136 protein-coding genes and 3 pseudogenes (1 of these 139 only partly in view) are annotated in these 113958 nt (G+C 47.8%); 126 read left to right on the plus strand and 13 right to left on the minus strand.

Features of this window, described 5'->3' with window-relative positions; genetic code table 11:
* From GNP95_RS25745 to GNP95_RS10835, 3 genes and pseudogenes are all read left to right on the plus strand, one after another.
* A pseudogene (locus GNP95_RS25745) lies at nt 1-680 on the plus strand (flagellar hook-length control protein FliK); the annotation flags it as partial.
* Complete coding sequence (locus GNP95_RS10830; RefSeq protein ID WP_155610890.1) at nt 677-988, plus strand: EscU/YscU/HrcU family type III secretion system export apparatus switch protein; 312 nt, start codon at nt 677-679, stop codon at nt 986-988. The pseudogene GNP95_RS25745 and the gene GNP95_RS10830, both read left to right, overlap by 4 nt.
* Nucleotides 978-1376: a YraN family protein gene (locus tag GNP95_RS10835; protein WP_155610891.1), complete on the plus strand. Its 399-nt coding sequence runs from the start codon at nt 978-980 to the stop codon at nt 1374-1376. The genes GNP95_RS10830 and GNP95_RS10835 overlap by 11 nt, the downstream gene beginning before the upstream one ends.
* 177 nt (nt 1377-1553) lie before the next feature.
* Here the strand turns inward: GNP95_RS10835 and GNP95_RS10840 are convergent.
* The 8 genes and pseudogenes from GNP95_RS10840 to GNP95_RS10875 all read right to left on the minus strand — a co-directional run.
* Nucleotides 1554-1985 (minus strand): annotated as a pseudogene (locus GNP95_RS10840) (magnesium chelatase subunit ChlI family protein); the annotation flags it as partial.
* Nucleotides 1976-3700 carry a recombinase family protein gene (locus GNP95_RS10845; RefSeq protein ID WP_155610892.1) on the minus strand — a complete coding sequence of 575 codons (1725 nt, stop codon included), beginning with the start codon at nt 3698-3700 and terminating at the stop codon, nt 1976-1978. The pseudogene GNP95_RS10840 and the gene GNP95_RS10845, both read right to left, overlap by 10 nt.
* Nucleotides 3701-3745: 45 nt before the next feature.
* On the minus strand, nt 3746-4375 hold the full coding sequence (locus GNP95_RS10850) for an ImmA/IrrE family metallo-endopeptidase (protein WP_155610893.1): 630 nt from the start codon (nt 4373-4375) through the stop codon (nt 3746-3748).
* A gap of 85 nt (nt 4376-4460) precedes the next feature.
* Nucleotides 4461-4607, minus strand: a complete 147-nt coding sequence (locus GNP95_RS10855) for a hypothetical protein (protein WP_155610894.1) — start codon at nt 4605-4607, stop codon at nt 4461-4463.
* A gap of 70 nt (nt 4608-4677) precedes the next feature.
* Complete coding sequence (locus GNP95_RS10860) at nt 4678-5145, minus strand: hypothetical protein (protein ID WP_155610895.1); 468 nt, start codon at nt 5143-5145, stop codon at nt 4678-4680.
* A 53-nt stretch (nt 5146-5198) separates the two neighbouring features.
* A complete protein-coding gene (locus GNP95_RS10865; RefSeq protein WP_155610896.1) occupies nt 5199-5501 on the minus strand; it encodes a hypothetical protein in 303 nt (100 codons plus the stop codon).
* Nucleotides 5498-6595, minus strand: coding sequence for an SAP domain-containing protein (locus tag GNP95_RS10870; RefSeq protein WP_155610897.1), 1098 nt, complete (start codon nt 6593-6595; stop codon nt 5498-5500). The genes GNP95_RS10865 and GNP95_RS10870 overlap by 4 nt, the downstream gene beginning before the upstream one ends.
* Before the next feature lie 38 nt (nt 6596-6633).
* On the minus strand, nt 6634-6975 hold the full coding sequence (locus GNP95_RS10875; RefSeq protein ID WP_155610898.1) for a helix-turn-helix domain-containing protein: 342 nt from the start codon (nt 6973-6975) through the stop codon (nt 6634-6636).
* A gap of 143 nt (nt 6976-7118) precedes the next feature.
* Here GNP95_RS10875 and GNP95_RS10880 point away from each other — a divergent pair, with 143 nt between their 5' ends.
* Nucleotides 7119-7391, plus strand: coding sequence for a helix-turn-helix transcriptional regulator (locus GNP95_RS10880; protein WP_413773741.1), 273 nt, complete (start codon nt 7119-7121; stop codon nt 7389-7391).
* A 166-nt stretch (nt 7392-7557) separates the two neighbouring features.
* Here the strand turns inward: GNP95_RS10880 and GNP95_RS10885 are convergent, their stop codons facing one another.
* A complete protein-coding gene (locus tag GNP95_RS10885; RefSeq protein WP_155610899.1) occupies nt 7558-7794 on the minus strand; it encodes a hypothetical protein in 237 nt (78 codons plus the stop codon).
* 80 nt (nt 7795-7874) lie between these two features.
* Between GNP95_RS10885 and GNP95_RS10890 the strand changes: the two genes are divergently transcribed.
* The 30 genes from GNP95_RS10890 (at nt 7875) to GNP95_RS11035 (ending at nt 23178) form a co-directional block, all read left to right on the plus strand.
* Complete coding sequence (locus GNP95_RS10890) at nt 7875-8018, plus strand: hypothetical protein (RefSeq protein WP_155610900.1); 144 nt, start codon at nt 7875-7877, stop codon at nt 8016-8018.
* A 12-nt stretch (nt 8019-8030) separates the two neighbouring features.
* On the plus strand, nt 8031-8177 hold the full coding sequence (locus tag GNP95_RS10895; RefSeq protein WP_155610901.1) for a hypothetical protein: 147 nt from the start codon (nt 8031-8033) through the stop codon (nt 8175-8177).
* 357 nt (nt 8178-8534) lie between these two features.
* Nucleotides 8535-8765: a helix-turn-helix domain-containing protein gene (locus tag GNP95_RS10900; protein WP_155611294.1), complete on the plus strand. Its 231-nt coding sequence runs from the start codon at nt 8535-8537 to the stop codon at nt 8763-8765.
* Nucleotides 8766-8770: 5 nt separating this feature from the next.
* Nucleotides 8771-9043 (plus strand): hypothetical protein, encoded by a 273-nt coding sequence (locus GNP95_RS10905; RefSeq protein WP_155610902.1) that lies wholly within the window; start codon nt 8771-8773, stop codon nt 9041-9043.
* The gene (locus tag GNP95_RS10910; RefSeq protein ID WP_155610903.1) at nt 9040-9216 is read left to right on the plus strand and encodes a hypothetical protein; all 177 of its coding nucleotides are present in this window, start codon (nt 9040-9042) and stop codon (nt 9214-9216) included. Before GNP95_RS10905 ends, GNP95_RS10910 begins: the two co-directional genes overlap by 4 nt.
* Nucleotides 9217-9531: 315 nt before the next feature.
* Nucleotides 9532-9756 carry a hypothetical protein gene (locus tag GNP95_RS10915; protein WP_155610904.1) on the plus strand — a complete coding sequence of 75 codons (225 nt, stop codon included), beginning with the start codon at nt 9532-9534 and terminating at the stop codon, nt 9754-9756.
* A gap of 14 nt (nt 9757-9770) precedes the next feature.
* Entirely contained in the window at nt 9771-10088 is a 318-nt protein-coding gene (locus GNP95_RS10920) for a VVA0879 family protein (RefSeq protein WP_155610905.1), read from the plus strand.
* Nucleotides 10089-10175: 87 nt separating this feature from the next.
* On the plus strand, nt 10176-10445 hold the full coding sequence (locus tag GNP95_RS10925; RefSeq protein WP_155610906.1) for a hypothetical protein: 270 nt from the start codon (nt 10176-10178) through the stop codon (nt 10443-10445).
* A complete protein-coding gene (locus GNP95_RS10930; RefSeq protein ID WP_155610907.1) occupies nt 10442-10774 on the plus strand; it encodes a hypothetical protein in 333 nt (110 codons plus the stop codon). The genes GNP95_RS10925 and GNP95_RS10930 overlap by 4 nt, the downstream gene beginning before the upstream one ends.
* Nucleotides 10771-12768: an AAA family ATPase gene (locus GNP95_RS10935; protein WP_155610908.1), complete on the plus strand. Its 1998-nt coding sequence runs from the start codon at nt 10771-10773 to the stop codon at nt 12766-12768. The genes GNP95_RS10930 and GNP95_RS10935 overlap by 4 nt, the downstream gene beginning before the upstream one ends.
* Nucleotides 12769-13833 (plus strand): recombinase family protein, encoded by a 1065-nt coding sequence (locus GNP95_RS10940; protein ID WP_230873770.1) that lies wholly within the window; start codon nt 12769-12771, stop codon nt 13831-13833. It abuts the gene before it with no gap.
* On the plus strand, nt 13830-14537 hold the full coding sequence (locus tag GNP95_RS10945; RefSeq protein ID WP_330163397.1) for an MBL fold metallo-hydrolase: 708 nt from the start codon (nt 13830-13832) through the stop codon (nt 14535-14537). Before GNP95_RS10940 ends, GNP95_RS10945 begins: the two co-directional genes overlap by 4 nt.
* On the plus strand, nt 14534-14722 hold the full coding sequence (locus GNP95_RS10950) for a hypothetical protein (protein ID WP_155610910.1): 189 nt from the start codon (nt 14534-14536) through the stop codon (nt 14720-14722). The genes GNP95_RS10945 and GNP95_RS10950 overlap by 4 nt, the downstream gene beginning before the upstream one ends.
* On the plus strand, nt 14719-14928 hold the full coding sequence (locus GNP95_RS10955) for a hypothetical protein (protein ID WP_155610911.1): 210 nt from the start codon (nt 14719-14721) through the stop codon (nt 14926-14928). The genes GNP95_RS10950 and GNP95_RS10955 overlap by 4 nt, the downstream gene beginning before the upstream one ends.
* Nucleotides 14925-15203: a hypothetical protein gene (locus GNP95_RS10960; protein ID WP_155610912.1), complete on the plus strand. Its 279-nt coding sequence runs from the start codon at nt 14925-14927 to the stop codon at nt 15201-15203. The genes GNP95_RS10955 and GNP95_RS10960 overlap by 4 nt, the downstream gene beginning before the upstream one ends.
* A 24-nt stretch (nt 15204-15227) precedes the next feature.
* A complete protein-coding gene (locus tag GNP95_RS10965; protein ID WP_230873771.1) occupies nt 15228-16202 on the plus strand; it encodes a MarR family transcriptional regulator in 975 nt (324 codons plus the stop codon).
* Nucleotides 16180-16518, plus strand: a complete 339-nt coding sequence (locus GNP95_RS10970; protein ID WP_155610914.1) for a hypothetical protein — start codon at nt 16180-16182, stop codon at nt 16516-16518. The genes GNP95_RS10965 and GNP95_RS10970 overlap by 23 nt, the downstream gene beginning before the upstream one ends.
* The gene (gene dnaB / locus GNP95_RS10975; protein WP_155610915.1) at nt 16496-17920 is read left to right on the plus strand and encodes a replicative DNA helicase; all 1425 of its coding nucleotides are present in this window, start codon (nt 16496-16498) and stop codon (nt 17918-17920) included. The genes GNP95_RS10970 and dnaB overlap by 23 nt, the downstream gene beginning before the upstream one ends.
* A gap of 69 nt (nt 17921-17989) precedes the next feature.
* Complete coding sequence (locus GNP95_RS26430) at nt 17990-18121, plus strand: hypothetical protein (RefSeq protein ID WP_269058962.1); 132 nt, start codon at nt 17990-17992, stop codon at nt 18119-18121.
* A 122-nt stretch (nt 18122-18243) separates the two neighbouring features.
* Nucleotides 18244-18657: a RusA family crossover junction endodeoxyribonuclease gene (locus tag GNP95_RS10985; RefSeq protein WP_155610917.1), complete on the plus strand. Its 414-nt coding sequence runs from the start codon at nt 18244-18246 to the stop codon at nt 18655-18657.
* A 29-nt stretch (nt 18658-18686) separates the two neighbouring features.
* Nucleotides 18687-19433 (plus strand): hypothetical protein, encoded by a 747-nt coding sequence (locus GNP95_RS10990; protein WP_230873772.1) that lies wholly within the window; start codon nt 18687-18689, stop codon nt 19431-19433.
* Nucleotides 19434-19511: 78 nt separating this feature from the next.
* Nucleotides 19512-19748, plus strand: coding sequence for a hypothetical protein (locus GNP95_RS10995; RefSeq protein WP_155610919.1), 237 nt, complete (start codon nt 19512-19514; stop codon nt 19746-19748).
* Nucleotides 19748-20545, plus strand: a complete 798-nt coding sequence (locus GNP95_RS11000) for an HNH endonuclease signature motif containing protein (protein ID WP_155610920.1) — start codon at nt 19748-19750, stop codon at nt 20543-20545. Before GNP95_RS10995 ends, GNP95_RS11000 begins: the two co-directional genes overlap by 1 nt.
* Nucleotides 20546-20567: 22 nt before the next feature.
* A complete protein-coding gene (locus GNP95_RS11005) occupies nt 20568-20834 on the plus strand; it encodes a hypothetical protein (RefSeq protein ID WP_155610921.1) in 267 nt (88 codons plus the stop codon).
* Between the two features lie 17 nt (nt 20835-20851).
* Nucleotides 20852-21247, plus strand: coding sequence for a LexA family protein (locus GNP95_RS11010; RefSeq protein WP_155610922.1), 396 nt, complete (start codon nt 20852-20854; stop codon nt 21245-21247).
* Nucleotides 21225-21599 (plus strand): hypothetical protein, encoded by a 375-nt coding sequence (locus tag GNP95_RS25750; RefSeq protein ID WP_196427144.1) that lies wholly within the window; start codon nt 21225-21227, stop codon nt 21597-21599. The genes GNP95_RS11010 and GNP95_RS25750 overlap by 23 nt, the downstream gene beginning before the upstream one ends.
* The gene (locus tag GNP95_RS11020) at nt 21596-22069 is read left to right on the plus strand and encodes an ASCH domain-containing protein (RefSeq protein ID WP_155610923.1); all 474 of its coding nucleotides are present in this window, start codon (nt 21596-21598) and stop codon (nt 22067-22069) included. The genes GNP95_RS25750 and GNP95_RS11020 overlap by 4 nt, the downstream gene beginning before the upstream one ends.
* Before the next feature lie 24 nt (nt 22070-22093).
* Nucleotides 22094-22408, plus strand: coding sequence for a hypothetical protein (locus tag GNP95_RS11025; protein ID WP_155610924.1), 315 nt, complete (start codon nt 22094-22096; stop codon nt 22406-22408).
* Nucleotides 22409-22427: 19 nt separating this feature from the next.
* A complete protein-coding gene (locus GNP95_RS11030) occupies nt 22428-22586 on the plus strand; it encodes a hypothetical protein (protein WP_155610925.1) in 159 nt (52 codons plus the stop codon).
* A 100-nt stretch (nt 22587-22686) separates the two neighbouring features.
* Entirely contained in the window at nt 22687-23178 is a 492-nt protein-coding gene (locus GNP95_RS11035; protein WP_155610926.1) for a hypothetical protein, read from the plus strand.
* Between the two features lie 52 nt (nt 23179-23230).
* On the opposite strand, the gene GNP95_RS11040 is transcribed toward GNP95_RS11035, so the two are convergent.
* Complete coding sequence (locus tag GNP95_RS11040; RefSeq protein ID WP_155610927.1) at nt 23231-23671, minus strand: hypothetical protein; 441 nt, start codon at nt 23669-23671, stop codon at nt 23231-23233.
* Nucleotides 23672-23913: 242 nt separating this feature from the next.
* Nucleotides 23914-24045 carry a hypothetical protein gene (locus tag GNP95_RS26435; RefSeq protein WP_269058964.1) on the minus strand — a complete coding sequence of 44 codons (132 nt, stop codon included), beginning with the start codon at nt 24043-24045 and terminating at the stop codon, nt 23914-23916.
* A 597-nt stretch (nt 24046-24642) separates the two neighbouring features.
* Between GNP95_RS26435 and GNP95_RS11045 the strand changes: the two genes are divergently transcribed.
* From GNP95_RS11045 to GNP95_RS11205, 33 genes are all read left to right on the plus strand, one after another.
* The gene (locus GNP95_RS11045; RefSeq protein WP_155610928.1) at nt 24643-25116 is read left to right on the plus strand and encodes a hypothetical protein; all 474 of its coding nucleotides are present in this window, start codon (nt 24643-24645) and stop codon (nt 25114-25116) included.
* A gap of 206 nt (nt 25117-25322) precedes the next feature.
* Complete coding sequence (locus tag GNP95_RS11050) at nt 25323-25814, plus strand: hypothetical protein (RefSeq protein WP_155610929.1); 492 nt, start codon at nt 25323-25325, stop codon at nt 25812-25814.
* Nucleotides 25815-25840: 26 nt separating this feature from the next.
* Nucleotides 25841-26641 (plus strand): hypothetical protein, encoded by an 801-nt coding sequence (locus GNP95_RS11055; protein ID WP_155610930.1) that lies wholly within the window; start codon nt 25841-25843, stop codon nt 26639-26641.
* Between the two features lie 57 nt (nt 26642-26698).
* The gene (gene terS, locus GNP95_RS11060; RefSeq protein ID WP_155610931.1) at nt 26699-27577 is read left to right on the plus strand and encodes a phage terminase small subunit; all 879 of its coding nucleotides are present in this window, start codon (nt 26699-26701) and stop codon (nt 27575-27577) included.
* The gene (locus tag GNP95_RS11065; protein ID WP_155610932.1) at nt 27574-28842 is read left to right on the plus strand and encodes a PBSX family phage terminase large subunit; all 1269 of its coding nucleotides are present in this window, start codon (nt 27574-27576) and stop codon (nt 28840-28842) included. The genes terS and GNP95_RS11065 overlap by 4 nt, the downstream gene beginning before the upstream one ends.
* Nucleotides 28843-28967: 125 nt before the next feature.
* Nucleotides 28968-30404, plus strand: a complete 1437-nt coding sequence (locus GNP95_RS11070; protein ID WP_230873773.1) for a phage portal protein — start codon at nt 28968-28970, stop codon at nt 30402-30404.
* Complete coding sequence (locus GNP95_RS11075) at nt 30404-31870, plus strand: phage minor capsid protein (RefSeq protein WP_230873774.1); 1467 nt, start codon at nt 30404-30406, stop codon at nt 31868-31870. Before GNP95_RS11070 ends, GNP95_RS11075 begins: the two co-directional genes overlap by 1 nt.
* Entirely contained in the window at nt 31857-32195 is a 339-nt protein-coding gene (locus tag GNP95_RS11080; RefSeq protein WP_155610934.1) for a hypothetical protein, read from the plus strand. The genes GNP95_RS11075 and GNP95_RS11080 overlap by 14 nt, the downstream gene beginning before the upstream one ends.
* Before the next feature lie 141 nt (nt 32196-32336).
* Entirely contained in the window at nt 32337-33053 is a 717-nt protein-coding gene (locus tag GNP95_RS11085) for a scaffolding protein (RefSeq protein ID WP_155610935.1), read from the plus strand.
* Between the two features lie 15 nt (nt 33054-33068).
* Complete coding sequence (locus GNP95_RS11090; protein WP_155610936.1) at nt 33069-33446, plus strand: head decoration protein; 378 nt, start codon at nt 33069-33071, stop codon at nt 33444-33446.
* A 29-nt stretch (nt 33447-33475) separates the two neighbouring features.
* Nucleotides 33476-34612: a major capsid protein gene (locus GNP95_RS11095; protein WP_155610937.1), complete on the plus strand. Its 1137-nt coding sequence runs from the start codon at nt 33476-33478 to the stop codon at nt 34610-34612.
* 49 nt (nt 34613-34661) lie between these two features.
* Nucleotides 34662-35042: a hypothetical protein gene (locus GNP95_RS11100; RefSeq protein ID WP_196427145.1), complete on the plus strand. Its 381-nt coding sequence runs from the start codon at nt 34662-34664 to the stop codon at nt 35040-35042.
* 9 nt (nt 35043-35051) lie between these two features.
* A complete protein-coding gene (locus tag GNP95_RS11105; protein WP_155610939.1) occupies nt 35052-35438 on the plus strand; it encodes a hypothetical protein in 387 nt (128 codons plus the stop codon).
* On the plus strand, nt 35435-35767 hold the full coding sequence (locus tag GNP95_RS11110) for a hypothetical protein (protein WP_155610940.1): 333 nt from the start codon (nt 35435-35437) through the stop codon (nt 35765-35767). The genes GNP95_RS11105 and GNP95_RS11110 overlap by 4 nt, the downstream gene beginning before the upstream one ends.
* The gene (locus GNP95_RS11115) at nt 35745-36194 is read left to right on the plus strand and encodes an HK97 gp10 family phage protein (RefSeq protein ID WP_155610941.1); all 450 of its coding nucleotides are present in this window, start codon (nt 35745-35747) and stop codon (nt 36192-36194) included. The genes GNP95_RS11110 and GNP95_RS11115 overlap by 23 nt, the downstream gene beginning before the upstream one ends.
* 3 nt (nt 36195-36197) lie before the next feature.
* The gene (locus GNP95_RS11120; protein ID WP_155610942.1) at nt 36198-36602 is read left to right on the plus strand and encodes a minor capsid protein; all 405 of its coding nucleotides are present in this window, start codon (nt 36198-36200) and stop codon (nt 36600-36602) included.
* Between the two features lie 2 nt (nt 36603-36604).
* Nucleotides 36605-37159 (plus strand): hypothetical protein, encoded by a 555-nt coding sequence (locus GNP95_RS11125; RefSeq protein WP_155610943.1) that lies wholly within the window; start codon nt 36605-36607, stop codon nt 37157-37159.
* A 150-nt stretch (nt 37160-37309) separates the two neighbouring features.
* Nucleotides 37310-37645, plus strand: coding sequence for a hypothetical protein (locus tag GNP95_RS11130; RefSeq protein ID WP_230873775.1), 336 nt, complete (start codon nt 37310-37312; stop codon nt 37643-37645).
* Between the two features lie 35 nt (nt 37646-37680).
* Nucleotides 37681-37944, plus strand: coding sequence for a hypothetical protein (locus GNP95_RS11135; RefSeq protein ID WP_330163357.1), 264 nt, complete (start codon nt 37681-37683; stop codon nt 37942-37944).
* 4 nt (nt 37945-37948) lie between these two features.
* Nucleotides 37949-42574, plus strand: coding sequence for a hypothetical protein (locus tag GNP95_RS11140; protein WP_155610945.1), 4626 nt, complete (start codon nt 37949-37951; stop codon nt 42572-42574).
* Entirely contained in the window at nt 42571-43113 is a 543-nt protein-coding gene (locus GNP95_RS11145; RefSeq protein WP_155610946.1) for a phage tail domain-containing protein, read from the plus strand. Before GNP95_RS11140 ends, GNP95_RS11145 begins: the two co-directional genes overlap by 4 nt.
* A gap of 7 nt (nt 43114-43120) precedes the next feature.
* Nucleotides 43121-43558, plus strand: coding sequence for a phage tail fiber protein (locus GNP95_RS11150; RefSeq protein WP_155610947.1), 438 nt, complete (start codon nt 43121-43123; stop codon nt 43556-43558).
* A 13-nt stretch (nt 43559-43571) separates the two neighbouring features.
* On the plus strand, nt 43572-45851 hold the full coding sequence (locus tag GNP95_RS11155; RefSeq protein WP_155610948.1) for a hypothetical protein: 2280 nt from the start codon (nt 43572-43574) through the stop codon (nt 45849-45851).
* 15 nt (nt 45852-45866) lie between these two features.
* Nucleotides 45867-46613 carry a hypothetical protein gene (locus GNP95_RS11160; protein WP_196427147.1) on the plus strand — a complete coding sequence of 249 codons (747 nt, stop codon included), beginning with the start codon at nt 45867-45869 and terminating at the stop codon, nt 46611-46613.
* Nucleotides 46610-46756 (plus strand): XkdX family protein, encoded by a 147-nt coding sequence (locus GNP95_RS11165; RefSeq protein ID WP_230873776.1) that lies wholly within the window; start codon nt 46610-46612, stop codon nt 46754-46756. Before GNP95_RS11160 ends, GNP95_RS11165 begins: the two co-directional genes overlap by 4 nt.
* A 44-nt stretch (nt 46757-46800) precedes the next feature.
* On the plus strand, nt 46801-47319 hold the full coding sequence (locus tag GNP95_RS11170; protein ID WP_155610950.1) for a phage distal tail protein: 519 nt from the start codon (nt 46801-46803) through the stop codon (nt 47317-47319).
* Nucleotides 47320-47334: 15 nt separating this feature from the next.
* On the plus strand, nt 47335-49488 hold the full coding sequence (locus tag GNP95_RS11175; RefSeq protein ID WP_155610951.1) for a phage tail protein: 2154 nt from the start codon (nt 47335-47337) through the stop codon (nt 49486-49488).
* Between the two features lie 40 nt (nt 49489-49528).
* Nucleotides 49529-50119 carry a stalk domain-containing protein gene (locus GNP95_RS11180; RefSeq protein WP_155610952.1) on the plus strand — a complete coding sequence of 197 codons (591 nt, stop codon included), beginning with the start codon at nt 49529-49531 and terminating at the stop codon, nt 50117-50119.
* Between the two features lie 368 nt (nt 50120-50487).
* Complete coding sequence (locus GNP95_RS11185) at nt 50488-50700, plus strand: hypothetical protein (RefSeq protein ID WP_155610953.1); 213 nt, start codon at nt 50488-50490, stop codon at nt 50698-50700.
* 43 nt (nt 50701-50743) lie between these two features.
* Entirely contained in the window at nt 50744-51040 is a 297-nt protein-coding gene (locus tag GNP95_RS11190) for a hypothetical protein (protein WP_230873777.1), read from the plus strand.
* Nucleotides 51041-51063: 23 nt separating this feature from the next.
* On the plus strand, nt 51064-51777 hold the full coding sequence (locus GNP95_RS11195) for a glycoside hydrolase family 73 protein (protein WP_155610954.1): 714 nt from the start codon (nt 51064-51066) through the stop codon (nt 51775-51777).
* Between the two features lies 1 nt (nt 51778).
* Nucleotides 51779-52000 (plus strand): phage holin, encoded by a 222-nt coding sequence (locus GNP95_RS11200; RefSeq protein WP_155610955.1) that lies wholly within the window; start codon nt 51779-51781, stop codon nt 51998-52000.
* Between the two features lie 234 nt (nt 52001-52234).
* On the plus strand, nt 52235-53836 hold the full coding sequence (locus GNP95_RS11205) for an SIR2 family protein (RefSeq protein ID WP_155610956.1): 1602 nt from the start codon (nt 52235-52237) through the stop codon (nt 53834-53836).
* 278 nt (nt 53837-54114) lie between these two features.
* Here the strand turns inward: GNP95_RS11205 and GNP95_RS11210 are convergent, their stop codons facing one another.
* On the minus strand, nt 54115-54519 hold the full coding sequence (locus tag GNP95_RS11210) for a helix-turn-helix domain-containing protein (RefSeq protein WP_155610957.1): 405 nt from the start codon (nt 54517-54519) through the stop codon (nt 54115-54117).
* Nucleotides 54520-54565: 46 nt separating this feature from the next.
* Nucleotides 54566-55693 (minus strand): annotated as a pseudogene (locus tag GNP95_RS11215) (YifB family Mg chelatase-like AAA ATPase); the annotation flags it as partial.
* Between the two features lie 516 nt (nt 55694-56209).
* On the opposite strand from GNP95_RS11215, the gene sucC reads away from it, so the two are divergent.
* From sucC to infB, 59 genes are all read left to right on the plus strand, one after another.
* Nucleotides 56210-57370: an ADP-forming succinate--CoA ligase subunit beta gene (gene sucC / locus GNP95_RS11220; RefSeq protein ID WP_155610959.1), complete on the plus strand. Its 1161-nt coding sequence runs from the start codon at nt 56210-56212 to the stop codon at nt 57368-57370.
* A 37-nt stretch (nt 57371-57407) separates the two neighbouring features.
* Nucleotides 57408-58337 (plus strand): succinate--CoA ligase subunit alpha, encoded by a 930-nt coding sequence (sucD, locus tag GNP95_RS11225; protein WP_155610960.1) that lies wholly within the window; start codon nt 57408-57410, stop codon nt 58335-58337.
* Between the two features lie 115 nt (nt 58338-58452).
* Nucleotides 58453-59541, plus strand: coding sequence for a DNA-processing protein DprA (dprA, locus tag GNP95_RS11230; RefSeq protein WP_155610961.1), 1089 nt, complete (start codon nt 58453-58455; stop codon nt 59539-59541).
* Between the two features lie 91 nt (nt 59542-59632).
* A complete protein-coding gene (gene topA / locus GNP95_RS11235) occupies nt 59633-61732 on the plus strand; it encodes a type I DNA topoisomerase (RefSeq protein WP_330163358.1) in 2100 nt (699 codons plus the stop codon).
* A gap of 47 nt (nt 61733-61779) precedes the next feature.
* A complete protein-coding gene (gene trmFO, locus GNP95_RS11240) occupies nt 61780-63105 on the plus strand; it encodes a methylenetetrahydrofolate--tRNA-(uracil(54)-C(5))-methyltransferase (FADH(2)-oxidizing) TrmFO (protein WP_330163359.1) in 1326 nt (441 codons plus the stop codon).
* Nucleotides 63106-63181: 76 nt separating this feature from the next.
* Nucleotides 63182-63724, plus strand: coding sequence for an ATP-dependent protease subunit HslV (hslV, locus tag GNP95_RS11245; protein WP_155610962.1), 543 nt, complete (start codon nt 63182-63184; stop codon nt 63722-63724).
* 123 nt (nt 63725-63847) lie between these two features.
* Entirely contained in the window at nt 63848-65254 is a 1407-nt protein-coding gene (hslU, locus tag GNP95_RS11250) for an ATP-dependent protease ATPase subunit HslU (RefSeq protein WP_155610963.1), read from the plus strand.
* A 400-nt stretch (nt 65255-65654) separates the two neighbouring features.
* A complete protein-coding gene (gene flgB, locus GNP95_RS11255; protein ID WP_155610964.1) occupies nt 65655-66062 on the plus strand; it encodes a flagellar basal body rod protein FlgB in 408 nt (135 codons plus the stop codon).
* 6 nt (nt 66063-66068) lie between these two features.
* Nucleotides 66069-66518 carry a flagellar basal body rod protein FlgC gene (flgC, locus tag GNP95_RS11260; RefSeq protein ID WP_155610965.1) on the plus strand — a complete coding sequence of 150 codons (450 nt, stop codon included), beginning with the start codon at nt 66069-66071 and terminating at the stop codon, nt 66516-66518.
* An 8-nt stretch (nt 66519-66526) separates the two neighbouring features.
* Complete coding sequence (gene fliE, locus GNP95_RS11265; protein ID WP_213589407.1) at nt 66527-66865, plus strand: flagellar hook-basal body complex protein FliE; 339 nt, start codon at nt 66527-66529, stop codon at nt 66863-66865.
* Between the two features lie 32 nt (nt 66866-66897).
* Complete coding sequence (gene fliF, locus GNP95_RS11270) at nt 66898-68487, plus strand: flagellar basal-body MS-ring/collar protein FliF (RefSeq protein WP_330163360.1); 1590 nt, start codon at nt 66898-66900, stop codon at nt 68485-68487.
* Between the two features lie 23 nt (nt 68488-68510).
* Nucleotides 68511-69515, plus strand: coding sequence for a flagellar motor switch protein FliG (gene fliG / locus GNP95_RS11275; protein ID WP_155611299.1), 1005 nt, complete (start codon nt 68511-68513; stop codon nt 69513-69515).
* Nucleotides 69508-70353: a FliH/SctL family protein gene (locus GNP95_RS11280; RefSeq protein WP_155610967.1), complete on the plus strand. Its 846-nt coding sequence runs from the start codon at nt 69508-69510 to the stop codon at nt 70351-70353. The genes fliG and GNP95_RS11280 overlap by 8 nt, the downstream gene beginning before the upstream one ends.
* A complete protein-coding gene (gene fliI, locus GNP95_RS11285) occupies nt 70350-71669 on the plus strand; it encodes a flagellar protein export ATPase FliI (protein ID WP_155610968.1) in 1320 nt (439 codons plus the stop codon). Before GNP95_RS11280 ends, fliI begins: the two co-directional genes overlap by 4 nt.
* 10 nt (nt 71670-71679) lie before the next feature.
* Nucleotides 71680-72123, plus strand: a complete 444-nt coding sequence (gene fliJ, locus GNP95_RS11290; protein ID WP_155610969.1) for a flagellar export protein FliJ — start codon at nt 71680-71682, stop codon at nt 72121-72123.
* A gap of 46 nt (nt 72124-72169) precedes the next feature.
* On the plus strand, nt 72170-73102 hold the full coding sequence (locus tag GNP95_RS11295; protein ID WP_155610970.1) for a MotE family protein: 933 nt from the start codon (nt 72170-72172) through the stop codon (nt 73100-73102).
* A 52-nt stretch (nt 73103-73154) separates the two neighbouring features.
* Nucleotides 73155-74561 carry a flagellar hook-length control protein FliK gene (locus GNP95_RS11300; protein ID WP_155610971.1) on the plus strand — a complete coding sequence of 469 codons (1407 nt, stop codon included), beginning with the start codon at nt 73155-73157 and terminating at the stop codon, nt 74559-74561.
* Between the two features lie 18 nt (nt 74562-74579).
* Complete coding sequence (locus tag GNP95_RS11305; protein WP_330163361.1) at nt 74580-75134, plus strand: flagellar hook capping FlgD N-terminal domain-containing protein; 555 nt, start codon at nt 74580-74582, stop codon at nt 75132-75134.
* Entirely contained in the window at nt 75131-75514 is a 384-nt protein-coding gene (locus GNP95_RS11310) for a TIGR02530 family flagellar biosynthesis protein (RefSeq protein ID WP_155610972.1), read from the plus strand. The genes GNP95_RS11305 and GNP95_RS11310 overlap by 4 nt, the downstream gene beginning before the upstream one ends.
* An 83-nt stretch (nt 75515-75597) precedes the next feature.
* Nucleotides 75598-76416, plus strand: coding sequence for a flagellar basal body rod protein FlgG (flgG, locus tag GNP95_RS11315; protein ID WP_155610973.1), 819 nt, complete (start codon nt 75598-75600; stop codon nt 76414-76416).
* 75 nt (nt 76417-76491) lie between these two features.
* A complete protein-coding gene (locus GNP95_RS11320) occupies nt 76492-76710 on the plus strand; it encodes a flagellar FlbD family protein (protein WP_155610974.1) in 219 nt (72 codons plus the stop codon).
* 2 nt (nt 76711-76712) lie between these two features.
* Nucleotides 76713-77186 carry a flagellar basal body-associated FliL family protein gene (locus GNP95_RS11325; RefSeq protein ID WP_155610975.1) on the plus strand — a complete coding sequence of 158 codons (474 nt, stop codon included), beginning with the start codon at nt 76713-76715 and terminating at the stop codon, nt 77184-77186.
* A gap of 41 nt (nt 77187-77227) precedes the next feature.
* Entirely contained in the window at nt 77228-78226 is a 999-nt protein-coding gene (gene fliM, locus GNP95_RS11330) for a flagellar motor switch protein FliM (protein ID WP_155610976.1), read from the plus strand.
* On the plus strand, nt 78216-79490 hold the full coding sequence (gene fliY, locus GNP95_RS11335) for a flagellar motor switch phosphatase FliY (protein ID WP_155610977.1): 1275 nt from the start codon (nt 78216-78218) through the stop codon (nt 79488-79490). The genes fliM and fliY overlap by 11 nt, the downstream gene beginning before the upstream one ends.
* Nucleotides 79491-79517: 27 nt before the next feature.
* Nucleotides 79518-79883 carry a response regulator gene (locus GNP95_RS11340; protein ID WP_155610978.1) on the plus strand — a complete coding sequence of 122 codons (366 nt, stop codon included), beginning with the start codon at nt 79518-79520 and terminating at the stop codon, nt 79881-79883.
* An 11-nt stretch (nt 79884-79894) separates the two neighbouring features.
* Nucleotides 79895-80431 carry a flagellar biosynthetic protein FliO gene (locus GNP95_RS11345; protein WP_155610979.1) on the plus strand — a complete coding sequence of 179 codons (537 nt, stop codon included), beginning with the start codon at nt 79895-79897 and terminating at the stop codon, nt 80429-80431.
* Complete coding sequence (gene fliP, locus GNP95_RS11350; protein WP_155610980.1) at nt 80428-81189, plus strand: flagellar type III secretion system pore protein FliP; 762 nt, start codon at nt 80428-80430, stop codon at nt 81187-81189. The genes GNP95_RS11345 and fliP overlap by 4 nt, the downstream gene beginning before the upstream one ends.
* Nucleotides 81190-81266: 77 nt before the next feature.
* The gene (fliQ, locus tag GNP95_RS11355; RefSeq protein ID WP_155610981.1) at nt 81267-81536 is read left to right on the plus strand and encodes a flagellar biosynthesis protein FliQ; all 270 of its coding nucleotides are present in this window, start codon (nt 81267-81269) and stop codon (nt 81534-81536) included.
* Nucleotides 81537-81548: 12 nt separating this feature from the next.
* Entirely contained in the window at nt 81549-82337 is a 789-nt protein-coding gene (fliR, locus tag GNP95_RS11360) for a flagellar biosynthetic protein FliR (protein WP_155610982.1), read from the plus strand.
* Nucleotides 82338-82352: 15 nt separating this feature from the next.
* A complete protein-coding gene (gene flhB, locus GNP95_RS11365; protein ID WP_155610983.1) occupies nt 82353-83441 on the plus strand; it encodes a flagellar biosynthesis protein FlhB in 1089 nt (362 codons plus the stop codon).
* A 23-nt stretch (nt 83442-83464) separates the two neighbouring features.
* A complete protein-coding gene (gene flhA, locus GNP95_RS11370) occupies nt 83465-85501 on the plus strand; it encodes a flagellar biosynthesis protein FlhA (protein ID WP_155610984.1) in 2037 nt (678 codons plus the stop codon).
* Nucleotides 85498-86889 carry a flagellar biosynthesis protein FlhF gene (gene flhF / locus GNP95_RS11375; protein ID WP_155610985.1) on the plus strand — a complete coding sequence of 464 codons (1392 nt, stop codon included), beginning with the start codon at nt 85498-85500 and terminating at the stop codon, nt 86887-86889. Before flhA ends, flhF begins: the two co-directional genes overlap by 4 nt.
* Nucleotides 86886-87776, plus strand: a complete 891-nt coding sequence (locus GNP95_RS11380) for a MinD/ParA family protein (RefSeq protein ID WP_155610986.1) — start codon at nt 86886-86888, stop codon at nt 87774-87776. Before flhF ends, GNP95_RS11380 begins: the two co-directional genes overlap by 4 nt.
* Nucleotides 87777-87804: 28 nt before the next feature.
* Nucleotides 87805-89244, plus strand: coding sequence for a protein-glutamate methylesterase/protein-glutamine glutaminase (locus GNP95_RS11385; RefSeq protein ID WP_155610987.1), 1440 nt, complete (start codon nt 87805-87807; stop codon nt 89242-89244).
* A gap of 27 nt (nt 89245-89271) precedes the next feature.
* Nucleotides 89272-91356 carry a chemotaxis protein CheA gene (locus tag GNP95_RS11390; protein ID WP_155610988.1) on the plus strand — a complete coding sequence of 695 codons (2085 nt, stop codon included), beginning with the start codon at nt 89272-89274 and terminating at the stop codon, nt 91354-91356.
* Nucleotides 91357-91418: 62 nt separating this feature from the next.
* Nucleotides 91419-91880: a chemotaxis protein CheW gene (locus GNP95_RS11395; RefSeq protein ID WP_155610989.1), complete on the plus strand. Its 462-nt coding sequence runs from the start codon at nt 91419-91421 to the stop codon at nt 91878-91880.
* Nucleotides 91881-91917: 37 nt separating this feature from the next.
* Entirely contained in the window at nt 91918-92511 is a 594-nt protein-coding gene (locus tag GNP95_RS11400) for a chemotaxis protein CheC (RefSeq protein WP_155611301.1), read from the plus strand.
* Complete coding sequence (locus GNP95_RS11405; RefSeq protein ID WP_155611302.1) at nt 92504-93001, plus strand: chemotaxis protein CheD; 498 nt, start codon at nt 92504-92506, stop codon at nt 92999-93001. The genes GNP95_RS11400 and GNP95_RS11405 overlap by 8 nt, the downstream gene beginning before the upstream one ends.
* A gap of 2 nt (nt 93002-93003) precedes the next feature.
* Nucleotides 93004-93426: a hypothetical protein gene (locus GNP95_RS11410; RefSeq protein WP_155610990.1), complete on the plus strand. Its 423-nt coding sequence runs from the start codon at nt 93004-93006 to the stop codon at nt 93424-93426.
* 15 nt (nt 93427-93441) lie between these two features.
* A complete protein-coding gene (locus GNP95_RS11415) occupies nt 93442-94230 on the plus strand; it encodes a FliA/WhiG family RNA polymerase sigma factor (RefSeq protein WP_155610991.1) in 789 nt (262 codons plus the stop codon).
* A gap of 47 nt (nt 94231-94277) precedes the next feature.
* Complete coding sequence (locus GNP95_RS11420; RefSeq protein ID WP_155610992.1) at nt 94278-95690, plus strand: DUF342 domain-containing protein; 1413 nt, start codon at nt 94278-94280, stop codon at nt 95688-95690.
* 38 nt (nt 95691-95728) lie between these two features.
* Complete coding sequence (locus tag GNP95_RS11425) at nt 95729-96049, plus strand: hypothetical protein (protein WP_155610993.1); 321 nt, start codon at nt 95729-95731, stop codon at nt 96047-96049.
* A gap of 79 nt (nt 96050-96128) precedes the next feature.
* Nucleotides 96129-96749, plus strand: a complete 621-nt coding sequence (locus GNP95_RS11430; protein ID WP_330163364.1) for a hypothetical protein — start codon at nt 96129-96131, stop codon at nt 96747-96749.
* Complete coding sequence (locus tag GNP95_RS11435; RefSeq protein ID WP_155610995.1) at nt 96749-97402, plus strand: hypothetical protein; 654 nt, start codon at nt 96749-96751, stop codon at nt 97400-97402. The genes GNP95_RS11430 and GNP95_RS11435 overlap by 1 nt, the downstream gene beginning before the upstream one ends.
* Before the next feature lie 199 nt (nt 97403-97601).
* On the plus strand, nt 97602-98300 hold the full coding sequence (rpsB, locus tag GNP95_RS11440; RefSeq protein ID WP_155610996.1) for a 30S ribosomal protein S2: 699 nt from the start codon (nt 97602-97604) through the stop codon (nt 98298-98300).
* 144 nt (nt 98301-98444) lie between these two features.
* Nucleotides 98445-99095, plus strand: coding sequence for a translation elongation factor Ts (gene tsf / locus GNP95_RS11445; protein ID WP_155610997.1), 651 nt, complete (start codon nt 98445-98447; stop codon nt 99093-99095).
* A gap of 164 nt (nt 99096-99259) precedes the next feature.
* Complete coding sequence (gene pyrH, locus GNP95_RS11450; protein ID WP_155610998.1) at nt 99260-99988, plus strand: UMP kinase; 729 nt, start codon at nt 99260-99262, stop codon at nt 99986-99988.
* The gene (frr, locus tag GNP95_RS11455; protein ID WP_155610999.1) at nt 99988-100542 is read left to right on the plus strand and encodes a ribosome recycling factor; all 555 of its coding nucleotides are present in this window, start codon (nt 99988-99990) and stop codon (nt 100540-100542) included. Before pyrH ends, frr begins: the two co-directional genes overlap by 1 nt.
* A gap of 70 nt (nt 100543-100612) precedes the next feature.
* Entirely contained in the window at nt 100613-101380 is a 768-nt protein-coding gene (locus GNP95_RS11460; protein ID WP_155611000.1) for an isoprenyl transferase, read from the plus strand.
* A gap of 21 nt (nt 101381-101401) precedes the next feature.
* Entirely contained in the window at nt 101402-102205 is an 804-nt protein-coding gene (locus tag GNP95_RS11465) for a phosphatidate cytidylyltransferase (RefSeq protein WP_155611001.1), read from the plus strand.
* 71 nt (nt 102206-102276) lie between these two features.
* On the plus strand, nt 102277-103416 hold the full coding sequence (locus GNP95_RS11470) for a 1-deoxy-D-xylulose-5-phosphate reductoisomerase (protein WP_155611002.1): 1140 nt from the start codon (nt 102277-102279) through the stop codon (nt 103414-103416).
* Nucleotides 103417-103533: 117 nt separating this feature from the next.
* Nucleotides 103534-104811 carry an RIP metalloprotease RseP gene (rseP, locus tag GNP95_RS11475; protein ID WP_155611003.1) on the plus strand — a complete coding sequence of 426 codons (1278 nt, stop codon included), beginning with the start codon at nt 103534-103536 and terminating at the stop codon, nt 104809-104811.
* Between the two features lie 33 nt (nt 104812-104844).
* Nucleotides 104845-106296, plus strand: coding sequence for a proline--tRNA ligase (proS, locus tag GNP95_RS11480; protein ID WP_155611303.1), 1452 nt, complete (start codon nt 104845-104847; stop codon nt 106294-106296).
* Between the two features lie 151 nt (nt 106297-106447).
* On the plus strand, nt 106448-110764 hold the full coding sequence (locus tag GNP95_RS11485; RefSeq protein WP_155611004.1) for a PolC-type DNA polymerase III: 4317 nt from the start codon (nt 106448-106450) through the stop codon (nt 110762-110764).
* A gap of 180 nt (nt 110765-110944) precedes the next feature.
* A complete protein-coding gene (rimP, locus tag GNP95_RS11490) occupies nt 110945-111406 on the plus strand; it encodes a ribosome maturation factor RimP (RefSeq protein WP_155611005.1) in 462 nt (153 codons plus the stop codon).
* Between the two features lie 39 nt (nt 111407-111445).
* Nucleotides 111446-112543 carry a transcription termination factor NusA gene (gene nusA / locus GNP95_RS11495; protein WP_155611006.1) on the plus strand — a complete coding sequence of 366 codons (1098 nt, stop codon included), beginning with the start codon at nt 111446-111448 and terminating at the stop codon, nt 112541-112543.
* Nucleotides 112544-112583: 40 nt separating this feature from the next.
* Nucleotides 112584-112898: an RNase P modulator RnpM gene (gene rnpM / locus GNP95_RS11500; RefSeq protein WP_155611007.1), complete on the plus strand. Its 315-nt coding sequence runs from the start codon at nt 112584-112586 to the stop codon at nt 112896-112898.
* Nucleotides 112891-113214, plus strand: a complete 324-nt coding sequence (locus GNP95_RS11505) for a L7Ae/L30e/S12e/Gadd45 family ribosomal protein (protein WP_196427148.1) — start codon at nt 112891-112893, stop codon at nt 113212-113214. Before rnpM ends, GNP95_RS11505 begins: the two co-directional genes overlap by 8 nt.
* Nucleotides 113207-113958 carry the beginning of a translation initiation factor IF-2 gene (gene infB / locus GNP95_RS11510; protein WP_155611009.1) on the plus strand. The gene runs 1798 nt beyond the window's last position, so only the first 752 of its 2550 coding nucleotides appear in the window; it begins with the start codon at nt 113207-113209; its stop codon lies off the right edge, out of view. Before GNP95_RS11505 ends, infB begins: the two co-directional genes overlap by 8 nt.

Here is a 113958-nt window from a genome sequence, read left to right on the forward strand (position 1 = left end):
GCGAGGCGGCCAGCGGCATGCTGCAGGCCGCCAGCACGGGCGCAGCCCCGGGCGGCGCAGGCCAGGCCGCCGGGGCGCTGGCGCATGGCGCTGCCGCTGCACAGCAGGCCGGCGTTCTGCCAGAGGCGGCGGCCCGCGAGACGCTGAAGGGCGTGCTGCTGCAATTGCTAGCTGCGGACGACGTGCCGGCACCGCTGCAGGAGGCCGCACGCCAGCTCGTACATCAGCTGACTGGACAGCAGCTGCTGCTGAATACGGATCGTACTGCGCCTTTTGCACAGGTGACGCTGTTCCTGCCCTTTATTGGAGAGGACGGCGAACAGACTGCGGCCGTTCATATCGAATCCCGCCGCGGCCGCAAAGGGGAGCTGGATGCGGCCAATTGCCGGCTCTGGTTCGATCTGCAAATGAAATCGCTTGGCTTGATCATGCTGGACGTCCAGGTGCTGGACAAGAAGGTCATGTTGAAAATTTATGCCGAAGCGGAGACGACCGGGCAGTTCCTCGAATCCCGGGAGGAGGAGGTTCAGGAGGCGCTGCAAACAGCCGGTTACCAGCTGGTATCTCTGAAGAGCGGCCTTCTGCCTTCCGTAGAACCTGAAACGATGGGCGCAAATGAGCCGGGTTCCCCATTTTCGTATACGCCGACGACCTATAAAGGGGTGGATTATCGGATATGAGTGAGAGCAGTGAAGATCAGCGCCCCTACCAAATCAGAAAAGCCGTCGCCCTCAAATACGATCCATCCCAAAGCGACGCGCCGGTCGTCGCGGCCAAAGGGAGCGGCTATCTGGCCGATCAAATACTGGAGAAGGCCAAAGAGCACGGCGTGCCCGTACAGGAGGATGCCGCACTTGTAGAAGTGCTCTCCAAACTGGATCTGGATCAGCAGATTCCTCCAGAGCTGTACACGCTGGTAGCCGAAATACTTAGCTTTATATACCGTTCAGATAAAATGGCGGAGAAGGGGATTTCCCATGAATATTGACCCAAATGGCAAGCGCATACGCCCTTTGGATGGGAGAAAAGCAAGAGGGCGATTGGCCGAAGAAGCCGGAGCACGCTATTTGCAGGCACAAGGTTACGAACTGCTTGAGCGCAATTGGCGCTGCCGTTCAGGAGAAATCGACATCATCGCAAAACAAGAGGGTGTAATTGTAATCATAGAAGTGAGAAGCCGAAGTGTACATAATGAACAGTTCGGGACGCCGGCGGAATCTATCACACCCCGTAAAATGAAACAAATCAGAGAGACTGCTGCCGTATATCTGCACAGGACACAGCAATATAACGAGCGGGTTCGCTTCGACGTTCTGGCCTTGCAGATGAGAGGGAATGAGATGATTTCCATTGAGCACATCCCTGCTGCTTTCTAATAAGATACATCCTGCGACCCTTGAACATCAGCGAGCTAGAACGCATTTAACGGCAGATTGCTTTGTCTTACAGAATGAAAACCATATAGCCTTGCTGTCATAGCATGGGTGAGAGATCAGATTCCTCGAACCCATCTGAAGACGGCAAGGCTATGTTTTATTTATAGATAAACCGATTTATCCATTCGCATCGGCGATTCTATGATCAAGCTGGCGGTACTGAATCGCTTCGGCGACATGACCACCAGAAATGCAGTCGGCCCCTTTCAAATCCGCGATCGTGCGGGACAGCTTGATGATACGGTCGTAGGCGCGCATACTGAGGCCGATTGATTGAAAAGTGGCTTCCAGCAGCTGCACTGCTTCCCGGTTTAACCGCGCATATTTCCGCAGCAGTTTGCCGCTTAGCTCGCTATTGCAGGAGATCTCCAGCCCTTTGTAACGCTGCTGCTGCAGCTCCTGTGCATAAAGCACTGCTTTTCTCATTTCTGCCGAGCTAAGGGGCTGTTTATCGTTCAGCCAATTTGCCGGCAGTGGAACTTCAACATGCATGTCGATACGATCCAGCAGAGGGCCGGAAATACGCTCCCGGTATTGGGCTACCCGATAGGGGCTGCAGGTACAGCGCGGGAGCGGCGGCTGGCCTCCAAAAAATCCGCACGGACAAGCGTGTCGTCAGTACCTTTGGGGCTTTCAAAGCTATATTGCACTTTAACCTCAGCCTTACGCTTTTGAGGGCTACCGTCTGGCGGCTGAATAGTGTATACAGTGATTTTATTCACCAAGGTTTTAACGATCTGCCGTTTAGTTTCGTATGATGGATCCTTATCGATCTTAGATCTAAAATCTAGTAGTAACTTTTCCGCATTGCGAAATTGCACTGTAACTAGCTCATCTGCATTAAGCAATGCATTAAGTTGCTTAATTCGTTTTTCTAAATTCATACTTTCTTCCATGATCTCTTGCAGCTGTTTTTCAACGTCTGCTGCAGTGATCATTTTTTGTCTATACAGGCTCAAAATGCTTTGTCGTTCATTCTCTTTATCTTCCAAGCTTTTAACTACTAGATCAATTTCGTGGAAGTACTCATTTCTTAGGCTTCGTTTAACGTTCATTCCTTCCTGCAGCTCCTTAATTGCATCACCTGGGTTTAAGATAAAGTTTACGCATTCAGCCCACACCATCTCTTCGATCCACTCACCTGGAATATTTTTAGATCGGCACTTTTCGTGTGAAGGTCCTTTATAAGCGCTTTTTCCGGTACAAACGTAGAAGGCCTTCATTGGCCGACTGCCATCGCTAGACTTAGAACCTGTTGAGTAGGATGTACCAACATACGTACGACCGCAGCAACCACATTTAATAATACCTCGAAGCAAATATTTCCTTGTCGCATTACGTACCCCTTCTAGTTGATTCTCACGAAGTGTTTCTTGAGCAACATCCCAGACCGTTTCTGACACAATAGCAGGAACTTCTCTCCGAATAATTTCACGATCTTTCTTGGAACGCTTGCCATAATCGTGTATCCCTTTATATGTTGAGTTTTTAATGATTGAGCCAACTCTCCCAGGATACCAGATTCCAGCTGTATTCACTTTTCGTTTGCCTCTATCCTTAACTTTACGCTTATTTACTACATAAGATGGAGGAATATTTAAAGCATTAAGGTAGTCGGCAACTTGAATCGTAGTCATCTTTTGATCTGCTATTAGATGATAAACCAACCGAACGACCCCGGCCTCTGACAAATCTTCGTTACCAGGAAGCGGATCTTCATTAACTTCCAAAAAACCTTCCGCATCCACCCTATATCCATATGGCACAATACCACCCAGCCATTTGCCTAGTCGAGCGTGCCGATTAGCACCATGCCATAGTGTCTCGACCAGAGTATCGCGATCAAATTCAGCTTGTCCAGCTAGGAGAGTTATTACAAATCGCCCCATAGGGGTGCTGGTATCAAATGGCTCGGTCATCGACTTAATAGTCACACCGTATTCTTCTAACTGATATATAGCATCTAGAGTAATCCTTGCTTTACGACCGAGGCGCTTCATATTGTAGATAAGAACTGTTTTGAATTTCCCTGCCTTTGCATCTTCTAACAATCGCTGTCCTTCTGGGCGATCCGCCAGGGGGATTGTCCCAGTTACACCATCATCTTTATACCAATCCACAATGTTTAATCCATGTAAATCACAGTATTTTATAGCAAATTCAATTTGGCTTTGGATGGTTTCACGTTCTTGTTGGTCATCACTGGAAACTCGTGGATAAACAGCAACATCTTCAACTTTATTTAATTCAGGAAAATTAATCATTCTTAAATCCTCCTAAAGATATTTACAAGTTAAGTAACGGAAAAATCACAGCAGTCCTTTGTCTCTGTAACCAGGCATACCTTTCGCCAGCAGTTGCCGGTTTAGTTGCTTTAAAATTCGCTGTGTCTCGGGAGACCAAGTTGGCTGCCGATTCTTCCTGTGGTTGGTTAATTCCTGGCTTCTGCGTTCGGCGGCCAAGCTCCCATTCATTTCTCGTCTATATATTTGTTCTAACCGCTGTTCAGCTAAATCCAGTGTGACATTAAACGTCTCTGATACTAGATGGAGAGCATCCCACTTACGATCAGGGAGCTCCAACTGACTAAACATATAGAAGGGCATGGTTGCGTATAAGACAAAAGCTTCTGCTTCAAACTCCTGCGCTTGTTCAAAGAGTTCAGGCATATAGCGTTGATCGCCGGCATGCCTAAGTACGTGACATAGTTCGTGGAAAAAAACTGTACGTGCCCTGGCATCCGAGGCTCGCTTGTCTATAAAAATGACTCGCAGCTCGTTGTCGGAAAATGATGGTGAGTCAGAAAACAAAAGTTTCACGTCGAATGCTTCAGCAATACATTCAAGGTCGTATAGATCTGCAGGCGTAAAAATTCTATTTTCAAGCAACATGCTTGATATCCATTGTTCTAAGTTAGTTTCTTTATAAAATGTAAACATGAATATCACCTCTTGACGGGAATGTACGTTCGGTTTTTGCGTGAAAAGAAAAGCCGTTTCCGGCTAGAATAACTAGATGATCAGATCACTTCTTTTTATCAGGATTCTTCGGCGGAGAGGATGCAATTTTGACGATAAGTTCCGGATCGATGTTAACGCCTTGGGTTTTAATAATGACGGGTTCAGGCTTTGGATATTGTCCGGATCCTGTAAACACTCCGATTCTGATCACAGAAAACACCTCCATGAAGGGAATGTACGTTCGATTTTTGTATAAAAATAAAAGCCATTGCTGGCTAGTTTTATTTTTGGTTATATAATTGCAATTCCAGTTTTGCTTTGAGAGCTACAGTTTCTTCTATGAAACTAAAACATGGATTTTTTGAATTGTGACAGTGCTCCCACATATCATCAAAGTATAACTTACCACCTTTTCCCTTGCTGTAACAAAATTTACGTGCACGCTCAAATGTTGAAATTGCCAGTTCACATTGCTTAATTTTATCTTCAACAGTTTGACAAGATTTAATCTTGGAAACCGACTCATATATAGAATCTTCAAATTGTGAGACTTCCGATTGGTATTTTCGAGAAAAGTTAAAAGCTAAATCTTCTTCGCGCTCAGTTCTATGAAATTTCGGGTTAAGACTATTTTTTTCTGAAATTTCAGCATTTTCAAGCCCCTTTATTATTAACGCTGGAATGTCATTTTCAAGAATTGGGCTACCGTCTTTCTTTCCCCATAGGGTATTACTAATTTTTTTTAACATTATGAATCATCCCACCAAATAAATCCTCATCGGCTGAGGGACTTGCTCTTGCATCAACGATTTTTTAATTTGTCGACTTCCAGTTCGAGATCCGCGATACGATGATTTAGGAAACGGACATCACCACGAATATCGGATAAGGTCTCATCCATTTTTTGCTCAATCCGAACAGTGCTGCCATGGATTTTATTCACATCCATCGCCAGTGCTTCCAGTTTGGCATCCGTTTCTTCTTGCCGATCGCGGATGGCAGTGGTAATTTGATGGAGTTCAGACTGGCCAGACTCGAGGCTGCCGAGACGTGTGTTCATAGATTTTAGCTCGTCTAAAATTTTAGTTAGGATTTGGTCGCTCATAAGCGCACCTCCGGTTGCATCTTATCTTTCGATTTTAAATATCTATGCTTTGCGATTCGATAGATTTTTTTAAGTGAATCAATGTCTTTTTCTATCTCTAGTATAAGAATTTGATATGTCTCTTCCTTGGTAAACAAGTGGAAGGGCGCTTCGACTTGATCGATTGTCTCAAAATAAAGTCGCTGAAAATCATCTGTGTTTAGGTTAAGTTTCTTTTGAAAAGAAATTATTTTTGAGATAATACCAGGCGCTATAGTACAAAATGATTTCTCATACGGAAAAAAACCACGCTCGAAAATATACATGTAATTCAAATTAAAGTTGTTGTCCATCCCACTCAAATCAAAGAAACAAACAAGGAAGAGGTTTGTTAGTGATTCACGAAGATTCCCTTCTATATACTGAATTACTGAAATGCTGTGGATATCGTTTCTGTAAAGTCCCCAATTGTTATTTAATTTATTTCTCTCTTTACGTTCATTCAATATTCTATAGGCAATCTGAAATTTGTTATAAGAAGGTTCTTTCTTCTTTATTTGATCAGCTTCAAAAATTGTAATATTTGTTTTTGCTAAATGGCTATGGAAGAAAGGAACATGTTCGTTCTCATCTAATGTTCTTTTTGCCGTTTCGGATAATTCGTAAGTTTCTTCAGGGAAATGAAGATGAAGTTGTGATATTGATAAAGAACTCAACAATCTGGAAATTAGTACTTTCTTAGTACCTGATACAGGGATATTCATTTTTTTCAACACTTCTTTTAAGTCAGAAACCGTTGAAGAATTTAAGTTGCTTTCAATGTTATACGACTTGTTTATCAGACCAGAAAAAATAAGTTTGTTTAATAAATCATTTGGGTCAATTTCATATAGATAATTCCAAAAACCAGCGAATTGCATTTCGCCTACTTTAGTCCCGCTGGCATAATGGAGCATGAGTATATCTACTGGTGTTAACTCGGATACGGAAAGTCTAGTTATTTTTTCAGATTGTTTCGTAATATTATTTTCAGTCGGATTGTTTGTTGCGGCTTCTTCCTGGGAAGAATCCATTGCAGACTTTTTCTCGAAAAATCTAAACAATTTGGAAAACATATTCGTCTCCCTTTCTCCCCATCGGCTGGAGTACTTGCTCACTTTTTCTCGTCGTTTTTCATCTTTTTGAGTTGCTCTCGATACGCCTTCAATGTGGCTTCCATAACTGCAATTTCATCAGGCGTGTAATTTTTTGAGCCGCCGTAGAAGGACATATTCGTTTCGTAGCTATCTGGTTTATTTGTTCTACCATGTAAATAATCAGTAGTTACATTAAAATGATCAGCAATCTGATTTGTAAGTTTAAATGAAGGCTCCCTCTCATCTCGTTCATACATGCCTATTGCACTTTCACTGACCTTGAACAACTTGGCAAGGTCTTTTTGCGTTAAGTTATTTTCTATACGTAAAGTTCTCAGTCTTTGACCGAAAGTAGCCATCAATTCATCACCCGATTATATTCTAACACATAGCGTGTTATTTTTTAATGAAAGAACACAAAATGTGTTGACAACACAGAGCGTGCGGTGTATATTATGACTAACAACACAAAATGTGGTTTTGCGGAGGGGTGGTGTATAACTTGATCTTTGATATGAAGGAGCTAATCGCTAAAAGGTTAATCGAGCTTCGGGGCGCTGCTGGCAGAGAAGAGACTGCTAAAGCAATAAGAATTAGTGTAAGTGCGCTTCAAATGTATGAAAATGCTCAACGGATCCCTAAGGATGAAATAAAAGTGAGGATTGCAAATCACTACAAAAAAACTGTACAAGAAATTTTTTTTGACCCAGAACCACACGAAACGTGCGGTGATGGTAGGCAATCCGCAACATCCGATCGAAAGGAGGTGGGGTGACAAGTGAACGAGGAACGAATATCTATTCTCGTTGAACAACTTGCTGGTCTTAAACAATATGAGTGGTCAAGGATCAAGCAACAAGTTGACATGATGTTTAGTTCGAAAGCCGCCAAGGTGGAGCTTGACGACTTGTCCGAACTAAAAAGAAATTTGGAGATTGAGTTCAATCTTCGACGATTTGGATAAAGATCGGATTAATCCGATAGTCCTTTCCTTTGTATCGAATATGGACATAGTCGAGCTGATACATTGTGTGTTCCTCTTTTTTATTCGGACTCCAAATTTCTGCATTCTCTTCCCACCATAAAGAAGGGGCAACAAAACGGGGGCCCATGACACATTCGTCATCGGCAGTAAGATCAACCCATTCACCAAGAAGATTTGCGTAAACCTTTTTCAAGCGTGTTCACCTCCCTTTAGAATCTTATTTCGATAAAGGAGTGATAAATTCCTACACTTTGCACGAAAGGAGGTCATATCTTGGAACACAACCTGCAAGACGTTAAGGCGATCCGTGAAACGCGCGATCCTGAAGAAGCAACAAAATTGCTGGAAGACGGCTGGGTGATTAACTACATGAACCACGAACCAAGCCGCAGCCGGTATGTACTCATTAAATTATAGGGAAGTGAGTTTATGGCCAATCCGCAAGGGATTACCTACAAGGCAGAATATGAGCCCGATATGGAGCGAATGGTCGAGGCCTTGAAAATTGTTAAGGAAGCTCCGCTACCTAAGAAGGATGACAGTAATAAGCAGGACGAGCTACAGGAAGGAGCCTAGCATGAGATTCCGCTGGATGCGTCAATCTTCCCGGGCAGCCTTGATCGCAGCCATTGTCACGCGAGTGGTACTCCGGGGGATGAAAATCGAGGAAGCCCTGGATAAATCAATTCCGAAGTTTGGATACAACCCTGAAAAACTATCACAGCTAGAACGAAAGCGAATCCTTCGGGATGCAAGGTTGGAACTGAAAAGGATAGAAGAAACCCGTCGGAGCGGTACCGTAAGCCGACGGGCAGGGGGATAAGGGGGTGGGGTAAAGCTCTAACTATATATTATTACGAATATCCTCACCTGCCTATTCCGATCTGGAATAAAACGGGAGGTGAACATGAATTGTTGAAGTTTGGAGCTATAATGCAGGCCTGCCGGGAGCGGGCCGGATTAACCCAGGAAGAAATGGCAGCTCGTCTGAATCGGACACAGAGTTGCATCAGTAAGTATGAGAAAGACCATAAGGTGCCCGACATGCCAACTATGATGCAATGGGTGGAGGCCACAGGTGCTAAAGAAGTGTTAATAGCGTTTTTGTACGGCTTGGATGGTCTGAGTATCATGCAGGATCTAATGAGATTAGTGGGAGGCTGATGGATTTGAAAAGAGAGGTATTAGCAGCACAAGCGCGAGCGGCTGGACAAGCCGCAGAACATAATTTGCAGTTGATTGTAAGGGATCCGGACAGAATGATTCATCCAACTAAGTTGGTAGATGGAATCACTTACCTGAACACCATGATCAGATTTGCGGAAGAAGAAATGAAAAACGACCGCCGGCCAGGGCAGTCGCGTTTGAGAACACGTCTTAAGAGTCTCTTGCTGTTCATTGTACTTGTTGAACGTCGTGAAGGCAAGGGGGGAACCGCGTGATTGTTAAAGACAATGTGGAGCATCTAATCGGCCGAGAACTTACAGAGAAGGAAACTCGGACTATTGATTGGTTGAATACTTGGGAGGCGAGCACCAGCAGCACGATTGCTCATTTAATCAATGCTGCATACATTAACGGGCGCCTCATGCAGAAGGAAAGAAATAAGGAATAGGACAGGCTTCGGCCCTGTCTCCCGACGTCGGACGGTTTTTATAACCTTTTCTCCGTTCGGCGTCGAGAGATGCGGCTGACGCATCCAAGGTGGTGGCGGAATAGGGATCGCAACGCCTGTGAGTCGAGAAGTAGGGTGAAAATCCCGGCGTTTAAGTTGCCGGCAGCAGCTGGCTGTAAAATCCAATGCGGCTTTGCGGTGAAGTCTGGTCCGTGCATTGCGCTAACTGGCGACCAATGATCAACTAAGTGCAAACCGTAGTAAGGTGCAAATCCTTACCCACCTTGACAAGTACATAGGAAAGGAGGACAAACCATGCAGATAATTCAACGGTTAACGGTAGTTAGCAATCCAACGCGGGTATTCGAAGTTGGGACGGAGATCGACGGCCGGGAGGTAATCGAGATCAAACAGGTAGGTCACGAACATGATTCCGTTCATTCTGAATTCTTTGTACTGGATGAAGAAGGAAACCTGATTTCGAGCATTGAGAACTGCCCGGTCGTAGTGGATTGGAAAACCATCGCTATTCATGATTAAGAGGAGGTAGTCACTTGATAAAACAGGCTTTGCTAGAGTGGAGAACCGAAGCAGTTACTCGCTTTGGGGAAAAAACGGCCTTCTGGAAATTTGTTTGCCCTAAATGTGGGAATGTTCAGTCACCTAAGGATTTTGTAGATGTAGGGATTGATCAGGAAAAAGCAGCAAACATGTCATATCAGGGATGTATTGGTCGTGCAGTTAAGGATCAGGGCTGTAATTGGGCAGCATATGGCTTCTTGGGAACTATGGGGAAAGGACGCATTATAATTGCTCCTGACGGTCGCGAAGTGGAGGTATTTGACTTCGCAGATCCTGAAAACGAAAAATGACCCGCAGCAACGGGTCACAGGCATTACAAATTTTCTTGCCCCTATCGTAGCAGATCGGGGCAAATCACACAAGTGGGAGGGATCGGGATGTCAAGGGCACACTCGGCCTACACAGTTGATCTAAGTCAGCAAAACACAGATACCAAGGTACAACCTGCTGACCCCTATAATCCTGCAGTACTTGAGATCCGCGGGAACTTTGGCAGCATTCAGATCGCCGCCGCGGATGAGCAACTGGCAGAAGTCGAGTCCGCAATTCGAACTTATCTGGACGGAATCCGCTACCCGGAGACACCGGATCAGCAAGTCATCTTAAATTATGAAATCAATAAATCTGTTGAGGAGGAAATCGCATGACTAGACAAACGATTGTTGACCGATTACTGGCACTGCCCAGGGAAATTGCAATTGCTGAGCGGGCTCTATTGGCAACCGAAGAAGAACTTCGCAAGCGCAAATCAGATTTGCAGGCTAAGGAAGATGAACTCTTAAGTAATGGCACTATTGATGGGAAAAACGGGGAGATTCGCGCAGCTCAGTTGCGATCATTCACGGGATTTAATCGCCAAGAAGTTGCATTCGCCGAAAAAGATCTCATGAAAGCGCAAGTCGACTTACGGCTACTGAATACTGAACTGGAGGCACTTAAGGCGGTCGTAGATTTGTTGAAGGGGGCTGCGGCATGAAAAAAATCGTTTTGGAGCGATTGACGCTCCGTAATTTCAAAGGGTTCCGGGATTTCACACTTTCCACCAACGGCGGGCATGTTGACGCATTCGGAGATAACGGAACCGGGAAAACAACCCTGTTTGACGGCTTTATTTGGCTCTTGTTTGGCAAGGATAGCGCAAACCGGTCGGAGCAGAAATTTGAAATTAAGGAACTGGACTCCTCGGGGAAAGTGCTTCGACACAAGCTGGAGCACGAAGTGGAAGCGGATCTTCTGGTCAACGACCGCCGCCGGACATTCCGGCGGGTCTATGCCGAAAAATGGACCAAGAAGCGTGGATCCGTTACAGATTCTTTCGAAGGACACGCCACGGATTACTACGTTGACGGAGTTCCCGTAAAGCTTTCTGAGTATCAAGCTGAAGTGGATTCCCTCATTAAAGAGGATCTCTTCCGCCTCCTGACTAGTCCTTCCTATTTTAATGAACAGCTTAAAAAGGAGGAGCGCCGGAAGGTACTGCTCGAAATCTGCGGCGATGTTACGGATGCGGAAGTAATTCATTCCAATCCTTCGCTCAGCCGATTGCCGGCCATCCTGGGTGAGCGAGATGTTGAAGCTCACAAAAAGACTGTTGCAGCCCGCTGCAAAATGATCAACAAGGAAATTGAGGAACTGCCGGTTCGTATCAGTGAAGCCCAGCGGAATCTACCTAATGTTGCTCATTTAGATGAAGAATTACTGCAGGAAGATATTGATTCCATTCGTTCACGAATTAAAGAGAAGGAAGAGGAGTTGTTCCGCATTAAGAATGGTGGAGAAACGGCGGTTAAGGAAAAACGGATTCGTCAAATTGATGGCGAGCTTCTCGCCATCCAGAATCGGCTTCAGTCGGCTGTACTGGATAACGTCACATTCAAACGCAATGAAGTAAATCAACTGCAGAAGGAATACGATGCAATTCGTCGGCAAATTGACGGTAAGAAATATCATATTCAGCAAAACGAGCAGAGCATTGAACTGAAGAGTCGCGAGGCAGATCGGCTCCGTACCGAGTGGACGGAGGTCAATAGCCAGTCATTTGAGGGGCACCAGCACGATGCGAACTGCTCCGCCTGTGGTCAGGCTCTCCCTGCAGAGCAGATTCAGGAAGCTTACGCTAAAGCAGAGGCCGCCTACAACCGTTCGAAAGCAGAGCGACTTGAGCAGATCAACATCCGAGGAAAGGCGGCCAAGGAGGAAATTCGCCGCTTGCAGGATGAAAACGATCGATTCAATCAGGAAATCGAGCAACTGAGCGACAAGGCTTCTGAGTTAAAAACGACGCTGACGGTGGCTGAGGCGGAACTTGAGGAGCTTCGTTCAGGCATTCAGGACCCGAACGCAGATCCTGATTATCGGAAGTTGCTTATAGAAAAGGAAGAGGTTCAGCAGGAAATAAATCGTCTGCGTGATTCAGCCAATGGTGAACTCTCCCGAGTACAACAGGAGTTATCTACTCTTCAAATTGATCTTCGGACGCTCGAAGAGGACAAGGCTAAATTTGCTCAAGTCAGGAAGATAGAGTTGCGGATTGCTGAATTGGAGAAACAGGAACGTACCCTGGCTGCTGAATACGAACGGCTTCAGGAGGAAATTTTCCTTACAGAGGAATTTACCCGATCTAGAGTTGCCCTCCTGGATACAAAAATTAATTCAAAATTCAAATATGCCCGGTTCCGTCTTTTTGTAGATCAGATCAATGGTGGCTATAAAGATGTCTGCGACACGCTTTACAACGGTGTGCCCTATGACGGTGGGCTGAACAATGCGGCACGGATCAATGTCGGCCTGGACATCATTAATACACTTTCTGAGCATTATGGATTCTCGGCCCCGATCTTTATCGATAACGCCGAGGCCGTGACCCAGTTGATCGAAACGGATGCCCAGGTGATTCGCCTGGTCGTAAGTGAGAAGGATAAAAAGCTTCGGATTGAAACGAAGAACGATAACATGCAGGAGGCGATTTAATTGACAACTCAACAACAGGCTATAACAAAACAGGAACCGACCCAATCTGAACGCTTTATGGCCAAGGTGATCGCTGAGTTTGGCTCCAGCGTTGGCGAAGTTGCATTGACAAACTTCCAAAAGCGCCTCGCTCAGAATTATTTCATAGCCTTGGATTCAGTCTTAAAGTCCACTGAGGAAAAGCGTCTCAAAAAATCTGAAAAATATCGCGATCCGTTACCAGTGACTTGGTTAAACGTGAATATGGATAAACTTGCTAGGGATGTTGTGGCCTACGCAAGAATCGGATTCGATCCATCCCAGCCCAATCATATCAACTTGATTCCGTTTAAGAACAACAACACTGGTAAGTATGACATCGGTTTTATAGAGGGATACCGGGGCATCGAACTCAAAGCCACAAAGTATGGTCTGGATGTACCGGATCATGTAACAGTCGAGCTTGTTTATTCGAATGATCGCTTCAAGCCAATAAAGAAGGATGCAAATAATCCTCATGAGGGTTACGAGTTTGAGATTGTAAATGCTTTTGATCGAGGGAGCATTATCGGAGGATTTTATTTCCACCAATATTCCCAAACGCCTGAAAAAAACAAGTTGGTTATGATGACCAAAAAAGATATTGAAAAACGTAAGCCGGCACACGCCAGTCCTGAGTTTTGGGGCGGTGAGAAGGACACGTGGGAGAATGGTAGAAAGGTCGGTAAAGAGGCCGTTGAAGGCTGGCATGAAAAGATGTGTTGGAAGACGGTATACCGTGCCGCCTTCAATGATATAACCATTGACAGCCAGAAGATTGATGACGATTACTTGCGTTTGAAACAGATGGAAAGCGATTTTGCAGAGGCGGAGGTTGAACAAGAGATCAATGCCAATGCGAACAAAGACGTTATCGATATTACACCTCCGGTAGGTTCAGAGCCTAATCCGGAAACAGAACCACCAAAGGAACCAGTGCAGTCTTCCGACACCAAGGCAGTGACGGCTGACCAAGGTGTGATGGATTTTGAAGACTTCACGGGGGATATCCCACCACTTGGTAATGAAGGGCCTGATTCTTGGTGATTGATATTCAAAGTCTTGGCTCCAGCAGTGCGGGCAATGCCTACCGGATTTCGGATGGACATACCGCCCTCCTGCTGGAAGCTGGCTTCCCTTATAAGTCTTTGCAGCGGGCTTTGAACTTTAGAATGTCGGACATTGCCGGCTGCCTGATCACACATGAGCACTTGGATCACAGCAAAGCCGCTAAGGACGTCATGAAGGCAGGGATTGACGTTTATACCAGTCAGGGTACTGCGGAATCCCTAGACCTTTCTGGCCATCGCTTAAAGCCCATCAGGGCACATGAGCAATTTACCGTCGGCACATGGACAATCAAGGCGTTCGAGATCGAGCATGATGTAGCGGAACCACTAGGGTTTGTCCTGGCTAATACGGCAGGAGACAAGCTTGTATTCCTGACTGATACCTACTATTGCAGATACCGCTTCGCCGGCCTTACTCACATCATGGTGGAATGCAATTATTCCATTGATATCGTTAACCGTCGGGTGGCCGCTGGAGAGTTGCATCCAGGCCAAAAGAAACGACTTCTTCGGTCTCATTTCGGACTTGAGCATGTAAAAGGCTTCTTGAGAGCCAATGACATCAGCAAGGTGCAAGAGATTTGGCTGCTGCACTTATCGGATGGAAATTCCGATGCGGATCGCTTTAAGCAAGAGATTCAGGAGACAACCGGGAAACTGGTTCGGGTGGCCGATCGATGATCGAGGACAGACCAATTATGCGCAGCATGATGGGCGAGCGGATATGGCGGCTGATGCAGTCTGATCCGGAAGGATTCAAGCGGGAGACACGGAACTACTTTGCCCGGGCATACCCCGGCTGGACCGTTATAAGAGTGAGATATCCATTCGTGTTTTTACGTGATGATAGGGGGAATCGGCGATGAGTGTAGTCCAACTTGACTTGTTTTCGTTTAAACCTGAACCGCAGGTGGAACAACGAGCACCGGTTTTAAACGGCATGTACTACGAGCGCAGCACAGGCAAGTTCGTATCTTATGTGCAGGGTCGTCGCTATTACGAGGTAACGCCGGCTCGCTGCTTGGGAGACAAAGCCTGGAAAGAAAGAATAATGAGGGAGCGATCGATATGAGCATGACTAAAGAGGTAAATGAGCCTCACACAAATGAAATTATCCAGTTTCTGCAGGAAAAGAATGAGGAGGCAAAGGAGGCAGGGATTGAACAGCACGCACGTTTTGTTATGAGTGTTGCTTTTACATTAGGTTCTCTCATTGGGTTTGATCTCAAGCCCGAAGGATATGGTCCAATGGTAGGCGCGACCATTGAAGCGCTCACGGATGGCCTGCAGGCGGCAGCTACCCATAAGGGTGTCAAAGTAACCTTCGTTAAAGTCGTGCGTGATTGAAAGTAAGCTAGGGGGATGAAGCATATGCCCGAAGGCAGTTACCCTTTTCCAATGTACTCAGGGCTTTTAGAGCCAGAACACTACAAGAAAATAGGCGCGGCGATATGGCTTTTTGCATGGTGCATTAGCTCCACGACCAAGGAGGTTGAGAAAGACGGGACTGTCTGGGGTATAGTGCTCGGCAATAAGCCCTTGAAACTGTCGGACATTGCTGAACGATTTGGGGTCAATAACAAAACGGTAAGCCGCTGGATAGACACCTTAGAGCAACATGAGTACATACGAGTGACCAGGGCTGCAAGGGGATTAATTTTATCGGTTCGAAATTCGAAGAAGTGGACGGACAAGACGGACAAAAATGTCCGATCACCCGGAAGTGAACAGACAGAAATGTCTTATCACAGCGACAGTGATAAGACAAATATGTCCGATCTCTCGAATGATGATCAGACAGAAATGTCCGATCAGTTAGGTAATGAACAGACAATATTGTCCGATCATGAGAAAAATTCAGCAAGTGATCGGACAGAAATGTCTGATCTAAAAGATATTAAAGATCTTACTACTACTACTACTACGGATTTCGAAATTGATTCGATAGATGCAAGATCAAACGGAATGATTGCTATTTTAAACGCTTATTGCAAATTGCATAGAAAACTTGATTTTCATGTTAAACCACGTGAACGCGAAGCCATGGGTAAGATGGTCGCCGGGGGGATGCCGGTACCCTTTACCATCCGAACTATGGAGAGCCTGCTTCAGGCAAAGCGTGAACGGGAGGGAGACAGCTTTAAATACCCGACTAGCTTTTTGTATTACGTGGACGCAATCGAGGAAGCCTGGCTAAACTCCCAAACTACCAGCCCACAGATGGTTGGAGTCGCCCAGGGAGCGCCAGAACATCCAAAACGAATGACCAAACAACAGCGAGAAATTGATGCATTAGAACGATTTATCGAGGAGGAACGAAGACGTGGAGCTCATAGAAGTCGCTGAACTATACAAGCATATAAAAAAGCACTATCCCTTCTTCGATGCATCCGTTGAAAAAATCAAGGAAGACCATGAACAGTATCTTAAAGACTTCCCGGAGGATATAGCCTGGCATAACATCCATCAGCATATTAAGACTGAGACTGTAACACCGGGGATACCGCACATTCGCGGGAGGCTCGGTGAGCAGATTGAGCGTGACCGGATGCAGACGGCGACCGCCGAATACTTCGCAACTCGGGAGGAGGCGCGGAAGCAAGCATGTCTACCGCCGCCAGGCTGGAAGGAGGCTGTCTATGCAAAGCTCGGTCGATCCTGAAGTGATAATGCCCCACGATTTGGCTTCTGAGTGTTCAGTGATCGGCGCGATCCTGGTCGAAGCGGAGGTATATGAGCAAGCCGAATCACTTAGTCCGCAGGCGTTTTACAACGACATTAATCGGACGATATTCGCCCGGATTACTGATCTTGCAAACGAAGGAGAGCCGATTGACCTTGTGACGTTGACCTCGCGCCTACAGGAACGGGGTGAGTTAGAAAAGATTGGCGGTGTCAGTTATTTATCCAAGCTGGCACATGCAGTGCCGAAGACAGAGAACATCGAATCCTATGTGACCAAAGTGCAAGAGAAATTCTTGCTTCGAGAGATCATCCAATCCGCACAGTCACAGATTGCTGCAGCAGCTGCTGGCGGCAGTGATGTTCAGACGTTGCTTACGGAAATGCAGCTAGCTACTGCCAAACTGACAGACCAAGCAGCTCCGCCACAAGATTTCAAATCGATCAAGGATGTTCTGATTGAAGTCGTTGAAACCACAGAAGACAAGGCTGAAGGTTTTAAAACCGGGAAAGTAACAGGCATTCAAACGGGATATGGGGATTTAGATGGTATGTTGGGAGGATTGCAGAGGAGTGACTTGATCATTGTGGCGGCACGGCCGTCCGTGGGTAAGACAGCATTTGCTCTTAACATTGCTCAAAACGTAGCTACTCGGATTTCGGAGCCAGTAGCAATATTCAGTCTTGAAATGTCAGCCGCACAGTTGGTCACACGTATGGTCAGCGCAGAGGGCAATCTCGAGGCAGGCAAGCTTAAGATCGGGGACATGGGGGACGCCGATTGGGGCACAATGGCGGATGCCGTCGGTGTCCTGGGCAGTACGAATATCAAGATTGATGATTCCGCAGGCATTACGATTCATGATATCCGGGCAAAATGTCGGCGGTTGAAGAAGCAAGAAGGTCTGGGCCTGGTCGTGATCGATTACCTGCAACTAATTGCTAGCGTTGGTAAAGGTCGCGGTTCCGAGAACAGGCAGCAGGAAGTGTCTGAGATTTCCCGGACGCTGAAACATCTGGCTCGTGAGCTGGATGTTCCGGTCATCGCCTTATCCCAACTCAGCCGGGGCGTGGAGCAGCGGCAGGACAAGCGGCCGATGATGTCCGACTTGCGGGAATCAGGGGCGATAGAGCAGGATGCCGATGTCGTGGCGTTCTTGTATCGGGATGATTATTACAACCAGGAGACGGAGAAGAAGAACATCATCGAGATTATTATTGCTAAGCAGCGGAACGGTCCAGTTGGCACGGTTGAGCTCGTGTTCCTGAAGCAATTCAATAAGTTTGTAAACTACGAGCGCGTGCATACAGATCCAGGGCCAGTACCACCCGAGCCAACGAAACGTATTCCGGACATGCACAGAAGAAATAGGGCGTCGTGAGGAGGAGGGTGAGAATTGAGTACTCCGTGGAGCAAGTGGAGTGTTTACGAGTATATGCGACACACATACATGTGGACTGGTCGGCAGCCGGATCTGTCGGAACTGATCGGGAACTTTTCGGAAGTTCCATTGTCGGAGATTAAGGAGGGCATGAAAGAATTCGAGCTCACCGTCACGATCGGGGGCGGTAAACGTGTGTAGTGAAGCATTGGTAGATCCATTTTTTCAAGATGTGCCCTGGGACTTGATATATAACGACAGCGGCGAGTTGATCGGTGAGGTTTATGTGCTGCTGGGGGCAGCACGGAGGGAGGGAGATCCATATGATTCAGTTCACCGTTTACGGCGAACCGGTCGCGCAGGGAAGGCCAAAGTTCAGCACGGCGGGAGGGTTCCCAAAGGCGTATGACCCTGCGAAATCCCGACATTATAAGGATTATGTTCGTTTGGCCGCTACGGAGTATGCTCCGGCAGTACCATTAGAAGGCCCGATCGGAATGGTCTTGACGGTTTATAGATCTACACCAAAGAGCTTCAGTAGGAAAAAAGCCGCGCTGGCCGAAGAGGGGAAACTTACTCCAACGACTAAGCCAGACGTGGACAATTACCTCAAAGGGGTCAAGGATGCGCTTAAGGGCGTAATTTGGCGGGATGACAGTCAGGTTGTTGAGGTTTATGCACGGAAGCGGTACAGCGCCCGGCCAAGGATTGAAGTAAAAATCAAGGAGTTATCATAATTTTTCATAGAGGGGAAAGTGATGGGGATATGTTTATGAAGAATCACGCAAAATTTACTGCCGAAATTGCGAAGGGTATCAGCATCAAAGAAACAAACGTCGAGGTGAAACTGCTTATTCCTTTGAAGTCTGCCCAGGAACATTTGGTTTTCCTTAGCAGTAACCAAGGGGAAAAAATAAATGTCTTCCTCGGTGATCCGCAGGCAGCGCTTGATTTCGGTGAAGATGAGGATGCCATGTATCAAAAATATACAGGTCGCTACGTTACCACTGACAGCTCCGGCGTGGTTACCAAGGTCGAGAAGCCGGATGGTGAAGAGGAAGATGAGAATCAGCAACAGTTATTTGAAGCAGGACTGGAACAAGGTGACGATGAGCCAGATGAATACGAACAAGAATTACTCAATGCGATGGATCAGCAAAATAATTCTGACATTCCAGACTGGATGCAGGACGAATCGACTAGCGATCAGGAAATGGATTTTGGCGAACAAAGTGAGCAAAATGGAGAACCTTCTCACGAAGCTGCAGTTGATTCAGAAACTGTTCCAGAGGTCGATAAAAAGCAGCTGGAAGAATTCATCCTGAAGGAGCAGCCGATGTTTGAAGATATTCCGTTTGACTTTCCTCAATTCTTGAAACGCCGGAAGGAAGAGGGCAAGACATGGATAGAGATTGCCAAGGAAGCCGGCGTACCGAGCTCACAAATTAATTCCAAGTATGTTGTGTATAAGAAGCGAGTAACTAAGATGATGAAAGACGGCGGGGCAGCGTAACCAGGCGTTTGAAAATAAAAAGGGCCCATTGCGGCCCTTTAACCAAACATATGATCTTATTTTTGTGAGGTGTAGGACATGAAGAACACTTTGGGGGATTTGAATAATCACTTATTTGCTCAACTTGAGCGACTAAGTGATGAAGAATTATCCGGGGAAAAGTTGTTTGATGAAATCAGTAGAGCCAAGGCTGTCACGAGTGTAGCATCTCAGATCATTGCAAACGGAACTCTGGTGTTGGAGGCCAGGAAGCTTGCAGACGATCGAATGAATGCGGACACTAAGATTCCTAAGATGCTAGAAGGTGGCAGCTGATGCATCGCTGGACGGATGAGCAGAAAAACTATATTCGTGAGATAGCCCAAGGCAGGTATAATTCTGAAATTGTTGATTTGTTTAATAACAGGTTTGGAACTGAGATCTCTGAGGGACAAATTAAAAGCTTTAAGGCAAACCATAAGATAAAAAGTAATGTCCCACGGAAACGCACAACCGGCGATGAAGGTTTGTTCACACTAGAGCAAAAGGAGTTCATCAGGCAAAATGTTGAGGGCCGACTAAATCAAGAACTCGCTGATCTAGTCAATGAAAAATTTGGTCTACAGATCACGGCTAGGCAAATGAATACGTATAAAAAAAATCACGGTTTGGTAAGTGGATTGGATTTTCGGTTCCCAAAAGGGTTTACTCCGGCAAATAAAGGAACAAAGGGACTATACAATGTAGGCGGTAATCGTACTTCGTTTAAGCCAGGTCATAAGCCTTCGAATTATAAACCTGTTGGTTATGAACGAATTGATCGTGATGGATATACGCTGATTAAAGTTTCTGATGAAGGCCCTTGGAACAAAAGATGGCGACATAAGCACAAGGTGATTTGGGAAGAAAAGCATGGCCCAATTCCAAAAGGTCACGTAATTATCTTTGCAGATCAGAACAAACGTAACATTCATTTGGATAACTTGATTCTGATCAAACAGAGCCAACTTTCAGTCTTGAATAGAAAAGGCTTGCTCCATAATGATGCTGAACTAACCAAAACCGGCATAATCATGGCGGACATATATCGGAAAATTAGCGAAAGAAAGCGAAATGGAAAGGGAAGGCGTTAAGCCATTTCAAGGGGGGAGAAACATGACCAGACAGTTCTCGCACGAAGAATGTATGTCGCTGCTGGCCGACATAAGGAGCTCACAGCTTGGTGACTGGACGCATGATATCCATACGATCGAATCCGGCCCGGCTAGATTTGTAGCTCGCGCCAAAATCCCAAGCGGCACCGAGGTTGTCTACTATCGGACTGAGAGTGGCGCAAGGGCATGGCCAGCGGCTAATTGGGACAGGTACGCAGTGCCTCGAGCGGTTAAGCAAGTGGAACCGGAGCAACTGGAGTTATTTTAAAAGGATGGTGACACACGATGACCAACAAGCCATTAACCCAACGGCAAGCTGAGGCACTGGAGTTCATAAAATCATTCGTGGCCAATAAGAGGTATCCTCCGACGGTGAGGGAGATCGCCGATCACATGCATTACAGTTCATCTTCGACCGTGTTTGAACTTCTTGGGCAGCTTGTTAAGAAGGGCTTCATATCCAAAGGGGAGGGGCCGAGAACAATTCAAGTTATTGATAAAAACGACATTCCCGGAAGCAGAGATAGGTCAAGTAGAGAAGATGTTCTGAGAATGAAGGCAGCCCTTAGGAACATATTGGACATTTGCACGGATGATTTTGCTAGATACCAGGCACGTTATGGCCTTGGTATTAATGAAGAAGGGAGCAATGAAGGTTATGAGCGAACCAGGACTTTATAACAAATACCAGATTATCAACCGAGAGACCGGGCAGGAGTTGGTAGGCGCCTCCTTCGTGCTTAAGCCGGCCAATGATTCGGCGGCGCGGGCGGCATTAATGGCGTATGCCGAGGTTACGGATAACAGGCAGCTCGCTATAGAGATTACAGCATGGGTTTCAAGCCTGCCGGAGCTGATGAAATGTGATTGGTGTGACGAGCCGGCGGCGGAGTTAAGTAATCCTCACATGTTTGATATGGCAATTGGAAAACGCATGTGCCGTCATTGTTGGGAGCATGACCGAGAGGCTTACATGGGAGTATACGGTGAAGATATCGGGCAGTTCAAATCGATTGGAGGGGACAACCCTTGAAAGCCATAACGATTATTCAGCCCTGGGCGACACTGATCGCTCTTGAAGAAAAGAAATTTGAAACCCGTGGTTGGGCGACCAGGTACCGTGGAGAACTGGCCATCCATGCTGGCAAGCAGATGGATAGGGAGATATGCCAACAGGAGCCTTTTCGCAGCGTACTGTCCAAGCATGGCTATACGGCAGATAATTTGCCGACAGGAGCAGTGGTGGCCGTAGCCAATTTGACCGAGTGTTGTCGAATTGAAAGGTTGGGAGATTGGGGGGGCGATATTGAACCTGTTAAATTGCATTATCCCAACGGAAGAGTCTTAATTTGGGCCGGAGCTTTAAAAAATACTAAAGAATTCTTTTTTGGAGATTACACAGACGGCCGCTATGCCTGGGAGCTTACGGACGTCCAACAGCTGCAGGATCCGATCCCGGCCAAGGGCATGCAGCGGCTATGGAATTGGGAGTATGTAAAGTAAACACTTTTTTAAAGGAGGATAGTCATGGCAAACCGTTATACGCTTACAGAGAAGATTCGGGAGAAATATACTCCTATTGTCCAGGAATTCATCCAAAAGTTAGAGGATTCAAATCCAAAAGACACTGATATTCTCTTGGAGGTTGATTTTAGTGACACAGAGCTTAATCCATACACCTTGGGAGAACTCCTGGAGGAGCTTGGGTATGAGAGAGGCGACCAACAAGAGAATGGTTGGCAGTTGAATTTCTGGATTCCTTATACAAAGCAAGGTTGCAAGGCTATTCAAGTTGATGGGACAGGAATTACATTCGAACTAAAATTGATGGAAAAAAATTAATGCGACAGGGGGCACGACGGTGCTAGATAAAGGATTTGAGTGTGAAGTATGGACGCCCGAGCGGATCGAGGCACACTTAAAAGTGATCGGCGCGGACAAGCCGCCAGAACCGCAGAATGAGTTTCCGTTTAAGATTACAGCTCCGAAGCAGGGGCGTTGGGGAAAATACTTAAAATGAATATGCAAAGACCCCCATATCCTTGGCCGGGGCGGGGGTCAATCGGTAAATGTTTCCTTCATTCTCATTCAAATATAGCACACAAAGGGGAATGAGGGGAATGGCGATGGCGTGGGAACAGGGGGAGCTTTTTCCGAAGGCATCAGAGCAGGAGATCCAGCGTACAAAGTTCCTGCTCGGGAAATATACAAGTATGATTTCTTTGATGCGAGACTTCGAGGAAAATGAACAGGATTTGAAGCAGGTGGCCATTGATGGGGAAGTGGCTCGCCGCATTGATCAGGAAGACCTTCATGCGGATAAGACAGCTAATGCAACGATTATGATTGAGAAGCAGCGTTGGGTTTATCAGCAATATAAGTTTTACACTACACAACTATTAAGAGCTTGGGGGCTTATTCAAGATCCTGATGAGAAGCGGGCGGTTGAATACCGATATATCCAAGGTTATTCGCCTAAGGAGACAGTGCTGTTCTTCCGTCACAGTATGTCTGACAGTACTATTCGTCGAAAAATCGATGACGGGGTGAAAAGCATGGCCAACTCGCTTAAGTTGATGGGATTCTTTGAACAAGACAACGCAGATTTTTAATGGATATTAAAGATAGCGGCAAGCTAAAATGATTAATTTGCCGCTATTGTGTTTATTTAATTTTATTCAACTTAGTAACTACAAATCCTTGATCATAATTATGCCGGAACGTAATTTGATATTTTACTGCCTCTTTGTCGATTTTATTTTTGGTGACCTTGTGAAAACTCGCGATTAGATCCAATTCATAAAATCCACCGTCGGTTTGTCTCATACTAGTCACTTTAAACGGATCAAAGCTATATATATTTTTGACTCCTGGAATTAAGTATTGTTTTTCTTGAAGAGCAAACAAAATTTTCCTCTGTAATTCAGTTGTTAAAATTCGTTCGAGTTGTCCTTCCCTGGATTTAGGAAATTCCCATAATGCAACCCACTCAATAGAGTCCTTTTTTTCTACCTGATTTTGCTTTGGGGGTAAAGCGGCTGCGGACTGACATGACAGCGACGTTCCGATAATGAGGCTTGCTGCAATGCTAAGTGTTTTTTTCATAAATATCACCTCATCATAGATCTTCCCCTTTATACATGATTTTATGTAATAGTGCATCAAAGGATAGCGAATCATAGTTAGATAGAGTTTTTGACCAAGAACTGAACACAACATGACCACAAGTTGAACACCACATGACGGATTTCCCATGTTAGTATGTAAGCATAGAAAAAGGCGGGAATGACACGCACGGCTGCATGAATGCGGCGATGAACCGGGGCGTACCTCTCCTGCCTTTTCTATTATTTGAGTAAGGGAACGATCTGCTGTGCTTTGTCTGGAAATGTGCCAACAGCATAAACAGTTAATGCAAGAAGTCCGAATGCTACGATTAAGGAAATTACTATGCCAGATAATTTTTTAGTAATATTCAAAATAGTTCTCCTTTCAGTAATCATTAATTACAGAATAAACCATTTCGAAATTAATATCAAAATAGTGTGCAATTGATAGGAAAACGGTGCAAAGAGACCGAATTTTCGGGAAGATCGTTAAACTCGGTTTTGACTTCGTTTTCTGCAGCTCGTTAAAATGGTCTTGTCATACGTATCTAGTTACAAAGTACGTTATCTTTATAGCAAAGAGCGCAGCAATTTTGCGGCGGCCGGGTACGGACGCAACGATCTAACGGATCTCATTGCACAACAATTACATAAATAAATCGAAGTCGTTCCTTCCTGGAGCGGCTTTTTTATTTTGTCGAAACGGAGCGTGATTGTATGAAAATCCTTCAATGGCTAGTTAAGGTGACATATGGTAGATCGGAGCAGCCGAGAAACAGAGGTGAACGAAGACATGGCCGGGAAGCGTAATAAGCTACGGCGTCCTCGATTGGAGCTGAGGCAGCCCAACAAGTGCAAAGGGTGTATTTGGGGATCGTGGACAGGGACGAAGCAGTTTTGCAGCAAACAACGATGTATTAAGAAGGGAAATCCTTCCTGATGTCGAAGTATGACGGGGGAGGGAGTTCTGTGGAATTAAAAGATTATATAACGATTGTCATATCTTTACTTGCACTTGCCTTGTCTTTATTTAATTTTGTTATTAGTAGAAGAAAGTCAACGAATCTATTTACTAAGCTGAGCGTGTTAATCAATGGAATTGAATCTGATATAAATTCGATACATTTCATTTTTAAAAGCATTCATTTGTTCCCTTGGGGACATCATTACAAGGAATCAAACGAATTAAGTTTCCAAAGCCGGAAAATATTATTACAGCAAAAAATTGATAGTTTTAATGAGTTGTTAGTTCAAGATTTAAAAATAAAACGAAAAGACAAAGAAAATATATTTTCTATCCTAATGGGAATAGAAGGCGATTTATTTGAATTAGTTCATTATCTTGTTGAAGAAGAGGACGACCTCGAGGCTTGCCAAAACTTTATTAACTCAATGCTAATGGGAGTAAGAACAATAAAAGACATTATTAGTAAAGCTGAATAAAATCGCGGAGAAAGCACCTTAACCGGTGCTTATTCTTTTACCTACACGACGTGATACACGCCTCGTTTTAGGCACGTATGTTCTGAATGTCCATTTGTGGTGCCAACATGACAGAGCGTCAGCGCGGTGGTATTCTGTGCGTCTCGTGACGAGTTAATGCCTAATCACTTCACAAAACCAACTCAACACAAAGGAGGCGGCCTTTCATGCAGCAGCCGATGCTCGATCTGGCTGATTATGGCCCATGGCTGGTGACGCATAAGGGTGACCGTGCTTGCCGCCTTCTCGCCGATCGGCATTATTCTCGGCAGAATGTCGGTCATCCGATGTTCACACGCCCCGGGCGTAATCTTGTCCTTCGGACGGCAGCCGGTGATGCAGTGTGGGTAACCTGGTCGGGGATTCGAGACGACGCTCTGCAAGCGTGGGAGTGTACTATCTTCCGCAACGAATCGCAGCACCTCAGCAGCGACATGATTCGCGCTGCGGTAGCGGCTACTATCGCCGAATGGGGCCAACCGCCACCTGATGGCATAATCACATATGTTGATCAATCGAAAGTCCGGAGTTCTAATCCGGGCTTTTGTTTTTTGTCTGCAGGCTTCCGACGAATCGGAAAGAGTAAGCGCCGGGGGCTGCGTCTTCTACAATATCATTCCTTGACCAGTGTTAAGAATATGTCGGATACTGGAAGATAATATGTTTTAAGCTTGGGGGTAGTGATATGGATTCCGAAAAAACACGAAAAGATGAATTGAAAAAAACGTTCAAGATCGATCAGGGAGCATTAGGGGAATTCCAAAGGGTTTATTTAAGTTCCATCGCCCCTATGCAAGATGCGATTCGAAAGCTGGCTGAGTCATTTAGAGTAAACATACCAAAAATAGAATTCCCGAAGATTCAGTTTCCTAAAATAGATTTAGGGGAATTCACCAAAAATTTAGAGGAAGAGTGCAAAAGCAACGCTAAGTATGGTTGGTGCTTATCAAGCGAAATGCCGTTTGGAGCTTATCGAGAAATCGCACGTACTGACGATACTCAGGAAGTAAGAGATCAACTTTTTGTAAAAATGTTTGAAGAAGATGGCTTCCGGCTTTATAACGATGAAAAAAGGTTTATTATTTCCTCAAGTTCTGAGGAATGGAGAGATTTTTATATAGAGTGTTTTCAAGCATTTGAAGGCGGTATGCTCAAAGCTGTCATCCCATCATTAATATCTGCAATTGAACACGAACTTGCTTCCGGTATTGAAAGTGGTGAGATAGGAAAAAAATTAATCCGAAATGCTCAGCAATCTTTTGAAAGTAAGTGGGGGCCTACAGGATTTGTATATGTTATGGGGGCTTCGGTTATCTCTTTACTAGAAAACGGGTTGTTTAGGGGAGATGATTTTTCTAAACCACGTCAACCGTTGTTAAATAGGAATAGAGTTCTTCATGGTCGGGATAATCCATCTGAATGGAGAAATACAGACGTTTACAAGTTGATTACTATTATATCAGCAATCCAAATGTTTCGAGATTAACATAAAAAAGCGTGCCACGATAGCACGCTTTTTTATGTCGGAGGTGGTGATAATGTAGTGGCGAGACAACGAGACCCAAGGCGCGACGAGGCATTTGAAATATGGAAGGCAAGCGGGGGCGAGATCGACCTTGTAGACATTGCCGATCAACTCGACATTTCAGCTGGCACGGTCCGAGGGTGGAAGTCCAAGGATAAATGGGAAGCAAAGTTTAACGGAACGCTCCGATCAAATGAACGGAACGCTCCATTGAAAAATACGGAACGTTCCAAAGCTAGGGGCGCCCCAAAAGGGAACAAAAACGCCGTGGGAAACCGCGGCGGTGCTCCGCCAGGGAACCAGAATGCGAAAGGTAATAAGGGCGGTCCCGGCGGCCCGCATCGTAACGATCACGCCGTGACACATGGATTCTTTCGGAAATATCTGCCGGAACGCACACTTGAGATCATGGACCAGATCGCGGACCGTTCGCCGATCGACATGCTATGGGATCAGATTATGATTCAATACACGGCCATCATTTCGGCCCAGGAGATCATGTTCGTCGAGAGCAAAGACGAAATGATTAAGGAACTGAAGAAGCGGAAATATGAAATTCATGATGTCGGTAAGGACAAAGTAGAGTTGGAAGAGAAAGTCACAGAAGAGGAATACGAATTCCAATTCTCATGGGATCGCCAAGCAACATTCCTTAACGCCCAATCCCGGGCGATGGCGGAGCTTCGCAGCTCCATTAAGCAGTTCATCGATCTGGCCAATGAGGACGACGAGCGCCGCCTGAAGCTGGAGCAGATGCAACTGAACATCGAGAAGACGAAGGCGGATGTTGATAAGGCCACTGCCGAAGCCGAGAAGCTGAAGAAGGGATCGACCGGCAAAGAACCGCTTCATATCATTGTTGATTACGGCGATGACGAAGAGGATGATACATCATGAGTGCTGCCGCAGCTGTTAAGGTCCAGTTCAATGCTCACTTTAAAGAGGTCAATCGATCGAAGCGCCGTTATCGAGCTCTCCGCGGAAGCGCGGGTTCCGGGAAGTCAGTCAACATTGCACAGGACTACATTCTTAAGCTTGGCGATCCGAAGTATGCTGGCGCGAATCTCCTATGCGTCCGTAAGGTCAACGAAACCAACCGGAATAGTACTTTCGCCGAACTCACCGGGGCGATCAACCGGATCTACGGAGAGCGGGCGGAAGAATATTGGGAAATTCTCCGATCACCGCTGACGATCCGCAGCAAGGTAACTGGGAACGAGATCATATTTCGTGGAATGAACGATGTTCGGGACCGGGAAAAGGTTAAGTCCATCAACTTTGCCCACGGCAAGCTGGTCTGGATATGGGTGGAGGAAGCTACAGAGCTGCAGGAATCGGATATCGATATCCTCGATGACCGGCTGCGCGGTGTGCTACTGAATCCAAACTTATACTATCAGATCACTTTTACCTTCAACCCGGTTTCGGCGCAGCACTGGATCAAGCGGAAGTATTTCGATCGTGAGAGCCCGGATGTGCTGACGCATCATTCTACGTATCGGCAGAACCGCTTCATTGACCCTGCATATTATCGGCGGATGGAGCGCCGGAAGATCGAGGATCCGGAAGGCTATGCGATTTACGGCGAGGGCGAGTGGGGCGAGCTTGGTGGACTGATCTTCAAGAATTATATCATCCATGATTTTGATACGTCGTTCGAAATGTTTGACAGTATGCATCATGGCCAGGACTTTGGATTCAATCATGCGAATGCGATTCTCACCGTCGGCGTTAAAGATGGTGAGTTTTTTATTTGCGACGAGATTTACGTGCATGAGCTTCCAACGGATCAAATCATTGAGATCGCCGACCGAAAGGGGCTGAGCAAGTATCTGGCTATGTATTGCGACTCCGCCGAGCCGGACCGGATACAGATGTGGCAGAATGCCGGCTACAACGCAACGGCTGTCGTCAAGGAGCCCGGCAGCGTTCAGGCACAGATCGATTACCTGAAGCAGCGGAAGATACACATCCATCCTGACTGTGTCAACACTATCAAGGAAATTCAGCAGTGGTCATGGAGGAAGGACAAGAAGACGGGGTTATATTTGGACGAGCCGGTTAACTTCATGGACGACGCGATGGCCGCATTGCGGTATGCTGCAGAGCCGCTGCGGCGTCCGGAGATGGTATACAGCAACCAACGGCCTGCGGGCTGGTGATGTGGTATTGGTCACTCTTTTTTGAGTGGCTTTTTTATTTGCTTTGAAAGAAGGTGATGAACCTGACGATTGTTTATACAAATAGGAGTTTTCCACCGCCGCCGTACGACCTGGAGATTGGTCTGATGCATTATTATCGGCTCCTGTACGAGGGCGAGCATGCTGAGATCTTCCCGCGAGCCCAATCGGTTACAAAGGAGCGGCGGCTGGTCCGGCGCCGCGTAGGCGTTCGATCATGGCGGCAGGTAGAGAAGGTTTTCAGCGCTGATAATCAATACATCGTCGCCAACTTCAGCAGCCTTATCGTCGAGGTCCCTGCGGATCTCTTGAACCGGTCGCTCGGGAACATCTCGGCGGACACGGAACAAGGTCCGGAGCTTGAGTTTGTTTCCGAGGTCGTCGCAGCCAGTAAGCCGAACGAGAAAATTTGGGCAGCGGTCACGCAGCATCAGGTTGACGGAATGGTAGCCTACCGTACTCGCCGGGACGAATCCGGCGCGACATGGTTCGAATGGGTCCTGGGTGACAAGTATTTGCCGCACGACGACGGCCGCGGTGCAGATATCGCATGGGTCGAAGAATGGGGTGAAAACGACCGGAAAGACCGCTTCCTCCGGGTGGAACGGCAGCGGCTTGATTCTGCCGGGCTCGCCATTCAGCAGCTGGTATTCAAAATGGAAGGCGACAATGTCAGCGATGAGATTGATATAGAGGAGTACGCTGCAGACCATGGCCTTGAAATTCCTGAGAACACTGTGCTTGCTGGTGTAAAGGAGCTGCTATGCGGATCGATCACCAATGACGAAACTCTGACCCATCCTCGAGGGAGGTCAGCTCTCCGGAATATCGATGGTATCCAGGAGGAGATCAACTGGACGATCACCCGGGACAGCATCGTATTCGAGAAGCACGGGAAGCCGAAGTTGGCAATTCCTAAGGGATTATGGGATACCGTCGCTACTGACAACTATAAAAATTATGGTGGTCGTTTTGTCCGGAATGCAGATCTCGAAGTTGTCAGCTACAACGAGAACAATGGCGCCATTCCTATGTACATCACCTGGGACGCGAAAACGCAGCAGAGCTTCGAACACGTCACCCGGTTGATCAAGTACATGCTTGTGATCAGTAAGACTTCACCGCAGGCAGCCGGGCTGGAGGATGCAAAAGGGAATTCAGGCGTTGCACTGCTGTACTTATGGATTCAATCGGTCATTAAAGCCGAGGCAATCCAGTCGAAGTTCGACGCGGCGATTAAGGACGCCATCCGTAAATGCATGATTTTGGAGAACGCTCTGGGCGGCGCATCATTAAAGGCCGTTGATCCTGTTGTCGAGTGGGGAGATATGCTTCCTAAGGCGACGAGCGAGAAGGATACCGAGGAAATAGAGAAGTATTCCGGCGGAGTTCAGTCGCTTGAGACTACGGTGCGCCGCATGCATCCTGACTGGTCCGAGGAGGCGATCGAGGCCGAGATTCAGAAGATCACGGACGAACAAGCTGCTGGCAGCATGAACCCTACCTATACGCAGCCGCCTCGAGTGAACCTGGGTGGTAGCTGATGGCGGACACCGAAAAGCTAATAGCACTCTACACTCTGGCAGGTGAGCGATTACTCGAGCTCATCCGATCACTGGAGGAAGGTAGTTACAGTCGACGCCGCAAAGAAAAGCTGTTGCAGCAAGTCGACGAAATCCTAGCTGAGCTTACCGACGGTGCAGCGATAAGCATGTCCGAGTTATTGGGAGAGGCATACAAGGAAGGGATCCGTGAAGCGGCTGGCAGCATGCTTATACAAGGCATTCCGAAAGAGCAGATCAACACTGTGCTTGAACCCATCATTCATCATCGTGCCGTCCAGGCCATCATGGACGATTCCTTTTTTCGTATCCTCGAAGCTACTGACAACATGAGTATGGACGCTAAACAACGGATCGAAGAGGTTGCCCGGGCGGCCATCGAGCGGATGCTTACCGATGGTGTCAGCCGGCGGCAAGCAACGAAGGAAGCAGTCGCCCGCATGACGGAGCAGGGCATCACCGGCGTTGTGGCCAAGAACGGCGCCCGGATCCCTGCGGACAAGTATATGAATGGCGTCGTGCAGTATAATCTCCGGAAGGCACACGTCACCGGGGCCGAGAATACGATCACCCAGAACGGGATCGACTTGGTCTATGTGAACTTTGTAGGAATCACCTGCGAATACTGCGCCAAGTACCAGGGGCGGGTGTATAGCATTAGCGGAGCGGATCCCCGCTTCCCGAAGCTTGAAATTCGACCGCCATATCATGCGCATTGCGTTCATTCTATCAGTGCTTGGATTGAGGAATACCAGACGGCGGAAGAAGTCGAGCGAATGATTGCCACTTCTAACAGGCCGTTTACCGACAACCGGACTGAAGCGAACATTCGACGGTACAATGAGATCCAGCGGGACAAGTCACGTAAGAATGAAACACGCAAGCAATGGATGCGATACAAAGCTGTGCTGCCAAACGATACGCCGGATCTTCGCAGGTTTGCCAGCCTTAAGGCCAGAGACGGGCAGGCGTATAAGGATTTGCAGGAACTTTACCGCAGGGCAAACGTAGTAAATAGGGAACAAAGCCTGCCAAAAAACGTTGCGGCGATCAAAATCTACGGTCAAAATGTTATAATGGTGAAAGATTCAATGTTATCGGCTGGGCCGACATGGAAGCAGCAAGGACTGGCAGAATCACATCTGGCGAAACGCATAAAGAGAAACCATGTTCCATCAGACTGGACGTTACGAGAATATGAAGGTAAGATAGCCGAGCTTGTAAAGGAACCAAACAGCCAAGTCTATCGATATCACCTGGAAGGTTTCAAACAGGACTATTATGTATTCGGTGACGGTAGACAGTGGATCACAATTCTCGGACAGGACGGCATGATGGAGACTGCATTTCCACTTGATAAGCCGAGCGATTACAGAAATTATTTAACCCTTGATAAGGGATACACGTATTTGGGTACTGTGAAGGAGGTCGAGGATGGTGCAAAATGAAATTAATAATTATGAGGACGCAGCAACGGGTGAACTGCTCAGTATTGCGGAATTGCAGTTCTCTCTGGTGAGTCGCGACACCTTGCAACAATCGACTTTAAATCCGCAGGAACTCGAGCGAGTTGTGGAATTGGACCGAGCATTCATTGAGCGTGCCCAGGAAGTCAGCGACTTTATTGCAACATACGGTGACGCTGATGGCATCTTTTTTGAGAAGCCGCCGCAGCGGTGGTGGTGGCACATTGCTCGTATCGCATCGGGGCATATGTCGGTTGATCCATCGGCTCGAACCGTTGCATACCAAGGGAAAACATATGAATATTGACACGCCTTCGCATTAGAGCGAGGGCGTTTTGTTTTCTAAGCTGGCCAATTGCGGTCAGCTTTTTCTTTTGTCCAAACCGTGGCATGACATAAAACTGCTATTCGAGGACAGTCCACCCGGACGTAAAACAGGAGGATAAAGATGCGCGAATATATTGCAAGACGGTTTCCATTAGTGTTGGATCTGCAGACTTTTGCCGAGGGCAGCGGTGCTGGCGGCGAAGGTGGAGAAGGGGGCGAAGGCGGTGGCAATGGCGGCAATAGTGGCGATGGCGGAAACGGTAGCAAGACGTTTACCCAAGCTGAACTTGATGCTGCTGTTCAGTCACGGCTTTCCAGAGCCGAGAAGAATGCTCAAAAGTCTCTGGCTAAGGAATTGGGTTTTGATTCCGTCGAGGCCATGCAAGCCGCGCTGAAAAAGGATACAGGAAGCGACAAGAAGGATGACGGGAAACTTGACCCTGCGGAAGTCAGCCGCCTGGTTGATGAGCAAATCAAGGAGCGCGAGAAGGAACAGAATCAAAAGACCTTCAACCGCTTACTAAATGCCGAGGTAAAGGTGTTGGCAAATGAACTCGGGTTTGCCGATTGGGAAGATGCGCTTGCTCTGGGCGATTTTTCTAAGGTCAAAGAGAATGACCGGGGCGACTTAGAAGGTGTCAAGGAAGCAATGGAAGACCTGGCCAAGAAGAAACCACATCTTCTTATAGTGAAGCCTGGGGGCGGCCGCTTTGGCGCCAATATTGGTGGTACAAGTTCGACCGATAAGAAAAAGCGTCATGAGGAAATCATCAATTTAGCTAAAAGCCGTGGGGCAATCAGCGGGCAAACCGTTAACGACCCTTGGGCAAGAAAATAAGGAGGTAATGTAATTATGAGACTGCAACCAAGACCGCGAGTTACTGTCCAGGATGAATACGAAATTTTGGCATCGTTTGAAGTGATCCGGGAGGTAACGAACGGAATCACGATTGATTCTGCTGCTGTCAAGGCTGACGGAAACGGCGACAAGATCATCAAGAAAGGCATGCCAATGGCGAAGCTTACCGCTTCCGGCAAATTTGTCCCCTATGACCCTGCCGGGTCCGATGGCAGCGAGAACCCGACCGTTATCCTGAAGCGTACGGTCAATGTCAAATACGGCGACCATGTAGTCGGCGGCTATGAAGTGGCCAAGGTGATCACGGAGCGGATTCCAGTAACGGTGGATGATACGCTGCGCAGCAAGATGCCGCATATTGTATTTGCCTAATATCAAACAAAGGAAGGAATGTGTAACGAATGACGAAGAAAAAACAATTTCGCTATAAACTTGATCTCCAGACTTTCGCCGACGATCCCATTGATCTGACGCTCGAGGAGGCGCTGACAGGAGAAGATTTGTTGGTCTACTCTCGTAACCTCGAAGTGTCCAATGAGTACCTGCATCCGCTCTTTTTTCCACCACGGGAAACTGCGGAGCTCACGGTCGATGTTATCCAGGAAGAATCGCCCCGGCTGCCGGTCATGGCCCAGATCGCCGAGCTTGGTACCGAAGTCGAATATGGATCCCGGGAAGGTTTGAAGGGATCCCGTATTGAGATTCCGAAGATTCAGCGCGGTCGCTACATGGATGAGAAGCTTGTTCGCATGGCTCTGCAGGCTTCCCAAAGCTATGGTCTACGTAATGAGGAGCGCAACCAGTTGCGTAATCGGCAGCTGAACGATGCCCAGTATGCCGTTGACGCCATCCGCGCGCGTCGTGAATGGATCGCCATGACCTCCATCTGGAGCGGCAAGGTAGTCTATACCGAGGGAAACGTGAAGGTTGATGTTGATTTCGGATACACAACCGAGCAGAAGCCGGTGCTGTCCGGAACGGACCTTTGGAGCGACATCATTAACTCCACGCCGCTGGATGATATTCAGCTCTGGGTTGACCAATGGAGAGCCAAGGGCATCCGTCTTCGCCGGGCGCTGACATCGCAGAAGATCATCACTCTGCTTCGCCGGAACCTGTCGATCCGAAAGGCCTACCATGGCGATCCGAGCGGCAACGCCCAGCCTCCGCAGCTTACCAAGGCTCAACTGGATACTGTTTTCGAATCCATGGAGTTCCCGACGTTGGCTGCCTATGACACGCAGGCTCGTACCGAGGACCGTGCCCTGACCGGAGGCAAACTTTCCTTTACGACTGTGCGAATGGTGCCAGAAGATCGTTTTATTCTCCTGCCTGACGGCCCGCTGGGTAACTACCTGTGGGCGAAGACGACAGAGGAAATGATGGCCGAGATCGAGGCTGAGCAAACCGGCGACATGGGTCTGTTTGTGTTCCGTGACGTAACTAAGAACCCGATTCGGTTGCGGACAGCTGGCGTCGCGCTGAACTTCCCGGCGTTTGCCTGGGCTGATTCGGTCGTATCGGCAAAGGTTCTGTAAGGAGCTCTTCTGAGGGCTCCTTTTCTTTTTCATTAATTACTCGGAAAGGGTGAAGAAAGTGGACTTGCAAATCACAGGTACTGTGAAATACAACGGAGACTGGAAGAAGTCGGGCGATGAAATCCGCAAGGTGGATGATGAAGTCGGCAAGATGCTTGTTGCTGCAGAAGTCGCCAAGGAAATCGAGCCGCTGGAAGAAGATGATGCGGGCGGAGACGAGTTGAAAGAGCTCCGCGATCGTGCTAAAGCGCTGGGCGTGTCGAATGCCGGCCGGCTCGGTGAAGCGAAGCTGAAGGAAGGCATTTCAGAGAAAGAGGCTGAACAGTTGGCCGAACTCCGCAAAAGGGCCGCTGAACTAGGCATCAAGAGCGTCGATGAAAAAGACGCCGAAACGCTTGCTGCAGAAATCGCTGCTGCCGAACAAAAGTAGGTGATTGGAATGGATAGGCAAGAAGTAGCCGACTGGATCGCGGCCAACATGCTCGATACAGAAGCTTGGGATCGTGGGACAGAACAACGGCAAACGGTTGCTATCAAGCAGGCCGAGCGAAACCTCGCTAGGTGGTACCCTGATGTTGTGCTCACTGCCGAGATTGTTGCTTACCAAACTGTTTGGGAGTTGCAAGGCATTGATCCGGCATTGAAGTACCAGAAGCACAACGTTAAAACCGTCTCCGACAATGGCGAATCCATCAGCTACAAAGACGGTGAGCGGTCTCTCGTGGCTCCTGATGTGCGTGCGCTGCTTGGCTCTACCGCCGATGAATTGGCTGAGGAGGAAGCCGCAGAGGCGGCACAGTTGCAGTATGGCGGTGCATTGGTATGAGTATCTTTGGATACCCGGCAGAGGTGACACATTGGCATTCCGAGGTAGACGATTGGGGGCGGCCATTACCGCCGACTAGCACGGTTAGGGCAGCCAAGGTCATCGAAGAGCAGCGGCTGGTTCGGAATGCCCGCGGCGAAGAGGTACAAATCGCTTACGAAATCCATGTCGAAGGCGCTATTCCGATTGGTTTCGATGACTACTTCATGTACACTAATACGCTCGGGTTAGAGATCCGCTGTGATGTGGCTCATTTCGAAGTACGCAAGTTCCTCGGAACCGATGATGTGAAGAAGGTGATCATCTATGGCCGGCCGCAAAATCTTTAGTTTTGAGCTAGAAGGACTTGGGTCTATTCTCAATAGATTGGATGAGCTGGAAAAAGAGATTGATCAGCGGCTGGATGAAACACTTACCCGGCTGGCCTTGAAGGTCATCGCCGATGCAAAACGATTGGCGCCAATCGATGAGGGAGATCTGGAAGCGGCCCTTATCGTCGGCGAAGTGAAGCGAACCATTGCCGGTATATATATTGACATTGGCACGAGCCCGGAGGTTGATGATTATGCTGTTGTTCAACATGAAGGATTCCGGAAAACGAAGGCAGGGAAACTTGTCGTTTTGACTCCAGGGGAAAAGACCAGGAGCAAGCCGGCTCACGGTGGCTATATGCCAGGAAAAAAATATCTGGAGAACGCTTTGAAGATGAACGAAAAGCTCATTTTGGAAGAACTCTCCAAGCTATTGGAGGGGTGATGTATGCTCGCAAGCGACTTGATTGCATTCCTGACGGTTGCCGGCTTCACCGTTTATCCGGATGCAAACTTTATTCCGGCCGAACTTCCTGAATTCAAGATGCCTTGCCTTTTCGTATTCGGGACCGGCGGGTATGCACCGCATGAGTATGTGCCTACAGAGCGTCCGACGTTCCAGGTGATCGTGAAGGGCAAATCGTATAAGGATTTACCGACAAACATGGCCGCAACGGAGGCGCTCGCCAAAAGATTGGAGCAATTGTTTCACCGTAAAGTAAATTACAAGGTCGGCCAGACTCATGTGTTCTCAAGCAAAGCCATGCAGCCGCCGATCTATTTGGGGCTGGATGATAAGGACAGGCCAATGTATTCAGTCAATTTCATGTTTTATACGAAGGAGGAAAAATAACAATGGCAGCAGAAGCAGATAAAATTTATGCAGGACCAGGAATTTTCATTTGGGGAGTTGACGAGAATGGTGTTCCGGAAACTGATTCAGTTGTATTCGACATGACGCAGGGAGGCATCCGTTTCTACACGGAAACGACTTACTACGAGCCGACAATCGACCAAACTGGTACTGCAGCAATAGACACCTTTACGACTGGAACAATTGGCCGGGTGGAGTTTGATACCCCGGATATGGATTTTGGTAAGGTCGTAAAGTTTAATGCCAATGCTTCCGAAGTAGTCGATGCAACAGACCCGGACAAGGTGAAATACCAAGTGACCGGTTTGGCAGGTAAGAGATTGCCACGTAAACGGGCAATGATTCAGCCGCAAGGGGTCACTGACCCTGCGCGCTTCATTTATCTTGAATCTTGTGGCATTAAATTCGATGCGAACGCCCAGTTTATGCTGGACGACAACCAGAAATTCACGATCAATGCGACGGCTTACCCGGATCTTAACGCGACTCCAAGAGGACTGCTCTATACTTGGGGCGACATCACAGCAACAGCTTAATATTGGATTCATTAAACAAGGGGAGGGCCTGTGCCTTCTCCTTTTTTATTTTATTGGAAGGATTGATGATCAATGTTCAGTCTTAGTAAAAAAGATTATGTGACGCTTGGAAACAAACGGATTCAGGTTCCGAAGTTGACTCGAAACCGATTGAAGAAACTGACAGACCACATTGGGACTATTGGTGATTTTCTTGTCAAATTATTCCTTACTCCCGAAAAAGATCGTGCTGTTTTCATTGTGGCCGCTGCCGACGTTTCGATTGATGAGGTTTACGAATTAACCTCAATCCTGAGTGATTTGCCAGTTGAGTACCTGGATGAGCATGCCGCGTTCGGCGAATGCACTGAGTTTCTTCGGTTGACATGGGAAAAGAACGATATGAATGAAGCCCTAAAAAACTTAGGCGGCCTGATTCCACCGGTGGCTCAGCAGTTCGTGCAGTCGATCGTCAGTCGGATGAATCGGGCCGGAACCCAAGAGTAATCACACACAATGATTTTGTACTCCGGTGCTGTGTTGTGCTCGGAAAAACACAGCATGAGATCGAGAATGAATACTATTTCGTAGACCTGCCCGAATTGCTCATGCTGAAGGATCAGAACAGAGCCTCGGAGCTACTGGAGAATATTGATGTCGTTTCTTTCCCTCACATTTCTGATAAAAAGGCTAGGGAAGCGATTGTCAAACGATATGCAAATATATTACCGAAGCCGCCCGCGGAGACACCTAAATCGGCTGAGGAGCAGTATCAAGCGCAGTTGGCGCGAATGAAGGGGCGGTGAAGCTATGAGTATTGAGATTGGCGAACTGAAGGCTAGGATGACTGCAGAAGCACAAGAAATCAAAGCGGAGATCAAAGAGGTAAAGCAAGGGATCACTGATCTAGGAGAGCAAGGTAAGAAGGCAAGTAAAGACTTAGATCCGCTAAACAATATTCTCGAACAAATAGGATTAAACACTGAGCAGCTAAAAAAAATTGAGGAGCATTTGAAGAAGATTGATTCCAGTAAGGTAGAGCAGGGCCTATCTGAAATTGTCAATGAGCTTAAAAAGATGGGCGCCGAAAGCAAGCAGGTATCTGCTGTAGAAAAGTCTCTTGTAGAAGTGACTCAGGCTGCACAGCAAGCGAATGTTCGTATTACCAGTCTTGAAACAGAGTTAAGAAAAGCTGGCGACACTGGCCAAAACGAATTGTCTTCGATCAGCACTGACTTGGGAAAGGTAGTTGTACACGGAGACAAAGCAACAACCTCCATAAAAGGGCTTAGTACAACATTTACAAACGTAGTTGCTGTTAAAAATCAGATTGAATCGTTAACTGCTACACTGGACAATATTAATGCCCGTATTGAACTGCAGCGTAGACGACTTTCTGAATTAAAGGAATCGTACGCCAATACATTTAATGTTTCTGACAAGTCGAAGCTGCAGGAGAAAATACTTCAAACAGAAGCCTCACTTCTGAAGTTAACCCAAACATCTGATCAAACTGCACAAAAGATTTGGGCACTTGAAGATGGTCTAATCCAAGTTGGTCAGGGTGGTACAGAAGCAGCTTCCAAGATGGATGCCCTGGATAGTGTCTTGAAAGAAATTGGCTTTAATGCAGATCAAATAAAGGTAATAAAAAAACACCTGGACGAAACTGACCCGACAAAGTTAGAGCAGCAAATAAGTGAGTTGAGCGCTGCTCTTAAAAAGCTTGGCGTGGACAGTCAACAGATCGAGAAAATAACCAATGAGCTTCGGCAAACAGAGCAAGAAGCAGAGAAGACAAAGAAAAGTTTTAGCGGCTTATCTTCCGGTCTCGCTGCATTGGGTGCTGGAGCTGCTACTGCAAAGTTAAAAAACATAATCACTACCTTTGCTCAGGAAGCTAATCAACTATCAACATCTTTTACGGGACTGGCAGAGACCTCTAAATCATTTAACGTTAATGCGGAAGAATCCGTCGATCTTGCTGAACGACTTGCTAATCGTTGGGGACTTAATAAGGGTGTAATGGCTGAAACAATTCAGACATACACGTCCATGAACCTTTCGCTCGAAGAAACAGAGAAGATTATAACAGCGACGGCAGATGCCGCTGCTTATGGTCGACAAAAACATCTTGCATGGGATGAAGCGATTAGGCAAGTTGCCCAGGGGATCAAGGCGGGGAATTCCAATCTGACGGACGCAGCCGGTATTACTACGAACCTGTCTGTAATGTATGACCGTTACGCTCGATCCATCGGTACAACAGCAGCAAAGTTAACTGAAGCGCAGAAGGTGCAGGCTGCCTACAATGGCATGATGCAAGAAGCAACTGTATTTGCCGGAAATGCCGATTCGGCTATGACAGGATATACCGGCACGCAGGCAACCTTTAACCAAACTTTAGAGATGACCCGAGTGGAGCTTGGGGAAGCATTTTTGCCCTTACTTCAAGAATTAATGGAACAAGTCACGCCAGTCATCAAAGAGTTTTCTTTATGGGTGTCCGAAAACAAAGAAGTCGCTGCTGGGTTAGCTGCTGCTGCAATATCTGTAACAGGACTTATCACAGTTGTAACCTCCCTTATTACGGTTGTCGCAGCACTCCGAGCAGCGTTCATCGCTTTGAATTTATCGATGGGGCCAATAGGATGGGCAATAGCAGCAATTGGAGCCATAGCAGTGGGAGTTACAGCTTATTCCGCTGCGGCAGACACAGCGGCAGAGTCGGTTATGACTTTCGCCAAAAATCAAGAAGAACTTAACAAGAGACTGAATGAATCTGCAGTGGATCGTAATGTAGCGGAAGTTCAAAAGCTGCAAGAATCGGCGGACATACTGAATTCATTGCTTGAACAACAGATAGAGCTCGAGAAAGAGCTTAATGAAATTATTGAACGTAGAGAGCGACGGGCAGAAAACTCCGATGATCATCGTCGTGTAGGTGAAATAAATGATGAGTTAGCGAAAATAAATAAAACGTTAAAAAGCATGGATTTCAAGAATGTCGATGAGGCTAGCGCAGCATTAAAACGGATGAATGAAGAAATAAACAAGTCGGTACCGGCATTGCTTGAAATGATGAAAGCTGAACTGCAAGATCTCGCTACAAAGAATGATAAAATCGTTGCTTTAGAAAAGTCGGTAGAGCGATACAAAGAGCTTGCTGCCGCTCAAAGGTTGGACGAGGCACAGAAGCAAGAACTTATTCAAATTACTAATTCGTTGAAGAATCAATATCCTGATTTGAATGCTTTCATGGATGAAGAGGGCCGAATCAGAATAGAGAATATCAATACAATTGAGCAACAAATCGGGGTCGAAAAACAGCTTATGCAAGCCTCGATTGATAGTGCCCGTACGCAACTACTAAATTTACAACAGACAGCTGCAGCTAACAAAAAATCAGTCGAAGCACAAATCAAAAATTATACCGCCCTAATCTCGGTTGCCAACGCAGTTGCCGGTATCACAGGTACTGGGATGAAGAAAGAGCCAAGCCTGCTGAATCAGGTTAACCCCACCGTAGCGAACTGGGTTAAGAAACATGGGGAGGAAGCTGCTGAAAACCTTCCACAGGCTTACGATGACCAAAATAAATGGGCAGCAGCGGAATTAGAAGCAAAGCGCGCACTCGCCAGACTAGATAGCGGCGGTATTGATGCATTTAGGTATGAGCCGCCAGATTATGGCGGTGGAGCTGATGATAAAAAGAAAAAGTCCAAGAAAAAGACAGGGAAATCAGCTGCTGAACTGGCTAAGGAAGCCAGGAAGGAAGCGTATGATTTCGCAGTGGCCACTGTACAGTACCAGGCTGAGATGTACGATTGGACCGCCGAGCAACAGATTGAGGCATATGAAAAAATTCGAAAGCAGCATCAACAACACTTGAAAGAAACCATTGAGGATGAGCGTCAACTCAATTTACAACTTAAGCGACTACGTGAGGATAGCGTAAGATCACGATACGAGTTTTCAGTGGAATGGATTGGAAAAGAAACCCGTCGCATGGAGGAGTCGGGCAAAACCGAAATTGAGATAGCTCAGATGAAACTTGACGCCTGGACTCGTGTAAGAGATCGATATGATAAAAATTCTGAGTACTATAAACAAGCTGATGAGCAAATTTATCAAAATCGTAAAGCTTTAATATCAGCTATAGAGAAAGAAATGAAGGAATTATTCTCTTCTTCATCTGATTTTCTTAAACAAGAGGAACGTAAGATGGAAGAAAGCGGAGCCAGCGAAACAGAGATTGCCCAAATGAAGCTTGAACTATGGACTCGCATTCGAGATTCCTATTCAAAGGACTCTGAGTATTATAAACAGGCCGATGAGCAGGTTTATCAAGCGCGTAAAACGTTGATTTCTAAAATTCAGAGGGATGCCGAGGAAGCTCGAAAGGTAGAGAAAAAAGCCATTGATGAAGCTAAAAAGGCTGATCTGGCCGCGATTGAGGAACGAAGGAAAGCATACACGGATGACATTGACGAGCGGATCGCTGCAATTGATAGGCTTATCAAAGCCGAGGATCGACTAAATGCTCAGGAAGATTATGAGACCTTGTTAGCTGAAAAGAAAGCAAGACAAGCCAAACTCGCAGATGCCGTGAGCCCCGAAGGGCGCAAGGAATACGCTGAGATTACGAAAGAAATCGAGCGTATGGAGCTTGAGCACAGTCGTGATATTCGAAAGCAGAATCTTGAAGATCAGAAGGAAGCCCTGCAGGATGAAAAATCGGAGCGGGAGCGGGCGTTTGACAAGGAGAAAAAGGAGACAGAGGCTCATTACGATTCGCTTACATCTGCATTGGAAAGTCATCAAACTGATGTTAGCTTAATAACGACTGCGATTAATGATAATCGCATAGATACAGGTCGCCTTGCAAACGAGCAGATTCTCGCTGATCTTGATACTTTCATATCAGAGTATAATCGACGATTGGCATCTTTAGCTGCGATATCTGGACCTTCTCAGGCTGACCTCGATCTGCAAGAATACAATGCAAATAAGGATGCCTGGAAAGCGGCAAAGGCTGCGGGGAATACAACGGAGATGGCCAAGCTCAATGCACGTAACGAGGAGATCCGCAAACGGTATGGGATTGCTGAAGATACTGGTAAACTAGATCGTTTACCAAGTTTCGATGTTGGCGGCGTGGTTCCGGGGCCAATCGGTGCGCCAATGCAGGCTATCATTCATGGCGGAGAGGTTATCTTTAATCCAGGACAGTTCGAGAATATGTTCCGGAGGCTGACGGCACCGGTAGCATCCCCGGCAATGAACCGTCCAGTTGTGCCAACTCAGCACATCGAGAACCATTTTGACATGTCTATTGGCACAGTCACTATTGAAGATCAAACCGACGCTGAGATTATGTACACTGAGCGGGAGCGGACTGCGCGCCGGCTTGTAGCAACAGGAGGCGGGAAATGATGGACGTTTCAATTAATGGTGAGTGGATCTCCGAGGTGACAGGTGCAGTGCTAGTCTACCGGAATATCCCTGGCTTGCCTGAGGCGACGGAGAACACCGTGAAGATCGCCGAACGGGACGGTGAGATTGATTTCGGAAGCACATATGGAGCCCGGCCAGTTGGCCTGGGCTTTTTTATTACCGGCGACTATGACACCGCGGTTTCGCTGCTGATGCGCCAATTCAACACCCGGCGCGGTGTACTGGATCTGGTATTCTCGGATCGCCCTGGTAAGCACTATTTCGCTCAGTATCGAGGGACGATGAGCTGGGATGAATCCACCGGGAACCGGGTCATCGATATTTCCCTCAAGATGTATGATCCATTTCCAGAGAGTGACGAGCGTATCACGGAGCTGACGATTACCCAATCGCCGCAAGTAATTAGGGTTCAGTCCATCGGGGACGAACGGGCTAGCCCAATTATCGTTCTAACCAACATCGGAACGACCACGCTCCAAAGTTTCAAAATAAAGAACGAATATCTTGTGGAAGGATGAATGATACATGAACATGTCAAATTATTTGGCCACGGCGTTGCTGAATCAGGTGTTTCGTAACACTGCGTACACCCGGCCAACCAAGGTTTACTTGGCCCTGTATACTAGCAACCCAACGGCGGCCGACACGGGACAGGAGGTAACCGGCGGAGGGTATGTCCGTCAAGAGGTTACCTTTGGTGCTCCAACTAACGAAAACTATACCCAGTACCACCCTACAACTGGGCAGCAGGTTACGGTGTCCAAGCGGACGATCAAAAACAGCGCCGACATCGTAATGCCGACAGCGACCGCGGACTGGGGTCAAGTGACTCATGTTGGAATCCGGGATGCAGCAACTGGCGGAAATTTGCTGTACTTCGGCGCGCTGGAGACACCACGCAGCATCCTGACGAATGACATTTTCAAGATGCTGATGGGACAGATCGTTTGTACGCTGACTTAAGGGAGGAAATGAGATGAAAGCAATGTATCCAGCCCAGGCAAATAGCCCGGGTACGGAGCTGGGCACGGCGATTGATGCGATACAAGATACGATTGAAGTCGTGGATGGATCTGTCCTTCCGGATGCTCCTAACCTGCTCACAATCGGAACAGATGAATCAGCTGAAACAATCTTGTATAACGAAAAGGTCGGTAATGAACTAACGGGGGTCACTCGCGGGTTCCAGGGCACCGCCCAAAGTTGGCAGGCAGGGACGAAGGTAGCTAGGTATATGACGGCATATGATTATGACACGGCCCGGGAGAACATCGAGGGCTTATATGATCGTCTCGACGATGCCGAAACAGATTTGTTAACGCTTCAGCCGGGCCTACAGGTGGTCACAGCAGTCAAGGACGCACGCTTTAGGCTAGGCGAAATTCGGGGCAAAACGGAGATTAACGGACAGGGGCGCATCGGTCTGGTCGGTGTCGAAAATCCGTATGCGATTAACACTGCCGGTAATTTGCTACCGCCGTTTTATGAGTGGACAGCAATAGGCCTAGCGACAGGAGCTACCTACACAATCGACGAGCCGTATAAGATGACGCTTAACGATCCTGGGCAACAATCGGGAGGGGTAAGCTTGTTTTATACCGTCATTAACGTACCTGCTAAGACCAACATTACTTTAAAGTTACCGCATGATACATGGAACACAATATCCGACGCCACTGGTGACAATTTGCTATATCCGTGGGAAAAGAGTTCCGTTCATACTATCAACACGGGCGGTAATAATCAGATTCGCGTCTATCTAGGAAATAGGGATGGTGCAGGCTCGTATGTATTTGAAAATCCTCTACTCACCATAGGCTCCGAACCCAAACCGTTTCAGCCGCAGCGCAGTTCTATGCTTGCGTTTCAGACGGAGCTTCATGCGAACCCTACGGATGGTAGTGATCCGGACGTGTTGATTGATCAGAATGGGCAATATCTTAAGCTCGGGAAGTGGAAAAAGGTTGTAGCTGATGGATCGTTAAAATATATGTTTGTAGCCAGTCTTGAAGGATTTAAGGTAGTGTATGCACCAGGAATTGCAGCCAATGCTGCAGGACAAGGTGATGGTGACGATGTAGGTAGTTTATTTGGGACAAAATATAATGGGCAACCTTTAACGGTGGATGATAGCGGCGTTTATGCATGGCCATCTGCTGATTTAATTCGCATATCCAGCAACAACATCTACATTTCTATAGCTAACACTGATAGCGGTTGGGGTGACGACTATGATCCCTCACAGGAAGAGATAAAGGCGTATTTTAATGGCTGGCGCATGTGTGACGGAAATTCAACCCAGCCATTCACAGAAGCTGAAGGTGAGGTTAAGTGTTGGGGGCCTATAGCTAATCCGGCAAATACTCATGGCAGTTATCCATGGGTAAATACGGTTTATAATAACGCGCCTGATTATCCTGCGCGAGTGAGCGGCGGATACGAGTACCATCCATACAACTTCCTGTACCGTCTCTCTAAAGAAGCGGTCGTACCAGTTACTGCAGAAGGCTGCCTGACACTATCCGAAGGAGATAGTGTGATTGAAGTTGGGACGGGGATTGTATTGCGAGAAAAAAATATCCCTGTAACATCCTCGACAGCAGTGGGTATAAACATTATTGGTTCAATAAACTCTCCGCTAAAATATAAAGCGGACAAGATTTTTTCTATCTATAAAAACAGCCATGAAGATAAGACTTGGGAAATCGTCACGCGTACTGATGGTTCCGCTTACGGTAATCAGCGTGCCAGTACAGGTATTAACACTTTTGACCCGTCCGCAGCCTACTCCGTTACCTACCTAAAACTGGACAAGCCGCCCATCGTCCCGATCACAGGCAGCCTGGCAGCGAACGAGAAAGCACAGATCAGCGATCTGACAGCAGGCGTGGCCGAAGCGTTACAGCGGGTAAGCGTGGTCGAACAGAAGAAAGCGGAGAAGGATGCTCCCGGCTGGATTACGCCGACGTTGCTTAATGGAACTACACCGTATGGTCAGTTCGTACCGATGTACTTTAAAGACGGATTCGGGTTTGTTCATCTTACTGGGCAGGTAACGGCGAGGGGTTATGTGTCCATCTTCAAACTTCCAGTTGGGTACCGCCCAGGTCGAAAATTGCGTTTTTATCAATATTCGTATGGCGACGCACCAACTGGCGGAGAAGTGTGGGCAGAGGAGGATGGGACAGTACGTAACAGCACGGGCGGATTACAAGCGGTGTCGCTAGATGGTATTTCATTTCTAGCCGAACAGTAAAGGAGGGCTAAAACCTTGAAAGCAGTACCTAAAGTTGGCCTTGATGGCCTTTATATCGAAGACGTTCTAGTGGACGATGCCTTTTCGGGTGTCGTCCCTTTTTATGCCATTCCGCCTGAATCGGATGCCTCCGGCGTGGACGTGCAGTCCGAAGAGGTAGAGCCAGAGCCAGCCGGTTACATCGTCGGCGTGCCTGTGCCGCCGGGTCTGTTCCGGCCGCATTTTGATCTAGCTGCGTGGGAAGCGTATCAAGACGCTGTGACGGCAGCAGAGGAAGAGTACCAGGCTGCCAATACTGAGTGGGGCGCGCTGCCGGAAGAAAAGCGCGGGAAACCGCCCATTTATACCGCGCCGGAGCAACCGGAGCTGTGGGGAGAAGGCTTAACACTGGAAGAAATTGAAGCACTGCATCCGCCTCAGGAACCGAGTGAAATGGAACTGCTATCGAACCATGTAGCGAAATTGATACTTCAAAACACCCAGCAGCAGGAGACGATCGAGAACACGGGGGCAGAGTTAGCCGATTTGAAATCTTCCAGCGAAGAGCAGCGGCAGACGGTCAACACTCTAGGAACAGAGCAGATTAAACAAGATCTCTCGACACTCGATCTAAAGCAACAAAACGCTGTATTAGGTGCAGAACTTGTCAAAAAGGATATTTCTATCCTTGATCTGTATATACAAAATCAGGTTCTTGGGCAAATGGTAGCCGCACTGGAACTTAAACTTCTAGCTACTAAAGGAATAGGAGGCGAGGAATGATGTTCAATAGCGAATTCGAACGGTTGTCCTATTTTTATGAAAAGAAGTGGGTTTCTGATGTTCAATTAAAACTCTATGTTCAATTTGGTACTATTACGGCTGCTGAGTACAAGGTAATTACCAATAAGGACTACAAAGCATAATGCAAAGCTAAGGCAAAATTTCCTGACCTGAAAGGAGGGAGGATATGTTAGGAGGACCATTTAACCGGATGCCGTTTAACCGTCCTGTGACAATGTTTGTATTCGGGCGGGCTGTCCTCAGTGGCTGCTCTGATCTTGTAGCTGCATCAACCGTCGAAGTCGGTGGCAGAGCAGTTATGACTGGAGAGAGCGGTTTGGAAGCTGATTTCACAAGGGAACTATTCTTTTCGGCTCAAATGGACGCTGATAGCAGCATGTCCGTGACGTTCATTCGGGAGAGGCTGCAAAAGTCCGTTATGCACGGAATATCTTCCCTGCAGGGCAAGGCGAGCCGTTACCACGTTGACGAAATTGAGTTTATTGGGCCTTTTGCTCCTGGAGATAAAATCATTATCGATTCAGAAAAATATAAGATTACCCAAAATGGTCTTAACGCATCGCACTTATATCACGGGGATTTCTTCGATTTAAATCTTGGGGAGAACAAGCTTACCTGGATAGATCCTGCCACGGGTCGGACGATTCTTTTCAGAATTACTTACCGAGACAAAGTTCTATTCTAAGAGAGGGGGTGAAACATGAAGCCAAATCCAACCATGCAGATATTTGACAAGAATTTCAAACGCCTGGGGACTCTGGTCAATGCTTATCAAATCGAACGAAGAAGACGGCTCAATAGCGATTATGAGCTGTCTTTTTTAGTTCCGATGTCTTCAGACGACTACCTGGAGAAAATCCAACTCAAAGGCCACGTCCAGGATGAGCGGGGCCAGCACTATGTGATTAATACTAGGCAGCGGCAGCGGGATAAAATGAAGCTTACAGCACTTATTACGTGCACTCACGTCATGTATAAGTTAAATGACTTTAAGGTTCCATATGACGACTACATTGACGAAGCATACGGAGTTCATATTTCAACGCTGCTGAATAAAATTAGTTCCTGGACTGGTGGCCGCTTCACGTTCCAGATACACGACACTTTCGATGTATGGGATATCAAGGATTGGGGCCGAACGACAGCTCTAGCCGCGCTCAATCAAGTGGTTAATCTATTCGGTGCCGAGATCAGACCCGATAACTTCGTCATCCACATTCATAAAAAAATGGGGAAAGATGATCAGTATGAGCTTCGGACAAAAAAGAACATCATACGCGATTCCTTTAAGGATGATACCATGAACCTTGTTACACGAATGTGGGCTCAGATGAAGGATGGCCTAACATTTCGGGGCCTCTCAACCAGTTATTTAACTGCCGAGGAGCTAAGTCTTCTACAGTCTGTCCCCGGAGCAATTCAAAACGGTAAAATTATGGTTAACTATTTGATTTCGCCATATGTTAATTATTGGGGGAGCGATTCAACTCCATACTTTGATGGCGAGAACGTGCAGCAAGATATTGAGGATCCTGTGGAGCTCCTTAAATCTACTCGGGACGAATTGCGAAAAAAGGAAATGCCGGAGTTGGAGATCACAGTGAATGCAGCTGACCTTCACAAAATAGACAGGGAAGAGAAGCCGCCTGATTTGGGCGATGCTGCAACAGTATATGATCCTAAAATGGATATGCATCGAATCGCTGTGCGGATTGTGGAGCTTATAGAATACCCCTATTCAATCGATCAGCACACCAAAGCCACGCTGGCCAACTTTGCCCTGAAAGACGATATCGATCTGATCGCCGATCTGGAGCACTCACGTAAGGTAATGGAAAACCTGCTTTCCGGTGGACGAATCCGAACAGAGGTCTTCGAGGCATTTGCCCGTCAGGCTGTGATCGATATAAACAACTCTAAAACCGAAATTGTTTGGCCAGAATCCGGCGGCATTCTGCTTAGAGAAAAGACGAACCCGCTCGAAATAGTTCGATTGGAGTCGCGAGGAATTATGCTCTCCACAGATGGAGGAGTAAATGCCAGGGTTGCTATAACTGCCCGCGGGGTTGTCGCTGAGACGATTATCGGGCAGCTGGGCTCCTTTGTCTCGATGCTAATTGGCAGCGGCAATGACGTGACCCAGATCAATACAAACGGGATTGCTGCCGGCCATGCAAACTTTAATAGTGCTCCGTTTCGTGTGGATATGAAAGGTAACCTTGTGGCCAACAAACTGACTGCGAACTCAGCCCAGATTAAAAGTTCCAGCTTTTTGGACGGTGAGATAATTGGCTCGGCTATTAATGTGGGAAATGGCAAGTTTACTGTAAGCTCAGCAGGGAACGTATATACAGAAGGCGGTATATTTGCGGGTGGAACGATAACAGGCGCTCTTTTTCGAACAGCAGCTATCGGCAAAAGAGTAGAAAGTGATGCCCAGGGTTTTCGAACATACGACGGAAATAATAGGGTGCGTATATCGATATCGACCACAGACAGCAACGATATGGGCGGAATTTCGTTTGCTGGCCCCTCTGGTTCGCGGTCTGGATCGGTGGCCGGCATCGATGGATTATTTCAAATTGTTTCTTATTCAGATATGTTAATCGCTGCGCTATCTGGCAGGATAGTTTTCCAAGGAAGTGTACATTTTAATGGTAGTGTTGGTGGTCTTGAATTAAGCACAGGCCAAGTTATTGGGTTAAACAATGAATTAAATTATCTTCAATCCCAAATCAATTCCTTAAGGCAAGCTTTCAATGATCATACACACTCAGTAACTCTTCCAACACACAACCACGGTAATGTTGCTAATCAAAACTGGGGTGGAACCTTCTCAACCTCTAGGCCATGATGGTATGATTAGGAGAAATATACCATCTGGAGGTTAGGTCATGAAAAAATGGGTGTCTATCTCAGCGGCGTTTTTGCTGGGTGTTGTTGTAGCGTTATCTGCTAGAGATGTGTCCGCTCAAGTTAAGAGTCTCATAGGCAAAAAAGTTACTGGTGAGTATGAGATGGTTGTGAATGGAAATACACTTTCAGAAAAAGGTGCAATAATTGACGGCAGGGCAAATGTCCCGGCACGCGCCTTTTCGGAAGCCCTGGGAGCTGATGTACAAGTGAGTGGCAAGACGATTTATGTAACCAGTACTCAATCAGAGAAAAATACCGAGCCAGAAAATATCGAATCAAATAAAAGCGAGAATAAATATATAGGCAGTTCCAAGGATAGTTTAGAGGAATTGAAGCTAAGTATTGAAAATAATCAGTTAAAACGAGCAATTGAAGGCAGGAATAATATTCTTGCTGAAATTGAACAGATTAAAGAAGGACTACAGATAATTGAAAATGCAGGCATAGATAGTGATGATTATTCCCTTAAAAGGGCAGAAGCCAGACTTACTGAACAAGAGGAAATCATTAAAAAAGTCACTGAGGATTTACGCTTAGTGGAAGAAGCTTTAGCTCAATTTAGAGACTGATCGCATTTTTCTGGCTAGATGTGAATTGAGGTATAAACCGCAATATGCTAAGATAATAATACAAATAAGGAGCCGGTCGCCACCGACTCCCTGCACAACACTTGGGTGGGAAACCCCCAGAACAAGCTGAAAATAACCCGTTCCCGTGGCGCTAACCTGGGCGGGTTATTTTCGTTTATTCAGGTATGTGAGCAGTGCTAGGATAAACATTCCAAGCATAAGCACTTCTGAAAACGAAAATTGCATAAGCATCACCTCCGTCTGGAGGCGATACTATCCCACCCAAGTTCAGTTGTACAAGCCAAATTATAACATGAGTCTGCGATCCCCGCAGGCTCTTTTATTTTGCCTGCGAGGAGGTGATTCATTTGGCAAGGGTAACGCGGATTGATGTTTCATTAGATTTATCGCTCCCAGTAGAAGAAGTTATTGATGTGATCTCTCTCGTTATTAACGCACATCCTGGGCAACAGTTAAGAATATTACAAGCTATTGACCAACACATTGGTGATGCTATGGCAGCTTTGGAGAAAGCGCAGCAGCCGGCACAAGAGAATGTAGAAAAGAACAACGCCGAATAAGCGTTTTTATTTTGCCCTCGGAGCTGCCGATCCGGGGGTTATTTTGATTGGGGGAAAGGGAATGGATATTACGGCAATTGTCGGGTTGGTGACTGCGATCGTCGGCGCCCTACTCGGCTGGACTGGCCGATCGCGACAGATTCGGAGAGAAGAACGGTCAGATGGCAGTGGAGAAGGGGCGCTACGCCAGGACGTGGAGTATATTAAACGCGGCGTTGACGACATCAAGGTTGATATGCGAATTCAAAACCAGCGTGTGGACGGAATATCTGAGCGCGTCACACGGGTAGAGGAGTCGGCCAAGCAAGCGCACAAACGGCTTGACAGGTTGGAAGAATAATATATTGAAAGGGAGGAAGCAAGATGAAAGATTCTGATTTTATCGCTAAGATTGCCGCCTACGCCGTTGCAGATATGCAGGATACATTTATCCCCGCATCGTTAACGATAGCTCAGGCGGCGCTAGAGAGTGCATGGGGAGCAAGTGGGCTAACGAGCAAGGCTAATAATCTTTTCGGAATCAAGGGGACTGGCCCGGCCGGTAGCGTAACTATGCCGACGACCGAGTATGTAAATGGTAAACCAATAAAAGTTAAAGCGGCATTTAGGGCATACAACAACTGGGGCGAGTCGATCCGCGACCATTCAAAATTAATCCTCAATGGTGTCTCTTGGAACAGAAATCTGTACAAAAAGGTGATTGGCGCTAATGGCCGTACAGCAGCTCGCGAGATCGCCGCAGCTGGCTACGCTACTGATCCGGGATACGCCAATAAGCTAATCGCATTGATGGATAAGTACGATCTGTACAAATATGATGGGCAAGGGAAGGGTGTTGAGAAGGTGGCAGAACGTGATATTAACAAAGTTAGTGCTTGGGCGACAGAAAATTGGGCAGAAGCTGTTGAGAATGGCTACTTCGACGGGAACCGTCCGGGTGCGGCAATGACGCGGGAAGAGATGGCCATAGTTGTAAATCGTCTACGTCGTAACTTCTTAGCTTTAATTGCCGGCAATACGGCTGATATTGCGGAGTTGGATAAGCGTCTGCAGAAAATTGAACAGGAGGGGAAGTGATATGAATAAGAAAAGATGGCGTAACTATGCACTTTGGATTAGTATCGTTTCTCAAGTGTTGTTGCTATTACAGTTGCTCGGCCACCTGACTGGAGCGTTCGAACTGACTGACATTTTGCGGGAGGATATCCTGGCCATGGCCAACGTATTTTTAGGACTTCTAGCTACGCTTGGGATTATAAGTAACCCGACAAAACCAGATAGTGGAGGATACAACCTATAAATGGTATAATAGGGTTACATATCAGCACCCCTGATATGCAATCCGGAAGCACCGGTAAGAGAGCCCTACTGACCTTCGTCAGTAGGGCTCTCTTCATTTACAGATGATCCCAAACATGATAACCTGAGTTTATATGGGCAAAAGTACCCAAGTTATCAGTTCGAGATAGCAGAAGGCAACCCTGTAAACCTTGGCTAAGGACTGTTTTTACTACATTGATAAGTAGGTGGGACAATGTCTGACATTAAGCAAATAGAAGAACTTTTATATTGTTCACAATCATTACCTTTTTTATTCGTTGGATCAGGAGTATCAAAAAGGTATATTAATACTGACAGTTGGCCGGGTATTATCGAGAGATTTGCCAATATTGTCGATAAAAGTGAATTTGCATATGAGAAATATGAAAATAAAGCCCGTCAATTTTTGTTAGACAGAGGTATCCAGTTAACAAAGAACAATATGATGACTAAAATGGCAGACTTTGTTGAAAGTGATTTTAATACATTTTGGTTTGATAGTTCAGAATATGAACAAAAACGAGTGGAATTTAGAGAGGAGATTCGTAACGGGATCACTCCATTTAAACTCGAAATAGCTAACTACTTCCGTTCAATTAACATGAATAATATTGGTTATAATTACCTGAATGAAATTGCTCTTTTGAAAGAGGTAGGAGAGAAATCTATAGCAGGAGTAATAACGACTAACTATGATTGCTTAATGGAATATATCTTTCCTGATTACGAAGTATATGTGGGTCAAGAACAACTAATTTTTTCTCCTACCTACGGAGTTAATGAGATATATAAAATACACGGATGTTCTCTCCAACCAAAATCCATCGTTATAAATTCAAGTGACTATGAGGATTTCGATAAAAGAAATGCTTATTTAGCAGCTAAGTTGATGACAATATTCGTCGAACATCCAATTATATTTTTAGGATATTCGCTTGATGATGAAAATGTTCAGTCTATTATTAAGTCAATTGTTGACTGTCTTAGTGATGATAATTTGGATAGATTACGCGATAGACTCATTTTTGTTGAGTGGAGAGATGGGTATGAAAAAACGGAAGTTTTCCCGTACAGTAGGGCGTTCTCAAATGGAAAAACTATAAGTATGACAAAAATCATTACAGATTCTTACGAAGAACTATTTGAAGTGCTTTTAAATAATAAATCCAAATATTCTTCAAGTTTTTATCGGAAGATAAGGAAAGACATCTACGAGTTAGCTTTATCAGAAGAAGGGCATGAAAGAATACAGGTACTAGCGTCTAACGATAAAAAGTTAATGGAAGGGAACTTTGAAATATTAATTGGCTTCGGAATTGTTGAATTAGGGAAAAGGGGATACCGGAGTATTTCTGCTGAAGAAGTTTTTAAGGATATATTATTTGACGAGGGTAAGTTTAACAATGAACTTCTTATAAAGGAAGCACTTCCAGAGTTAATAAAACGCACTTCTGGAAGCCTTCCTGTATTTAAATATATTGAAAGATACACTGATGATCTACCCTTAGTATTTAAAAGTCGATTTGAGAACTTTTCATTCGAAAAACTGGAGACCAAGACAATATTATTGGTTAGAGAAACAATGAGTTATACATCCATAGAGGAAGTAATACAAAAATATCCTAAAGATCTCTACTCTCAGATAAAATATATACAAGCACTACCACCACAGCAGATTGATCTAAATGATCTAGAGAAACACCTCAAAAAGGTGCTAATGGAACATCCTCAAATCTTAGTAAGTGGTAACCAGACAATCAGGTCAGGTATTAAGAAATTGATAAGAATGTATGACTATTTAAGATATAGAAAGTAAAAAGCGAACCCGGATCACAGTTGGTTTCTGACTTCACCAACCTCCGCTCAGTTCGCTGTGTTTCTAAGATAAATTTAACATGATACATTACCTTTTACAATAGGTATCAGTGGAGTTTTCAACGTGTTTTATTTAATTTGTCATCTCAGCAATATGGGTTGCCGACAACTACGGAACTTTAGCAGAGCGGGCTTGCCCGACTAGTGCGACAGAATTACATAGAATGCCAGATAGATTGCACAACGTCCAACGAAAAGACCTGGGGAAATCCGGGTCTTTTATGTTTTTAGTACTGCTAAAAATTGTTCAAGTTCTATTATTTTAGAAGGAGTGTTTCTATCTGACTCCCAATTACTTATTGTCTTAACGTCTACCCCTAACTCAAGAGCTGCTTCTGCAGCTAATAATCCCCGATAGTAACGAGCTTTTATTATTTGTTGACCAAGAGTATCTTCTGGCAGACTTTCGAAACAACCTAAATAAGGGATAGGTTTGTCGAGTACAACTGATAGTTTCCTAAGAGTTGTTAGTGACGGTTCAACTGTATCCCGCTCAATGTTGCTTATGGTTTGTGGAGTTGTCTTTATTATCCGTGCCAAATCCCGTATCGAATATTCTTTCGATATTCTAGCATGTCTTACTCGGGAGCCAGGAGATTCAAGCGGAATATCGATTTGAGCCAAGGTGGAAAGTGACTTCCTTCTTATTATATAGTTGCCAAGGTTATTATCCGCACGGACAAGGATTTAGAGATACCGCCAGCTGAAAATTTGCTGGGAAGGTGAAGGCAGCCCGGCTCCGGCTAATCGTAACTTTTCGTTCCTCCAGCGGCTGGCGCAGCACCTCCAGAGCATTACGGGCAAACTCCGGCAGCTCGTCGAGAAACAGAACGCCGTGATGAGCCAGACTGACCTCACCAGCCCGCGGGATGCCGCCGCCGCCGACGAGTCCCGCCGCCGAAATTGTATGGTGAGGCGAGCGAAAAGGTCTGCTGCGTATTAGTGTGGATTCCGCTCCTTTGAATTTCCCTGCGGAGCTGTAGATTTTCGTCACCTCCAGCGCTTCATCTTGGCTTAACTCAGGCAGAATCGAGGGGAGACGTCGGATTAGCATCGTTTTGCCGGTGCCTGGCGGTCCGATAAGCATAATATTGTGCTTTCCCGCGGCAGCAATCGTCATGGCCCGCTTGGCGTGAAGCTGTCCCAGGACATCGCTGTAGTCCTCGGTCAAGAGTCCCGGTGCATGAGACGGAAGGCTAGTCTCGCTGCTAGAGCACTTTAAGTGGGCAAACGATGATATAACAAGCGGGACTTCCTTCGTCTGGGCTGAAGGGCTATTCGATTTGGAGCGCCCATTTTCAATAGGCGATAATTCATTTAAATGTTTCAAGCCGTAAATTGTAATTCCGCCTAGCAGCATGGCTTCCTCCGTATTCTCCCAGGGAAGAAGCACGGCATCAAAACCTTGGCGTTTGGCCAAATCAACCATGGAAATGACGCCGGAGACAGGGCGAAGCAGGCCATCGAGAGAGAGCTCTCCGATCATCAGGAGCCGTTCGTTTGCAGGCAATACAATCTGCTTGCTCGCAGATAGTATGCCAAGCGCGATCGCAAGATCAAAGGCGGAGCCTTCTTTGCGCAGATCGGCTGGCGCCAGGTTGATCGTTACCCGCTGAAGGGGAAAGGCATAGCCGCAATTTTTGATCGCGGCTCTCACCCGTTCAACAGCCTCTCGCACTGCGGAGTCCGGCAAGCCGACAATCATCGTATGCGGAATGCCGTTCGACAAATCGACCTCAACCTCGATTAATCTTCCGTCTATCCCGTATAGACATGCGCTATACAATTTACCGTACATAATAAACAAACACCCCTTCCTCTCATTGCGGCATTTGGCATGACATGCCTAAATGCAGTGCGGGAAAAGGGTGCTTCCTCAATTTTCCATCGTCGCTTGACCGTATTTTAGAAGGAAACCCATGAAAAGTCAATCAATAATCGATACAGCCATTCCTTTGCTCTGAATCGCTATTAAAAAAGTTACATGCAGAAATTGGACTGAAACAAAGCCGGCTGCAGACCGATCTATCTCAATGTGATATATTTTATCGGAATAAAGTGAAAGAGAGAAATAGGAGTCTATTTGCCGAAAACCGTATTTTATCAGGGATGAAACAGAAAGGGGAAATCCAGCGCTTGTTCAAGTAAAAGAGGGGCTCCGAATATGACCCATATCAAAATTAGATCGAACCGATATAAAAAAGTTGTGTATAAAGAATGAATTTTTAAGGAAAGCGTTTTAAAAACATGGTACAATGTACTGGGTTTCATATGTTCACCTTAATTACCGCCTGTTGATAGGAGGATTCTACGAATGAATATCCATGAATATCAAGGAAAAGAAGTCCTGAAGCAATACGGGGTAGCCGTGCCGAAGGGACAAGTTGCCTTTACGGTGGATGAAGCCGTGAAAGCAGCGGAAGAACTGGGCAGCGGAGTCGTCGTGGTCAAAGCCCAAATTCACGCTGGAGGCCGGGGGAAGGCCGGTGGCGTCAAGGTTGCGAAGAATTTGGATGAAGTGCGGGCATATGCCGAAGAAATTCTCGGCAAAGTACTTGTAACACATCAGACGGGCCCAGAGGGCAAGGAAGTAAAACGCCTGTTGATCGAGCAAGGCTGCGACATTAAGAAGGAATATTATGTCGGTGTCGTTGTCGACCGGGCAACGGGACGCGTCGTACTGATGGCTTCGGAAGAAGGCGGTACGGAAATTGAGGAGGTAGCTGCGGCTACGCCGGAGAAAATTTTCAAGGAAATCGTTGATCCGGCTATCGGCTTGCAGCCGTTCCAGGCTCGCAGACTGGCGTATGCTATTAATATTCCGAATGAGCTGGTGAACAAAGCGGCTCAATTCATGCTGGCGTTGTATGAAGCATTTGTGGATAAAGACTGCTCCATCGCAGAAATCAACCCGCTTGTTGTTACGGGCGACGGCCAAGTGATGGCGCTTGATGCCAAGCTGAACTTTGATTCCAACGCGTTGTTCCGCCAGAAGGATATTTTGGCGCTTCGCGATCTTGAAGAAGAAGATGAGAAGGAAATCGAAGCCTCGAAATACGACTTGAGCTATATTGCCCTGGATGGCAATATCGGCTGCATGGTCAACGGCGCAGGCCTGGCGATGGCGACGATGGATATTATTAAATATTACGGCGGTGATCCTGCCAACTTCCTCGATGTAGGGGGCGGCGCAACCGCAGAGAAAGTCACGGAAGCTTTTAAAATTATTTTGTCCGATGCGAAAGTCAAAGGTATCTTCGTCAATATTTTTGGCGGCATCATGAAATGCGATGTCATCGCTTCGGGAATCGTTGAGGCTGCGAAGCAAGTGGGTCTTAATCGTCCGCTTGTTGTCCGGCTGGAAGGAACGAACGTCGAGCTCGGGAAGAATATTTTGGCGAATTCGGGTCTTGCGATCGTCTCTGCCGATTCCATGGCCGACGGTGCTCAGAAGATCGTCGAACTAGTATCATAATCTAATCTTCCAATCCATATTAGAGGAGGCTCGAACGATGAGTATTTTGGTCGATAAAAATACAAAAGTGATTACACAGGGGATTACCGGAAAGACCGCCCTGTTTCATGCAAAAGGCGCTTTGGATTACGGCACGCAAATGGTTGGCGGCACTTCGCCGGGCAAGGGCGGAACGAAGGTGGATATCACGCTGGAGAGCGGCGACACGGTAAGCCTCCCGGTATTTAATACCGTAAAGGAAGCAAAGGAAGCTACCGGGGCAACGGCAAGCGTTATTTATGTGCCGCCGGCGTTTGCTGCAGACTCGATCCTTGAAGCTGTCGAGGCGGAGATGGAGCTAGTAATCTGTATTACAGAAGGTATTCCTGTGCTCGATATGGTCAAGGTTTCCCGTTATATGGAAGGGAAGAAGACCGTCTTGATCGGGCCGAACTGTCCTGGCGTTATTACGCCTGGAGAGTGCAAAATCGGAATTATGCCGGGTTACATCCATATGCCGGGCCATGTCGGCGTAGTATCGCGAAGTGGAACGCTTACCTACGAAGCGGTTCACCAGCTGACTACCCGGGGTATTGGCCAGTCTTCGGCGGTAGGGATCGGGGGCGACCCTGTTAAAGGTTCGGAGTTCATCGATATTTTGCGCCGTTTTAATGAAGATGACAACACGCATGCTGTCATTATGATTGGAGAAATCGGCGGAACGGCCGAGGAAGAAGCAGCCGAATGGATTCGCGACAATATGACGAAGCCGGTCGTCGGATTCATCGGCGGCGTAACGGCGCCTCCAGGGAAGCGGATGGGCCATGCCGGCGCTATCATTTCCGGAGGGAAGGGAACGGCGAAGGAGAAGATTGCCAAGCTGGAGGAATGCGGCATCAAGGTCGCGCCTACGCCTTCAGAAATGGGCTCTACGCTGGTAAGCGTGCTCGAAGAACGCGGCATTCTTAATCTCTGCACGACACATTAACAGATCTTTGTTATAATAGTAGATAAGGTAAGCAACCTTCTTGGCCGGAACGGCAGGAGGGTTGCTTTTTTTGCTTTTTTTCGGTTAAACACTTATTTGACGGGAGGAGCAGGAATTGGATAAACGGTCGATACTTATTGGATTGCACGAAAGCGAGGGGCTCGGCTGGAAGCGGATCGAGCATATATTGAGTCGGGACGAGGATTGGGTCCATGCTTTGGATTTTACTGCCACGGATTGGGTGGAGCGGGGACTTGGGGCGGAAATCGCTTTAAGGCTATCGAAGATACTAACAAAAAGCTGGATCGAGGAAAGGCTTGAGCAGTTGGATCGTAAGGGGATAAGTACGCTGACGATCTTTGACCCTATGTATCCCTTATTAATGAAGGAAAGCATCCGGCCCCCCTGGGTTTTATATGGCATAGGGGATATGGGGCTGCTTGCTCTGCCTTCCATAGCCGTGGTTGGCACTCGTCTTCCTACGGCTTATGGCCGGAAAGTTTGCACGGAGTTAACTACGGCGCTTTGCCGCCGGGGCATGGTTGTCGTTAGCGGGCTGGCTAAAGGAATTGACGGCTTTTGTCATGAAGCAGCATTGCGCTCCAGAGGCAAGACGGTGGCCGTGCTCGGGACGGCGATAGATGTCATTTATCCCCCGGAAAATGCTTCTTTATACCAAATGATCGGTGAGCAGGGGCTGATTTTGTCGGAATATCCGGTCGGTACGCCAGGACATCCCGGATTATTTCCACAGCGTAACCGAATTATTGCCGGATTAACATATGGAACAGTTGTCGTGGAGGCGGATGTCCGCAGCGGATCGTTAATTACGGCTGATGCTGCGCTGGAGGCCGGTCGCGACGTATTTGCAGTTCCAGGGCAGATCACCTCGCCCAAAAGCCGTGGAACGCTCGGCCTAATCAGGCAAGGGGCTAAAATGGTTACCGATGCACAAGATATTTTAGAGGAATATGATGTCTTGCTGTCTAATTTAGAGGAAAAGGAGGAAGAAATCGGATCAAATGACGAGTTGACAGATGAGCAGCGCCGCATATACCATATGTTGGAGCAGGATATTTCTACATTTGATGAACTGCTGATGAAAACGGAATGGGAATTTGGACATTTACATTCAGTTCTGTTATCTTTAATCATGAAAAAAGCAGTAGTCCAACTACCTGGTTCTGTTTATAAGGTAATATAGTCCATTCCTTGTTGAGAGTGGTTCATAAAATATGACTATATGACTTGTTTAAAGCTTTTTAGTTTGTAATGTTTGAGAGGAGGATGACCCTGTGGCGGATTCACTCGTCATCGTGGAATCGCCTGCCAAGGCGAAAACGATTGGCAAATACTTAGGCAGCAAATACATCGTGAAAGCTTCAATGGGACATGTTCGCGATTTGCCCAAGAGCCAAATTGGGGTTGAAGTAGAGAATGACTTCAGTCCAAAGTATATAACAATCCGTGGTAAGGGTTCTGTATTGAAGGAATTGAAGGATGCCAGTAAAAAGGTAAAGAAAATTTACCTCGCGGCTGACCCCGATCGCGAAGGGGAAGCGATAGCCTGGCATTTGGCTCATGCGCTCGATATGGATGAAACAGAAACCTGCCGTGTCGTATTCAATGAGATTACGAAGCAGGCGGTCAAGGATGCGTTCAAGACACCGCGCAAAATCAATATGGATCTCGTAAATGCCCAGCAAGCACGGCGGATTCTTGACAGGCTCGTTGGCTACAAGATCAGTCCCTTGCTATGGAAGAAGGTTAAGAAAGGCCTGTCGGCGGGAAGAGTTCAATCGGTTGCCGTTAAAATTATCATGGACCGGGAGAACGAGATTTCCGCATTTGTTCCGGAGGAGTATTGGAGCATAACAGCCAAGCTCAAGACGGGAGAATCTTCGTTCGAAGCGAAGTTCCACCAGCTTCGCGGAGAGAAGCTGGAGCTGAACAATGAAGAACAGGTAAATGGGATATTGAAATCGATCGAGGGTGCTGCATTTACGGTTTCAGAGGTGAAAGAGAGAGAGCGTCTCCGCCATCCAGCAGCTCCATTTACGACGAGTTCTCTGCAGCAGGAAGCGGCCCGCAAGCTGAATTTCCGTGCAGCTAAGACAATGTCGGTTGCTCAGCAGTTGTACGAAGGAGTAGATTTGGGCAAAGAGGGGACCGTAGGTCTCATTACTTACATGCGAACCGACTCTACGCGGATCGCCGAATCTGCGCAAACGGAAGCAAAGGAATATATTCTCGATAAATACGGCGAGAAATATGCGCCCGAAACGCCAAGGCAGTATTCGAAGAAAGCGGCTGGTTCCCAGGACGCGCACGAGGCGATACGTCCTACCTCCGTGCTTCGCGACCCTGAATCCGTAAAGTCCTTTATGAGCCGCGACCAGTATCGTTTGTATAAACTGATTTGGGAACGCTTTATGGCGAGTCAGATGTCCTCTGCTGTACTGGATACTCTCTCCGTGGACATCGCTGCAGGAGACGTTACGTTCCGTGCTGTTGGCTCGAAAATCCGCTTTCACGGCTTTATGAAGGTGTATGTGGAAGGCAATGACGATGGAACGACCGATGATGATAAATATTTGCCTCCGCTTGCAATTGGCGACCAGCTGCAAACCGAGGGAATTGAGCCAAAGCAGCATTTTACCCAGCCACCGCCAAGGTACACGGAAGCACGTTTGGTAAAAACGCTCGAGGAGCTGGGGATCGGACGGCCTAGTACGTACGCGCCTACCTTGGAGACGATCCAGAAGCGCGGTTATGTAGCGATAGAAGACAAGAAGTTCATGCCTACCGAACTCGGGGAACTAATCATTGAGCAGATGGAACAGTTTTTTCCAGAAATTCTGGATGTGGAGTTTACTGCGCATATGGAAGAGGATCTCGATCATGTGGAGGAAGGTTCCGAGGATTGGGTTCGCGTACTGAGCGATTTCTATGAATCGTTTGAGAAGCGGCTCGAAGTCGCTGAAGAAGAAATGAAGGAAATCGAAATCGAAGATGAAGTTTCCGATGAAATTTGCGAGAAATGCGGCAAGCCGCTCGTATATAAATTGGGGCGTTTCGGCAAATTCCTCGCTTGCTCCGGTTTCCCGGACTGCCGGAATACCAAGCCGATCATCAAGGACATCGGTGTGACGTGTCCGAAATGCAAAGAAGGCCATGTCGTGGAACGGCGAAGCAAGAAAGGAAGAATATTTTTCGGGTGTAACCGGTATCCGGAATGTGATTTTGTGTCCTGGGATAGACCATCTCCGAAGCCTTGCCCGAAATGCGGAGGGCTGCTCGTTGAGAAGCGCAACAAGCAAGGAGGCAAGCTGCAGTGCACGGCTTGCGATCACGTGGAGCCGATCGAGGAGAATGAAGATACCTCCGATGAATAGACGACAACTAGAACAGACCTACTGAAACACATTAGGGGGTAAATAGAGTGGAGCAATCAAAGAGAGTTACCGTTGTTGGAGCAGGGCTTGCCGGAAGCGAAGCCGCTTGGCAGCTCGCTAAGCGCGGCATCCCTGTAAGATTATACGAAATGCGTCCTGTCCAGAAGACGCCGGCTCACCATACCGATAAATTTGCCGAACTAGTTTGCAGCAATTCTTTGCGAGCCAACAGCCTGACTAATGCCGTAGGCGTCCTCAAAGAAGAGATGCGCATGCTGGGTTCATTGGTCATTGGAGCGGCAGACCGCAATGCGGTTCCCGCGGGAGGCGCCTTGGCGGTTGACAGAGACGGCTTCTCAGGCGAGATTACCAGGACGCTGCGCGAACATCCGCTGGTCGAGGTTATAAATGAAGAAATACAGGAAATCCCGGAGGACGGAATCGTAATCATCGCCACGGGGCCGCTGACTTCTCCGGCGTTATCGGAGCAGATCAAGCGTTTGACCGGCGAGGATTATTTCTACTTCTACGATGCTGCTGCACCGATCGTGGAGAAGGACTCCATCGATATGAACAAAGTTTACTTGGCATCGCGATACGATAAGGGAGAAGCGGCTTACTTGAATTGCCCGATGACGGAAGCGGAATTCGATGCGTTCTACGAGGCTCTTATTCACGCGGAAGTTGCCGAATTGAAAGAGTTTGAGAAGGAAATTTATTTCGATGGCTGCATGCCGATTGAAATTATGATGCGAAAGGGAAAGCAGACGGCTTTATTTGGGCCGATGAAGCCGGTAGGACTCGTGAATCCTCATGACGGCAAGCTCCCGCACGCGGTCGTTCAACTGCGCCAGGATAATGCGGCGGGAACGCTGTACAATTTGGTAGGATTTCAAACTCATTTGAAATGGGGGGAACAAAAACGGGTATTCTCGATGATTCCAGGCTTGGAGAATGCTGAATTTGTCCGTTACGGCGTCATGCACCGCAATACATTTATTAACTCGCCAAAGCTGCTTGAGCCGACGTATCAGCTGAAAGAGCGGCCAAGGCTGTTCTTTGCGGGGCAGATGACCGGTGTAGAGGGATATGTCGAGTCTGCGGCCTCGGGGCTGATTGCAGGAATCAATGCTGCATTGGCGGTAAATGAGCAGGACGGCATCGTGTTCCCTGAGGATACAACGTTAGGAAGCATGGCCAGATACATCACGACGGCTGATTTCAAGCATTTTCAGCCGATGAATGCCAATTTCGGTTTATTCCCGAAGCTGGACACCCGTTACCGTAAAAAGGCGGAGAAGAATGAAGCCCTTGCCCACCGGGCATTGGACAGTTTAAAGACGTTCATTACTGATTCCCGCTTACAAGGCTGATTCTTAGGAAGTATCGTCCTGTATAGCGCTTCATATAATGATATACGGGTACCCCTAAACAGAGGAGATGGATTGAATGATTCCTACTTTTCATGCAACGACCATATGTGCTGTTCGCCACAATGGCCAAGGAGCTATTGCGGGCGACGGTCAGGTTACGTTTGGCGAAAGCGTCGTGATGAAGCAGACGGCCAAGAAGGTCCGCCGCCTGTACAGGGGTCAGGTTTTGGCCGGCTTTGCCGGCTCTGTGGCCGATGCCATTACTCTATTTGAGAAGTTTGAGGCCAAGCTGGAGGAGCATCACGGCAATCTCCAGCGTGCCGCGGTAGAGCTGGCGAAGGATTGGCGCCAGGATCGGGTGCTCCGGAAATTGGAAGCCCTGATGATCGTTATGGACAAAACAGGCATGCTCCTGATCTCCGGCGGGGGCGAAATCATTGAACCGGATGACGATGTCCTGGCGATCGGCTCAGGCGGCAATTTTGCTTTGTCTGCTGCCCGTGCGCTAAAGCGTCATGCGGCTCAATTGGAGGCGAAGGACATTGCGCTTGAATCGCTGCTGGTCGCTTCTGAAATCTGCGTGTATACGAACAATAATATAATCGTCGAAGAACTTTGATGTGTGCCTGTTTCCGTGCCAAGAAGCTATGCCGGGAACAGGCTGCCATCGGCTTTCCTGTCCGGCCAACCGGACTTTTTTTCGTGGCATAGTCAAAAAATACCCTTCAAAAGGAGGATACTCATGACGAATTCTCAATTAACACCAAGACAAATCGTTTCTGAGCTGGATAAGTATATCGTGGGACAGAAGCAAGCGAAGAAATCTGTTGCAGTCGCTTTGCGCAACCGTTACCGCCGCAGTCTTCTCAGCGAAGAGGTGCAGGATGAAATCGTGCCCAAGAACATTTTGATGATCGGACCCACGGGTGTCGGAAAGACAGAGATTGCCCGGCGGCTTGCGAAGCTGGTCGGGGCCCCTTTCATCAAAGTGGAGGCTACGAAGTTTACCGAGGTCGGTTATGTCGGAAGAGACGTAGAATCTATGGTCCGTGATTTGATTGAGACTGCGATTCGCACGGTGAAGCTGGAGCGTACCGAAAAAGTAAAAGATAGGGCTGAGGAACTAGCCAATGAAAGGCTAGTGCAAATTCTTGTGCCTTCCAGCCATAAAGCCAAAAACAACCGAAATCCGTTTGAAATGCTGTTTGGAAACCAGCATGCGAGCGAGACTCCGTCGGCGGAAGAGGCGCAGGAAGACAGCTCGCTAGCCGAGCAGCGGCGCCAGGTTCGAGCCAAGCTGGCTGCGGGACAAATGGAAGAAGATACGGTTGAGATTGAAGTGGAAGATACGGCGCCGAACATGCTGGATATGTTTGCTGGTCAAGGCAATGACCAGATGGGAATGAATATGCAGGAGATGTTCGGAAACTTCCTTCCGAAGCGTACGAAGAAGCGTAAGCTAACGGTCAAGGAGGCGCGTAAAGTACTTACACAGGAGGAGGCGGGCAAACTCATTGATCATGATGACCTCGTACAAGAGGCGGTTGCCCGTGCCGAACAGTCCGGGATTATTTTTATTGATGAGATTGATAAAGTAGCCAGCCGCGGAGGCGGCGGCTCAGGACCGGATGTGTCTCGCGAAGGTGTGCAGAGGGATATTTTGCCGATCGTTGAAGGATCGACGGTGATGACTAAATATGGACCTGTAAAAACCGACTATATTTTGTTTATTGCTGCCGGTGCATTTCACGTGGCTAAACCTTCGGATCTGATCCCTGAGCTTCAGGGGAGATTTCCGATTCGGGTTGAGCTGAACAGCTTGTCCCAAGAGGACTTCGTTTCGATTCTTACTGAGCCAAAAAATGCATTGACGAAGCAATACACCGAGCTGCTGCGCACGGAAGACATTGAAATAGATTTTTCCACTGAGGCGATTGCCGAAATCGCTCAAATTGCCGCCTCTGTTAATGCCAATACCGAGAATATCGGAGCAAGACGCCTGCATACGATCCTAGAAAAGCTGCTGGAGGATTTATCATTCGAGGCGCCAGAGCTTACGCTTGAAAAAATGACGATCACTCCGGAGTATGTACGCGAGAAACTAGGCGATATTGCCCAGGATCGCGATCTCAGTCAATTTATTTTATAACTCCGGACATCTTCCTAAACCGCATAAGAAAGCCATTTGAGGCCGTTAGTCCCATGAAATTGGGGCTGCGGCTTTTCTTCTTTTTCCGACAAGTATAATCGGCATAAGGTCATACCTAAAAATGTCGATTTTTCATAAAAATATTGAAAATTATTCAAAAAATGCATAATTAATCGTTAAAATCTGTAAAGATAGGGCTTTTTTCTTATTGTAATAATGTCGAATCTGCTTGAAACTTAGGATATATGACATTAAGCTGTTTTTTGAGCAAATAGGACAATAGAAAGACTATCGAAACGGTTTATTGTCGAAAAAAAGAGGAATTTGCGAATATGTGTGGAATTAGTTGTGAGTCGAGAATTAGAATGAGGAAATTTAATCAATTAAGGGGGATAGGAAGATGCAGCTACTAAATGGCGTAGGCTTTCAAAGGCTCGAAAACGCGATTCAGGCTGCCAGTACTAGGCAGCAAGTGATAGCAGATAATATAGCGAACGTGGATACCCCTTATTTCAAGCGTTCGAACGTATCTTTCGAGACCTTGTTGCAGAATGAGTTGAACGGCGGAATGCCTGCTCTCCGGGGAAATCGGACCGATTATAGGCACTTTGTCATAGGTTCCTCAGGGAATGTGCCGGAGCCCAGAATCGTGGTCGATGACAGAACAGCAATGAACAACAACCTGAATAACGTGGACATCGACAGCGAGATGAGTTTGCTTGCGGAAAATAAACTTAGGTACGACACGTACATAGAACAGTTGAATTATCAAGTCAAAATGAAGCGCGTGGCTACAGAAGGGAGATAATAAGCTTTGAAAATCAGCGACAGTTTCAGTATTAGTTCTTCAGCACTAACAGCGCAGCGCCTTCGTATGGATGTTATCTCCTCCAATATCGCCAATGCCCGAACAACACGCGCCAGCATGGAAAATGGCCAGCCGGTTCCGTATCGGCGGAAGACGGTTGTCATGGCACCCAACAAAACCGATTTTGGTACTACACTGGATTCGTTATTGGGCAAGAAACCCATTAGCCAAGGGGTAAAGATTACTCAGATTACGGAAGATCAAACGCCATTCAAGCCGGTATACGATCCGACGCATCCCGACGCTGACGGCGAAGGCTATGTCTACATGCCAAACGTAGATTTGATGAAGGAAATGGTAGACATGATTTCAGCCACACGGTCCTACGAAGCCAACATCACCGCACTGAACGCCAGTAAAGCCATGATTTCAAAGGCCCTGCAAATCGGTAAATAACCAGTCAAATTGAAGCAGTCAGGAGTTGGGAAGAATTGATCCAAAACAATATTAGTCTGAATACGATTCAAAGGTTAGAGGCCGCAACAGAACCGGTCAAACCAACAGTAACATCTCCTTCAGAAGCGATTAAAAATTTCAGTTCATATTTGACTGACGCGCTGAACGGAGTAGCCGCACAAGAAAACAATGTACAACGAGTCAATGAGCAGTTTCTCCTTGGTCAAGCGAATGTTGATCAGGTCATGATCGCCTCAGAGCAAGCACTGTTAAGTTTGCAGCTCACTACGCAAGTACGGAACAAAGTGATCGAAGCTTATCAAGAGATTATGCGTACGCAAATTTAATGAAACTAGCAAGCTGTGGATGAGGTGACATTGTGAATGAGAGAATCGCCCAATACCGGGACCGATTGACCGGATATTGGAATAATTTCAGCAGTAAGCAAAAAACGCTATTAATATCGACGATAGCGATCATTTTATTGGCAGTAATATTGTTGACGATTCAGTTTTCTAAAACGGAATATGAAGTAGCTTTTACAAATTTGGATTCTACAGATGCAGCGGGCATCATAAATCACCTTGAAACAAGCGGTATTCCTTATAAGTTAAGCGCGGATGGAACTAGCATTTCCGTGCCTAGCAAGGAAGCGTCTCGTGTGAAAGTGGACGTAGGCTCACAGGGTATCGTGAAAAACGGCTCTATCGGCTGGGAAGCTTTTAACGAGAGTTCTTCCCTTATCGGTATGACGGACAATGAATTCAGCGTGAAGTATAGAAGCGCACTCAATGGTGAAGTGGAGCAGCTGCTGAAGCGTATGAAGGGTGTGCAAGATGCAAAGGTTCTGATTAACTTGCCGGAGGAAAATGTATTCGCCAGTCCGGAAGAACAGCAGAAGGCATCCGCTTCGATCGTCATCGGCTTTAAACCGGGATATCGTCCTAATCAGGAAGCAGTGGATGGATACTTCAACCTTGTGAAGACATCCATACCTAACCTGCCGATCGAGAATATTTCCATCTCCTCCAGTGATGACACTGTACTTTTGCCTACGGGGCAAGGAGGCAATCTTGGTTCTCTTACGACCGCTGTGCAGGAGAATATGGCTCTACAGAAAAAGTTTGAAAGTGATGTAAGCCGAAGCGTTAAACAGTTTCTTTCCAAGTTGACGGGGCCTGATAAAATCGAGGTTCTAGTAGCGTCAACGCTTAATTTCGATCAAATTATTGAGAAAAACAACCTTGTTACCCCCGTTGATACCGAAAATATGCGGGGAATTGAGATCAGTGCCCAAAGAATTCAGAAAAGCTATACCGGCCAAGGTCAAGGCAATCAGGATAGCGGAATTCCTGGCACCGGAACTGAAGACGTACCGGGTTATCCTGCTGAAAGCAGCGGTACCGGTGTAAGCTCCGAAGAATCCTCTTCCACGATTAACTATGAGGTCAACCGTATAACCAAGGATATCGTAGCGAGTCCTTATGTTGTTAAAGATTTAACCATTAATGTAGCAGTTGAACCACCTGTTGGACAAGATTCTTTGGATCAAGCCACCCAGGATGCAATTGAGAACATATTAGCGAATATCGTCAGATCTTATCTTGCCGATTCAGGTACTACTTATACAGACGCTGAACTCCAGCAAAAAGTTGCTGTTTTCTCACAAACTTTTCATGGATCTGAAGAAAAAGCTGCCGGCCTTGCCTTATCTAACCCATGGGTTTGGGGTGGGGCGATCGCAGTCCTGCTAGTGGGAGCTGGGATTGGAGCGCTTGTGTTCCGTCGTCGCAAAAAAGAGGAAGAAGAGGAAGAAGAGCTGCCGCTGCCTTTACCTCCTGAATTCCCGTCGATCAACTTGGATACTATTACGAACGAAAGTCAAGTGCGTAAACAGCTCGAAACGCTGGCGAAGAAGAAGCCGGATGAATTTGTTAACCTGCTGCGCACCTGGCTGGCAGACGAGTAGAGGTGAACGTAGTGTCAAAAACGATGACTTCTGGTCTTACCGGAAAACAAAAGGCGGCTATTTTGCTAATAACGCTCGGTCCCGAAGTGTCAGCGCAAATATTCAAGCATTTACGTGATGATGAGATAGAGCAGCTGACGCTCGAAATCGCTAACGTCCGTAAAGTGGACAGCAGCGAAAAAGATATGATTATGGCAGAATTTCATCAGATTTGCCTTGCTCAAGAATATATCACGCAAGGGGGCATTAATTATGCCAAAGAAATTCTGGAGAAAGCATTGGGTTCCACCAAAGCCTTCGAAATCATTAATCGCTTGACGGCAACGCTGCAAGTCAGACCCTTTGATTTTGCCCGCAAGGCGGACCCTAATCAAATATTGAACTTTATCCAGAATGAGAATGCTCAGACGATTGCGCTCGTATTGTCATATCTGCAGTTTGAGCAAGCAGCAGCGATTCTTTCTTCGCTGCCGCAGGAGAAACAGGCGGATGTGGCCCGGAGAATCGCTATGATGGACAGCACTTCTCCAGAGGTTATTTCCCAAGTAGAGCGGGTGCTGGAGCAGAAGCTATCGGCTACAGTAACGCAGGACTATACAAGTGCTGGCGGTATCGAATCGATTGTTCAAATTTTGAATGGGGTCGACCGCGGTACGGAGCGGACAATTTTGGACTCCCTTGAAATTCAGGATCCTGAGCTCGCAGAAGAGATCAAAAAGCGGATGTTCGTATTTGAGGATATCGTCAATATCGATAACCGTTCGATTCAGCGGATTATTCGCGACATCGAGAATTCCGATTTGCAGCTTGCGCTTAAAGTGGCCAGTGAAGAAGTTCGTGAAGCGGTATTCCGCAACATGTCCAAACGCATGTCGGATACTTTCAAGGAAGAAATGGAATATATGGGGCCTGTGCGGCTTCGTGATGTGGAAGAAGCTCAAACTCGTATTGTAGCAACGATCCGCAGATTGGAAGAAGCCGGAGAGATCATTATAGCCCGCGGCGGAGGAGATGACATCATTGTCTAATTTGATTAAGGTGTCCCAATATGTACCGGTCGACATTCTCAAACAATTGAATCTGGGGAAGGCATACGAATCCCCCCAGGATCAACAATTAGATGATGACAACTCTGAGGCTCCGATTCAGACGGTTTCAGCTGAAGATATAGCGGCTGAAGAGGCAAGGCGGCAAATGCTCAGCGATGCTAAAGAATTCGCCGAACGGCAAATCAGGGAAGCCTCGGAACAAGCGGAGAATATGCTTGCCGAAGCCAAACTCCAGATCGAAGCATGGTGGCAGGAGCAAAGAGAGCAGGATGAACATTTGATCGAAGCCCTCAAATCGGAGGGGTTCAATCAAGGATATGAAGAAGGCAAGCAGCAGGCAGAGCAGTCGCTTCAGGCAACGATAGAGCAGATGATGAGCGAGGCGAGCGCTGTGCTTGAGCAAGCTTATTTGGAAAAAGAACGGATTATCCAGGAAGCGGAACCGTTTGTTGTGGAACTGAGCTGCTCGATTGCGGAGAAAGTGATCGATAAGCAATTAGGCCTAGAACCGGACTATGTACTGGATCTCGTCAAGAGGAGCTTGTCCAGAAAAAGAGAGCAGGGCGTAATCACGCTCTGCGTCTCGCCGGCTCAATTTGCTTTTGTTCAGGCAGCGCGTGAAGAGCTCAGCCTAGTCATCGATTCGCAAGCTGAACTTCAGATTTTACCCGATGCGACAGTTCAGGATCGAGGCTGCGTAATTCGTTCCTCTTTCGGAAGCGTCGACGCTAGAATCGATACACAGCTTGCCGAAATCAAAAAGGAACTCCTACGGATTTCACTCGATAATGAAGACTACCCGGGGACAAGCTCATGATGAAACTTGATACAGCGAAATATATTGATCATCTAAGGCATATGGACCCGATACGAATTAATGGGAAAGTGACGCAAGTTATTGGACTGATGGTTGAATCCGAGGGACCAGATGCGAGCATCGGCGACCTTTGCTATATTTATCCGAGCAAATCCTCGGAGCCGCTTAGAGCCGAAGTCGTTGGTTTTCGGGACAATAAAGTACTGCTCATGCCTCTTGGGGAGCTGCAGTCGATCGGCCCGGGCTGTGACGTGGTTGGTACAGGGAAGCCTTTAACAGTGCAGGTCGGCTCAGAGCTGCTCGGGAAAGTGCTTGATGGACTTGGCGAACCGCTGGACGGCTCGTTGATTCCAGCCCGAATGGGTCACTATTCCACATATAACAAGCCGATGAATCCGCTGACCCGGCCTCGCGTCGCCCAGCCGATAAGCATTGGTGTTAGAGCCATCGACGGGTTGCTTACGATTGGCAAAGGACAGCGCGTCGGCATTTTTGCCGGCTCCGGGGTAGGTAAAAGTACGCTGATGGGCATGATCGCCCGCAACACCTCGGCCGATGTCAATGTGATTGCGCTTATCGGCGAACGGGGTCGCGAGGTTCTAGATTTTATTGAACGCGATCTTGGCCCGGAAGGCTTGGAGCGATCCGTCGTTATCGTCGCAACCTCCGACCAGCCGGCCTTGATTCGGATGAAGGGCGCTCTGATCGCTACGACCATTGCCGAATATTTCCGTGACCGAGGTCTGAATGTCATGCTGATGATGGATTCCGTAACCCGGTACGCCATGGCACTGCGCGAGGTTGGACTCGCCGTAGGCGAGCCGCCTGCGATGAGAGGGTATACCCCGTCGGTATTCGCAGCCTTGCCGAAGCTAATGGAGCGTGCGGGAACGGGGCCGGTCGGTTCAATTACGGCATTCTACACCGTGCTTGTCGACGGGGATGATATGAACGAGCCTATCGCGGATGCGGTGAGGGGGATTTTGGACGGACATATCGTGCTTAACCGGAATATCGCGAACAAGGGACACTTCCCCGCGATTGATATTTTGGCAAGCATCAGCCGTGTCATGAAGGATATCGTGCCGGAAGAACAGACCGAGGCAGCGGAGAATCTAAAAAGATTGCTGTCCGTGTACAGAGATTCTGAGGATCTGATTAATATCGGAGCATATCAGCAGGGTTCCAACGATGAAATTGACGAAGCCCTGGAATATATCGATAGCATTTGGAGCTTTACCAAGCAGAAGGTGAACGAGAAATCCACATTGTCTGAAGTACAGGAACGTTTAATTGCTGAATTTGCGAGGAGATGACGAGTAGAGGATGAAGTTCCGTTACGTCTACCAGAAAGTTGTCGATTTGAAATCCAATCAGAAGACGCAGGCTGAATGGATGTTATCTGCTGCAGTCGGCCAGTTGCAGGCGGAGCAGCGTTCCCTCGAATTGCTGGAGGAGGATAAGGTACGAACCTTTACGGCCATTCAGTCTGCAATGGAGAATAAAGCATCGATGATCAAACTTCAGGAATTGCAGCTTTATATGGATTATTTGGAGAATTGCATTGAAAGCAAGCTAGGCGACATCCGGCGTGCTGAAGCAAATGTTGAGAAGAAGAAGGCCGTGTTGAACGGTAAAATGCTGGATGAGAAAGTCTGGCTCAAAGCAAAAGAAAAAGCTAAACACAAATATCAGCACGAAATGCTTCTTCGGGAACAAAACGAACTGGACGAAATAGCTACGGTCCGGTTTGCCATGAAAGCCCGGTAAGGAGTAACACGGGCATCAGCGATGGGTTTGCGAAGGAGGGAATGGAATGGCGCAGGCTGATTTAGAAGAAGATTTGGAATCGGGTGGCGGGTTTGCCAGATTTTTGTTTTTCGTGACGCCGATTTTATTTACGGTTGTTCTGCTGGCTGTCCTACTGACGTTGTTTAATATGAACTTCCGGGCTACGATGATCGATTTTGGCAATAAAATACCGATTGTCCGGAATTTTGTGCCGGATCCGGAGGGTGTCGAAGCAGCGGGGGATAACGAAGAGGATAAAGCAAAAAAACAGGCCGAGAGCACAGAAGCAACTGTTAAGGAATTAAAGGATCAGGTTGCCCAAAAGGATGCGGAACTGGAAGAAGCGAACCGCCAGGCAACAGCGCAGGAGGATAAAGTAAAGCAGCTTCAGGCTCAACTGGATGCCGCTCTAACGGAAGCGATCGAGAAGGAAGAGACCGCTAAAGATGAGGCCTATCAGAAAGAAGTTAAGAAGCTGTCCCAGCTTTACGCGCAGATGAGTCCCAGCAAGGCGGCAGCCATTTTAGAGAAATTAACCATAGAAGAAACGCTGCAAATGCTCAGCTTAATGAATAATGAGAGCAAAGTAGCCATTCTCGAAAAAATGGATCCTGCCAAGGCGGCGGATATCTCAATCCTGCTTAAGGATGCCAAGCCTGCTGATGACATGGCGATTGCCGCTTTGCAGTCCAGGCTGAAAAAGGATGCCGAATCCTCCGCTCAAGCGGCGGCTTCCACAGCAGGGCTGGATGATAAGCAGCTAGGTCAAACCTTTGCGGGGATGTCGGCAGACGCAGCTTCCAAGCTGATTATCCAGACACATAAAATCAGTCCGGACAAAGCGTTGAAAATTTTGAATGCCGTAGACGATGGAACAAGGTCCAAAATTCTGGCGGCCATGACGAAAGAAGATGAAGAGCTTACTGCTAAAATTTTGAATAAGCTTGTAAGCAAATGATTTATTAGGTGAAGTGACACTCGTATTCTTGGGGAAAGGAGGTGAATATAAAATGAGTCAATTTATATCCAACTTATCCGCAGGAAATGCTGCCGCTGGAGTAATGGTATCTGCAAACGGCAAAGCAGGCGGAAGCCAGGCTGCTGGCCAAGCATTTGACCAGACTCTAGTAGCCATGCTGCTTGGAAATGCTGGATCCGCTGAGGGAGGAGCTCCACTGCAATCTTTAGGACTATTAGGATTAACGAATTCGGACGAGCAGCAGACGGCTGATGCCGAGCTTCTGAATCTGCAAGCGGTAATCGACGGATTGTTAGGGCAGTTGGACGAGCTGGATCAGGCCATGGAGAATGACCCTTCTTTATTGTTTGTTCTTCAGGCATGGCTGCAAGGAGTACAGCTGATTATTGAGCCAGCACACGGCGATGCTGCAGTTGTCAATGGAGCTGACGGCGCTCAGATTTCAGTTCTAGCCCAGCATCCAGAGACAATGCGCTTTGCGATTCAAGATGCATTGGTACAGTTGATGAATACTTCCGGCCAGCTAAGTGGGGCTAACTCTTCGATTCTGCCGTACCAGCAGTTGCTGGAAGTGCTGCAGCAAGTTCTTGGTGCGCGTCAAGCAGCAAACCTAACCCTTGATCAGCCGAGCGGAGGAAATACAGCGAATGCCAATTGGGCATCCATTCTGGACAACAGCATTCAAACGATCGTTAGCAATGCTTCCAGCCAGACGGCCGGGAATAGATCGAACCAGCAGTCCGCTGATTCCCAGACAGCTCATACGATTTTGGCGAGTCATGCAACTCAGAACATAAGCAAAGGAAGCTTAGTTCAGGTGGCAGGCGCGGCTGAAACTACAGGCGTAGCTGATGCAGAAGAATTAGGGAATGTGCTTCATACAGGCAATGTCGTTACAGCAGGACAACTCGCCATGCGAGACGGCCTTGCGGCTCCTGTTAAACCGCCTGCGCCTCCGGTGCCAGTTGAACAGTTCGGCAAAGAAATGGGAGCATTTCTAGTCAATAAGTTCGAAATCATTAAGCTTCAAGGTATGTCACAGGCCAGAATATCTCTATATCCGGAGCATCTTGGCCAGGTAGATGTGAGAATCACCCTGCAAAACGGACAGTTAATAGCCCAGTTTGTTACGGAACACGCCTTTGCGAGGGAATCTCTTGAAGGCCAGATGGCGCAGTTGAGATCGGCGCTGCAAGCGCAGGGGCTGCAAGTAAACAAGCTGGAAGTGACGCAAAACTCTTCGTTGTCCTCCCATATGTATCAAGATGGTCGCCAGCAAAGCAGCGATGCGCATCAGCAGCAGAACAACAAACGTCGCGAAGTTCGCGAGGAAGATCTGTTAGCTTTGGGAGATTTGAATGACGAATGGAATGATTGGATTTCTGAAGTGAGAACTCGGGAAGAGAATTATGGAAGTTCCTTTGTCGCCAGAGTTTAATGGAAAGGAGGAAAAGCCGTGTCTAATTTCCCAAATGTCTCTTGGCCGGGCTATTCAGCACAGAATGTTACAAGCAAAAGCCAAGAAGACAATCAGACGCTGGGCAAAGACCAGTTCCTAAAAATACTTATTACCCAGCTGCAGAATCAGGATCCGATGCAGCCGCTGCAGGACAAGGAATTCATCGCTCAGATGGCAACGTTCACTTCGGTTGAGCAATTAATGAATATTTCCAAACAGCTTGATGTTATGAACCAATCGTTAGGAACGGTATCGGGATTGATTGGCAAGCGGGTATCCTGGATCGAAACGGAATATACTGGCGAATACGATATCCAGACGGGTAAAACTACTGTCACCTCGAATGGCAGCGGAATCGTCGAGGGAATTGTTATTCGGGATAATGTCCAGTATGCCAAAGTTGGGGACAAAGAAATTAAGCTGTCAGATATTCTGGAAATTGATGAAGCGCCAGTTCCTGGCGATAATCTTGTCGGAGAAGAATCGGATACAGAGGGATCTGCACAGTCAGAAAATCAGAACAGCTCTTTAGATGGAGCTGACTCGCCATGAATGAACCAATCCGCATAGGCAGCTTGTACCCCGGAAGAATTCAACCGAATTCGCTGGCTCAAGCCAAACCTACGGGAACGGCTAAGCCGCAGGATGCAACGTTTGAGGAGATGCTGCAAAACCGGTTGCTTCATTTCAGCAATCATGCTGTTAAACGCCTTGAACAAAGGGGAATTCAACTGCATCCGGAACAGCTTCATCAGATTGAATCGGCTATCGATAATGCGGCGGCAAAAGGCGCCAAAGATTCGCTGATTTTATTAAAGGATATGGCTTTGATCGTGAACGTCCATAATCGAACCGTTGTTACTGCCATGGACGGGAATAGCATGAAAGACAATGTATTCACGCAAATCGACAGCGCCATAATTATTTCTTAACTGGCTGGCCCGGAAACGGAGAGCCAACAAGTCACCGACCGACTGAAGTGGCTTAATCAAAGTTCCAAGGAGGAATTGACTAAATGATAAGATCGATGTATTCGGGCGTATCAGGAATGCGCGGGTTTCAAACTAAACTTGACGTCATCGGCAACAATATCGCTAACGTGAATACGGTAGGGTTTAAGGCGGGCCGGGTCATGTTCAAGGACATTATGAGCCAGACGGTTTCCGGTGTTACCGCTCCAACCGATGACGGAATGGGCGGCATTAATGCGAAGCAAATCGGACTTGGCGTGTCGATCGGCTCCATTGATACGCTTCACATGGCCGGTAGTGCCATGACGACGAACAATCCGCTGGACTTGCGAATTGATGGGGACGGCTTCTTCATGGTTTCCTTAGGTGAAGATCAGGAAGCGCCATTCTTGACCAGAGCAGGGGATTTCCATTTGGATGCCGCCCGTCAACTGGTAACTTCCGATGGATTGCGCGTTTGGAGTGCAGACGGCGCTCCGCTTGAGCCGCTGGACGAGGAGGTAGTAGCCTTCACGATCGCGCAGGATGGTACGATCATGATGAAGATGGCTAATGGTGAAATTGAAGCAGGCGAGGCGATTGGGGTGGCTCGTGTGGTTAACCCTGAGGGCTTGGAGAAAATCGGCGGAAACTTGTACCGTTTGAGCCCGAACGCTAACCTCGATGACCTGGAGCCAACGACAGGAAACAACGCTGAATTAGGAACCGGTGCGATCATTTCTGGACAGCTTGAAATGTCCAACGTTGATTTAACTGGTGAATTTACAGAAATGATCGTTGCGCAACGCGGATTCCAAGCGAACTCCCGAATCATCACGACTTCGGATGAAGTGCTGCAAGAAGTAGTAAACCTGAAGCGTTAATTCGCTAAATAGCGGGGGAGGGTAGCCCTTCCTCCGTCTCATCATCATAATACGGTTCCCGAATGGAGGGTTTACATGATATCTGTAACACGTTTGAATGGAACACAAGCATGGTTGAACGCCATTATGATCGAAACAGTAGAAGAAACACCTGATACATACGTAACCCTCGTTACGGGTAAACGTATGATCGTGCTGGAGAAGGCCGCCGACATTATTGCGAAGGTGAATGAATACTACACTGAGATCGGTATCCATGCAGCAACCATTAAAGTGCAACAAACGGAGGAATAGTCATGAAGAAAATGGCGCCTTGGCTAATTACGATGCTACTCGCAATCACTTTAATCGTAATGGCAGCTTTCCTGCTTGTGAATCAAATGACTAAGCCTAATTCAGGCAATGAAGTCAACACAGCAGTACAAAATGTAGGCCATCCAGCACAGCTGTCAGCGGATGAGCTGGTGAAAGTTACATCGTCCATGGACGGAATCAAAACGAATTTGTCGGATCCGAATTATGTAGTCGTTATGAACTTCGCATTCCAATTGGATCGGGAATCGTCCAAGGAATCCTTTGACAAAATTAAAGATTTCAAAATCAAACCGATTATCATCAAGACGCTTGCCGACACGAAGCCGGAAGATCTGATCGGCGCTAAGGGTAAAGATAATTTGAGCGCGAAATTGTTGAATTTGATCAATACATCACTGCCTGAAGGGAAATTGATTCAAATCGATATTACAGAATTCATTATGCAGGCTATTTAGATCAATATCGATCGATTAAATCCTTGAAGGGGGTGAGATGTTTGGTAGATGTATTATCGCAGAACGAAATCGATGCACTGCTCGCCGCGTTGTCTTCTGGTGAAATGGATGCAGAGGAACTGAAAAAGGAAGAAACGCAGAAGAAAATCCGGGCCTATGATTTTAAACGGGCGGTAAGGTTTTCCAAAGATCATATCCGCAGTTTAACCCGGATTCACGAGAATTTTGCGAGATTTCTTACCACCTATTTTTCAGCGCAGCTCCGTACATTTGTCCAAATCAACGTCGTTCAAGTCGAACAGCTGCCTTATGATGAATTTATACGTTCTATACCCAAAATGACGATTCTTAATATATTCGAAGCAGAGCCATTGGAAGGAAGAATGGTGCTCGAAGTTCATCCAAACGTCGCATTTGCTATGCTGGATAGACTGCTTGGCGGGATTGGAATGGCTCCGTCCAAAATCGGGTCTTTGACTGAAATTGAGACGATTATTATGGAACGAATTTTTAGCCGGGCTTTTGAAAGCCTGCAGGAGGCTTGGAAAACCGTCATTGACATTAGTCCGCGAATGGAAGGATTGGAGACGAATCCTCAGTTTATGCAAATCGTTTCGCCTAACGAGACGATTGCCCTCATTTCGCTGAGTACTAAAATCGGTGACACGACGGGAATGATCAACTTATGTATTCCGCATGTTGTCATCGAGCCGATCATGCCGAAGCTCTCGGTTCATCATTGGTTCGTATCCCAGAAGAAGTCGCGTGTTCCCGAAGAGGTGGATGCTCTTCGCAATCGCGTAAACAAAGCTAAACTGCCGATCGTTGCTGAACTTGGTGAATCACAACTTACGATTCAAGAATTTTTAGGGTTGTCTGTCGGAGATGTGATTTCCCTAAACAAGCCTGTTCATGACGGGCTCGCCATAAGAGTCGGCGACAAACTGAAATATATCGGCAGTCCGGGTACGCTTAAAGACCGAGTCGCCGTTCAAATTGACGAAATTGTCAGCGAAGGAGTTGAGGAACTTGACGAGTAAAGATTATTTGTCCCAAGAGGAAATTGACGCTCTGCTTAAGCAGGCAAATAGCGATTCACCGTCCGAACCGACGGTAGATGATTACTTGACACCGCTCGAGCAAGATGCTTTGGGCGAAATCGGCAACATTACTTTTGGCAGTGCTGCTACGGCCTTATCAACTTTGCTTAACAAAAAAGTTGATATTACAACTCCAAAAGTTTCTATTATAACACGTTCACAATTCGAAACCGAGTTTCCTAAGCCTCATGTAGCGATTCATGTCCAATATGTCGATGGATTCGAAGGGATTAATTCTCTGATCATTAAGACAAAGGACGCACAAGTCATTGCAAATCTTATGCTTGGCGGAGACGGTAATCCGGCTGAAGAAGAATTAAACGATATTCACATTAGCGCCGTTCAAGAAGCAATGAATCAAATGATGGGTTCCTCGGCGACGTCGATGTCGACGATCTTTAATCGGTTCGTTAATATTTCGCCGCCAGGCGTAGATATATTGAACATGTCGAATGGAACCGGGGTGGGAAGTCTGCCTCCCGATGAGACACTCATTAAAATTTCATTCAGGCTTACAATCGGAGATTTGATTGATTCGACAATCATGCAGCTTCTTACGGTCAAGTTTTCGAAAGAAATGGTAGACAGCCTGATTAACGGTGCTGTTACAGAATCAACCTCTAGAGAGAGTGCGGCTGCAGCAGCGCCAGCACCAGCTCAGGCACCAGTTTCTGCGCCAGCACCATCGCCAGCGCCAGCAAGCATGCCTACATCCTTTGATGAGACGCCTGCTTATACACAGCCGCCGGCACAGCATCCAACGGGACCCGCTGCTCAGCAGCCTCCAATGATGCCTCCGACGCAGGATCAAGGCTATTATCCGCCGCCGCAAGGACAGCCATATCACGAGCCGCAGCATTATGGCGGAATGCAAGGGCGCAACTTAAATGTTCAGCCGGTGCAATTCGCTAATTTCGGGGCTCCTGCCTACGGACAGGTGGATGAGAATAATTTAAATTTACTGATGGACATACCCCTTAAAGTCACCGTAGAATTAGGAAGGACCCAGAAGCAAATTAAGGATATTTTAGAGCTGTCCCAAGGTTCGATTATCGAGCTGGACAAGCTTGCCGGCGAACCGGTAGATATTCTTGTGAACAACAAACTGATTGCCAAAGGCGAAGTTGTCGTCATTGACGAGAACTTTGGCGTACGTGTGACAGATATTGTGAGCCAATGGGACCGAATTCAAAAATTACAATAGTAGAAGTTTAGGGAGGATTTTAAATCAATGGCAAACCGAATTTTAATCGTAGACGATGCTGCTTTTATGAGAATGATGATCCGCGACATTTTGACGAAAAACGGTTTCGAGGTTGTAGGGGAAGCACAAGACGGCGCGCAGGCTGTCGAGAAGTTTAAGGAGCTTCAGCCGGACCTTGTTACTATGGACATCACGATGCCTGAAATGGACGGCATTGCCGCGCTCAAAGAAATCAAACAACTAGATCCGAATGCAAAAGTTATTATGTGCTCGGCTATGGGTCAACAGGCGATGGTCATCGACGCGATTCAAGCCGGTGCCAAGGACTTCATCGTTAAGCCGTTCCAATCCGACCGGGTTATTGAAGCAATCAATAAGACTTTAGGTTTGTAGGATAAATAGAGATGAACTCGAATCAGCCGGATTACCAGCCGATTGGCAGCGATATTAATATCTGGGGTAACTTGCTAACGGTTATCTTTGTGCTGGCTATTATTATTGTATTGATCGTATTATTGATTCGATTTCTTGGTAAAAGAAACCGGTATTTGTCCCAAAGCCGATCGATCCGTATTTTAGGGGCCGTCGGTCTAGGACCAAACAAATCCTTGCAGGTTATCGAAATCGGAGGAAATGTCTATCTCGTCGGTGTAGGCGAAGACATTTCCTTAGTCGATAAAATAAGCGATCCGGAAGAGGTAGTCTTACTACACCAGGCATTTGCAGAAGAGGGGGCTGAATTTCCCGGATTGGCTTCTGTTATAGGAAATCTGGTCTCTCGTTTTCGCAAACCTTCTCCAGAGGAGGAGGAACTAGACGAGACAAGGTTCCATGAAGTATTTCAGTCACAGCTAAGAAAGATGCCTACTCGGAAACAGCAAATGGAGGAGCTCCTTCAGGACAATGAAGAACAATCTACAGATCGGTTGAGGAATTCATGAAGAAAAAGGTCTTAATTGTAGGATTAATGCTAGCGTTATGCAGTATGCTGACGGTGTCGGCCGCTTCTGCCGCGCCAGTGAATCCGATACCGGATATCGGAATACAAATAGGAAATCCGGATGGGCAGCCAGGCACGAGCTCACTCTCGATTATTTTGCTCATCACGGTACTAAGTATCGCACCAGCGATACTTGTCCTCATGACGAGCTTTACGAGAATCGTAATTGTACTTGGATTTGTGCGTAACTCTTTGGGAACGCAGCAAATGCCTCCCAACCAGGTTCTGATCGGATTGGCGTTATTTCTGACTCTATTCGTCATGAGCCCGACATTGTCTACGATTAATGAGGTAGCTTTGCAGCCTTATATCAAGGGTGAACTGACACAAACGGAAGCATTGGATAAAGCGGCTGTACCGATGAAGAAATTTATGTACTCGCATACGCGTCCCAAGGATCTCCAATTATTTCTCAGTTACACCAAAACGGCCAAGCCGGCCAGTTACGAGGATTTGCCGATTTCAGTATTGGTGCCAGCATATGCGATTAGCGAGCTCAAGACGGCATTCCAAATGGGCTTCATGATATTCATTCCGTTTTTGATCATCGACATCGTCGTATCGAGTGTGCTGATGGCAATGGGGATGATGATGCTGCCTCCAGTGATGATATCGCTGCCGTTCAAAATTTTGCTATTCGTTCTAGTTGATGGTTGGTATCTCGTTGTGAAGTCGCTGTTGGCAAGCTTTAGTCCTTAGCCGGAATGCGGTGGTTTTGTTCCGGATTCCGGCGGACAGATCCGGGTGGATTACATCAAACATAGGGGGAAGACGGAATGAATACGGATTTTATAGTCGGGTTGGCCGGACAAGCGGTTTATACCGTGCTGAAGGTGAGTGCGCCAATGCTTGTTATTGGGTTGGCGGTCGGGCTGATTGTGAGTATATTCCAGGCGACGACACAAATCCAGGAACAGACGCTAGCATTCGTTCCTAAAATTATTGCCGTTTTGCTTGCCCTGCTATTGTTTGGCCCTTGGATTTTGACGACTATGGTTGATTTCACTTATGGTATTTTAAACAATCTTTCTAATTATATCGGTTAGGCGAAAAGGATTATGGAGATCTTACTGCAAGGAATTTCAGTTTTTTTACTTGTTTTTTGTCGAATGACAGCTTTTTTTGTCGTAGCTCCGATATTTTCATCACGTGGTGTTCCTAATATATTCAAAGTTGGCTTGTCGGCAATGATCGCATTGTTGATTGTCATTATACAGGGCTTCAATCAGGCGATTCCAACCGATCTCAACTATCTATTATTGGTGATCCGCGAGCTGCTGATCGGGTTGCTGATGGGATATGTGGCCCAATTGCTATTTACGGTTATTCAGATGGCGGGATCTTTTATCGACATCCAAATGGGATTCGGGATCGTGAACGTGATTGATCCGATGACCGGAGCTTCGGCGCCTGTACTGGGCAACTTTAAATACATTATTGCGACTTTGTTATTTCTGTCGATGAATGGTCATCATTACCTGCTGGATGCCGTCATTCGCAGCTATAACTGGATGCCTTTGTCCAATGAACTGTTTCAGAGAATATATCATGGGACTCTATCTGAATTTTTAGTTAGAACCTTTAGCCAAGCATTCTTATTATCGTTTCAATTGGCGGCCCCGCTGGTTGTTGCACTGTTCATAACCGATGTGGCGCTTGGATTCTTGGCACGAACGGCTCCCCAGTTTAACGTCTTTGTCATTGGGATCCCGCTCAAAATTATGGTCGGACTAGCGATGCTTCTGCTGCTAATCCCCAGCTTGATTTACGCGTTCGAGAATCTGTTTCAGGTATTGTTTAAATCGCTGCATAATTTGTTCGGTACGATCGGGCAAAGACCGACGTAGGATAGGGGGATCGTTATGTCGTTCCGGTATACGCTGGATCTGCAGTTGTTTGCCGGTGAGAAAACAGAGAAGGCCACGCCCAAAAAACGGCAGGACGCCCGGAAGAAAGGCCAGGTTGCGAAAAGTCAGGATTTATCAGGTTCAGTCGTGCTGTTATCCGGATTTTTATGTCTGCTCATGTTTGGCGGATATATGAAGGAACGGCTGATGCTTCTTTTTTCTGATGTATATTTTCACCGGCTGAATATGGACGTAACGAATGAAAATGTTATGACGATGTTTGGGGACTACGCCGTTCAGATTTTAGTGCTTCTGGCGCCTCTGCTGTTGATTGTGGTCGTTATGGCTGCCGTAGCAAACTACGCCCAGGTCGGCTTCCTCCTTACTGGGGAACCATTAAAAATGCAGTTGAAGAAACTGGACCCCATTCAGGGATTCAAAAGAATTTTCTCAATGCGTTCGTTAGTCGAATTTTTAAAATCCATTCTTAAACTAACTATAATTGGTTTTTTGGTCTATACGACGATATGGGGAGAACGGGGCAATATTGCTTCTTTAGGCCACGTCACGATCGAGGATGCATTTTACTTTACTTCGAAGCTGACGATGAACCTAGGATTAAAGATTGGCGCCGCTTTATTTGTACTAGCGGTACTTGATTATATGTACCAAAAATATGATCACGAGAAAAATTTGAGAATGTCGAAGCAGGACATTAAAGATGAGTACAAGAAAATGGAAGGCGATCCGCTGATCAAAGGTAAAATACGTGAAAGACAGCGCCGTATGGCGCTCCAGCGTATGATGCAAGAAGTTCCTAAAGCGGATGTGATTATTACGAACCCGACCCATTTTGCGGTTGCCTTGAAATACGAAGGCTCGGAAATGGATGCTCCACAAGTCGTTGCCAAGGGTCAGGACTACGTTGCCCTTCGTATTCGAGAGATCGCTAAGGAACACGGCGTTATTATTATGGAAAACAAGCCGCTGGCTCGTGCATTGTTCCAAAGAGCGGAAATCGGGGATACGATTCCTGCGGATTTGTTTCAAGCCGTGGCCGAAGTGCTGGCTTACGTATATAGAATGAAAGGTAAGAGTAAATAATGGACGGGATCGGAGGCGGAGCCATGAAGAAGGCTAAGGATTTATTTATACTTTTAGGAATTATCGGCATCGTTCTACTAATGATTCTTCCGATCCCGACTTGGCTGCTGGATATTCTTCTCATTATCAACATATCGGTCGCGCTTATGATTCTGCTCGTCGCCATGAACACAAAGGAGGCATTACAATTCTCCATCTTTCCGGCGATGCTGCTCATTACCACGTTGTTCCGGCTGGCGTTGAACGTTTCGACAACGAAGCTGATTTTAGGACAAGCGAAGGCTGGGGACGTGGTTGCGACATTTGGATCGTGGGTGTCGCAGGGCCAGCCGGTCGTCGGTTTTATCGTGTTTCTGATTCTAGTTGTCGTGCAGTTCATCGTCATTACCAAGGGTTCGGAGCGCGTGGCGGAAGTAGCGGCACGCTTTACCTTGGATGCGATGCCCGGCAAGCAGATGAGTATTGACGCAGATTTAAATGCCGGCTTGATTAACGAGCAGCAGGCTAGGGATCGCCGACGCAAGATCGAAAGAGAGTCGGATTTCTACGGAGCTATGGACGGGGCGAGCAAATTCGTCAAAGGTGACGCCATTGCCAGTATTATCATTCTCCTTATTAATCTTATCGGCGGATTTATCATCGGAATGTCGATTCATGGAATGCCGTTTGGCGATGCGCTTTCCACTTATTCACTGCTTACGATCGGGGACGGTTTGGTTAGCCAGATTCCGGCGCTGCTTATTTCCACGGCAGCCGGTTTGATTGTTACCCGAGCATCGTCGGAAGGCAATCTTGCAGAGGATATCACAGGCCAACTGTTCTCTTATCCGAAGCTGGTTTATATTGTTGCCGGAACGATTGCAATGCTAGGACTTTTTACTCCGATTGGGCCGATAACGACTTTGCCTTTTGCCGGAATGTTATGCTTTGCGGCTTACCGGATGCAGAAAAATCTGGATCGCCGTCAAATCGAGCAGGAGCAGGAAGAGGAGGAGCAGGAGATCGAAGAGGTACGCAGTCCGGAGAGTGTTATCAATCTACTGCAGGTTGATCCGATTGAATTTGAATTCGGATACGGTTTGATTCCGCTTGCTGATACTGGACAAGGCGGAGATCTGCTAGACCGAATCATCATGATCAGGCGACAATGTGCCCTGGAAATGGGGCTGGTCGTACCCGTCATTCGCATTCGTGACAATATTCAACTAAAACCGAATGAATATGTCATTAAAATAAAAGGAAATATCGTTGGTCGTGGTGAATTATTACTTAATCACTATTTGGCTATGAGTCCTGGGATGGACGACGAATCGATTACAGGTATAGAGACCCAGGAGCCAGCCTTTGGATTGCCGGCGCTTTGGATTGATGAATCGACCAAGGACCGGGCTGAGTTATCAGGTTACACGGTGGTAGATCCACCATCCGTCGTGGCTACTCATTTGACGGAAATGATCAAGAAGCATGCTCATGAGCTTCTTGGCAGACAAGAGACGAAGGCGCTTGTCGATAATCTTAGAGAGAATTACGCTGTGCTTGTTGATGAGCTGATTCCTTCGGTTCTTACCATCGGAGATGTGCAGAAAGTACTAGCCAAATTGCTGCGTGAGAAAATATCGATCCGCGATATGGTAACGATATTTGAAACGTTAGCCGACTACGGAACCTATACGAAGGATCCTGACGTATTGACCGAATATGTGCGGCAGGCGTTATCCAGACAAATTACGCAGCAGTATACGCAGCAAGGCGAGACGATGAGGGTTATTACCGTAGGTCCATCGCTTGAGAAGAAAATTGCCGAGAGCGTACAGCAGACCGATCAGGGCAGTTATTTGGCCCTAGATCCAGCTTCTACTCAAACGGTCTACCAGAAACTGACGGAGCAAATCAACCGGCTCATTCAATCCGGACAGCAGCCGATTGTCCTCACGTCACCGACGATCCGCATGTACTTGCGGCAGGTGATTGAACGGACGATGCAGGATGTACCGGTACTGTCTTATAGCGAGCTTGAGCCGAATGTCGAAATTCAGAGTGTCGGAGTGGTGAACTTATGAGAGTAAAACGGTATATCGTCGACACTATGCCTGATGCGATGCAGAAAATTCGCGATGAACTTGGAAAGGATGCCGTCATACTAAGCACAAAGGAGCTGAAGCTCGGCGGATTTCTAGGAATGTTCCAGAAACGAAAAATCGAGGTCATTGCCGCATCAGAGAGCAAGGAAGCTACTGTGCCGAAAGGGAAACCCTCTCGGCCCGTCGCTTCTTCTCCTTCACTCCCGCCGATTGTGCCCCGGGCCGTACCAGAGGCTTATCGCAAATCAACGGCAATGACGTCGCAAGCTACAGATCATAGTCAGCCTGTGGCTACAGCAGACGAGGAGAAGCTTCTATCTAAGGACAACCGCTTGTCGGCGGCCGTCATCGCAGCCGCAAAGGAGGAGGATCCTCTTTCTCCAGAAGAACTCCTGCGCTTAGCAGCGCACAAGACAAGCACAGACACCGTTATCTCTGCAAGTGCAGCTGGTTCAAAGAGCTCTGCTTCCACGTCTTTAAGCAGTTCGAAGGAAGACCGGCTATTCATTGAAATCGAACAGATGAAAATGCTGATGACGAAGCTTGCGCGTTTCCAGGAAGGTCTGCCGGAGCTCCCGGAGCCGCTGAGTCAAGTAAAGGAGCGGCTCGACGAGCAAGAAATCAGCTCGGAGCTTGCCGATGTATGGGTAGATGAAGCCTATACAGCCTGGGAAAACGACGGGAAAACGATGAGCGATGAAGAGCTTGTCGCCATGATCAGAGCCAGTGCGGAAACATTCCTAAAGGACCGCATCGGCGAAGGGATTCAAGACGGAACTAAAGTCGTTTATATCGTAGGCCCAACGGGTGTCGGCAAAACAACGACCATTGCCAAGCTTGCGGCGGATCAGATTTTTCGCCTTCGCAAGAAGGTCGGGTTTATTACGGCGGATACGTATCGTATATCTGCAATCGAGCAGCTGCGCACTTACGCTTCGATCTTAAACGTTCCGCTCGAAGTGGTTCAATCGCCAGGCGATGTACAAAGGGCTATGCAGCGATTGGAGCATTGTGATTTGATCCTGATGGATACGGCAGGCAGGAACTACCTTAACGAGCTGTATGTGGCAGAGCTGCATAGCCTGCTAAGTCCATCGGAGCGTAGCGAAACTTATTTGGTGTTGAGCTTGACCTCTAAAAGTCGCGATATGATGAAAATTACCGAGCATTTTAGCAAATACGGCATCCAGAAGGTGATATTTACGAAGCTAGACGAAACGCAAAGCGTGGGACCCATCTATAATTTGCTGCATGAGTATCCCATGCAGGTGTCATATGTAACAAACGGTCAGAATGTCCCTGATGATTTACTGCCTGCAAATAATGACTTGTTCACGAATATGCTCCTTGGAGCGCAAAGAACATGAATGACCAGGCCCAGGCTCTTAGACGGCTTGTATCAAAGCTGGAAGGCTCTTACGACAGGCTGGCGCCAAGATCAAATTCGGCCCGGATTTTAACCGTTAGCAGCGGCAAAGGCGGTGTCGGCAAGTCCAATTTCACCTTGAACTTCGCTCTAGCCCTCAAAACACTCGGCCGCAAGGTGCTGATTTTCGATGCGGATATCGGGATGGCGAATATCGATGTGCTGATGGGCGTCAGGGCAAGGTACAATCTGTATCATCTGTTAAAAGGCGAAAAGAATTTGGAGGAGATCATCGAGCTTGGAACAAACGGTCTGCCTTTTATTGCAGGCGGCTCGGGAATGGCGGACCTGTTTACTTTATCGGAATCCGACTTGAACTATTTTACAGCTCAGATTGAAGAGTTTTCGGAGAAGATGGACTACATCATATTCGATACCGGCGCAGGCTTATCCAAAGAAACCGTAAAATTTATTACAGCAGCCGACGAGTGCATAGTAGTAACCACTCCGGAGCCAACGTCGATAACAGATGCTTATGCATTAATCAAAGTCGTTCACGGCATGGAACAGGAAGTGCCGTTCCGGCTTGTTGTTAACCGGGTTGCAAACCAGCAGGAGGCAAAACAGGTTACCGATAAGCTGTCGCTGGTAGCCAAACGCTTTCTCGATATGGAAATCGCCATGCTTGGACATATTCATGACGATCCGCATGTGATGCAAGCGGTCAAGAAACAAATCCCATTTTCAACCGCTTTTCCTAGCTGTGTAGCTGCGCGCGATATTCAGCGTTTAGCGATGAGATTTTTGGAAGTTCCGCAGATGGGGCAAAAGGATACCTTGACAGGAATCAAAGGATTTATGCACAGATGGCTTAAACGCACAAAATGATTCTGCATTAAGGAACAGGGGTGGGACTATGCCTTACCGGATAATGGTGGTTGATGATTCGGCATTCATGAGAAAGATCGTGTCGGACTTAATTGAGCAGGATCCGGATTTTCAAGTGATCGGCACTGCTCGGAATGGCCGAGAGGCCATTGAGCAAATCGGCCTGCTCTCGCCGGATTTGGTCACAATGGATGTGGAAATGCCGGAGCTCAACGGGCTTGATGCTTTAAAGATCATTATGGAGCGCCAGCCGCTTCCCGTAATCATGCTTTCGGGCATTAACGAGCAGGGGATGCGCGAGACAATCATGGCCCTTGAGCTTGGCGCCTTCGATTTCATTCGTAAACCCTCCGCTTCAACGAGTTCCCATGATATTAGGCAGGTGAAGCTTGAACTGCATGAACAGATCCGTACGGCCATGCAGATGAAGGAGCGTAAAGCTGCACGGGAGTCGGGATTGCATACGCAGGCTGAGCTGCACTCTCTCCGGCCAGCATCATCCGCTAAGACAACCCATAGCGCAGATACCGGGGCTGGACGAGCGTCAAGCAAACCTAAACCTGAACGCATGATTATCCGTGGGATGGAGCATCATGCTTCGGCTACTGCTAAAGAGCAGATTCCCAAATCAGCTGCCGCTAAGCTGGAGCGGGATGCCTGGACCGGAGCGAGAAGCGATCAAGACCGATCCCGGAAGATAGGCGCCGAGACGGTGAGCAAGCCGGGCAAGGCAAACAGAACTGATCCAGAAATTGTATCAAGAAGCAGTCCTGCAGCTCAGGACCAAGGCACGGAAAAGCTTTTGGCTCAAAAGGACAAAGCCCCAGTGCAGGGGACGGGGCCTAAAGAAGCAGCAGGCGCTAAGTACCCAGCCCAAAAGCATACCAAGACCGATTTTACGGATATTGTAGCTATCGGCACTTCAACCGGCGGACCGAAGGCTCTAAAGGCAGTGTTGGAAAAAATACCTCGGAACTTTCCGGCGCCGATTGTGATTGTGCAGCATATGCCGCCAAACTTTACTAAGTCGCTTGCACAGCGTTTGGACAGTTTAAGCCAACTTCGCGTCGTTGAGGCCGAGGAGGGAATGAAGCTGCTGCCTGGTACCGCATATATTGCTCCTGGCGGGTTTCATATGAATGTCGTTTATGGATCAGACGGATATAAGATTACCCTGAACAGCCAACAGCAGCGAAATGGCCACCGGCCATCCGTTGAGGTGTTGTACGAATCGTTGCTTCCGCTCACTACCTTGAAAAGGCATATCGTGCTGCTGACAGGAATGGGCAGTGACGGGGCCAGAGCGATGAAGAAACTGTACGAGGCTGGGGTAACCTCGACGATCGCCGAGAGCGAGGAGACATGCGTCGTTTATGGCATGCCGCGCTCTGCGATTGAACTTCATTGTGTAAGCCATGTTTTACCGTTACAAGAAATAGGTCCTAAGCTCGTACAAGTAGTGAAATAAGGAATCTCTTAGAGGAGGTGCCTCACCATGGACATGAATCAGTATTTATCCATGTTTATCGATGAGTCCAACGATCATTTGCAATCATTAAACGAAAATATGCTAGAACTGGAAAAAGCGCCGGATGATATCGGCATCGTACAAATTATCTTCCGCTCCGCGCATACCCTAAAAGGGATGGCTGCCACGATGGGGTTTGAGGACTTATCCTCGCTTACGCATCAAATGGAGAATGTCCTTGATCTGGTACGTAATGAAAAATTAAAAATGCAGGATTATATTTTTGACACTCTATTTAAGAGTCTCGATGCCCTGCAAATGATGGTTCAGGATATTATGCAAGGCGGCGATGGCAAAGCTGATGTTCAATCTATCGTAGCTTCGCTTCAAGCGATCGTACGCGGTGAGGTTCCTGGAGGAGCGGACAGCGCCGCCTCCTCGCAGGCAGCTCCTGCTGCCGAGACTTCCAGCACTGGCATTCAACTGGACGAGTTCCAATACTCTGTCCTAGAGCAATCGATTACAGAAGGCCACAAGGTGCTGTACATTGAGGTTGCGATCCGTGAAGACTGCCAATTAAAAGCCGCCCGTGCTTATTTAGTTTTCGACCTGCTTGAGCGCTATGGCGAAGTCGTTAAATCCCATCCTTCGGTACAAGAGATTGAGCAGGAGAGGTTTGAACGCAGCTTTTCTCTATATTACATAACACAGAAAGATGCAGCTGAGCTGCAGAGCATGATTGTCAATCTTTCAGAAATTGATTCGGCGCAAGTAATGCCGCTTGATCATGAAACGCTGAACCAGCTCTCCTCAGGGGTTCAGGAAGCGGCAGCGGCTGGAACTCCAGAAGCACCGGCTGCCGCAGCCGCAGCGGCACCGTCCGATGCGAAGCCGGAGGCCCCGCAAACGGCTGCCAAGGCGGAGGCAAAAGCAGGTGCCCGAGCAAACGGCGGAGCAGCTCCTTCCCGTACAATCCGCGTTGATATCGAGCGTCTGGATGTGCTCATGAACTTGCTCAGCGAATTGCTGATCGACCGCTCCCGGCTGGAGCAGCTGGCTCATGAAATCAAACGTTCCGATTTGACCGAAACAGTGGAGCATATGAGCCGCGTGGGCAGCGATCTCCAGAATATTGTCCTTAAGCTGCGCATGGTTCCGATCGACACGGTATTCAGCCGTTTTCCGCGAATGGTTCGAGATGTGGCCAAATCGCTGGATAAGAAAATCGACCTGGTGATTGTTGGGGCCGAAACTGAGCTGGATCGTACAGTCATCGACGAAATCGGGGATCCTCTCGTACACTTGCTGAGAAACGCAGTGGATCATGGTATCGAGCCGACTGCACAGCGGATCGCGGCAGGCAAGCCGGAGACGGGAACCGTTCAGCTTCGTGCATTCCATAGCGGAAACCATGTGTTTATCGAAATCGAGGATGACGGCGGCGGCATTGACCGTGATAAAATTTTGAACAAAGCGCTGAAGAATGGAGTTGTTACACAGAGTGAGGCAGCAACGATGTCAGACGAACAGGTGTACATGCTGCTGTTCGCAGCAGGCTTCAGTACGGCTGACGTCATCTCGGACATTTCCGGACGCGGCGTAGGTCTTGATGTCGTACGCTCCAAGATTGAATCGTTAAGCGGCGTTGTGTCCGTGACCTCGACACTGGGCAAAGGAACGAAATTCTCGGTTCAGCTGCCGCTTACGCTCTCTATTATTTCCGCGATGCTGATCAAGGTTGGGTCTGAGAAGTATGCGATACCCCTTTCATCGATTGTGGAGACGGGCATCATTCAACGCAACCAGATTCGCAGCGTTCATGGCTATACGATGGTGCCATACCGGGACGCTCATATTCCTCTAATGTCTTTGGCCAATCTGTTCGAGGTTGCCGATTTCGATGAAAATGCGGAGGAGGAAACAGAAATCGTCGTCATCCGTAAGGGCGAACGCTTGGCGGCATTGACCATTGAGGACTTCATTGGCCAAAGCGAAATCGTCATTAAGAATTTGGGCAAATATTTGCCTCCGGTACAGGGTGTCGCCGGGGCGACGATTCTAGGTGATGGACAAGTAGCTCTGATTGTAGACCCTAACGCATTCATTAAGTAAAGGTTATACGCAAGGGAGGCAGGGCGGACGAGTCTTGCCATAACCATAAAGGAGGATTTTCCATGGGAGAGGAATTGAAAGTCATCGTATTTAAACTGGGTGAGGAAGAATACGGCATTGAGGTAGACAAAGTTCAGACGATCGAGCGCATGATGCCGATAACCCGCGTTCCGAAGACGTACTCGTTCGTAAAGGGAGTCATCAACTTACGCGGCGTCGTCATTCCTGTCATTGATTTGCGCGGGCGCTTCGGCCTACCGGAAACGGAGTACACGGATCAGACCCGAATTATTATTGTCGCGGTAAATGAGATGGAAGTTGGCTTTATCGTTGATTCGGCGAACGATGTCATGGATCTGAACAGCGATGTGATCGACTCCCCGCCGGATGTGGTCGGAGGAATTAAGGCGAAGTATTTGCATGGCGTGGCCCGCATTTCCGAGGATCGCCTCCTGGTTATGCTGAACTTGTCTGAGGTGCTGAACCGCTCTGAAATCATTCAATTGGAAAGTTTAGAGGATTAAACTAGTGGATCTGTTCAAAGGTTTTGCAGATTTTAAAATGGATGTGTTAAAGGAAGTCGGCAACATAGGCGCTGGGAATGCCGCCACCGCCTTATCCAGACTTCTTAACAAGCCAATTGACATGGCCGTGCCGAAAGTTCAAATGCTGCCTTTTGAGGCGGTGGCCGATAAGGTTGGAGGAGCGGAGTGCATTGTTCTAGCCATCTTTTTGCGAGTGGAAGGCGATGCTCCCGGAAATCTGTTTTTTATCCTCAGTCCGGAAGGGGCGAAGAAGCTGCTTCATCGTCTTGCGGGAATTCATGTGGAGAGCGAGGAGGAATTCTCCGAGATGGAATGGTCGGCTCTTTCGGAAATTGGTAATATTTTGGCCGGCTCCTATCTGTCTTCGCTCGCCGATTTCACCTCGCTGGCCATGACGCCGACCGTTCCCGCGCTGGCAATGGATATGGCTGGAGCAATATTGAGTTACGGGCTGCTGCAGTTCGGCGAAATGGGTGATTCCGCGCTGCTAATTGATACGACATTCATCGAGGACCAGCAAGAAGTGGAGGGACAATTTTTCCTTATCCCGGATCCTGAATCTTTCGATAAAATATTTACCGCCTTAGGAGTACCGATGAATGATGATTGAGGAACAGCGAATCGTGAAGGTCGGGATGGCAGATCTCAATATTATCCAGCAAACAGGGCTTATTCGGACGACTGGGCTTGGCTCTTGTGTAGGACTTACTTTGTATGATCCGGTAGCCAAAATGGCCGGCCTTGCCCATGTCATGCTTCCGACATCCACCATCGCCCGCGAGGGCGCGCTCAATATTGCCAAGTATGCGGATACTGCCGTACCGGCATTATTAGAACAATTGCTTTCGAGCGGAGCAGACAAAAAACGTATTGTGGCCAAAATGGCAGGCGGATCTCAAATGTTCACCTTTGCAGGAACGGGAGACTCGCTGCGGATTGGCCCGAGAAATGTAGAATCATGCAAAGAGAAACTGTCGGAGCTGGGCATCCCGCTGTTAGCTGAGGACACGGGGGGCAATTACGGAAGAACGATCGAACTTGATTGCGAAACGGGTATATTATTTATACGCAGTGTACAAAAGGGTATAAAGGAATTGTAGCCATGGCAGGAAAACTAAAATATTACATGTTGTTTGGACTCTTTGGATTTCTGATTACATTTGCAGTCGCATCTAGCAGCAATTTGTTTTCGACAAGCCTCATTCGGGGACTCATCGCATTCGTAGTTTGGTTTGGACTATCGTATGCGGCCAATTGGATGATCGGTTTCATGAAAGAGATGTCTCCTGTCTCAACGAACGAGGATCTTATCACGCCTCATGATGACGAGGGTAAGGGCGGACAGCTTGACTTGACGACACCGGATGAAACGGATGAATTGAACGAATTGCTAAAGCAGCCACCGGGAAGTCAGACAGGAAATAACGATTTTACACCGTTAAACCCGCCAAGACTGGTTAAGACACCTGATGACAAAGATCCTGAAGAGCTGGCTAAAGTTGTTCGTCACCTGACAGAAAACTAAGGAGGGTGAAGGCAATTGGACGAGCGGAAGACATCCACTTTGAACTACGCCGATGTGTGGGAGCGATGGAAGGAACAAGGAGATATTGAGGCCAAAAAGGAGCTTATCGAGAAGCATTTGCACATTGTCGATTATGTTTCGGGACGTCTGGCTGTTGGCCTTCCCAAAAATGTCTCTAAAGACGACTTATCCAGTAACGGCGTAATGGGTTTGATAGACGCTGTTGAGAAATTCGATTATAAAAGAGGTTTGCAATTTGAGACCTATGCTTCATGGAGGGTTAGAGGGGCAATTTTGGACGGTCTAAGGCAAGGGGATTGGGTGCCTCGATCCGTTCGGGAAAAAGCCAAGAAAATTGAAGAAGGATACCAGCACCTGGAGCAGCAGTATCTTCGTTCCGTGACAGATTTAGAGATGAGTGAATATTTGAATGTCAGTGAAAGGGAATTTCAAAATATGCTGCAGGAAGTTGCCGTAATGACACTATGCTCATTGGAAGATCCGATTCGAGAGGAAGAGTCCGAGACGCGGCTCACCTTGTTGATTGACGAGAAGGCCAAGAACCCTGATTATAAAGTAAGGGAATTTTTCCTGAAGGATTCTTTAGCTAAAGGAATCGAAAAGCTGACGGAGAAGGAACGTACCGTTGTTTCCCTACTATATTATGAAGATTTATCCTTGAGTGAAATTGCGGAGGTGATGTCGCTTTCCCCGTCACGTATTTCTCAACTCCATTCCAAGGCGATCCTTAGGCTCCGCGGAAGCTTGGAGAAGCAGAAAGACTTGTTGATGCTGGAAGATTGATGAACAATTGGCTTATTTGAATTAATGAATGGAAGGAGGAACGACTTATGGATTACATGAATGATCTTGGCCAAATATTGAGCGTGACAACGAATGACGACAAAACGGTTGCATACCTGCAGTTTTTGAAGAAAGATGAAGAGTTCACCTGCACTCCGGAGGTTTTACAGCATTTTTTGCGCGGCGAAGGCATCAAATTCGGAATACAAGAAGATATTGTTACCCGATTTGCTATGAATGCGAAGGAATATTTTTTTAGCAAGACGCCGATTGCCATTGGGATCGAGCCAGTACAAGGGCAGGACGGATCGATCCGTTATGCCGTGCCGATGGATGGTGAGGATCAGCTCCATCGACCGGCGGAAAGCGATGACGGTACCGTGGATTTCAAGGATGTAACTCGTCTGAACAACGTTCGGAAGGGACAGCTCATCGCTGAGCTGGTTCCGCCTGTACCCGGCCATCCCGGAACGGCAGTCACCGGAGAGTCGATTCCCTGCAAAGAAGGAAAGGCAGCACGCTTTAAGGTGGGCAAGAACGTTGTTCTTAATCCGGAACAAACGGCGATGTATGCGGCCATCGACGGTTTGGTCACCCAGACCGAAAAAGGCAAGCTGAATGTATTTCCGGTTTACGAGGTCAATGGCGATGTGGATTACAGCATCGGGAATATCGATTTCGTAGGCACCGTTGTCATACGCGGCAACGTTCTGACCGGATTTCGGGTATGTGCCTCCGGGGATATTCGCGTCATTGGCGGAGTAGAGGGCGCAGAATTGATCGCAGAAGGATCTATTGAAATTACGGGCGGCATAATTGGTTATAACAAGGGGCTTGTTAAAGCAGGGCAGCAAGTAAAAAGTTCCTTTATCCAGGACGGCAATGTGAGCGCTGGCGAAGACATCGTTGTAACCCAGAGCATTATGCACTCTAATGTTCGTGCCGGCAGGGATGTGATCTGCAGCGGCACCAAAGGTCTAATCGTCGGAGGCAACATTCAAGCCGGAGAACGGGTTATGGCGAGAGTTATCGGCAATCCGATGTCTACGGCCACGTCAATCGAGGTGGGCGTTCTTCCGGAGCTGCGCAATGAGCTGCTGGAATTGCGCCAGCAGTTGAAGGATCAAATGGCGAATGTCGACAAGACCGAGAAAGCGCTTACCCTTCTGGATCAATTAGCTTCTATGGGCAAGCTCACGCCGGATAAGGTGGCGATGAGATCCAAGCTTAACTTGACTAAGAAATCGAGCATGCAGGAGCTTGAGGAGATCAGGGAGCGCATGCTGCATATCGAGAAGGCCTTGGAGGAAACTGGGAACGCGCGTGTGGATGTTCTGAAGATGATCTATGGCGGCTCCAAAATTGTCATAGGCAGATACACCAAATATATTAAAGAACCGATATCCAGAATGTCTTTCTATTATACTGAGGGAGACATCGCTATGTCTGCTTACGTCTAATCCATGCAATTGTCCTAAAACGGCGCGAGGTGATTGTCATGAATATGAAATCCGTGGAAATGCAAATCGCTCTTCCCCGTACTAACGAAGCAGGGCGCATCCAGCAGGACCAGCAGCAAAGACCGCTTATCGACCAGACTATACTTGCCGGTCAGAACATGAAGGCGAGCGAGCTTGAGCGCGGGAAGAGCCAGGCTATGGAGCAAAGCGCGCGCAACAAGACGGTAAAGCGGGAAGAAGATACCGCTTCAGGCCAGGACAAGGAACAACGGGATGCCGAAGAGCAGCAGGAGGAGCGGGACAAGGAAAAGGCCGCAAAGCATCCTTTTAAAGGCCGGCACATCGATCTGTCGCTCTAAACTGTTAGACGACTAGATCATTACACACAGCAAAAAGGTGAGGATAACATTGTCATTTGGTGAACCTTGGTTTTATATTGTGATACTTGGGGTTGCTTCTATATTATATGCATTCATTCTACCCGGGCGGAAAGCGGCTGGAGCGAGCGAAGCCGCCAGTGATGTGGAAGCCACCCTTGAGCAGTATATGGCGGACATTGAGAAAGAAAATGAGGAACTGATCGATTTGGTCGCAGGGATGAAGCAAGAGCTAACCTCCAAGCAAATGTCGCAACAGGAATCGATTGCAGAGCTGCGCCAGCGTCTTCTTGAGGCGGAGCAATTGAATCGGCAGCTGGAATCCCGGATGGGAGCTTTGGAAAATTTAGCGTCTTTTACCGGATTACCGGCAGCTGGGCCTTCAGCAACTCCCTCGATCAGCAACTCATCTACTCAAGTGACAGTGTCTCATTTAGACAATGCAAGCCTTTCTACAGCCGAACCTGAAGCGGCTGACAGCTTGGGAGCGCCGGTTCCTGAAGCTGTGGGCGAGCCAGAATCAGAAATGCCGGGAGCGGAGAATTCTCTGCGGAGCAGATATCCGGAGCTGTTTGATTTGTACGAAAAAGGCAAATCCATCGATATGATCGCCAAATCTATCGGTATCCAGCGCGGCGAGGTCCAGCTTATTTTGCAATTGGCTAACAGGGAGGACGCTTAATGTTTAGAAATCGCAACTTCATGTTAGGACTTGGGATTGGCCTTATCGCCGGCGCTTTTTTATTGCAATTGATGAATATTGGACAAGGGCAGCAGAATAAACCCGTTACGGTCGAGCAAATTCAGCAAGCTGCAGAGAAGCTTCGACTGAAGGTTGTGAGCGAGGATGAGCGTCTGCTGACAGAAGAAGAGTGGAAGGCCGAAATGGAGAAAAAGGCTGAGGAAGAGGCGGCTGCGGAAGAGCCGGTTCAACCGAAGCAGCCTGACACTCCAGCCAAGCCTGCGGTGCCGCAGGAGCCGCATTCGGACGGCGGAGGCGCTTCTGGCGGATCGGCAACCAGCAAATCCGAAACTGCCGTCCCGGCGGCACCTGAGCTGCCAGATGCCAAGGCCCCGGCAACCGCTGAATCCGCTTCGGTCAATCAACCTGAACCTGTAACGGTAAAATACAAAATTGCTTATGGCGACAGCCTAACCGCGGTCGCCGACGGCTTGCAGAAGGCTGGGGTAATCTCCAGCAGCGAAGCATTTATCAAGGAAGCATCGAAGCGCGGCATAAATACAAAAATCAGAACCGGGACGTACTCGTTTCAAATTGGCGAGAAATACAGTTCGATCATTACAAAAATAACCGCTAAGCCATCTGCCAAATAGGATGGTTTTCCTTGTTTTAAGGTATCAAAGAACTTCAGTTGCATCCACGTGCCGATTATGGTATATTAATTGACGGTGTTATAACGCACGCAGGTTGATTTTACCAAGGGTGCTTGCCATGAATATGGGAGTCTTGGTTAAAGATGAAACTTGCGGAGGAAGCATCAAACAAAAACCAAATCTTAGGAGGTGCGTGGAGATGGCAGTCATTTCCATGAAACAACTGCTTGAAGCAGGCGTACACTTCGGACACCAGACACGTCGCTGGAACCCGAAAATGGACCGTTATATCTTTACTGAAAGAAACGGTATTTACATCATCGACCTGCAAAAAACAGTCAAGAAAGTCGAAGAAGCTTATAATTTTGTAAAGAGCATCGCTGAAGAGAACGGTACTATTCTGTTCGTAGGTACTAAGAAGCAAGCTCAAGATTCCGTGAAAGAAGAAGCTGAGCGCGCTGGTCAATTTTACATTAACCAACGCTGGCTTGGTGGTACTCTGACCAACTTCCAAACGATTCAAAAGCGTATTGATCGTTTGAAACAATTGGAGACTTGGGAAGAGGACGGCACTTTCGAAGTGCTTCCGAAGAAGGAAGTTATCATTCTTCGCAAAGAGAAAGATCGCCTGGAGAAATTCCTTGGCGGTATCAAGAACATGAAGGGTCTGCCAAGCGCGCTGTTCGTCATCGATCCTCGCAAAGAGCGCATCGCTGTTGCGGAAGCACGCAAATTGGGTATCCCAATCGTAGGTATCGTTGATACAAACTGCGATCCGGACGAAATTGACTATGTCATCCCAGGTAACGACGACGCGATCCGCGCGGTTAAATTGTTGACTGGTAAAATGGCAGATGCTGTGATCGAAGCAAACCAAGGGGAGCAAACGACGGCTTAATGCTGAGCTTCCGTTATAAGTAATAAATTAAATGAAAAGGGTGGTTGGTAGGTGTCAAACCTCTCACTGCCCTTTTTTTAAAGGATAAATCTCTGGTCATTTTCACAGATTAGGTCCTATAATTGATTATGGAGGGAATTTAAAATGGCGGTTGATGCAAAAGCGGTAAAAGAACTACGCGAAAAAACAGGTGCAGGTATGCTCGATTGCAAAAAGGCGCTTGAAGAAGTTAACGGTGATATCGAAAAGGCGGTCGAATTTCTTCGTGAGAAAGGTTTGGCTGCATCTGCGAAAAAAGCCGGACGTATCGCTACTGAAGGTATCGTAGAATCTTACATCCATGCGAACGGTAAAATCGGCGTTCTCGTTGAAGTAAACTGCGAGACAGATTTCGTTGCGCTTACGGATCAATTTAAAGAGTTCGTTCGCGACATTGCAATTCATATCGCTGCGTCCAACCCTCGTTACGTACGCCGCGAAGACGTTCCACAAGATGAAATCGAGAAGGAGAAAGAAATCCTTAAAGCTCAAGCGCTCAACGAAGGAAAACCTGAGAAAATCGTTGAGAAAATGGTGGAAGGACGTATTTCCAAATACTTCGAAGAGTACTGCTTGCTGGAGCAATCTTTCGTTAAAGATCCGGACAAAACAATCTCCACGCTGCTTAACGAGAAAATCGCTACAATCGGAGAGAATATCTCGATTCGTCGTTTCGTTCGTTACGAGCTAGGCGAAGGTCTGGAGAAAAAAGTGGATAACTTTGTAGAAGAAGTTATGTCCCAAGTGAATCAATAAGAGCACCATTCAATTAAATGTTATAGAGAGATGGAACACGGCGTGTTCCTTCTTTTTTAACCAAACGCCCTTAATTGTGTGAGCCTGGGAAGCGCGGCCCCTTCGTTGGGCCGTTCTTCTCCGGCAACCTCTAAGAGGGTTCATCTAAAGTGGAGGGTATACAATTGGAGCAGCCAGTTTTTAAACGTATTGTATTGAAGGTCAGTGGGGAGTCGTTAGCCGGTCAAAACGGGTATGGCATCGATGCGGATACGATTTCATCGATTGCCCAGCAAGTGAAAGAAGTGGTTGAACTGGGCGTGCAGGTCGCCATCGTATGCGGCGGCGGCAACATATGGCGCGGTATTGCGGGCAGTGCGAAGGGCATTGACCGTGCTACGGCGGACTATATGGGGATGCTGGCTACCGTCATGAATTCGCTCGCTTTGCAGGATGCTTTGGAGCAAATCGACGTGCCTACGCGGGTTCAGACTTCGATCGCCATGCAGCAAATTGCGGAGCCTTATATACGGCGCCGTGCGATCCGGCATTTGGAGAAAGGCCGCGTCGTCATATTTGCAGCTGGAACAGGTAACCCATTCTTCTCTACGGATACGACAGCAGCACTGCGTGCCGCTGAAATTGAAGCCGAAGTAATTCTGATGGCTAAAAATAAAGTGGACGGCGTATATTCTGCGGATCCGTTTGTGGATCCGACAGCCGAGAAATATGAAATACTTACCTACATGGAAGTGCTCAGCAAAAACCTGGGCGTTATGGATTCCACGGCATCATCGTTATGTATGGACAACGACATTCCGCTTATCGTGTTTGCGATTACGGAACAAGGTAATATTAAACGTGTAGTCCTCGGTGAGAAAATCGGAACGACTGTGAGAGGGAGTGTAGATTAATGCCGCAATCGATTAAGAAAAACGCTGAAGAACGTATGGATAAAGCGATTCAGGCTTTGAAAAGAGATTTGGCGACATTACGTGCCGGAAGAGCCAATCCTTCACTGCTAGATCGCATTCAGGTGGATTATTACGGAACCCCGACGCCGGTTAATCAGCTGGCGAACATCAGCACGCCGGATTCCCGTACGTTGATGATTCAACCTTGGGATAAATCATCGTTGGCCGAAATTGAGCGCGCGATTCAGAAGTCCGACCTGGGACTTACGCCTGCTAATGACGGTTCGATGATCCGTTTGTCGATTCCACCGCTCACGGAAGAACGCCGTGTGGATTTGGCCAAAATGACGAAAAAATTCGGTGAAGAAGCGAAGGTTGCGATCCGCAACATCCGTCGCGACGCGAACGATGATATCAAGAAGCTTGAAAAAACGGAGATTTCGGAGGACGAATCCCGCCGTCATCAAGAGGATATCCAGAAGTCAACGGATAAATTTATCGCGGAAGTCGATAAAGTGCTCGCTGCGAAAGAAAAAGAGATTATGGAAGTTTAAGAGACGAAAAGCGGCCCCTCCTTTTACGGTGGGGTTTGTCTCTTTTTCATCACCGGCTGGAGGAAGAGGAATGATCAAGTTATTTCAATCCTGGTGGAAAAATAGGGGGAAACGTTCTGTCGAAGCGCTGCCAGCGGACAACATTCCAAAGCACGTTGCCATCATCATGGACGGAAATGGACGTTGGGCCCGCAATAAAGGGCTACCGCGGATTGTCGGACATCGCAACGGAATGAAGGCTGTGAAGCGGGCGACGATAGCAGCGGACGAACTGGGCATCCGGATTTTGACTTTATATGCGTTCTCCACAGAAAATTGGAAACGTCCTAAGGATGAAGTGGATTTTCTGATGTCGCTGCCGCAGGAATTTTTGGCCCTTGAGCTTGAGGAACTGATCGAGAAGAACGTTCAGGTGCGCATGATGGGCCATACGGACAATCTTCCCCGGCATACGATTGAAGCGATGGAGGAAGCGGTCTCCCGAACGGAAAACAACACCGGCCTCATTTTGAATTTTGCCCTGAATTACGGCAGCCGCCGCGAGATGACGGAGAGCATGAAGGTGATCGCACGCGAGGTTCAGACTGGACAGTTGTCCCCGGAGGACATTACGGAAGAAATGATCAATTCCCATTTATTATCGCACGGATTGAGCGACCCGGATTTGCTCATTCGCACGGGCGGTGAACTCCGGTTGAGTAATTTCATGCTCTGGCAAGCGGCTTATAGCGAACTTTGGTTTACGGATCTATATTGGCCTGAATTCGGCCGCGAGCAGCTGGTGGAAGCGGTCGCCGAATATCAGCGGCGAACACGTCGCTATGGTGGATTATCATAGCAGGATAGAAGGTGTAGAAGGTTGAAAACACGTTTAATTACAGGACTGATTGCTGGCGTCTTTTTTTTAGGCATGTGCCTGCTCGGCGGAATAGGATATCAGATGCTCATCGTGGCTATGGCTTTGGTAGGCTACTATGAGTTTGTCCGGATGATCAAACTGCCCCCGTTCAGAGGCGCTGCGATTTTCGGTTATGTATGCATACTCTATATGACGTTCCCCTGGAGTCTGCTGGGCCTGAGCATGCCGCTGGAGGTTTTGCCCGCCCTGTGGTTAATGATGTTCCTTTTCCTGGCCATTACGGTATTTACCAAAAATGATTTTCCAATTAGCGAGGCTGCTATCTTGTTTCTTGGAACTGCCTATATCGGTATCGGATTTTCGGCCATAGCGATGACGCGAATCACGCCGGATGGACATGGTGTCTTCTGGACGTTTCTGATGCTGGCTGCGATCTGGAGCAGTGATGCAGGCGCTTATTTCACGGGAAGAAGGTTCGGCAAGCATAAGCTATGGCCAGCCATTAGCCCTAATAAAACTGTGGAAGGGGCCGTCGGCGGCATTGCGCTGGCTGTGGTAGCAGCGGTGATATTCTCTCTGTTCTCAGGCGGGCTCCTAACAATTGGACGAGCACTTCTTCTCGGCGTATCAGCCGCTGTTGTGGGACAGCTTGGCGATTTAATCCAGTCTGCCTACAAGCGGGTTTACGGGATTAAGGATACGGGCAAGCTTCTGCCGGGTCACGGCGGTATTCTAGACCGCTGCGATAGTTGGGTTGTGGTATTTCCGTTCGTACATATTCTAATGCTGCTTCCCTACTACTAAGATTCTGTCCTGAAAATATAAGGGCTCCTTATGGGCCATGGAATTAGTCATTAAATCAGGTGAGGTATGTTATGAGAAAAATAGCTGTCATTGGTTCCACCGGATCGATTGGAACGCAAACGCTGGATGTTGTCAGACAGCATCCTGATCAATTTGTCGTTGAAGGCTTGGCTGCGGGTTCGAATATCGATTTATTCGTCCAGCAGGTCAACGCTTATCGTCCGAAGAAGGCTTCCATTGGAAATAAGCAGCTTGCGGAGCAGGTAGCCCCGCTGCTTCCGCCTGGGGTTGAGCTGTATTACGGCGAGGAGGGCCTGATCGAGGTTGCTGCAGGCACCGAGGCTGATTTTGTGCTGAGCGCTATTGTTGGGAGTAGGGGCCTGCCTCCAACCTTAGCTGCGATTTCCGAAGGGAAAACGATCGGGCTGGCGAATAAAGAAACGCTGGTGACAGCAGGGCATATCGTTACAGAGCTTGCTGAGCAGAAGGGGGTTGCACTGCTTCCTGTAGACAGCGAGCACTCGGCGATTTTCCAATGCTTAAACGGGGAGAGCAGAGATGATGTCGAGCAGATAACATTGACGGCTTCGGGAGGCTCATTCCGGCATTTAACGCGGGAGCAGCTTGGAAATGTGACGCTGGAGGATGCTTTGAAGCATCCCAACTGGTCGATGGGAGCGAAACTAACGATCGATTCGGCCACGATGGTCAACAAAGGATTGGAAGTCATTGAGGCGCATTGGCTTTTCGGTCTTCCTTACGATAAAATCAATGTGCTTTTGCATCCCGAGAGTATTATCCACTCTTTCGTTGAATATCGTGACGGAAGCGTGATTGCCCAGCTCGGTACTCCGGATATGCGCATTCCCATTCAATACGCGATGACTTATCCTGCTAGATTCTCATCGGCATCCAAACGTTTGTCGCTGGCAGAGGTCGGCAAGCTTCATTTTCAGGAAATGGATTATGAGCGATTCCCCTGTTTAAGACTTGCCTTCGAATGTGGTAAAATAGGTGGGACGGCGACGACGGTATTTAATGCAGCCAATGAAGCTGCGGTCGCCCGTTTTATGAAGCGGGAAATTCCATTTCTGCGGATTGAAACGATCATTGAAACCGTACTCTCCAGGCATATACCTCAAAAACAAGCCGATCTTGAAACGATTCAAGCTGCGGATCGGTGGGCGAGAGAGATGGCCGCATCGTTGTAATCACCCCGACCGCTGGGCAAAAAAGTTTCCACAATGGTATTCTCTTGTGCCTGATCGGAGAATAATGATAATCTAAATGAATTGGACGATCTGTGGCTAAAAGGAGGATGCTTTCGATTGGAATTGCTGAGAATTATATTTTTGACAGTGCTCATGTTCTTCGTCATCGTTACGGTTCATGAGTGGGGACATTATTACTTTGCCAAACGGGCTGGGATACTCGTGCGTGAATTCGCGATTGGCTTCGGGCCAAAACTGTTTTCTTACCGCAGGGGAGAGACCCAGTTTACCCTTCGTTTGCTGCCATTTGGCGGTTATGCAAGAATGGCGGGAGAGGATCCGGAACTCGTTGAGATCCAGTCCGGACAAACCGTAGCCCTGCGCTTAGACGGACAAGATGTCACCAAAATTTATCTCGACCGTTTAGATAATCGAAAGAATGTCATTCGTGGCGAAGTCACTGAGATCGATTTGGAAGACCGGCTCGTTATCGTTCTGGACGTAGATGGAGAAATTCTCAATTATAAAGTGCATCCTCAGGCAATGATGGTGGCCAAAGGCAAGGAGACGCAAATTGCTCCTCGCAACCGGCAATTCGCAAGCAAGACGGTGGGCCAGCGGGCATTATCCATCTTCGCCGGACCGTTGATGAACTTCATTTTGGCCTTTGTCCTCTTCGCCCTTCATACGCAAATGGCAGGAATTCCTTTTGATAAACCTGATCATTTGGAAATCGGCGATGTCATGGACAATATGCCCGCCTCAGAGGCTGGTTTACAGCGAGGCGACATTATCGAGACGATTAACGGGGTGGCTGTAGGCACAGACGCTGAGAAATTGATTGAGACGATCGCTGCTTCCAAGGACGTACCGATGGAATGGACGGTCCGCCGCGGGGATCAGGTGCTGCCGATTACGATTACGCCGCGAGCGATGGAGAATCAGCAGGGTGGTAAAGTAGGCACCACGATCGTAACTTATTTCGAGATGCGCAAAGCCAGTTTCGGCGAGACGTTTACTGTCGCTGGCAAAGATATGGTGAATACGACCAAAATGATCTTTATCGGCTTTCAGCAGCTGATTCAGAAATTTTCGATGGATGACCTGGGAGGACCGGTACGGACCTTTGAGGTGACAGGGCAAATTGCGAAGCAAGGCATCGTGAAATTGACTTACTGGGCGGCGATACTGAGCTTGTATCTGGGCATTTTTAATTTGCTGCCGATTCCGGCTCTCGACGGCAGCAGGCTCATCTTCCTTGCCGTTGAGGCGGTTCGCGGGAAGCCGATTGATCCGAATCGAGAGGGAATGGTTCACTTTATCGGCTTCGCCATGTTATTTCTGCTTATGATTGCTGTAACCTATAATGATATTTTGCGATTAATTAACGGATAATATTGTGTTTATTATGGGAGGACTAGGTTGGATATGGCTAATGAGGAGAAACAATTCGTAACTGAAATTACCCCGCAAAGCGAGGATTTCTCGCGCTGGTACATCGACGTCATCAAGAAGGCGGACTTGATGGATTACTCGCCGGTACGCGGCTGCATCGTCTTTAAACCGGACGGTTACGAAATCTGGGAGCACATTCAGGAAGAATTGGATCGGCGCTTTAAAGAGACAGGACACCGCAACGCTTATTTTCCTCTCTTTATTCCGGAGAGCTTCTTTCAGAAGGAGAAGGAGCACGTCGAAGGATTTAACCCTGAGCTCCCATGGGTTACGGAAGCGGCGGGCGAGAAATTGGAGGAGCGCCTGGCCATTCGTCCGACCTCTGAGACGATGATCGGCCACATGTACGAGAAGTGGATACAATCTTATCGCGATCTGCCGGTACTGATCAATCAGTGGGCTAACGTCGTTCGCTGGGAGAAGCGTACATTGCCATTTTTGCGGACGAGCGAGTTTTTGTGGCAGGAAGGCCACACGGCGCATGAGAATGAGCAGGAAGCTCGTGAAGAAACAATGCAGATGCTGGAAATCTATCGCGATTTCGTTGAGAACTATCTCGCCATTCCAGTCATCGTTGGACAGAAAACACCTTCGGAGAAATTCGCCGGGGCAGTGGACACCTATTCCATTGAAGCGATGATGAAGGACGGGCGAGCCGTTCAGGCCGGAACATCGCATTACCTGGGCACGAATTTTGCTGTAGCCTTCAATATTCAATATTTGAATAGGGATAATGTTCAGGAATACGTGCATACGACCTCTTGGGGCGTCAGCACGCGCCTGATCGGCTCCCTCATCATGGTTCATGGCGATGACCGCGGTCTTGCTTTGCCGCCGAAAGTGGCGCCGAAGCAGGTTATGATCATTCCAATCGGTCCTCCTAAGACGCGCGACGCCGTAGTAGGACGGGCGGATGAATTGTTCGCTCAGTTGAAGAAGGCAGGCATCCGTGTCGGAATGGATGATCGTGCAGATGTGCGGCCAGGCTGGAAATTCAATGAATATGAAATGCGCGGTGTGCCTGTGCGCCTTGAAATTGGTCCGCGTGATATGGAAAATGGCGTCTGCGTGCTCGTCTCCCGGATTTCCGGAGAGAAGAAGGTTGTACAGCAGGATAACCTTGTAGAAGAGGTTCAGGCGATGCTGGAGCAGGTTCACAACGAAATGTACGAACGTGCTAAAACTTTCCGCGACGAGCATTTCAACAGCGTGGATACACTGGATGAAATGAAAGCGAGCATTGAGGAGAAGCGCGGCTTTACACTGGCCGGCTGGTGCGGTTCCGAGGCTTGCGAGCGTCACGTCAAAGATGAGACAGGTGCGACAAGCCGCAATATTCCTTTTGATCCGGCGACGAAGAAATCGAACTGTCTCGTATGCGGCGAAGAAGCTAAACATACGGTTGTTTTTGCAAGAGCCTATTAATGATGAAGTAAGAATTCAAATAGGAGGGCTTCCGGCAGTGAGCTGTCGGGTAGGCAGCAGCCTGCTCGGACCTCGTGAACGGAAGCTCTCTTTTAAACTGTCCGCACGTACCTTAACCTCATATTGAGGAATGTATCAGGGGGAGGATATCATGACCGCAGTTGGGGAGAAGAGACAACGGCTGGAGTTGTTAATGCAGCAAGCGGAAATGCCTGCTGGTTTGACCGATCCATACTTTCTAGACGGATGGATTGAGCAGGTGGAAGTAAGCCGGAGCAACCGGGAGTGGAAGATTGCCATCGGCAAAGAATCACTCGTGCCTGCGCAGGCTTATCGTACTTTTTGTTTGCGTGTGAAAGAACGGCTGGAGCATATCGCGCAAATTTCATTCGAGTTCCGATATGGGAAGGATGTATCGGCAGCCGATATCGTGTCGGAGTACTGGAAGCTGTTTATCGAGTGGGTACAGCGGGAAGTGCCGTCCGCCAATGGCTGGATGGCCCGGGCGATTTGCGAGACTGAGGGTGATCTGGCGACGATTACGTTCAGCGATGCGATGGCCCTCGAACTGGCCAAGAAGAAAAATATCGATCGGTATATTGTATCTTTCTACGAAACGTATTTTACCTTGAATCTTCGCGTGAAGCTGCAGACTGGGGAGAATAGTGCCGAAGCATTTGAAGAATTCCAGCAGCGTATCGTTGAGGAAGAGCGCGAAGTGATTCAGCAAATGATGGAGAGTATGGCGACGGAAGCTCCTCCGGAAGAGGACGAAGGCGAAGTCGTCAAGCTGCAGATCGGATACGATATTAAAGAGCAGCCGGTTCCGCTTCAAGAAATACAGGACGAGGAGAAGAAGATTACGATTCAGGGCGTGATTTTTGGATTGGATCGTAAGGAGCTGCGCAACGGGAACACATTGTTTATTTTCAATTTGACGGATTATACGGATTCATTGCAAATGAAGCTGTTCGCCAAAAATAAGGAAGATCTGAAAATCATGAACCAGCTGGCCAACGGCAAGTGGATCAGGGCCCGCGGCCGGGTGGAAATGGATCGCTTCATGCCTGTGCCGGAGCTGGTCATGATTCCTTCTGACGTGAATGAAGTGACTGCTCCGCCAAGCCGGAAGGACAACGCGCCAGAGAAACGCGTCGAGTTCCACCTGCATTCGACCATGAGCACGATGGATGCGGTAACTCCAATTGGCGAATATATCAAAACAGCGGCCAAATGGGGCCATAAGGCGATTGCCGTTACTGATCATGGCGGCATTCAAAGTTATCCGGAGGCCGTTAAAGCAGCAAGCAAGCATGGAATTAAAATGATTTACGGGCTAGAGGCGAACGTGGTCAATGATAATGTTGCCGTCGTCCTTCATCCGCGCCCGGATGACTTGAAGAGCGCTACATATATCGTATTCGATATCGAGACGACGGGTTTGTCGGTAACGCAGAACAAAATCATCGAAATTGCTGCGGTCAAAATGGTGGAAGGCAAGGAAGTCGACCGTTATGCTACGTTCGTAAATCCCCATGTGCGCATCCCATACAATATTCAGCAATTGACGAATATTAACGATGACATGGTTAGGGATGCTCCGGACGTGGAACCTGTCCTCAAGAAATTTGTCGAATTTGTGGGCGATGCCATTCTGGTGGCCCATAACGCCAGATTCGATATCGATTTCGTGAATGCCAAGCTCAAGGAGCTTGGGCTGCCGCCGCTGAACAATCCGGTGCTCGATACGCTCGAGATGGCCCGGATGCTGTTTCCGACGATGAAGAATCACCGTCTCAACACGCTTGCCGCCAAATATAAGGTATCGCTCGAGAACCATCACCGAGCGATTGACGATACCTTAGCTCTGGGCGAAATCCTGAACGGTCTCTTGGACGATGCGGTCAAGATTGAGGGATATAAAACGCTGGATCAGCTTAACGCAAAGGTAGGCAAGGATTTGTCCAATGCGCGGCCGTTCCACTGCAGCATCTATGCGCTCAATATGATTGGGAAGAAGAATTTGTACAAATTGGTCTCCATGTCCCACACGCAGTATTTCAAACGAGTTGCATGTATTCCGAAATCGAAGCTTGCCGAGATGAGGGAAGGTCTGCTGATTTTATCCGGCTGTGAGAAAGGCGAGTTCTTTGAGACAGTTCTGAATAAATCAGTAGAGGAAGCCGAGCAAGTGGCGGAATTTTATGATGTGCTGGAAATTCAGCCGCTCACGATGTACATGCATCTTGTTGAGAAGGGGCTGGTAGGAAGTGTTCAGGAGCTGGAGACGGCGCTGCGCAAAATTTGCGAAATCGGCTTCAAGCTTGGCAAGCCGGTTGTGGCTACCGGCAACGTGCACTACTTAGATCCTCGCGACAAAATATACAGGGATATTACAATCCACGGCATTACGGGGTTCAGTCCGCTTAAGGATATCCGCAAGCCGGATGCTCATTTTCGGACGACTGAAGAAATGCTGGAGGAATTCCAATTTCTTGGAGAAGAGAAGGCATATGAGGTCGTGGTGAAAAACACGTCGGAGTTGGCCGATTCTTTTGAAGACCTGGAGCTGTTCCCGGATAAGCTGTTCACTCCGATTCTTGAAGGAGCCGATGAGGAAATTCGCAATACTTGCTACGAGACCGCTAGATCGATTTATGGCGAGGATTTGCCGGAGGTTGTCGTTCAGCGTCTAGAAAAGGAACTGGAGCCGATCATTAAATACGGCTTCTCGGCCAACTACCTGATTTCCGAGCGGCTCGTTAAAAAATCGAACAGAGACGGTTACCTGGTTGGCTCCCGGGGTTCAGTCGGGTCCTCCGTAGTGGCAACGTTCCTCGGGATATCGGAGGTTAATCCGCTTCCAGCGCATTATATCTGTCTGAACCCAGAGTGTAAGTATAGCGAATGGTTCTTGGACGGAAGTGTGCCGAGCGGGTTCGATCTTCCGGACAAGCCGTGTCCAAAATGCGGCGAAAAGCTAAAGGGCGAAGGCCAGGATATCCCTTTCGAGACGTTTCTCGGGTTTAAGGGCGACAAGGTTCCCGATATTGACTTGAACTTCTCGGGGGAGTATCAGCCCCATGCTCATAACTACACGAAAGAGCTGTTCGGCGAGAAAAGCGTGTTCCGGGCTGGAACGATCGGCACGGTCGCTGAGAAAACGGCGTTTGGCTTCGCAAAAAAATACGAAGAAGAACACCATAAGCAGTGGCGCGGCGCCGAGCTGAACCGGCTTGCAGCCGGATGTACAGGCGTGAAGCGCAGCACAGGCCAGCATCCGGGCGGAATTGTCGTCGTACCCGATTATATCGAGGTTGAGGACATTACGCCGGTACAGTATCCTGCGGATGATGTCAATGCCGAATGGAAGACGACGCATTTTGATTATCACGCCTTCGACGCGAACCTGCTGAAGCTCGATATTCTCGGACACGATGATCCGACGATGATGAGGATGCTCCAGGATTTAACAGGCGTCGATCCGACGACGATTCCGATGAATGATCCAAAGGTCATGAGCATGTTTAACTCCACCGAGGCCCTCGGGGTTACTCCGGAGCAAATCCGTACCCCTGTAGCGACGTATGGCGTTCCCGAGATGGGGACGAAGTTCGTGCGTCAGATGCTGATTGAATCGCAGCCAACTTCGTTTGCCGACCTTCTACAAATTTCGGGATTGTCCCATGGTACGGGAGTGTGGCTGGGCAATGCCCAGGAATTGATCAAGAATGGGACATGCAACATTAAGACGGTTATTGGTTGTCGGGACGATATTATGCTGTATCTGATCTACAAAGCTGGTATGGATGCTGGCTTGGCGTTTAAAATTACGGAGAGCGTACGTAAAGGGAAGGGGCTGACCCAAGAGTGGATTGATGAGATGAAGAGATGCAAAGTGCCGCAGTGGTATATAGACTCTTGTCTTAAAATCCAATACATGTTCCCGAAGGCGCACGCTGCCGCATATGTTATTTCGGCGGTGAGAACCGCATACTTCAAGCTGTATCATCCGATTGAATACTATGCAACGTATTTCTCAGTGCGTGGTGAAGACTTCGACATTGAGCTATTCTGCCAAGGGTATGAAGCGATCTATCGCAAAATTGAAGAAATCGAGCAAAAGGGCTTCCAGGCGCTGCCAAAGGAACGGAACATGCTGCCGATCCTGGAAATGGCGCTGGAGATGACGGCCCGCGGTTTCCGCTTCAAGAGCATCGATCTCTACCGCTCCGACGCAACGCGCTTTATCGTTGACGGCGATGCCTTGATCCCTCCGTTTTCTGCGCTTGCGGGAATCGGCGATAATGCGGCGAAAAATATCGCCGCTGCGAAGGAGCAGGGGGAATTCCTGTCGATCGAAGATTTCCAGCAGAAATCCAAAGCATCAAAGACGGTGGTGGAGCTGCTCGGTTCGATGGGTTGCTTCCGGGGGCTTCCCGAAAGCAACCAGCTTTCCCTGTTTTAAAATCGAGTCGCACGGCCTAGCTTCAAGTCACTGAAGTAAAGGTGATTTACTTGTCACTCATGCCGGACTATGTTATAATTTTTTTGGTAATCATGGAGATAGAGCCGTTGTTTAAAGAGTGGGGAAACCCACTCTTTACTCTTTGGTATATAGGAATGAAAATTATGGAGGTATGTACGCTTGAGCACACCGAAGATCAAAGCGACCGTGGAAGAGATGGTTCTGCCCTTTTTGCAGGAGAACGGCTTTGAACTGGTAGACGTGGAATATGTGAAGGAAGGAAGCAATTGGTTTCTGCGCGTCTTCGTTGACAAGGATGGCGGTATCGATATCGATGACTGCGGCCGGATCAGCGAATATTTGAGCGAGAAGCTGGATGCTGACGATCCAATTCCGTCCGCTTATTTTCTGGAAGTTTCTTCACCTGGGGCGGAGCGTCCGCTCAAAAAGGCAGAGGATGTAGCCAAAGCCGTAGGGAAGGATGTATTCGTAACTACATATGAACCGGTAGAAGGTCTGAAGGAATTTGAAGGCCGGCTTTTTTCTTTTGACAATGATGAACTGGTCATTGCCGTAGGAAAGAAGAATTATGCCATTCCATATAACAAAGTTGCCAGCGCAAGGTTGGCCATCATTTTTTAATGACCTGAACGGGAAGATGAAAGGGGGAACTTGAGGCAGATGAGTATGGATTTTATTGAAGCCTTAAATGAGTTGGAAAGGGAGAAAGGAATCAGCAAGGACATTTTGTTCGAAGCGATCGAAGCAGCTCTGATTTCCAGCTACAAACGCAATTTTAACACGGCACAGAACGTTCGCGTCGATATGAATCGCCACACCGGGGCAATTAAAGTATTTGCCCGCAAGCTGGTTGTGGAAGAAGTGCTTGATCCCCGGACGGAAATTTCACTGTCGGCCGCCCGTGAGATTAATCCAAGCTTTCAATTGGACGATATTTCCGAGATCGAGGTAACGCCTCGCGATTTCGGGCGCATCGCTGCACAGACGGCTAAGCAAGTTGTGACCCAGCGTATCCGCGAAGCAGAGCGGGGGCTGATTTACAACGCATTTATCGAGAAGGAAGAGGATATCGTTACGGGGATCGTACAGCGTCAGGATCAACGCAACGTGTATGTGGATCTGGGTAAAATCGAGGCCCATCTTCCGCTGAATGAACTCATGCCTAACGAGAAGTTCAAGCATGGCGACCGGATCAAGGCGTACATCACGAAAGTAGAGAATACGACCAAGGGGCCGCAAATTCTGCTATCCCGCACGCATCCGGGGCTGCTAAAGCGTCTGTTCGAACTTGAAGTGCCGGAGATATTTGACGGCGTCGTTGAGATTCGCTCCGTGGCGCGTGAAGCCGGATTCCGTTCCAAAATCGCAGTTTACTCCCGCAATAGCGAAGTGGATCCGGTAGGCTCTTGCGTAGGCCCTAAGGGGACTCGCGTCCAAACAATCGTGAACGAGCTTCGCGGTGAGAAAATTGATATCGTGCGTTATTCCGAGAATGTTGAGGAATATGTAGCTAACGCGCTTAGCCCTTCGAAGGTGCTTGAAGTTCAGGTATTCGAAGAGGAGAAGATGGCCCGGGTGATCGTTCCTGATTACCAGCTTTCGCTCGCTATCGGTATTAAAGGACAGAATGCGCGTCTTGCAGCGAAGCTGACGGGATGGAAGATCGACATTAAGAGCGAGAGTCAAGCGGAAGAGGAGTTTGGAAGAGAGAAGACCGATTCTGGCGAAATGCCGCAGGATTCCGTCTCCGTCGATTAACTTCAACCTCTAATGCAAGTATGTAAGGGGGGCGATGGAAATGAAGCCTAGAAAGATTCCGCTGCGCAAATGCGTGGCTTGCAACGAAATGAAGCCCAAGAAATCGCTGATTCGCGTCGTTCGTTCTCCAGAGGGTGACGTATCGATTGATATGACCGGCAAAAAATCTGGCCGCGGCGCGTATCTGTGCGGCCAAGCGTCCTGCTTCAAACTGGCTCATAAGAACCGGGCTTTGGACAGGGCGCTGAAATCTCCGGTGGGCGCGGAGGTTTATGAGCAATTGGCACGGGACTTCCTTGCCGTCGAGGATGAGTTCATTGCTGAACGCGACCGGGAAGAGGATGCAGATGAGTAAGGTGCTGTCCGGGCTTGGCCTAGCGATGCGGGCAGGCAAAGTAGTTACCGGGGACGAGAGCGTTCTTAAGGCAGTTCGCTCCGGGGAGGCTAGGCTTGTAATCGTTGCAGAGGATGCGTCGGAGAATGCCCGCAAGAAATTTCGCGACAAGTGCGCAACCTATAAAATTCCACTGATCATCGGATTCGACCGTGAAGAGCTTGGCTCTAGCGTCGGCAAGCCGGAACGGGTCGTTCTGGCTCTGATCGATCAGGGATTTGCCGATATGATTCGGAAAACGATCGTGAAAACGTCGGAGGTGGAGTATATTGAGTAAACAAGAGAACAAAGATAAGCTCAGGGTATATGAATATGCGAAATCGCTCAATATGAGCAGTAAGGAAATTATTACAATTCTTAAGCGGTTGAATATTCCGGTCAATAACCACATGAGTGTGATGGAGAATGATGCCGTAACACGGGTAGAGCAGTTTTTCAAAGATATTAAGAGCAATGCCGCCGCCAAAAGGGAAGGTTCCGAGCCTGTGAAATCTTCTGCCAAATCGTCGGCTCCCGCTTCCGCAGGAGGAAGTCAATCGCCGAAAACCGGGACCGGGACGAACGCCGGTCAGCGTGAAGATCAAGGGCAGAGCCTTAGAACCAGCAGCAGCGGATCAAGCAATACCAAAAATCAACAAGAAAAGCAGGTAAGTATGAATAATAGAACAAATAACGCAAATACATCCTCCTCGGGAGGAGCACAAGCAACTCAGGAAAGAAATAACCGTCCAAGCGGCGGACATCAGCAGGGGAATCGCAACAATTCCCAGGGTAACCGGGGTTCTCAGCAAGCTGGCGGACAACGTTCAAACGCCGGTTCAAGCGGCCCGCGGGCGGGACAGGGCACAGGCCATACATCGTCCCAAGGGAACCGCAATCAAGCTTCGGCGCCACGCCAGGAGAATTCTAACAAGGATAATGCCCGCAAAGGGAATAATAATAACAGACCAGGTCAAAGACGTTTTGACGATAACAGACCGGGGAATTTCAAGAATAACCGCGGCGGTAAAGGCGGCAGAGG

It is taken from the genome of Paenibacillus woosongensis (assembly GCF_009725165.1).
GTDB lineage: Bacteria > Bacillota > Bacilli > Paenibacillales > Paenibacillaceae > Fontibacillus > Fontibacillus woosongensis.

What these genes read in the sequence shown, in the direction of transcription:
- GNP95_RS10830 (WP_155610890.1), top strand. Translation starts at nt 677, where the DNA reads ATGAGTGAGAGCAGTGAAGATCAGCGCCCCTACCAAATCAGAAAAGCC.
- GNP95_RS10835 (WP_155610891.1), top strand. Translation starts at nt 978, where the DNA reads ATGAATATTGACCCAAATGGCAAGCGCATACGCCCTTTGGATGGGAGA.
- GNP95_RS10845 (WP_155610892.1), bottom strand. Translation starts at nt 3,700, where the DNA reads ATGATTAATTTTCCTGAATTAAATAAAGTTGAAGATGTTGCTGTTTAT.
- GNP95_RS10850 (WP_155610893.1), bottom strand. Translation starts at nt 4,375, where the DNA reads ATGTTTACATTTTATAAAGAAACTAACTTAGAACAATGGATATCAAGC.
- GNP95_RS10860 (WP_155610895.1), bottom strand. Translation starts at nt 5,145, where the DNA reads ATGTTAAAAAAAATTAGTAATACCCTATGGGGAAAGAAAGACGGTAGC.
- GNP95_RS10865 (WP_155610896.1), bottom strand. Translation starts at nt 5,501, where the DNA reads ATGAGCGACCAAATCCTAACTAAAATTTTAGACGAGCTAAAATCTATG.
- GNP95_RS10870 (WP_155610897.1), bottom strand. Translation starts at nt 6,595, where the DNA reads ATGTTTTCCAAATTGTTTAGATTTTTCGAGAAAAAGTCTGCAATGGAT.
- GNP95_RS10875 (WP_155610898.1), bottom strand. Translation starts at nt 6,975, where the DNA reads ATGGCTACTTTCGGTCAAAGACTGAGAACTTTACGTATAGAAAATAAC.
- GNP95_RS10895 (WP_155610901.1), top strand. Translation starts at nt 8,031, where the DNA reads ATGGCCAATCCGCAAGGGATTACCTACAAGGCAGAATATGAGCCCGAT.
- GNP95_RS10900 (WP_155611294.1), top strand. Translation starts at nt 8,535, where the DNA reads ATGCAGGCCTGCCGGGAGCGGGCCGGATTAACCCAGGAAGAAATGGCA.
- GNP95_RS10915 (WP_155610904.1), top strand. Translation starts at nt 9,532, where the DNA reads ATGCAGATAATTCAACGGTTAACGGTAGTTAGCAATCCAACGCGGGTA.
- GNP95_RS10925 (WP_155610906.1), top strand. Translation starts at nt 10,176, where the DNA reads ATGTCAAGGGCACACTCGGCCTACACAGTTGATCTAAGTCAGCAAAAC.
- GNP95_RS10930 (WP_155610907.1), top strand. Translation starts at nt 10,442, where the DNA reads ATGACTAGACAAACGATTGTTGACCGATTACTGGCACTGCCCAGGGAA.
- GNP95_RS10935 (WP_155610908.1), top strand. Translation starts at nt 10,771, where the DNA reads ATGAAAAAAATCGTTTTGGAGCGATTGACGCTCCGTAATTTCAAAGGG.
- GNP95_RS10950 (WP_155610910.1), top strand. Translation starts at nt 14,534, where the DNA reads ATGATCGAGGACAGACCAATTATGCGCAGCATGATGGGCGAGCGGATA.
- GNP95_RS10955 (WP_155610911.1), top strand. Translation starts at nt 14,719, where the DNA reads ATGAGTGTAGTCCAACTTGACTTGTTTTCGTTTAAACCTGAACCGCAG.
- GNP95_RS10960 (WP_155610912.1), top strand. Translation starts at nt 14,925, where the DNA reads ATGAGCATGACTAAAGAGGTAAATGAGCCTCACACAAATGAAATTATC.
- GNP95_RS10965 (WP_230873771.1), top strand. Translation starts at nt 15,228, where the DNA reads ATGCCCGAAGGCAGTTACCCTTTTCCAATGTACTCAGGGCTTTTAGAG.
- dnaB (WP_155610915.1), top strand. Translation starts at nt 16,496, where the DNA reads ATGCAAAGCTCGGTCGATCCTGAAGTGATAATGCCCCACGATTTGGCT.
- GNP95_RS26430 (WP_269058962.1), top strand. Translation starts at nt 17,990, where the DNA reads ATGTGGACTGGTCGGCAGCCGGATCTGTCGGAACTGATCGGGAACTTT.
- GNP95_RS10985 (WP_155610917.1), top strand. Translation starts at nt 18,244, where the DNA reads ATGATTCAGTTCACCGTTTACGGCGAACCGGTCGCGCAGGGAAGGCCA.
- GNP95_RS10990 (WP_230873772.1), top strand. Translation starts at nt 18,687, where the DNA reads ATGTTTATGAAGAATCACGCAAAATTTACTGCCGAAATTGCGAAGGGT.
- GNP95_RS10995 (WP_155610919.1), top strand. Translation starts at nt 19,512, where the DNA reads ATGAAGAACACTTTGGGGGATTTGAATAATCACTTATTTGCTCAACTT.
- GNP95_RS11000 (WP_155610920.1), top strand. Translation starts at nt 19,748, where the DNA reads ATGCATCGCTGGACGGATGAGCAGAAAAACTATATTCGTGAGATAGCC.
- GNP95_RS11005 (WP_155610921.1), top strand. Translation starts at nt 20,568, where the DNA reads ATGACCAGACAGTTCTCGCACGAAGAATGTATGTCGCTGCTGGCCGAC.
- GNP95_RS11010 (WP_155610922.1), top strand. Translation starts at nt 20,852, where the DNA reads ATGACCAACAAGCCATTAACCCAACGGCAAGCTGAGGCACTGGAGTTC.
- GNP95_RS25750 (WP_196427144.1), top strand. Translation starts at nt 21,225, where the DNA reads ATGAGCGAACCAGGACTTTATAACAAATACCAGATTATCAACCGAGAG.
- GNP95_RS11025 (WP_155610924.1), top strand. Translation starts at nt 22,094, where the DNA reads ATGGCAAACCGTTATACGCTTACAGAGAAGATTCGGGAGAAATATACT.
- GNP95_RS11035 (WP_155610926.1), top strand. Translation starts at nt 22,687, where the DNA reads ATGGCGATGGCGTGGGAACAGGGGGAGCTTTTTCCGAAGGCATCAGAG.
- GNP95_RS11040 (WP_155610927.1), bottom strand. Translation starts at nt 23,671, where the DNA reads ATGAAAAAAACACTTAGCATTGCAGCAAGCCTCATTATCGGAACGTCG.
- GNP95_RS11050 (WP_155610929.1), top strand. Translation starts at nt 25,323, where the DNA reads ATGCAGCAGCCGATGCTCGATCTGGCTGATTATGGCCCATGGCTGGTG.
- GNP95_RS11055 (WP_155610930.1), top strand. Translation starts at nt 25,841, where the DNA reads ATGGATTCCGAAAAAACACGAAAAGATGAATTGAAAAAAACGTTCAAG.
- GNP95_RS11065 (WP_155610932.1), top strand. Translation starts at nt 27,574, where the DNA reads ATGAGTGCTGCCGCAGCTGTTAAGGTCCAGTTCAATGCTCACTTTAAA.
- GNP95_RS11070 (WP_230873773.1), top strand. Translation starts at nt 28,968, where the DNA reads ATGCATTATTATCGGCTCCTGTACGAGGGCGAGCATGCTGAGATCTTC.
- GNP95_RS11075 (WP_230873774.1), top strand. Translation starts at nt 30,404, where the DNA reads ATGGCGGACACCGAAAAGCTAATAGCACTCTACACTCTGGCAGGTGAG.
- GNP95_RS11080 (WP_155610934.1), top strand. Translation starts at nt 31,857, where the DNA reads ATGGTGCAAAATGAAATTAATAATTATGAGGACGCAGCAACGGGTGAA.
- GNP95_RS11085 (WP_155610935.1), top strand. Translation starts at nt 32,337, where the DNA reads ATGCGCGAATATATTGCAAGACGGTTTCCATTAGTGTTGGATCTGCAG.
- GNP95_RS11090 (WP_155610936.1), top strand. Translation starts at nt 33,069, where the DNA reads ATGAGACTGCAACCAAGACCGCGAGTTACTGTCCAGGATGAATACGAA.
- GNP95_RS11095 (WP_155610937.1), top strand. Translation starts at nt 33,476, where the DNA reads ATGACGAAGAAAAAACAATTTCGCTATAAACTTGATCTCCAGACTTTC.
- GNP95_RS11105 (WP_155610939.1), top strand. Translation starts at nt 35,052, where the DNA reads ATGGATAGGCAAGAAGTAGCCGACTGGATCGCGGCCAACATGCTCGAT.
- GNP95_RS11110 (WP_155610940.1), top strand. Translation starts at nt 35,435, where the DNA reads ATGAGTATCTTTGGATACCCGGCAGAGGTGACACATTGGCATTCCGAG.
- GNP95_RS11115 (WP_155610941.1), top strand. Translation starts at nt 35,745, where the DNA reads ATGGCCGGCCGCAAAATCTTTAGTTTTGAGCTAGAAGGACTTGGGTCT.
- GNP95_RS11120 (WP_155610942.1), top strand. Translation starts at nt 36,198, where the DNA reads ATGCTCGCAAGCGACTTGATTGCATTCCTGACGGTTGCCGGCTTCACC.
- GNP95_RS11125 (WP_155610943.1), top strand. Translation starts at nt 36,605, where the DNA reads ATGGCAGCAGAAGCAGATAAAATTTATGCAGGACCAGGAATTTTCATT.
- GNP95_RS11140 (WP_155610945.1), top strand. Translation starts at nt 37,949, where the DNA reads ATGAGTATTGAGATTGGCGAACTGAAGGCTAGGATGACTGCAGAAGCA.
- GNP95_RS11145 (WP_155610946.1), top strand. Translation starts at nt 42,571, where the DNA reads ATGATGGACGTTTCAATTAATGGTGAGTGGATCTCCGAGGTGACAGGT.
- GNP95_RS11150 (WP_155610947.1), top strand. Translation starts at nt 43,121, where the DNA reads ATGAACATGTCAAATTATTTGGCCACGGCGTTGCTGAATCAGGTGTTT.
- GNP95_RS11155 (WP_155610948.1), top strand. Translation starts at nt 43,572, where the DNA reads ATGAAAGCAATGTATCCAGCCCAGGCAAATAGCCCGGGTACGGAGCTG.
- GNP95_RS11165 (WP_230873776.1), top strand. Translation starts at nt 46,610, where the DNA reads ATGATGTTCAATAGCGAATTCGAACGGTTGTCCTATTTTTATGAAAAG.
- GNP95_RS11170 (WP_155610950.1), top strand. Translation starts at nt 46,801, where the DNA reads ATGTTAGGAGGACCATTTAACCGGATGCCGTTTAACCGTCCTGTGACA.
- GNP95_RS11175 (WP_155610951.1), top strand. Translation starts at nt 47,335, where the DNA reads ATGAAGCCAAATCCAACCATGCAGATATTTGACAAGAATTTCAAACGC.
- GNP95_RS11180 (WP_155610952.1), top strand. Translation starts at nt 49,529, where the DNA reads ATGAAAAAATGGGTGTCTATCTCAGCGGCGTTTTTGCTGGGTGTTGTT.
- GNP95_RS11195 (WP_155610954.1), top strand. Translation starts at nt 51,064, where the DNA reads ATGAAAGATTCTGATTTTATCGCTAAGATTGCCGCCTACGCCGTTGCA.
- GNP95_RS11200 (WP_155610955.1), top strand. Translation starts at nt 51,779, where the DNA reads ATGAATAAGAAAAGATGGCGTAACTATGCACTTTGGATTAGTATCGTT.
- GNP95_RS11205 (WP_155610956.1), top strand. Translation starts at nt 52,235, where the DNA reads ATGTCTGACATTAAGCAAATAGAAGAACTTTTATATTGTTCACAATCA.
- sucC (WP_155610959.1), top strand. Translation starts at nt 56,210, where the DNA reads ATGAATATCCATGAATATCAAGGAAAAGAAGTCCTGAAGCAATACGGG.
- sucD (WP_155610960.1), top strand. Translation starts at nt 57,408, where the DNA reads ATGAGTATTTTGGTCGATAAAAATACAAAAGTGATTACACAGGGGATT.
- hslV (WP_155610962.1), top strand. Translation starts at nt 63,182, where the DNA reads ATGATTCCTACTTTTCATGCAACGACCATATGTGCTGTTCGCCACAAT.
- hslU (WP_155610963.1), top strand. Translation starts at nt 63,848, where the DNA reads ATGACGAATTCTCAATTAACACCAAGACAAATCGTTTCTGAGCTGGAT.
- flgB (WP_155610964.1), top strand. Translation starts at nt 65,655, where the DNA reads ATGCAGCTACTAAATGGCGTAGGCTTTCAAAGGCTCGAAAACGCGATT.
- fliG (WP_155611299.1), top strand. Translation starts at nt 68,511, where the DNA reads ATGACTTCTGGTCTTACCGGAAAACAAAAGGCGGCTATTTTGCTAATA.
- fliI (WP_155610968.1), top strand. Translation starts at nt 70,350, where the DNA reads ATGATGAAACTTGATACAGCGAAATATATTGATCATCTAAGGCATATG.
- fliJ (WP_155610969.1), top strand. Translation starts at nt 71,680, where the DNA reads ATGAAGTTCCGTTACGTCTACCAGAAAGTTGTCGATTTGAAATCCAAT.
- GNP95_RS11295 (WP_155610970.1), top strand. Translation starts at nt 72,170, where the DNA reads ATGGCGCAGGCTGATTTAGAAGAAGATTTGGAATCGGGTGGCGGGTTT.
- GNP95_RS11300 (WP_155610971.1), top strand. Translation starts at nt 73,155, where the DNA reads ATGAGTCAATTTATATCCAACTTATCCGCAGGAAATGCTGCCGCTGGA.
- GNP95_RS11310 (WP_155610972.1), top strand. Translation starts at nt 75,131, where the DNA reads ATGAATGAACCAATCCGCATAGGCAGCTTGTACCCCGGAAGAATTCAA.
- flgG (WP_155610973.1), top strand. Translation starts at nt 75,598, where the DNA reads ATGATAAGATCGATGTATTCGGGCGTATCAGGAATGCGCGGGTTTCAA.
- GNP95_RS11320 (WP_155610974.1), top strand. Translation starts at nt 76,492, where the DNA reads ATGATATCTGTAACACGTTTGAATGGAACACAAGCATGGTTGAACGCC.
- GNP95_RS11325 (WP_155610975.1), top strand. Translation starts at nt 76,713, where the DNA reads ATGAAGAAAATGGCGCCTTGGCTAATTACGATGCTACTCGCAATCACT.
- GNP95_RS11340 (WP_155610978.1), top strand. Translation starts at nt 79,518, where the DNA reads ATGGCAAACCGAATTTTAATCGTAGACGATGCTGCTTTTATGAGAATG.
- GNP95_RS11345 (WP_155610979.1), top strand. Translation starts at nt 79,895, where the DNA reads ATGAACTCGAATCAGCCGGATTACCAGCCGATTGGCAGCGATATTAAT.
- fliP (WP_155610980.1), top strand. Translation starts at nt 80,428, where the DNA reads ATGAAGAAAAAGGTCTTAATTGTAGGATTAATGCTAGCGTTATGCAGT.
- fliQ (WP_155610981.1), top strand. Translation starts at nt 81,267, where the DNA reads ATGAATACGGATTTTATAGTCGGGTTGGCCGGACAAGCGGTTTATACC.
- fliR (WP_155610982.1), top strand. Translation starts at nt 81,549, where the DNA reads ATGGAGATCTTACTGCAAGGAATTTCAGTTTTTTTACTTGTTTTTTGT.
- flhB (WP_155610983.1), top strand. Translation starts at nt 82,353, where the DNA reads ATGTCGTTCCGGTATACGCTGGATCTGCAGTTGTTTGCCGGTGAGAAA.
- flhA (WP_155610984.1), top strand. Translation starts at nt 83,465, where the DNA reads ATGAAGAAGGCTAAGGATTTATTTATACTTTTAGGAATTATCGGCATC.
- flhF (WP_155610985.1), top strand. Translation starts at nt 85,498, where the DNA reads ATGAGAGTAAAACGGTATATCGTCGACACTATGCCTGATGCGATGCAG.
- GNP95_RS11380 (WP_155610986.1), top strand. Translation starts at nt 86,886, where the DNA reads ATGAATGACCAGGCCCAGGCTCTTAGACGGCTTGTATCAAAGCTGGAA.
- GNP95_RS11385 (WP_155610987.1), top strand. Translation starts at nt 87,805, where the DNA reads ATGCCTTACCGGATAATGGTGGTTGATGATTCGGCATTCATGAGAAAG.
- GNP95_RS11390 (WP_155610988.1), top strand. Translation starts at nt 89,272, where the DNA reads ATGGACATGAATCAGTATTTATCCATGTTTATCGATGAGTCCAACGAT.
- GNP95_RS11395 (WP_155610989.1), top strand. Translation starts at nt 91,419, where the DNA reads ATGGGAGAGGAATTGAAAGTCATCGTATTTAAACTGGGTGAGGAAGAA.
- GNP95_RS11400 (WP_155611301.1), top strand. Translation starts at nt 91,918, where the DNA reads ATGGATGTGTTAAAGGAAGTCGGCAACATAGGCGCTGGGAATGCCGCC.
- GNP95_RS11405 (WP_155611302.1), top strand. Translation starts at nt 92,504, where the DNA reads ATGATTGAGGAACAGCGAATCGTGAAGGTCGGGATGGCAGATCTCAAT.
- GNP95_RS11410 (WP_155610990.1), top strand. Translation starts at nt 93,004, where the DNA reads ATGGCAGGAAAACTAAAATATTACATGTTGTTTGGACTCTTTGGATTT.
- GNP95_RS11420 (WP_155610992.1), top strand. Translation starts at nt 94,278, where the DNA reads ATGGATTACATGAATGATCTTGGCCAAATATTGAGCGTGACAACGAAT.
- GNP95_RS11425 (WP_155610993.1), top strand. Translation starts at nt 95,729, where the DNA reads ATGAATATGAAATCCGTGGAAATGCAAATCGCTCTTCCCCGTACTAAC.
- GNP95_RS11435 (WP_155610995.1), top strand. Translation starts at nt 96,749, where the DNA reads ATGTTTAGAAATCGCAACTTCATGTTAGGACTTGGGATTGGCCTTATC.
- rpsB (WP_155610996.1), top strand. Translation starts at nt 97,602, where the DNA reads ATGGCAGTCATTTCCATGAAACAACTGCTTGAAGCAGGCGTACACTTC.
- tsf (WP_155610997.1), top strand. Translation starts at nt 98,445, where the DNA reads ATGGCGGTTGATGCAAAAGCGGTAAAAGAACTACGCGAAAAAACAGGT.
- frr (WP_155610999.1), top strand. Translation starts at nt 99,988, where the DNA reads ATGCCGCAATCGATTAAGAAAAACGCTGAAGAACGTATGGATAAAGCG.
- GNP95_RS11460 (WP_155611000.1), top strand. Translation starts at nt 100,613, where the DNA reads ATGATCAAGTTATTTCAATCCTGGTGGAAAAATAGGGGGAAACGTTCT.
- GNP95_RS11470 (WP_155611002.1), top strand. Translation starts at nt 102,277, where the DNA reads ATGAGAAAAATAGCTGTCATTGGTTCCACCGGATCGATTGGAACGCAA.
- proS (WP_155611303.1), top strand. Translation starts at nt 104,845, where the DNA reads ATGGCTAATGAGGAGAAACAATTCGTAACTGAAATTACCCCGCAAAGC.
- GNP95_RS11485 (WP_155611004.1), top strand. Translation starts at nt 106,448, where the DNA reads ATGACCGCAGTTGGGGAGAAGAGACAACGGCTGGAGTTGTTAATGCAG.
- nusA (WP_155611006.1), top strand. Translation starts at nt 111,446, where the DNA reads ATGAGTATGGATTTTATTGAAGCCTTAAATGAGTTGGAAAGGGAGAAA.
- rnpM (WP_155611007.1), top strand. Translation starts at nt 112,584, where the DNA reads ATGAAGCCTAGAAAGATTCCGCTGCGCAAATGCGTGGCTTGCAACGAA.
- GNP95_RS11505 (WP_196427148.1), top strand. Translation starts at nt 112,891, where the DNA reads ATGAGTAAGGTGCTGTCCGGGCTTGGCCTAGCGATGCGGGCAGGCAAA.